The 115,343-nt window shown below is 46.3% G+C and carries 92 protein-coding genes, 1 tRNA gene and 1 pseudogene (1 of these 94 cut by a window edge); 39 read left to right on the top strand and 55 right to left on the bottom strand.

All coding sequences use genetic code 11. From position 1 onward, the window contains the following. Positions 1 to 454 precede the first annotated feature (454 nt). From OL444_RS17865 to OL444_RS17845, 5 genes are all read right to left on the bottom strand, one after another. Complete coding sequence (locus OL444_RS17865; RefSeq protein WP_264730939.1) at positions 455 to 1,822, bottom strand: class I adenylate-forming enzyme family protein; 1,368 nt, start codon at positions 1,820 to 1,822, stop codon at positions 455 to 457. Further along, positions 1,806 to 2,978, bottom strand: a complete 1,173-nt coding sequence (locus tag OL444_RS17860; protein ID WP_264730940.1) for a radical SAM/SPASM domain-containing protein — start codon at positions 2,976 to 2,978, stop codon at positions 1,806 to 1,808. The genes OL444_RS17865 and OL444_RS17860 overlap by 17 nt, the downstream gene beginning before the upstream one ends. A gap of 4 nt (positions 2,979 to 2,982) precedes the next feature. Continuing rightward, the gene (locus tag OL444_RS17855; protein ID WP_264730941.1) at positions 2,983 to 4,074 is read right to left on the bottom strand and encodes a hypothetical protein; all 1,092 of its coding nucleotides are present in this window, start codon (positions 4,072 to 4,074) and stop codon (positions 2,983 to 2,985) included. Continuing rightward, positions 4,067 to 4,315 carry an acyl carrier protein gene (locus tag OL444_RS17850; protein WP_264730942.1) on the bottom strand — a complete coding sequence of 83 codons (249 nt, stop codon included), beginning with the start codon at positions 4,313 to 4,315 and terminating at the stop codon, positions 4,067 to 4,069. Before OL444_RS17850 ends, OL444_RS17855 begins: the two co-directional genes overlap by 8 nt. A gap of 69 nt (positions 4,316 to 4,384) precedes the next feature. Beyond that, positions 4,385 to 5,611 (bottom strand): glycosyltransferase family 2 protein, encoded by a 1,227-nt coding sequence (locus OL444_RS17845; RefSeq protein WP_264730943.1) that lies wholly within the window; start codon positions 5,609 to 5,611, stop codon positions 4,385 to 4,387. A 310-nt stretch (positions 5,612 to 5,921) separates the two neighbouring features. Here OL444_RS17845 and OL444_RS17840 point away from each other — a divergent pair, with 310 nt between their 5' ends. Together OL444_RS17840 and OL444_RS17835 are read left to right on the top strand one after the other, a co-directional pair. After that, positions 5,922 to 7,271: a condensation domain-containing protein gene (locus tag OL444_RS17840; protein WP_264730944.1), complete on the top strand. Its 1,350-nt coding sequence runs from the start codon at positions 5,922 to 5,924 to the stop codon at positions 7,269 to 7,271. Between the two features lie 147 nt (positions 7,272 to 7,418). Then, complete coding sequence (locus tag OL444_RS17835; protein WP_264730945.1) at positions 7,419 to 8,294, top strand: hypothetical protein; 876 nt, start codon at positions 7,419 to 7,421, stop codon at positions 8,292 to 8,294. A 100-nt stretch (positions 8,295 to 8,394) separates the two neighbouring features. Here OL444_RS17835 and OL444_RS17830 read toward each other — a convergent pair whose 3' ends face one another. The 7 genes from OL444_RS17830 to OL444_RS17800 all read right to left on the bottom strand — a co-directional run bounded on the left by OL444_RS17830 (position 8,395) and on the right by OL444_RS17800 (position 17,362). Beyond that, positions 8,395 to 9,522: a PepSY-associated TM helix domain-containing protein gene (locus OL444_RS17830; protein WP_264730946.1), complete on the bottom strand. Its 1,128-nt coding sequence runs from the start codon at positions 9,520 to 9,522 to the stop codon at positions 8,395 to 8,397. A 46-nt stretch (positions 9,523 to 9,568) separates the two neighbouring features. Beyond that, a complete protein-coding gene (locus OL444_RS17825; protein WP_264730947.1) occupies positions 9,569 to 10,816 on the bottom strand; it encodes a DUF4374 domain-containing protein in 1,248 nt (415 codons plus the stop codon). A gap of 54 nt (positions 10,817 to 10,870) precedes the next feature. Continuing rightward, positions 10,871 to 13,321 carry a TonB-dependent receptor gene (locus OL444_RS17820; RefSeq protein WP_264730948.1) on the bottom strand — a complete coding sequence of 817 codons (2,451 nt, stop codon included), beginning with the start codon at positions 13,319 to 13,321 and terminating at the stop codon, positions 10,871 to 10,873. A gap of 257 nt (positions 13,322 to 13,578) precedes the next feature. Continuing rightward, positions 13,579 to 14,793, bottom strand: a complete 1,215-nt coding sequence (locus OL444_RS17815) for a DUF4374 domain-containing protein (protein ID WP_264730949.1) — start codon at positions 14,791 to 14,793, stop codon at positions 13,579 to 13,581. A 5-nt stretch (positions 14,794 to 14,798) separates the two neighbouring features. After that, a complete protein-coding gene (locus OL444_RS17810; RefSeq protein ID WP_264730950.1) occupies positions 14,799 to 15,461 on the bottom strand; it encodes a hypothetical protein in 663 nt (220 codons plus the stop codon). A 53-nt stretch (positions 15,462 to 15,514) separates the two neighbouring features. Further along, positions 15,515 to 16,069, bottom strand: a complete 555-nt coding sequence (locus tag OL444_RS17805) for an RNA polymerase sigma-70 factor (protein WP_264730951.1) — start codon at positions 16,067 to 16,069, stop codon at positions 15,515 to 15,517. Between the two features lie 432 nt (positions 16,070 to 16,501). Beyond that, positions 16,502 to 17,362 carry a DUF3108 domain-containing protein gene (locus tag OL444_RS17800; protein ID WP_264730953.1) on the bottom strand — a complete coding sequence of 287 codons (861 nt, stop codon included), beginning with the start codon at positions 17,360 to 17,362 and terminating at the stop codon, positions 16,502 to 16,504. A gap of 187 nt (positions 17,363 to 17,549) precedes the next feature. On the opposite strand from OL444_RS17800, the gene OL444_RS17795 reads away from it, so the two are divergent. Both OL444_RS17795 and OL444_RS17790 read left to right on the top strand, forming a co-directional pair. Next, positions 17,550 to 18,563 (top strand): sensor histidine kinase, encoded by a 1,014-nt coding sequence (locus OL444_RS17795; RefSeq protein ID WP_264730955.1) that lies wholly within the window; start codon positions 17,550 to 17,552, stop codon positions 18,561 to 18,563. Then, on the top strand, positions 18,560 to 19,270 hold the full coding sequence (locus OL444_RS17790; protein WP_264730957.1) for a LytR/AlgR family response regulator transcription factor: 711 nt from the start codon (positions 18,560 to 18,562) through the stop codon (positions 19,268 to 19,270). Before OL444_RS17795 ends, OL444_RS17790 begins: the two co-directional genes overlap by 4 nt. A gap of 96 nt (positions 19,271 to 19,366) precedes the next feature. Here the strand turns inward: OL444_RS17790 and OL444_RS17785 are convergent, their stop codons facing one another. Continuing rightward, on the bottom strand, positions 19,367 to 19,957 hold the full coding sequence (locus tag OL444_RS17785; RefSeq protein WP_264730959.1) for a papain-like cysteine protease family protein: 591 nt from the start codon (positions 19,955 to 19,957) through the stop codon (positions 19,367 to 19,369). A gap of 297 nt (positions 19,958 to 20,254) precedes the next feature. Between OL444_RS17785 and OL444_RS17780 the strand changes: the two genes are divergently transcribed. Beyond that, positions 20,255 to 21,679 (top strand): serine hydrolase, encoded by a 1,425-nt coding sequence (locus OL444_RS17780; protein WP_264730961.1) that lies wholly within the window; start codon positions 20,255 to 20,257, stop codon positions 21,677 to 21,679. Between the two features lie 112 nt (positions 21,680 to 21,791). Here OL444_RS17780 and OL444_RS17775 read toward each other — a convergent pair whose 3' ends face one another. From OL444_RS17775 to OL444_RS17765, 3 genes are read right to left on the bottom strand one after another with little or no spacing between them, the layout of a single operon-like run. Beyond that, positions 21,792 to 22,982 carry an acyltransferase family protein gene (locus OL444_RS17775; protein ID WP_264730963.1) on the bottom strand — a complete coding sequence of 397 codons (1,191 nt, stop codon included), beginning with the start codon at positions 22,980 to 22,982 and terminating at the stop codon, positions 21,792 to 21,794. A 39-nt stretch (positions 22,983 to 23,021) separates the two neighbouring features. After that, positions 23,022 to 23,747, bottom strand: a complete 726-nt coding sequence (locus OL444_RS17770) for a hypothetical protein (protein ID WP_264730965.1) — start codon at positions 23,745 to 23,747, stop codon at positions 23,022 to 23,024. Positions 23,748 to 23,759: 12 nt separating this feature from the next. After that, a complete protein-coding gene (locus OL444_RS17765; protein WP_264730967.1) occupies positions 23,760 to 24,734 on the bottom strand; it encodes a hypothetical protein in 975 nt (324 codons plus the stop codon). A 117-nt stretch (positions 24,735 to 24,851) separates the two neighbouring features. Between OL444_RS17765 and OL444_RS17760 the strand changes: the two genes are divergently transcribed. Both OL444_RS17760 and OL444_RS17755 read left to right on the top strand, forming a co-directional pair. Further along, positions 24,852 to 25,562, top strand: a complete 711-nt coding sequence (locus tag OL444_RS17760; protein WP_264730969.1) for a hypothetical protein — start codon at positions 24,852 to 24,854, stop codon at positions 25,560 to 25,562. Between the two features lie 76 nt (positions 25,563 to 25,638). Then, positions 25,639 to 26,886: a Na+/H+ antiporter gene (locus tag OL444_RS17755; protein ID WP_264730971.1), complete on the top strand. Its 1,248-nt coding sequence runs from the start codon at positions 25,639 to 25,641 to the stop codon at positions 26,884 to 26,886. Positions 26,887 to 26,931: 45 nt separating this feature from the next. Here the strand turns inward: OL444_RS17755 and OL444_RS17750 are convergent, their stop codons facing one another. Next, a complete protein-coding gene (locus OL444_RS17750) occupies positions 26,932 to 27,600 on the bottom strand; it encodes a glycine-rich domain-containing protein (RefSeq protein ID WP_264730973.1) in 669 nt (222 codons plus the stop codon). Positions 27,601 to 27,918: 318 nt separating this feature from the next. Between OL444_RS17750 and OL444_RS17745 the strand changes: the two genes are divergently transcribed. Further along, complete coding sequence (locus tag OL444_RS17745) at positions 27,919 to 28,824, top strand: hypothetical protein (RefSeq protein ID WP_264730975.1); 906 nt, start codon at positions 27,919 to 27,921, stop codon at positions 28,822 to 28,824. Positions 28,825 to 29,084: 260 nt separating this feature from the next. Here the strand turns inward: OL444_RS17745 and OL444_RS17740 are convergent, their stop codons facing one another. From OL444_RS17740 to OL444_RS17730, 3 genes are all read right to left on the bottom strand, one after another. Then, positions 29,085 to 30,119, bottom strand: coding sequence for a 3-oxoacyl-ACP synthase III (locus OL444_RS17740; RefSeq protein ID WP_264730977.1), 1,035 nt, complete (start codon positions 30,117 to 30,119; stop codon positions 29,085 to 29,087). Between the two features lie 8 nt (positions 30,120 to 30,127). Further along, entirely contained in the window at positions 30,128 to 30,568 is a 441-nt protein-coding gene (locus OL444_RS17735) for a hypothetical protein (protein WP_264730979.1), read from the bottom strand. Positions 30,569 to 31,037: 469 nt separating this feature from the next. Then, on the bottom strand, positions 31,038 to 31,574 hold the full coding sequence (locus OL444_RS17730) for a hypothetical protein (protein ID WP_264730982.1): 537 nt from the start codon (positions 31,572 to 31,574) through the stop codon (positions 31,038 to 31,040). A gap of 403 nt (positions 31,575 to 31,977) precedes the next feature. Here OL444_RS17730 and OL444_RS17725 point away from each other — a divergent pair, with 403 nt between their 5' ends. From OL444_RS17725 to OL444_RS17685, 9 genes are all read left to right on the top strand, one after another. After that, entirely contained in the window at positions 31,978 to 32,571 is a 594-nt protein-coding gene (locus OL444_RS17725; protein WP_264730984.1) for a sigma-70 family RNA polymerase sigma factor, read from the top strand. A 63-nt stretch (positions 32,572 to 32,634) separates the two neighbouring features. Further along, positions 32,635 to 33,600, top strand: a complete 966-nt coding sequence (locus OL444_RS17720; RefSeq protein WP_264730986.1) for a FecR family protein — start codon at positions 32,635 to 32,637, stop codon at positions 33,598 to 33,600. Positions 33,601 to 33,714: 114 nt separating this feature from the next. After that, positions 33,715 to 36,966: a SusC/RagA family TonB-linked outer membrane protein gene (locus tag OL444_RS17715; RefSeq protein WP_264730988.1), complete on the top strand. Its 3,252-nt coding sequence runs from the start codon at positions 33,715 to 33,717 to the stop codon at positions 36,964 to 36,966. A gap of 12 nt (positions 36,967 to 36,978) precedes the next feature. Beyond that, a complete protein-coding gene (locus OL444_RS17710) occupies positions 36,979 to 38,448 on the top strand; it encodes a SusD/RagB family nutrient-binding outer membrane lipoprotein (RefSeq protein ID WP_264730990.1) in 1,470 nt (489 codons plus the stop codon). Positions 38,449 to 38,460: 12 nt separating this feature from the next. After that, entirely contained in the window at positions 38,461 to 39,774 is a 1,314-nt protein-coding gene (locus OL444_RS17705) for a purple acid phosphatase family protein (RefSeq protein WP_264730992.1), read from the top strand. Continuing rightward, entirely contained in the window at positions 39,771 to 41,390 is a 1,620-nt protein-coding gene (gene pafA, locus OL444_RS17700; protein ID WP_264730994.1) for an alkaline phosphatase PafA, read from the top strand. The genes OL444_RS17705 and pafA overlap by 4 nt, the downstream gene beginning before the upstream one ends. Positions 41,391 to 41,824: 434 nt before the next feature. Beyond that, positions 41,825 to 42,460 carry a type B chloramphenicol O-acetyltransferase gene (gene catB / locus OL444_RS17695; RefSeq protein ID WP_264730996.1) on the top strand — a complete coding sequence of 212 codons (636 nt, stop codon included), beginning with the start codon at positions 41,825 to 41,827 and terminating at the stop codon, positions 42,458 to 42,460. Positions 42,461 to 42,688: 228 nt separating this feature from the next. Next, the gene (locus OL444_RS17690) at positions 42,689 to 44,047 is read left to right on the top strand and encodes a hypothetical protein (RefSeq protein WP_264730998.1); all 1,359 of its coding nucleotides are present in this window, start codon (positions 42,689 to 42,691) and stop codon (positions 44,045 to 44,047) included. Positions 44,048 to 44,065: 18 nt separating this feature from the next. Beyond that, positions 44,066 to 44,653: a hypothetical protein gene (locus OL444_RS17685; protein ID WP_264731000.1), complete on the top strand. Its 588-nt coding sequence runs from the start codon at positions 44,066 to 44,068 to the stop codon at positions 44,651 to 44,653. Between the two features lie 293 nt (positions 44,654 to 44,946). On the opposite strand, the gene OL444_RS17680 is transcribed toward OL444_RS17685, so the two are convergent. Next, positions 44,947 to 45,564, bottom strand: a complete 618-nt coding sequence (locus tag OL444_RS17680; RefSeq protein WP_264731002.1) for a hypothetical protein — start codon at positions 45,562 to 45,564, stop codon at positions 44,947 to 44,949. Between the two features lie 347 nt (positions 45,565 to 45,911). Between OL444_RS17680 and OL444_RS17675 the strand changes: the two genes are divergently transcribed. Continuing rightward, on the top strand, positions 45,912 to 49,082 hold the full coding sequence (locus OL444_RS17675; RefSeq protein ID WP_264752028.1) for a SpvB/TcaC N-terminal domain-containing protein: 3,171 nt from the start codon (positions 45,912 to 45,914) through the stop codon (positions 49,080 to 49,082). Between the two features lie 174 nt (positions 49,083 to 49,256). Here OL444_RS17675 and OL444_RS17670 read toward each other — a convergent pair whose 3' ends face one another. The 4 genes from OL444_RS17670 to OL444_RS17655 all read right to left on the bottom strand — a co-directional run bounded on the left by OL444_RS17670 (position 49,257) and on the right by OL444_RS17655 (position 55,864). Next, positions 49,257 to 50,747: a S41 family peptidase gene (locus tag OL444_RS17670; protein WP_264731006.1), complete on the bottom strand. Its 1,491-nt coding sequence runs from the start codon at positions 50,745 to 50,747 to the stop codon at positions 49,257 to 49,259. A 239-nt stretch (positions 50,748 to 50,986) separates the two neighbouring features. Then, positions 50,987 to 52,648 (bottom strand): thiol-activated cytolysin family protein, encoded by a 1,662-nt coding sequence (locus OL444_RS17665; protein ID WP_264731008.1) that lies wholly within the window; start codon positions 52,646 to 52,648, stop codon positions 50,987 to 50,989. A 261-nt stretch (positions 52,649 to 52,909) separates the two neighbouring features. After that, entirely contained in the window at positions 52,910 to 54,466 is a 1,557-nt protein-coding gene (locus OL444_RS17660; RefSeq protein WP_264731010.1) for a thiol-activated cytolysin family protein, read from the bottom strand. A 270-nt stretch (positions 54,467 to 54,736) separates the two neighbouring features. After that, on the bottom strand, positions 54,737 to 55,864 hold the full coding sequence (locus OL444_RS17655; protein ID WP_264731012.1) for a thiol-activated cytolysin family protein: 1,128 nt from the start codon (positions 55,862 to 55,864) through the stop codon (positions 54,737 to 54,739). Between the two features lie 1,281 nt (positions 55,865 to 57,145). Here OL444_RS17655 and OL444_RS17650 point away from each other — a divergent pair. Together OL444_RS17650 and OL444_RS17645 are read left to right on the top strand one after the other, a co-directional pair. After that, positions 57,146 to 58,108, top strand: coding sequence for a terpene synthase family protein (locus OL444_RS17650; protein ID WP_264731014.1), 963 nt, complete (start codon positions 57,146 to 57,148; stop codon positions 58,106 to 58,108). Between the two features lie 281 nt (positions 58,109 to 58,389). Further along, positions 58,390 to 58,563: pseudogene (locus OL444_RS17645) on the top strand (helix-turn-helix domain-containing protein); the annotation flags it as partial. A 20-nt stretch (positions 58,564 to 58,583) separates the two neighbouring features. On the opposite strand, the gene OL444_RS17640 reads toward OL444_RS17645, so the two are convergent. From OL444_RS17640 to OL444_RS17620, 5 genes are all read right to left on the bottom strand, one after another. Beyond that, positions 58,584 to 59,180, bottom strand: a complete 597-nt coding sequence (locus OL444_RS17640) for a hypothetical protein (RefSeq protein WP_264731016.1) — start codon at positions 59,178 to 59,180, stop codon at positions 58,584 to 58,586. Between the two features lie 551 nt (positions 59,181 to 59,731). After that, the gene (locus OL444_RS17635; protein WP_264731018.1) at positions 59,732 to 64,102 is read right to left on the bottom strand and encodes a DUF6443 domain-containing protein; all 4,371 of its coding nucleotides are present in this window, start codon (positions 64,100 to 64,102) and stop codon (positions 59,732 to 59,734) included. Positions 64,103 to 64,145: 43 nt separating this feature from the next. Then, positions 64,146 to 68,519: a DUF5977 domain-containing protein gene (locus OL444_RS17630; protein ID WP_264731020.1), complete on the bottom strand. Its 4,374-nt coding sequence runs from the start codon at positions 68,517 to 68,519 to the stop codon at positions 64,146 to 64,148. Between the two features lie 218 nt (positions 68,520 to 68,737). Continuing rightward, positions 68,738 to 69,883 (bottom strand): hypothetical protein, encoded by a 1,146-nt coding sequence (locus OL444_RS17625; RefSeq protein WP_264731022.1) that lies wholly within the window; start codon positions 69,881 to 69,883, stop codon positions 68,738 to 68,740. Positions 69,884 to 70,627: 744 nt separating this feature from the next. Further along, positions 70,628 to 70,711, bottom strand: a tRNA-Leu gene (locus OL444_RS17620). A 191-nt stretch (positions 70,712 to 70,902) separates the two neighbouring features. Between OL444_RS17620 and OL444_RS17615 the strand changes: the two genes are divergently transcribed. Further along, positions 70,903 to 72,390, top strand: a complete 1,488-nt coding sequence (locus tag OL444_RS17615; RefSeq protein WP_264731024.1) for an arylsulfatase — start codon at positions 70,903 to 70,905, stop codon at positions 72,388 to 72,390. A 57-nt stretch (positions 72,391 to 72,447) separates the two neighbouring features. On the opposite strand, the gene OL444_RS17610 is transcribed toward OL444_RS17615, so the two are convergent. From OL444_RS17610 to OL444_RS17585, 6 genes are all read right to left on the bottom strand, one after another. Next, positions 72,448 to 73,197: an ABC transporter permease gene (locus tag OL444_RS17610; RefSeq protein WP_264731027.1), complete on the bottom strand. Its 750-nt coding sequence runs from the start codon at positions 73,195 to 73,197 to the stop codon at positions 72,448 to 72,450. Positions 73,198 to 73,216: 19 nt separating this feature from the next. Continuing rightward, entirely contained in the window at positions 73,217 to 73,999 is a 783-nt protein-coding gene (locus tag OL444_RS17605; protein ID WP_264731029.1) for an ABC transporter ATP-binding protein, read from the bottom strand. A 184-nt stretch (positions 74,000 to 74,183) separates the two neighbouring features. Next, positions 74,184 to 74,819 carry a response regulator transcription factor gene (locus tag OL444_RS17600; RefSeq protein ID WP_264731032.1) on the bottom strand — a complete coding sequence of 212 codons (636 nt, stop codon included), beginning with the start codon at positions 74,817 to 74,819 and terminating at the stop codon, positions 74,184 to 74,186. 10 nt (positions 74,820 to 74,829) lie between these two features. Beyond that, a complete protein-coding gene (locus OL444_RS17595) occupies positions 74,830 to 75,609 on the bottom strand; it encodes a sensor histidine kinase (RefSeq protein WP_264731033.1) in 780 nt (259 codons plus the stop codon). After that, positions 75,579 to 76,217: a hypothetical protein gene (locus tag OL444_RS17590; protein ID WP_264731035.1), complete on the bottom strand. Its 639-nt coding sequence runs from the start codon at positions 76,215 to 76,217 to the stop codon at positions 75,579 to 75,581. Before OL444_RS17590 ends, OL444_RS17595 begins: the two co-directional genes overlap by 31 nt. Positions 76,218 to 76,234: 17 nt before the next feature. Further along, positions 76,235 to 76,786 carry a hypothetical protein gene (locus OL444_RS17585; RefSeq protein WP_264731037.1) on the bottom strand — a complete coding sequence of 184 codons (552 nt, stop codon included), beginning with the start codon at positions 76,784 to 76,786 and terminating at the stop codon, positions 76,235 to 76,237. Positions 76,787 to 76,894: 108 nt separating this feature from the next. On the opposite strand from OL444_RS17585, the gene OL444_RS17580 reads away from it, so the two are divergent. Beyond that, the gene (locus tag OL444_RS17580; RefSeq protein WP_264731039.1) at positions 76,895 to 77,518 is read left to right on the top strand and encodes a YdeI/OmpD-associated family protein; all 624 of its coding nucleotides are present in this window, start codon (positions 76,895 to 76,897) and stop codon (positions 77,516 to 77,518) included. A gap of 437 nt (positions 77,519 to 77,955) precedes the next feature. Here OL444_RS17580 and OL444_RS17575 read toward each other — a convergent pair whose 3' ends face one another. Then, positions 77,956 to 80,157, bottom strand: coding sequence for a B12-binding domain-containing radical SAM protein (locus OL444_RS17575; RefSeq protein WP_264731041.1), 2,202 nt, complete (start codon positions 80,155 to 80,157; stop codon positions 77,956 to 77,958). A 428-nt stretch (positions 80,158 to 80,585) separates the two neighbouring features. Between OL444_RS17575 and OL444_RS17570 the strand changes: the two genes are divergently transcribed. From OL444_RS17570 to OL444_RS17550, 5 genes are all read left to right on the top strand, one after another. Beyond that, positions 80,586 to 81,842, top strand: a complete 1,257-nt coding sequence (locus OL444_RS17570; protein ID WP_264731043.1) for a peroxiredoxin family protein — start codon at positions 80,586 to 80,588, stop codon at positions 81,840 to 81,842. An 83-nt stretch (positions 81,843 to 81,925) separates the two neighbouring features. Then, positions 81,926 to 82,573 carry a YceI family protein gene (locus OL444_RS17565; protein ID WP_264731045.1) on the top strand — a complete coding sequence of 216 codons (648 nt, stop codon included), beginning with the start codon at positions 81,926 to 81,928 and terminating at the stop codon, positions 82,571 to 82,573. 196 nt (positions 82,574 to 82,769) lie between these two features. Continuing rightward, positions 82,770 to 83,735, top strand: a complete 966-nt coding sequence (locus OL444_RS17560) for a cytochrome-c peroxidase (protein ID WP_264731047.1) — start codon at positions 82,770 to 82,772, stop codon at positions 83,733 to 83,735. An 18-nt stretch (positions 83,736 to 83,753) separates the two neighbouring features. Further along, a complete protein-coding gene (locus OL444_RS17555) occupies positions 83,754 to 86,309 on the top strand; it encodes a TonB-dependent receptor plug domain-containing protein (protein WP_264731049.1) in 2,556 nt (851 codons plus the stop codon). A 20-nt stretch (positions 86,310 to 86,329) separates the two neighbouring features. Next, entirely contained in the window at positions 86,330 to 87,109 is a 780-nt protein-coding gene (locus OL444_RS17550) for a DUF4397 domain-containing protein (protein WP_264731051.1), read from the top strand. A 96-nt stretch (positions 87,110 to 87,205) separates the two neighbouring features. On the opposite strand, the gene OL444_RS17545 is transcribed toward OL444_RS17550, so the two are convergent. Beyond that, positions 87,206 to 89,119, bottom strand: coding sequence for a TonB-dependent receptor plug domain-containing protein (locus OL444_RS17545; RefSeq protein WP_264731053.1), 1,914 nt, complete (start codon positions 89,117 to 89,119; stop codon positions 87,206 to 87,208). A 303-nt stretch (positions 89,120 to 89,422) separates the two neighbouring features. Between OL444_RS17545 and OL444_RS17540 the strand changes: the two genes are divergently transcribed. Both OL444_RS17540 and OL444_RS17535 read left to right on the top strand, forming a co-directional pair. Further along, positions 89,423 to 89,770, top strand: coding sequence for a hypothetical protein (locus OL444_RS17540; RefSeq protein WP_264731055.1), 348 nt, complete (start codon positions 89,423 to 89,425; stop codon positions 89,768 to 89,770). Positions 89,771 to 89,785: 15 nt separating this feature from the next. Then, positions 89,786 to 91,576 (top strand): Ig-like domain-containing protein, encoded by a 1,791-nt coding sequence (locus OL444_RS17535; RefSeq protein WP_264731057.1) that lies wholly within the window; start codon positions 89,786 to 89,788, stop codon positions 91,574 to 91,576. A gap of 72 nt (positions 91,577 to 91,648) precedes the next feature. On the opposite strand, the gene OL444_RS17530 is transcribed toward OL444_RS17535, so the two are convergent. From OL444_RS17530 to OL444_RS17520, 3 genes are all read right to left on the bottom strand, one after another. Then, the gene (locus OL444_RS17530) at positions 91,649 to 92,110 is read right to left on the bottom strand and encodes a TlpA family protein disulfide reductase (protein ID WP_264731060.1); all 462 of its coding nucleotides are present in this window, start codon (positions 92,108 to 92,110) and stop codon (positions 91,649 to 91,651) included. Between the two features lie 13 nt (positions 92,111 to 92,123). Next, complete coding sequence (locus OL444_RS17525) at positions 92,124 to 92,567, bottom strand: GNAT family N-acetyltransferase (RefSeq protein WP_264731062.1); 444 nt, start codon at positions 92,565 to 92,567, stop codon at positions 92,124 to 92,126. 77 nt (positions 92,568 to 92,644) lie between these two features. Next, on the bottom strand, positions 92,645 to 93,067 hold the full coding sequence (locus tag OL444_RS17520) for a MarR family winged helix-turn-helix transcriptional regulator (RefSeq protein WP_264731065.1): 423 nt from the start codon (positions 93,065 to 93,067) through the stop codon (positions 92,645 to 92,647). Between the two features lie 77 nt (positions 93,068 to 93,144). Here OL444_RS17520 and OL444_RS17515 point away from each other — a divergent pair, with 77 nt between their 5' ends. After that, entirely contained in the window at positions 93,145 to 95,409 is a 2,265-nt protein-coding gene (locus OL444_RS17515) for an ATP-binding cassette domain-containing protein (protein WP_264731068.1), read from the top strand. Between the two features lie 149 nt (positions 95,410 to 95,558). Beyond that, complete coding sequence (locus OL444_RS17510; protein WP_264731070.1) at positions 95,559 to 95,690, top strand: alanyl-tRNA synthetase; 132 nt, start codon at positions 95,559 to 95,561, stop codon at positions 95,688 to 95,690. A 2-nt stretch (positions 95,691 to 95,692) separates the two neighbouring features. Here the strand turns inward: OL444_RS17510 and OL444_RS17505 are convergent, their stop codons facing one another. From OL444_RS17505 to OL444_RS17490, 4 genes are read right to left on the bottom strand one after another with little or no spacing between them, the layout of a single operon-like run. Then, entirely contained in the window at positions 95,693 to 96,457 is a 765-nt protein-coding gene (locus OL444_RS17505) for an isocitrate lyase/PEP mutase family protein (protein ID WP_264731072.1), read from the bottom strand. Further along, positions 96,450 to 96,968 (bottom strand): DinB family protein, encoded by a 519-nt coding sequence (locus OL444_RS17500; protein WP_264731074.1) that lies wholly within the window; start codon positions 96,966 to 96,968, stop codon positions 96,450 to 96,452. Before OL444_RS17500 ends, OL444_RS17505 begins: the two co-directional genes overlap by 8 nt. A gap of 2 nt (positions 96,969 to 96,970) precedes the next feature. Next, positions 96,971 to 97,396 (bottom strand): PaaI family thioesterase, encoded by a 426-nt coding sequence (locus OL444_RS17495; RefSeq protein WP_264731076.1) that lies wholly within the window; start codon positions 97,394 to 97,396, stop codon positions 96,971 to 96,973. A gap of 27 nt (positions 97,397 to 97,423) precedes the next feature. Further along, positions 97,424 to 98,209 carry a PhzF family phenazine biosynthesis protein gene (locus tag OL444_RS17490; protein WP_264731078.1) on the bottom strand — a complete coding sequence of 262 codons (786 nt, stop codon included), beginning with the start codon at positions 98,207 to 98,209 and terminating at the stop codon, positions 97,424 to 97,426. A gap of 196 nt (positions 98,210 to 98,405) precedes the next feature. On the opposite strand from OL444_RS17490, the gene OL444_RS17485 reads away from it, so the two are divergent. The 3 genes from OL444_RS17485 (at position 98,406) to OL444_RS17475 (ending at position 101,325) form a co-directional block, all read left to right on the top strand. Next, positions 98,406 to 99,338, top strand: a complete 933-nt coding sequence (locus OL444_RS17485) for a polysaccharide deacetylase family protein (RefSeq protein WP_264731080.1) — start codon at positions 98,406 to 98,408, stop codon at positions 99,336 to 99,338. Positions 99,339 to 99,518: 180 nt separating this feature from the next. Beyond that, positions 99,519 to 100,415, top strand: a complete 897-nt coding sequence (locus OL444_RS17480; protein WP_264731082.1) for an alpha/beta fold hydrolase — start codon at positions 99,519 to 99,521, stop codon at positions 100,413 to 100,415. 160 nt (positions 100,416 to 100,575) lie between these two features. Next, positions 100,576 to 101,325 carry a hypothetical protein gene (locus tag OL444_RS17475; RefSeq protein ID WP_264731084.1) on the top strand — a complete coding sequence of 250 codons (750 nt, stop codon included), beginning with the start codon at positions 100,576 to 100,578 and terminating at the stop codon, positions 101,323 to 101,325. 869 nt (positions 101,326 to 102,194) lie between these two features. Here the strand turns inward: OL444_RS17475 and OL444_RS17470 are convergent. From OL444_RS17470 to OL444_RS17460, 3 genes are read right to left on the bottom strand one after another with little or no spacing between them, the layout of a single operon-like run. After that, complete coding sequence (locus OL444_RS17470) at positions 102,195 to 103,829, bottom strand: hypothetical protein (protein WP_264731086.1); 1,635 nt, start codon at positions 103,827 to 103,829, stop codon at positions 102,195 to 102,197. Beyond that, positions 103,786 to 104,781 (bottom strand): FecR domain-containing protein, encoded by a 996-nt coding sequence (locus OL444_RS17465; RefSeq protein ID WP_264731088.1) that lies wholly within the window; start codon positions 104,779 to 104,781, stop codon positions 103,786 to 103,788. Before OL444_RS17465 ends, OL444_RS17470 begins: the two co-directional genes overlap by 44 nt. A 10-nt stretch (positions 104,782 to 104,791) precedes the next feature. After that, positions 104,792 to 105,343 carry an RNA polymerase sigma-70 factor gene (locus OL444_RS17460; protein WP_264731089.1) on the bottom strand — a complete coding sequence of 184 codons (552 nt, stop codon included), beginning with the start codon at positions 105,341 to 105,343 and terminating at the stop codon, positions 104,792 to 104,794. Positions 105,344 to 105,487: 144 nt separating this feature from the next. Between OL444_RS17460 and OL444_RS17455 the strand changes: the two genes are divergently transcribed. After that, complete coding sequence (locus OL444_RS17455; RefSeq protein ID WP_264731091.1) at positions 105,488 to 106,726, top strand: cytochrome-c peroxidase; 1,239 nt, start codon at positions 105,488 to 105,490, stop codon at positions 106,724 to 106,726. A 56-nt stretch (positions 106,727 to 106,782) separates the two neighbouring features. Here OL444_RS17455 and OL444_RS17450 read toward each other — a convergent pair whose 3' ends face one another. Continuing rightward, positions 106,783 to 106,932, bottom strand: coding sequence for a hypothetical protein (locus OL444_RS17450; RefSeq protein ID WP_264731093.1), 150 nt, complete (start codon positions 106,930 to 106,932; stop codon positions 106,783 to 106,785). Positions 106,933 to 107,171: 239 nt separating this feature from the next. Between OL444_RS17450 and OL444_RS17445 the strand changes: the two genes are divergently transcribed. The 3 genes from OL444_RS17445 (at position 107,172) to OL444_RS17435 (ending at position 108,856) form a co-directional block, all read left to right on the top strand. Then, positions 107,172 to 107,813, top strand: a complete 642-nt coding sequence (locus tag OL444_RS17445; RefSeq protein WP_264731095.1) for an SRPBCC family protein — start codon at positions 107,172 to 107,174, stop codon at positions 107,811 to 107,813. Between the two features lie 135 nt (positions 107,814 to 107,948). After that, a complete protein-coding gene (locus OL444_RS17440; RefSeq protein WP_264731097.1) occupies positions 107,949 to 108,293 on the top strand; it encodes a hypothetical protein in 345 nt (114 codons plus the stop codon). 128 nt (positions 108,294 to 108,421) lie between these two features. Then, on the top strand, positions 108,422 to 108,856 hold the full coding sequence (locus tag OL444_RS17435; protein WP_264731099.1) for an SRPBCC family protein: 435 nt from the start codon (positions 108,422 to 108,424) through the stop codon (positions 108,854 to 108,856). Between the two features lie 190 nt (positions 108,857 to 109,046). On the opposite strand, the gene OL444_RS17430 is transcribed toward OL444_RS17435, so the two are convergent. Beyond that, a complete protein-coding gene (locus tag OL444_RS17430) occupies positions 109,047 to 109,799 on the bottom strand; it encodes a YggS family pyridoxal phosphate-dependent enzyme (RefSeq protein ID WP_264731101.1) in 753 nt (250 codons plus the stop codon). A 29-nt stretch (positions 109,800 to 109,828) separates the two neighbouring features. Beyond that, positions 109,829 to 110,089: a DUF2024 family protein gene (locus tag OL444_RS17425; protein WP_264731103.1), complete on the bottom strand. Its 261-nt coding sequence runs from the start codon at positions 110,087 to 110,089 to the stop codon at positions 109,829 to 109,831. Between the two features lie 524 nt (positions 110,090 to 110,613). Here OL444_RS17425 and OL444_RS17420 point away from each other — a divergent pair. Next, positions 110,614 to 111,978 carry a vanadium-dependent haloperoxidase gene (locus OL444_RS17420; RefSeq protein ID WP_264731105.1) on the top strand — a complete coding sequence of 455 codons (1,365 nt, stop codon included), beginning with the start codon at positions 110,614 to 110,616 and terminating at the stop codon, positions 111,976 to 111,978. A 94-nt stretch (positions 111,979 to 112,072) separates the two neighbouring features. Here OL444_RS17420 and OL444_RS17415 read toward each other — a convergent pair whose 3' ends face one another. The 4 genes from OL444_RS17415 to OL444_RS17400 all read right to left on the bottom strand — a co-directional run. Then, positions 112,073 to 112,483, bottom strand: coding sequence for a nuclear transport factor 2 family protein (locus OL444_RS17415; RefSeq protein WP_264731108.1), 411 nt, complete (start codon positions 112,481 to 112,483; stop codon positions 112,073 to 112,075). A 126-nt stretch (positions 112,484 to 112,609) separates the two neighbouring features. After that, on the bottom strand, positions 112,610 to 113,020 hold the full coding sequence (locus OL444_RS17410) for a nuclear transport factor 2 family protein (protein WP_264731110.1): 411 nt from the start codon (positions 113,018 to 113,020) through the stop codon (positions 112,610 to 112,612). Positions 113,021 to 113,790: 770 nt separating this feature from the next. Continuing rightward, entirely contained in the window at positions 113,791 to 114,369 is a 579-nt protein-coding gene (locus OL444_RS17405; RefSeq protein WP_264731112.1) for a TetR/AcrR family transcriptional regulator, read from the bottom strand. 76 nt (positions 114,370 to 114,445) lie between these two features. Further along, positions 114,446 to 115,343, bottom strand: partial view of a long-chain-fatty-acid--CoA ligase gene (locus OL444_RS17400; RefSeq protein ID WP_264731114.1) — the 3' portion only. The gene runs 650 nt beyond the window's last position; the window shows 898 of its 1,548 coding nt (coding positions 651-1,548); its start codon lies beyond the right edge, outside the window; the stop codon is at positions 114,446 to 114,448.

The following is a 115,343-nucleotide window of genomic DNA, read 5'->3' as shown; positions in this document are numbered from 1 at the left end:
CTGGTACAACAGGTGTACCATCACACCAGCCGGTATATTTATTTGGTTCCGTAATGAGTTAACATATACTTTAAGGGTTCTCTGCCCCGGGTTACAAATACAACATCGGTTCCATTCGGGCTAACCTGGTGGCATTACAATACATAACGACATTAAAAGTGGACTTCAATTACAATACTATCCAACGCTGTATGATCAAAAACGATGGATACACCAACATTACTAAAATTGTTTGCAGGTTCAGTTTAAATCAGCAGGTTTCACTTATAAAATGCTACATACTTTAACACACTATCTCTAAAGATCAGTCAGTGGCGCTCCTCTATATCAGCTTACTGTTCCGCTCAAGATGCGGTCAAAGTTAGTTTACCTCACAGTAGGAATACTTCAGTGAAAAAAAAGTTTGTTGAAGTATTCCGCGCACATTATTGGTTTACCCAATCGGGCTTTTTTTTTAAAAACGTACTATCTTTCCGGTAGCTGTTCTTTTGATCACAGGTACCTGTAGCCATTCATCCGGCACCATGTATGCCGGTAAATATTGTACCAGATAAGCCTGCAACGCTGCTACCGGCAATGCTACTGCCGACTCACAGGCAGCCTGCAGTTTGCCATTCTCCCCTAAATACACACGCGATGCCTGTATACCATCAAAAGTATTCAGCACGGTTTCAATTCTCACGGGGTTGATGCGAAAACCTTTGTATTTAAAAAATACGGTACTTCTGCCTTCCAGGTAAAAACCCGTGCCCCGGCGGCTCACCACATCTCCTGTTGGTATTGTAACAACAACACCGGCATCGGTTTCCGTGGTTACACACAATACGCCGGTATCGCCGGTTCCCTCCTCTTCTGCCTGTACAGACAACTGATAAACGGGCAGCCAGCTGGTAAGGTAAGCCGGATTGATATCTTCTCCTGTCACAAATTCCTGAATGGCGATGACCGAAGGTATTTCCGTGATACCGTAACGAACAGAATAACGCACCTCCGGAAAAGCCTCCTGCAGCCATCCCGTAAGACCGGTATCTACTGCATCGCCGCCGAATCCGATATGTTTCAGGCGGGGCAGTTTCAACCGGGAAACGACCGATTTCAGCTGGCGGTAAAAGTAGGGCACGCCTTCTATTGCCTCTATCACGGCAGCCGTTGCCGGATGAAAGAGGGTGGTTACCGGCCCCAGTAAAGCACGTTCCCGGGGAAGTATAATAGCCGCGCCCATCATGGTATATTCCAGCATTGCACTTAATCCGTAGGAATGAAATAAAGGCGGCGTAATATAAACGGTTTTACAGTCCTGCAGGTAATGCAGTTGGCGTTGATTGTATAAACAACGGAGTGCAGCCAGTAGCTGATAGTGGGTATTGCAAATCAGTTTAGGCTTGCCCGTAGTACCGCTGGAAAAAAAATAAACAGCGGCTACCGGTCCCACGTCTGCCAGCGATGCCTCCTCTCCGGGTCCTGCAGCACCTGGCTGCAGGAAATCTTCTTTTCCGGTGATAACAAGGGGTATATGGGGGAAAGCTGCCAGGTCCTGTTCCAGGGCTGTTTCGTGCAAATCCGGCAGCAGTAATACATCCATACCAGCCAGCATGCATGCCCAAAAAACAAAGAGCAGCTGCTGGTGGCAGGGAATATTAAGGGCGACCATTTTCCGTTCCGGATTTACCGCTATCAATCCGGCAGCAATATGCCGGATGATGCGGTCACTTTCCTGATAGGTGAAAGTCTTTTCTTTCGTAATGTAAGGGTGGTCCGGGAAACGATCTACCTGTTGCCGGAAAAGTGCCGGCAGGGAATTGGCATCAAATACCGTTGGCATACAATATTTCACATTTTGAACAAATACTCATCAGCTCATTGTTATGTACTTCCCGGAAGCGTTTGTAATCAGGTCCATTCCATACATCTTCCAGGCTTTGGTTATTCAGGTCGCCGACAATAAATTCAGTGAACTTCTTGCAAGGCGTTACCTGACCGCTGGGGAGCAGGTCGATACGATTGGAAATACCTAAACAACGGGTTTTACGCTGGGCTGGTTTGGTAGCGCCTTCAATGTAATCTACCAGGTCTTCGCGTAAGTCAGGATGGAAGCGAATCCGGATATCCCAGGTTTTGTTCATGATTTTTTCTATCTGCACCTTCAGTTCCGGAATCATCTCCTGACTGATTTTAAAGTCGAAAGAATGCCATGAATTCCCTTTTCCTCTATCTGTATTCATCCAGTGGTATTTCTCCGCAAAAAATGCATCCATTTCGTCTGCTACGTGATCCGGAATAAACCAGGGGAAATTGAGGAACAGCGAATTGATACCTTTCTTTTCATAGTATTCACAGAAATCATAGAGCTGCGGAATCAATCCGTCGCTGATCACCGCTTCTACAGAAATGGTTCCCTTGTACTCTCCTTTTTGTTGTCTGGCCAGCAAGGTTTCCAGGTTTTCCAGGATTTTGCCGTAGGTATTTTTTCCTCTTATCTTATCGTGTATGTCTTCCGGGCCTTCGATGCTGATTAATATATTCAGGCATTCGGAGATACTGATCAGGGATTCCATCTGATGTTGCAGGTTCACGGCGTTGGTACACATCACGGTATCCCGGGGATCTTCTTTCAACAGTTCAATCAGTTCATCCCAATGTGCGTAGAGGGTAGGCTCACCACCCCACAGGTACAGGGAAGATTGCTGTGCTTTTGTTTTTTCAAACAATTCGCGGACTACTTCAATACGCAGGTCTCCTTCTTTTTTCAGGGCTGATTTATCGAGGCTATGGTGATAACCACCGATATCCCACTGGAAACAGTGCGTACATCGCAGGTTACAGCGATTGGTGAGTTTGAGGCCGATTTCATCCGGAAACTCCCGGGCATAGGTAGCATCTACTTCCCGCTCCCGCGCGCATTCCCGTATAGATTGCAGTTTACGCTGCATTTTCTGAAGTCCAAGACTATCATACTTAAGCGTTGTTCTGGGTTGCATAGATTTATGGATTTAAATGATCAATGAGGTTTTGTTTGTATTGTGCTATCAGTTGACAGAAAAGGTCTTTTTTATGTTGATTCACCGCTACCAGATTTTCGTGCATCGTCGTCAGTGCTGCCAGTGGAAAACCCTGTGCTTTCCAGGTCGTCCATTTCATACCCAGCCCCATGCTGATCCATAAAGACTGGTTGGCACTTTCATGTACACCGATGCCCTCCAGAAAAATAACCGGTGTGGCGGTGATCAGCGAATCTACCAGCGTCATACCACCGGGCTTGCTGATAATGGCCCGGGCATCAGCCATCAGTTCCAGGCTTACATGGTAGTTGTTGCAGTACAATAAATTTTCGGTATGGATTTTCTTTAATCCGGGAAACACAGCTGTTTCAGCTTCCGGCATTACGTTCAGGTAATAGTGTATATTGCCGCTGGCCGCCGCTGAGGTAGTATTGATGATACATATTTTCTGATACAGGTCAGGAATAGCCGCGATTTCCGCCGGTTCAAAAACACCCCAGCCGCCGCCATGTGCAATCACCTGTCTGGTTCGTTTCTGCCAGGCAATTTCCGGCAGGTCTGCTGTCAGCTGCAGGGTATAATTAATTTCCGTTTTTTCCACGTCAAAAAACCGGTACAGTTCACGCGGATATTTTTTGGTATGCATGATCGGCTGCCATACCGGCGATGCCTTTGCATCCATGATAATACCCGTTACCACAATAGGCATTACCGTTGCGTATCCTTCCAGGATGTCTGCCCAGTAACCGGAGAAACAAATAAATTCCCGGCGCGCTTCCAGTTGCCATTGATCGATCAGTTGCTGCCTGGCCACCGGAGAGAACAGGTGCGTGTTGTTAAAATCCAGTTTAGCAGCTACCCTGGCCAGATGTGGATTGCCATTGAAGGCTTTTCTGGTTTTATCAAAAGTGGCTCTTTTTTCTTCTGTAAAATAGTCCTCCACAAAAAGCAAGGTGGCCGGGATACCAGCTTTTATCAGCCGGTTTTTCAACAGCAGCGATGGAATATACTGGCCGAAGCCCAGTCGGGACGACAATATGGTTACCTCACCCGGTTCCCTGCTATGCTCAGGCATTTTTAGGTATATTTTGGTTCACAAAATGTGCAATACTATCGAGACTATCGAAAACGGTCAGACTGAGTGCACTCATGTCTACTTCCATCTCAAATGTTTTTTCCAGTTCTACAATGAATTCGATCAGGTTGAGTGAGTTCAATCCAAGATCAAACAGCAGATTAGTGGAATGCATGGCCAGGTTTACATCTACCTGTTCTCCGGTTACCCGCTCAATGGCTTTGATAATTTTGTCTTTCATGATTGGACGCTTGAATGTGGTTGTTATATTTTTAAAAAGGTATGTACCGTAAAATCAGTTGGTCTCTTATCAGGCGGTATCCATTTCCTGCAACCGGAACTTGCCGGTGCGGGTAAGTTTATTCCATTGTTGTTTTCCTTTAAACAAGAGTACCATGGCAGCATGCAGGATAATGATGGTGGTAAATATCCGGAAGAAAAAACGCTGCGGTATTACCCGCAGATAAGCGCCTGTTTCTGCCCGGTTATGATAAAGCCCCATCCAGGAACAAATACCATCTGCCAGTATAAACACCACGTAATAAAGCAGCCACGCAGTACTGCCCTGCACTACACTCCACAACACCCATCCGTCTATCACACATCCGGTTACCTGTGCCAGTTTGTTATAATACAGATCAAATAACAGCGCCATCCTGCTGCTTGCATTGTAGCTGCGGCTCCTTAAAAAACGACGGTGTTCCAGGATAGTTTGCAGGTTGCCGTAAATCCACCGCATCCGTTGTTTATATAATGCCGGTAAGGTTTCCGGCACTTCTGTTTCTCCTGTTGCGGCAGATGCATAGGTGATTTTATATCCTTGCTTTACCAGTCTGATGGTGAGGTCATAATCTTCCGTCAGCGCTGTTTCCCGAAAGCCGCCTGCTTCCCGCAAGCGATTGGTACGGAACAATCCCAGTGCACCGGGGATCACAGATATCCAGTTACGATGCTGCAAAAATGACTTCTCATAATTGATCGTCTGGTATTCTATTTTCTGGAATTGTATCAACCAGTTTTTGTTGGCATTACCTACTTTTATATTGCCACATACGGCGGCGATATCCGGATCACTGAAATGCGACAGCGACGAAGGCAACACGCCGGGCGGCACCATCGTATCTGCATCAATCACCCCAACGATTGCTGTCTGCACCAGTTCCAGTCCGTAATTCAACGCAGCCGACTTTCCTTTATTGGACTGCGTATAAATGCTTACATCCGGATGCAATCCGAAGCGGCGAACAAGTACCTGCAGGGTATTATCCGTAGAACCATCATTGATCACCAGTATTCGCAAACCCGGTAATTCATGACACAGCAAGGTTTCAATAACAGCGGCAATGGTTACTTCTTCATTGTAAGCCGGAATTAAAATGGTGAGCGCAGGCAAATCTTCCATTGTATCAGCATGATCAGGTACGTTGGCAACGGATTTCTTTTTTTTACCTGGCAATCTTGTAAATAAACAAGTTACCCCTTTCAATAACAGCAATACGATGGTGGTCCATGCTAACAAACTAAACGGTCCAGTCATCTTGGGTTTTCTTTTGGTCAAACAACTCCTTGCTGCTGCGTGCAGCAGCATTACACACGATATATTATAATAAGGTTTTTAACTGATAACGGGTATTGGCATTAATCGCTTATGGGTAAACGGAATCTGGGTTTTAAGGCATGATCAAATAAACAATAAGCACCGGTCCGAAATAAAAGTATACGTTTTTAATTTAAAAAGCAAGCACTTAAAAAATAATTTTAAAATGATGACAACCCACTTTAAATTACATCGTTCTTACATCGCAACACATAATTTCTCGTACACGCCCTAAACAAACCGTTAACCAATGACCCGTTCCTTACATGAAGCCTTTGCCAAGCAATACGAAGATTGGATCATCAATGAGCAATATGATGTGGAAATTCTGTTGAGTAAAATCAGATTGGATACATTTGACCGCACTGCCTTTGAAAAAGCCTACCGGACCGTAGTAGAAAGACATGAAAGTTTGCGCACAGTATTTATATACGAAGCCTCCACTTTATATCAGCAGGTATTATCCGGCGATACCGCTGCCGGCTTCGCTCCTATCTATCTGGACAGCGCACCGGACCAGGTATCTGTAGCCACGCTCATGCCGATGCTGATGCAAACGATGCGTAACCTCTCTGCACCACCACTCTTCCGCATATATGTTATCCCGGACGGTACATCCGCTATTGTGTATCTGGCATTACATCATATCATATCTGATGAATGGTCGGTTAAAATACTGATCAGTGAATTAACGGAGGCCTATGCTGCATGGCAGGCAAATACACCACCTGCGGAAACACCATTACCATTGCAACTCAAGGATTACTCCCGCTTAAAAAATGAAGAGTGGCATCTTAAAAAAGAAGAGCGCATACAATATTGGTTGCATAAACTTACACCGTTGTTGCTGGGTGGGTTGCAAAACAGGTTGATAAAGTTGTTGCAACAAAACGAAACTGCTGTATCTCTGCATCCATCACAATATGATGCATTCCTGAAAGGAGTGCTCAACACACCCGGCAAAGCTATGCAATACGCCTGTCCGTTGCCTGCGGATACCTATGCACAGCTACAGCAACTGTCGGCCTCCTCACGCATCAGCAGACCGGGTATTCTCCTCGCCAATGCTACCTTGTTGTTTTACACCGTTTATAAACAACCCGAGATCATGATCTCTACGCTTGCAGGCGACCGGTTCAAAAAACAAACCGCGCGCCTCATCGGGCACCTGATGGGTGGTAGTTTTATTCGTGTACCCGTGAATCCACAACACACAGTCCTGCAAGTGATACAACAAACTTACCTGGAGTTTCTGCAAACCATGAAATACCTGTTGCTGAATTACGACGACTTCCGCGACCTGCCATTGCAATCTGCGTCGCTGCTCCATGTAAATTATCTGAATGAATCTTTCCGGAATGAAGCCTGGGAACAACCTGTGTGGGGCCATACGCCTATCGACCTTGTTTTTTATCCGTTGTCGGTGATCATCGCGGATGACGGCGACAGTTGTTCCTTCCAGTGGAACTACCACAGCAGCTTTTATACCCCGGAACAGCTGACGGAACTGGCCACACAATTCAACGCGCTCCTGCACCGGATCACATCTTCGCCGGAAATACCCGTCGACAGGCTTTTCCAGCAGGCAGACGCTGAATAATCCTACTGCTGTTAAACAGCAGGAATTTTTTATGCCGGTAAATAAAATTCATCACGTATCCTAACTATCAGGCATATACGTTTATCCATTTTAGTTTATTAAACATATGCTATCCGGGAACGTATTTATTATTGTCAAACTATACATATGAAATATTCATTTTTAACAGCCCTCCTGCTAACATCCGGGACGGCTGTATTCGCACAGAATGCGACTACTATCAGCGTGAATGATACCAGGAGTATACAGGAAATCCCTGATAGCTTCCGCCGGCAGGCAAGATTTGATATGAAGTTCCGGAACGTGGTAGGCGTACCTGGCACAGGGCACTATTCTGCAATGCTGACTATGGCGCCCTGGAATGACAGCACCGGCGGTAAGGTACATCAGCTGAACTTCAATGCAGGCGGCATCTTTTACCGGCAGGGGTTACAAAAGCAAGGCTGGGAAAACTGGACAAAGCTGATCACCGACAGTGGGGCACAAACCATTAATGGCGCATTCACCTTCACCGGTACGGATCGTATGCAGGAGTTCAACAGCCCCCGCACCGGCGCCTATCAATACACCAGCTATACAGACCCCGGTGGCAGAAGAGCCTGGGTGGGCATCGATCCACAAAATAATTATACCATTGCCCGCGAGAAAGGCGGACACATTTTATTGCTCGGCGCCAATGTAGGTATCGGCACCTCCGACCCCGCCTATAAGCTGGCCGTCAATGGCACTATTGGCGCACAAAGGGTAAAAGTAACTTCCACCGGCTGGCCGGACTTTGTATTCCGGGAAGACTATGCACTCCCCGCTTTAAAAGAGGTGGCTGCCTTTATTGCTGCCCACCGGCATTTACCGGATATTCCTGCAGCCGGAGAAATAGAACAGGAAGGACATGACCTGGGAGAGATGAATAAAAAGTTACTGCAGAAAATAGAAGAGCTCACCCTCTATATGATTCAACAGGATAAAAAGCTGGAAGCAGTGAGGAAGGAATTACAACAGCTGAAAGCAGCGCGACAAAAATAGACCGGCTATAAAAAGAGACTCCCGGATAATCACTATCCGGGAGCGTTCTTACACATTGTTAACACTTAACTTATTATCGGGATACTTATCCGCTATCACACTATTCCACCTGCAATTTTTTTGCCGGCGTCTTACTTGTTTTTTTCTTTCCCCGATGCCACCAGATATAAAAACCAGTGATAGGCAAACTGGTACAAATCAGGCTGGCCAGGAAATACAGGATTTTTGTTGTCATCCCGCCGATAGCTCCTACATGCAAGGCATAGTTGGAGGTACGTACCTGGTCTGCGAAACGGAGGTCCTGTATCTTCTTACCGGAATAGGGTAATACCTCCAGGGTATTAGGATCCATATAAATATTGCGCCACTGGCCATTGATCATATCTGTACACAGATAGATCGCTTCATCCGGTTCGTCCGGAAATCCGACAATGATATCATTCTTGTTGGATTGCGCCACTTCGTGTCGCACTTTATTCCAGGCTTTATCTACCTGTAAATGGATGGTTGCTGCGGGGTGCGGTTGAATCGGCGCCGGTTCCACACGGGCCGTTTTTACGCCTCCCGTAATCCAATAAAGGCTTTTCGAAAACCAGGAGAAGCTCATGACCAGGCCGGTAGCCGCCATCAATATAGCCAGGAGTAAAGAATAAAAACCCAGCACATTATGCAGGTCGTAGTTCAGCCGTTTGAAACGGGCACTCCATTTAATTTTCAGGCTATTATTTACACCGGCTTTATTCCATTTTTTAGGATACCATAATATCAGCCCGCTGATCAGCAACAGTAAGAACACAAATGTGCTCCAGCCTATAATCTTTCCTCCAATCTTCCGGCCCATCCACAGATGTCTGTGGCCATCTTCTATAAAATGGAAAAAGTGTTCTTCTTTATCCATCGCAATCACTTTTCCGGTATAAGGGTTCATGAACAGTATCGTATCTGCAGCGATATCAATATGTGCAGCTCTGTCCAGTCCATGATACCAGATACTATGTACTTCCTTACCAGGTAAGGCTGCTGTTGCTGCAGCGTGCAGGGCGGAAGGAGGCAACATCCGGCTTTCGTCCATGGCAGGGATACGTCTTTCCGGGTGTGTGAGGTCTATAATTTCGAATTTAAATACCAATACACAGCCCGTCAGGCTCACGAATACGATAATGATCCCTGAAATCAGTCCCAACCAAAGATGGAGCCAGGCGTTGATCTTCTTAAATAATTTCAACATAAGCGGTAAAGCCGGACGCCCGTCTGGACAGGCGCCCGGTGATATCTTAGTAAGTCAGTTTGGAAATTGAAGTCACACCTTCCGCACCTTTAATGTGCAGGCCTCTCTTCGCAGTAGCTGTTTCAGCATCGATCACGTATACATAGAACTCGCCACCATCTTCTTCCATTACATAGTTAATGGTTTTGCCATCACGTTCGTTGTATACCTGCATTTTGAAATCAGGCTGCGCATGTTCAGGAGCACCCTGTACATAATTCACCGTCTGGTTGAACACGTCAACGATCGCCAGTCTTACGCGGCCACCGGACACATCACCGGTAGTAGCACCTGCATACAAAGACATCAGGAATTTACCTTTGGAGATGTATTCTGCCCGTGCAATTTTCACACCCACTCTTTTCTCCATATCGAAGAAGTAGCTCTGATCAAATTCGGTAGTACCTTTTTTGATACGGAGTACACCGGAATGATTTTTGGATTTTATGTCGTTGATTTCTCCGGCAGTAGACCAGGTATATACGTCGCCGTTTTCAACCTGATGTAAACCCTGCATACCGAACCAGTTGCCCACAAAGCCGGAACGACCGTCTGCAATGGTTTTTTCATATTTCAGTTCAGGATAGCTCAACACCGCAATCCAGGTACTATCCAGGCTGCCGTATTTACCCATCCATGGTGCACCACCTTCTACCGGTTTAAATTTGTAGTAAGGTACATACAGTTTGTTATCTACCTGGAAGAGACCTGTCCATACCGCATTTTCGCCGGTACCGGTGATCGCTTTCAGATCAATGGAACTTTTTGCAGTAACCTGCAGTTTCACCGCATCGTACAGGAAAAGCTCTCCTAATCCGCTCTGGCGCGGATCGCCACCGCCTACCCAGGCGTTATTGTTCACTGTTCCGTAAACACCGGTGCGGAAGGTATTGATCAATCTGCCGGCTTCTACTATTTTTCCTTCTTCATTCAAACGGAAAGGTGTTACCGGACCCTGGTTGGTATAAGCCTGTGCAAACAGGGTATTGTTGGTGACAATAAAAGAATAAGCTTCTACTTCCACGCCGTTACCGGTAGCCGAAATTTCTCCCTGAGAAATATCATTTGCAGTAACAATATAAGTACCGGCATTACCTGCAGCACCTTTGCCGCTATACACAAATACATATTTTGAACGGTCTTTACCCGGCGTAACAGGTGGTTCTGTTTGGGTGTCATTGTCCTTTTTGCAGGCACTCATCAGAATGACAGTTCCAAAAACACCTGTCATCAACTTCAATACTGTTTTTTTCATGTTGATAGTATTTAAAAAATTAGCTGCTACGATGTAAGCAGTTATCGGTAGTAATTATTGTTGTTGCTGTTTCCAGGAGAAATAATAACGGAGCTTCACGTTAAAAGCACGGCTGGGCTTTGGCAACTTGAAGTTATCGTAGAGCGAAGCATCCGTCAGGTTCAGACATTCTGCCGCCACATTATAACGACCACCTGCCATGGTATAGGTCAGGCTGGCATCATGCGCCCACTGTGTCGGAATCATCTTCTTGGTATCCTGTTCGCCCTGACTTGGCCAGAATAAATAGAACTGATTCACGAACTGTACGTTATATCCCAGGGAGAGGCGATTGCCTTTGTGTAATACATTATCAAATACATAGGCCGCATTGGCATTCCCAAACATATATGGCATATTGGGAATCCGATCCTGGTATACCGGACTTACTTCTTTGGAACGGGTACCGTCTTTCAGCATTTCATGTTTCGTGCTGTTGCGGATGTTCTGATAGGTGAAGCTGCTATTGAACAGGAATACATTTTTATAGGCATAGTGAATTTCTGCATCGATGCCCCGGTTGGTAACGCCTTCATCATTCACACTCTGACGCAGGTACTCGCCGTTACTGCCTTTCATGGCGCCTACCTGGCTCCGGATATAATCAGTAGAATTGCGGAAGATGAAATTAGCCTGTACTTCAAACGCATGTACTTTGGCGATGGCAAAATTATACACAGCCCCTACGTTGATATTATCACTGCTTTCCGGACGCAAGCTCATGTTACCCAGTTCATTGATCATATCTCCGAACATCTCCTGATTATCGGGCAGGCGGTAAGCTTTTTCGTAGGATGTTTTGAACTGCAGCTGATTGGTAATAAACCAGCTACCTGCGGCGCCATAACCCAGCTTGGAAACATTTCCCTTGAAAACGTTTACGACGTAGTTGAATGTCTGCGTTGGCTGATCAAAGAATTTCTCTACTTTATTGGTTGTATTATATTGCTGGTAATGTTTTACGAAAGCCGTTGCACTGATTTTGTCGGCATAGTTGAAACGGTATCCCAGTCCTGTGATATACTTGCTGCTTTTATGCGGCTGTTTATCTTCGATATTATCGGGATCGTAGCTGTTTTTAGACTTCCGGTCGAAGGTGGTAAACATTTCATTCAATGACAGGCTGTGTTGCTCATTGATTTTATAGTCTGCCGCCAGGCTTGCCGAACCATTGTTGTTTTTAAAACGGTAGTCAGACAATCCCACTTCTCCCCCTTTGCGGTAAGGATTATTTCTGTCTTTATATTCGAAAGAGCCATCCCAGGAATATCTTTTATTAGCCGTATCCACCGCCCGCTCTTCTCCCAGGTTAAAATTGGCATTCACGCGTACTTCCAGCCCTTTTACAAACAGGTCTTTTTTGCTGTATTGCAGGGAAGGCTGCAACAGGTTGCCGGAGCGCCAGCGGGCGCCATATACGTCATGTACGCGGTTACCGGTTTGTATATCAGCGCGGTTGTTGGCGATGGTACCACCAATCAACAGGCGGTCCGCATATTTTTTACCGGTGACGCCTGCACGCAGTACGAGTGTTTCGTTGTGGTAGCGATCATGGAATCTTCTGATCCGGCCGGGCGTCAGAATACCGGTTTCAAAATCAGCTACATCTGCATCTATCCAGTAGTTATTATCTGAATAGTTCTGAAAAGCATTCATCTGCACAGTAAATCCTGAGCGGGCAACATAACCGGCATTAATGGAGGATTTGTGGGTATTGAAGGAGCCATAGGAATAAGAGGCGTCTACGAAAGTATGCGGGCGTGTGCTGGTAACGATGTTTACAGCGCCCCCCAATGCGTCGCCGCCTAACCATACGGGTACTACCCCTTTGTATACTTCAATGCGATCGGCAAAGTTGACAGGGATATTATTCAGCTGGAAAGAAGTCCCGAAGTTATCCATGGGTACACCGTCCAGGAAAAATTTCACCTGGCGGCCGGAGAAGCCGTTCAGACTGAAACGCATCTCGGAACCGGTACCACCGGATTCCCGTATCCGCACACCGGAAATACGGTTCATCAGCTGCCCCAGATCCAGTGTGGTATTATGCAACTGCCGGGCATCCACCGCCTGTACATTATAGGCCTGGCGGTTTACTTCCTTGGTTTTACCAAAGCCTACTACCGCCACACTGTTGATATCCTGTATCGCCGCCTTTACCTGGAAGCGTTCTGCTACCTGCTGACCGGCTGCCAGTATGATTTTTTTAGCGAGGGGTTCATAACCCAATGCATTAATACGTACGGTATAGGTGCCTGCAGCAAGGGACGTAAAACGGAAGTGGCCATTGGCATCGCCGGCCATTGCTTTGTTACCGGGAGATAATTGGATTGTAGCTGCAGGAACAGGCTTTCCTTCTTCGTTGGTAACGTTTCCGGAAATAGCCGCTGTTGCTGGTTGCTGGGCACGCACCTGAAAAGTGAAGGCACACAGCACCCCAGTCAGCAAAATTTCTTTAATTTGCATCGCTTTTAGATAATGTAGTATTTGAAAGTAAACCCCGGTCTGCCGGGGGAAAGAGCCGAGCAGGTACGAACTGCCGGCTCTTTTTTTATATCATATGTTTGCGGTTCTCTGTCCGGCTATCTGTCTTGTTGAATAACGTTGTCAATTAGTATTATCACAACTATTGATTTGCCCCTATGTTTTTCGGCTGCGTGCTTTTTCTTTTTCCCGATTTGATCATTGCCGCCCTAAACGGCCTGTTTTTTTTCCCGATACGATCATTCGGCGCTGAAGCGATTCATCAGCAACACCCTGCCAGGTACGATGATACCAGGTACCAGTTTACCGGTTGACGGGTAGTAACACCAGATACGGCTGGTATTGTTGCCCAGGTAAACAGGCAGGTATACGACTTCACCTGCTGCCAGTACATTTTTGCGAAAATCAGGGAAAACGGGGTCCAGTTTTAACCGGGTACGGGTAGCGTTGCGCAGATCCAGGACTTCATAGTATCCTGTGGGGGCCATGAGATAATCATCAAAACCGGTAATGCGGTGGGTGGGTACTACTTTAGTGATGGCCTTACCATCACCGATATCATACAGGGTATATAGTTCTTCGCTGCGCCCGTTTACCGGGCGGAAGGTATAGGTAGTATCGAATGAAGCGGCGCCTGTTTTGAGCCGTAATATGGCTGGCATCGTGGTTGGATGCACGGCGGTGCGGCCGCCGGGTTGCCCCAGCACATACACGGTATCCTGCAGGGATACGCTGTTGGGCGCCCATATCTGGTAGCCGCCGGGCCAGGTGGTACGCCTGTCGGTGATTACCCGCTGCAGTTCCAGCTGCGGGTAACTGTATACCAGTGTTTGCATGGCGCCATCCGGCGGGAAAACATGCTCGCGCATAAAGCCTTTCTGGAAGGTATTGAAAACAAACAAGGTATTGCCGGCCAGGTGCGCGGACCATGCCGCGAAGTTCACGCCTGCCGGCGCTTTGGGATGCGCCAGTATACTGTGTTGCAATACTTTCATGGCCTGCAGATCTATAAGGGTGCAGGCGAGGGTATCGCCCTGTATACATCCGAGCAGTAAAGTATCGGCACCTGCCTGCACGATCCAGCTGTCATAAGGTTCAAAATAAATATCCTTCATCACCAGTTCCGCATCTTTTTCCAACCCGGTGGTAGTAGCCTTATAGCGGGATAAGATGCCGGTTGCCTGGCTCATCATAAAATAATAAGGCCCGGCGGTAGCGATGACGGTACCTGCGCCGGGCATATCTGTTGCGGGCAATACCGCTGTCTTTTCTCCAAAATCTGTTACCGGAATAAACCGATCGGCGTCCTGCAGGCTGTCATACACAATTACCCCAAAACCCGGTGTGGCGCCTTCATGCTGCTGCTGGCAGGATATAGTCAGTAGCAGGGACGGTATTAATAGCAGCAATAGCCAACCGGACCTGCCAGTTAAGCCAATAATATATCTATTCACATGTATCAGTTAAAATGGGTAAAATCTTTTTTAATATGCTGGGCCAGCGCCGGTGGCATATCCATGAGGGACCTGTTTTCCACGACAATCACCTCCCCGTTGCCATATGGATAATAGGCCAGCAGGTAGGTCTTTCCTTTTCTCAGCAGCAGTTTTTTACTGGCTTTGCAGCCATCGTTTTTCGTATACGAAACAATGGTAGGCCGGTCTTCGCTGGCGGGGTTGCTCAGCAGCAGGCTGCCGGCAAAATCAATGGCCATGTTGTTGCCGGTATGGTGCATACTGACTTCACTTTGTCCGCCGAGCCTTACATGCAGGCCATCAAATGTTTTCCGTGGCAACGGGCTGTTACTTTGGTTACTGAAAGCCAGTTCCTGCTGTGAAAAGCGGGATTTCCCGGCAAAAGCAGCCACCAGGCAAACGAGTAGTATACTCGCAGCCACCGCCCATTGTACAACGATTTTCCGGATACCCGCCCGGTGATCCAAACGGTGATTTTCCGTGGTAATCTGTTCCCACATACGCTCCCTCCGGCCTTCTTCTGCCGGCGCCGGCGTTGCTATCTCTTCCTCCTCTCCTGCCAGCCAACGATCATAGGCGGCCATTTCAGCGGGAGTGGCGGTACCTGATAAACATTTCTTTAGTATTTCCGGATTCATATGCAGCATTAACTAGCATTAATTATCATGAAACAGTGTCTTCCCCTATTTTGTTTCCTGATTTAGTCAGCAAGATACTTCCCGATTCCCCTACGTAACAACTTGAGGGCCTTGGTCAGTTGATTTTCTACCGTTTTTTCTGAAATCAGCAGGTCCAGCGCAATCTCCCGGTTGTTCAACCCTTCATTGCGACTCAATTGATATACCAGCCGGCAACGGTCTGGCAAAGTGGTCACCAGCCTGTCGATCTCTTTTTTCAGAAACCGGCAGAAAAGATCCTGTTCCGTTCTGTTTTCGGTAGCAGGCAGCCGGACAGAAAGTTCTTCCAGCTTCTTCGCCTTTCTGATTTCATCATTGTAATTGCGGGAAATACGATAACGCACCGCGCGGACCAGGTAATTTTCCGCGGTATTCTCCTCCAGTACAAGTTCGTCTCTTCGCTGCCATAGTGATGTAAATACATCCTGTACAAGCCCTTCTGCCTCATAGGCATCTTCCAGATACTTATAAGCCAGGTGGTACAATTTCATCCAGTAGGCATCATATAAACGAAAGAACGTATCCTCATCAATCTTAAGCTTCCCATACGGGGAATTATCAGCATATTGGCCTGCCACTGTCTTCTAATTTAAATTTTTCTTTCAACCGTAATCTATAGAGCCGGCATTTGCGGGCAAAGGTGCGGGTAAAAAAAGTAAATCTTTTATCAAAAAAGGAAAAAGAATGACAGACAAGATAAAAACATTCCTTGTTATTTCCCGGTAACGTATAACGGCAGTGGTTATACACCGGTTCAGCTAAAAAATCAAAAGGGCGGAAATTATTCCGCCCTTTTTGCTACAGCCGTATGTTTCAGTACCAGTGGCAGTTAGTGCCCACCAGTTACCCGGGGTTACAGCCGGAGCAGTGTAAGCCGGCCCGTTCAAAATCAGATAATTGCCTGCTAACCACAGCAGTCGGTTCCTTCCTCTCCTTTTTAGAATCGCGCGGCATCCGGCCTGGTTTATATATTGTGACGTTATTGGGATATGCCAGGTTAAATGACATCGCTATATTTTTTTCCCGGCACCAGGAGTTTGAAATACACTGAGCAGATCAGGCGTAAGTCCCGGCAATTTTATTTTATACCGGTAGATGCCACCAAATTCATCTACTTCTTTCAAAAACTCATGATCTGCTTTGCTGATCCAATAGGTTTGTACATAGGTACCTCCCGGATAGGTGCCAGTGGTTTGCAGTTTCCAGCAATCCACTTCCCGGTTGCCCCAGGTAGCGAGTACTTCACTCCCGATAACGCGATACGCGGCATATTTAGGTGGTTCCAGGCCAGCATCATAAAAACGGATCAGGAAGGATTTACCGGCAGCCAGGGGCAACATCTCAAAGGTTTCAATATCCAGGTGCCAGTTATAGTTAGGTTGGTCAAAAGCCAGTTTAAATCCGGCGGCAGCATTATCTGCAACGGCATCTGCACCGGTAATGCCCGTGGCCGACCAGTTATAGGCCTTTACCTGCTTCCCTACCGCAGCTGCATGATACAATGGAGAAAAGTCGGCCGCTGTGTTGGTAGACACAAAGGTGGCAAAACGGGTGGTGTCGGCACTATACCAATACTGGTGAATGTTAAATACAGGCGTTTGCTGCTGCATGCCTTTTTCTACCTGTCTTACCCATAAGGAAAGCTGCAGCCTGTCCGGCTTACCGGGATGTTGAAAGTAGACCAGGTATTGCCGCATACCCGGCTTGAGGTAACGGGTATTCAGCCGTTGGTGCTGCTGGTCGATGGTATCTGCCTGTGCGACCGCTTTCTGTGGTAACGCTCCCCACAAAACCACTCCTGTGATACCGGCGACTACCGGCTTTAATACATACTGTTGCAGCCAAACAATGACACGACGTGTACAGTTCATACAAATGATTTAAGTTGATCAAAATCTGAGTTCAAATATTTTTATTTCTGCAGATGCCGGCAATTTTTTTCAACCAGACCGGGTAGATTTTAAACCATTGCCGTTCTTATTCCAACTGTTATATTCCGTGCGTGGCTATCTGGCTACCACGCTATGATTCCTGCCAACGAATGCTTAATTTCAACCCATGCATTTCCCGAAACGAACCTTTACGCCCGTGATGTTGCAATGGCTGGTATGGCTGTTTGTATTGCTGCTGCTATTTTTTTCCCTGCTGTCGGAAGACAGCTTCGGGCAGGCGGCCAGCTTCTCGCTGATCAATACCGCGTTCTATGCCGTGGTGATTTACGGCAACATTGATTTTCTCTATCCCCGTCTCTACCTGAAAGGACACCGGTGGTTATATATCATCGCTACGCTGCTCTTCCTGATAGTCCTGGGTATGAGCCGTGGTTACCTGGTAATGACCTTGTACAATACCTTCTTCGCCAAATATCCGGAGCCCATCACGATGGTAGGCCTGGTCCGGAATATTGTAGGGATGGTGCTCATCTATGTACTGAGCTTTATTTTCCGGATTGCGATCGCGTATTTTACCCTCAAACGGCAAACGGAAGAAATGATGCTGCAAAAAACACGCACGGAACTGAATCTGCTGAAATCACAGGTACAACCCCATTTTTTGTTCAATACCCTCAACAACATTTATTATGAAGCTTACCGCGAAGCGCCGCGCACCGCTCATCTTATTGAACGGCTGTCGGAAATCATGCGGTATTTTGTAGATGAAAGTCCGAAGGAAAAAGTACAGCTGTCTACCGAAACGGCCTTTCTTAAAAACTATATCACCCTGGAGAAAATCCGTATCCGGCATGAGATTACGCTGGAATTCCACACCGATGTACAGGAGAATTGCGAAATTCCGCCCATGTTACTGATGACTTTTGTAGAGAATATTTTTAAACATGGTATTGACAAAAGCAGTACCACCAATCAAATTAATATATCCCTGGTGCAGGAAGCGCACCGGCTCCTGTTCCGTACCTGTAACGGGTTACCCGTACATACCACGTATTCTGAACGAGGATCCGGCATCGCCAACCTGCGTAAACGACTGGACCTCCTGTATGGCAATAACTATACTTTAACGACAGAAAAAACAGCGGGAAATTTTATCGCCTTTTTAAGTGTGCCCTTATGAGTCTGACCTGTATTATTGTAGATGATGAACCCAATGCAGTAAAATTGCTGGAGCTGCATATCCGCGAAACAACGGGCTGGCAGGTGCTGGCCACCTGTTTCAATGCACTCGAAGCCCTGGAGTGCCTCCGGCAACATACGGCCGATCTGATTTTTCTGGACATCAATATGCCTGGTTTAAATGGTATGGAGCTGGCCGCACTGTTGCCCCCTGGTGTAAAAATTGTATTTACCACGGCTTATTCTGAGTATGCTGCCGCCAGTTATAACTTCCAGACAGTAGACTACTTACTGAAACCCATCACGCTCTCCCGCTTTCTGGCTGCCCGGCAAAAAATAGAAGCCAGCTTCCGGCCCCCTGTCCCCCCATCGGCGGCTGAGAGAATACCAGAGAAAGATTACTTCTTTGTAAAGTCAGGCAAAACCCTGCAGCGGATTGCCTTACAGGACCTGTTATATTTTGAAGGAGAAAAGGAGTACGTGCGGGTGGTAACCACCAAGGGCGAACTACTGGCCTATAAGCGTATGAAAGAGATTGCAGAACAACTGGGGCCTCCCTTTATCCGGGTACATAATTCCTATATTATCAACAGCAGTCAGATAGAGAAGATACAGGATAATCATATTTATATTTCCGGTAAACGTATCCCGCTGAGTGAAAAATTCCGGCCGGATTTTATGGCCCTGATTCAGCAACGGTCGTTATAATGTAACTACAGGACGTTACGCATGATGGTAACGTCCTGTCATTGCCGTATATACCATACCGTTAGTATCAACGGGTACAGCTATGTGCCGGCATGCTTATCTTTGGGTAAAGCTTACTTCTGAGAAATACTTACTGTAGTAAAAAATAAAATCGGCAAACTTCACGACGGCCGTACCAGTGGTAGGGTCAATGATATATACATACCCTGCGTTGTCGAAGCCACACAATACAATGGCGTGGCCGCTCTGATTACCAGGATTGGTATATCCGACAATCAGTGGGCGCTGGGCGCGTATTTCTGTTTGTATTTCCGGGAAAGTCAGGCTGTTGATCGTTTTCACCTTATTGAGATTTCTCAGTGCCTGCAGGCAGGTACTCGGCAACCCTGGCACATTACAGCCTGCTGGTATAATCGGACCTACACAACAAGTCAGGTTCAGTAAAAAACTGGCCGTCTGACATTGCGTTACAGCGCTGCCAGGCGAATAAAAATTATGGATGCTTACCGAACAGGCAATCCAGCACCAGTTGGTTTGTTCTTGCTGCTGTACTGTAATGGGGATAATCGTAGCGTTTAATCTTTCCAGGTTCTCCGTGCTGGGAATAGTGGAAATTAACTCATGTTGTTCCGGTAATCCGGCAATAACATCCGGAATGGGGTTCGTTTGAGGGTGTGTGTTTTCCATGGTTTTATTTTTTGTTTGAAGAGATGCCATATAGGGTTCCGATGTCTGTTCATCAGGTGGGGAAACATGCCTGTTACAGTCAGGTATGCTATATAACGACAACAAGGGCCAAAAGGTTCCGGGAACCCGCACATTTTATTCACCTGATAAGCTGACATCCCGCGATGTTCAGCGTAAACGTTTACTGGCATTCGTTTTGGCGACGGTAGCAAATCATGGTGCTGTTTCAGGAGATATAATCCGGTAAATTAGCTGCTCAAACTACTTATTCCCCGTTATACAAAACATCGCCAGACAATGAAACGTATTTTACTTATTTGTATCAGTTGCCTGATTGCCTGCTTCCGGCTATATAGCCAGTCTCCCGCCGATACAGTTATTGCCAGGCTGCAGACCCATCTGCCAGCGCTGATGGCCAGAGATCATATACCAGGCATGGGGGCAGCTTACATTCATCAGGGCGCCGTGGTATGGTCCGGTGTATTTGGCGTGCTGCATGCCGGCACCAAAGCGCCTGTAACGGATGCCACGTTGTTTGAAGCCGCTTCTCTCACGAAAGTAGTGACCGCCTATGCTGCTCTCCAGCTGATAGATGCGGGTCTGCTGGATCCGGATGTACCGCTCTACACCTACCTGGGCAACCATTACGATATCGGCGACGATCCCCGGATACAACTGATCACCACCCGCCGCGTGTTATCCCATACCGCCGGCTTCCCCAACTGGCGACAGGAAAAAGATACGTTACTCCCCATCCATTTCACACCCGGCGATCATTTCAGCTATTCCGGAGAAGGATTTGTTTACCTGGCGAAAGTCATGGAAAAAATCACCGGGCAACCCCTGGGCGCTCTGATAGCCCAAAAAGTATTCGTGCCATTGCACATGACACACAGCAGTATGCAATATGATTCCACACAGCGCGGGCAATATGCCTGGCGCCACAACTGGCTGGGTAAGCCAACGTGGCTGCCGGATTACACCGGTATCAATGCCGCCGCCAGCCTGCGCACCACGGCTGCGGATTATGCCCGTTTCCTGGCAGCGATACTCAACGGTACCGGCCTGCAACCCGCCACCCATCGGCTGCTATTGACGGAACAGATAAAAGTGGATACCATCAAACAGCCACAGCTGGCCTGGGGAATGGGTATAGGTCTCGCCCGCACACCGGATGCCCGTTATGCCTGGCACTGGGGCGATCAGGGCGACAGCAAAGCCTACTTTGCCGCCAACATCGCTACCCGCGATGCGGTACTCTATTTCACCAATAGCGCCAATGGTTTATCCATTGCCGGCGACCTGTGCCAGCTGACGATAGGCGGCGAACAAGGCGATCATATCCGCTGGGTAGAATATGGTAAATATGATCCGGCCGTTGTGGCCCTGCTGACAGCCATTCAGGACAATGGCGCCGCCGCTGCACTAAAGGCCTACCAACGCCAACGAACACACGTAATCGGAGAAGAACCACTCAATACCCTCGGCTACTACCTGCTCCAAAACAACAACCTGCCGGCGGCTGTTGCGGTGTTTACACAAAACACCCAGGACTATCCCAACTCCGGCAACACCTGGGACAGCCTCGCAGAAGCACTCTTAAAACAAGGTAAGAAACAGCTCGCCATGCAGCATTATGAAAAATCGTTGCAACTGGACCCCGAGAACAGAAATGCAGCAGACCAGATAAAACGACTGAAAGAAACGTTACGCAAAAAATAAACCGGGTAAGTACGTATATCCCTGACCGTATGAACCGGTTCCCATCAGCGAAACCGCCCCGCCCCGCAATCGTGCGGGGAGGAGCGGTTTTAATATATATTGTGACTATATATTACAGGTACCTTCCAATCACCTTGTTTTTCCGTAACAAAGCTGTTAGCCACCAACTTACAAGAATAGCTACAGCCGTAGTGATCAACATTTTCAGCAACGGTGGCAGGTGATATTCCAACAGGTAAAACTGACACCAGACTACAAAAATATAATGCAAGAGGTAGATACCATAGGCATTGGCAGCCAGCGACTGCCAGATCTTACCCGTATGATTTACACAACTTTTGAAAGTAGTCAGCAAGGCTATACCGCTCAGGACGCAGGACAATATCCACATCGACCGGTAAATAAGCGTAGCCTGCAACTCCGTTAGGGTATGCCGCGCCATCATGCTGATGAGTGGCGCCTCGCTCCATTTCAAACAGCCGTACATCGCCAGGCAGGCCATCAGCCATACCGGCCAGCGTCTTACAAAAGCGGTGCCTGTAGCAAAAATACCCTGACTCAATCCGGGTATCCCCCATACCGCCCCCAACAGGAAATATCCGGCATACAACAGCACCCGGCTGATCTGGAAATCAAAAGGTCCGATGCCCGTCCAGCTTCCTGCGTCTATCACCAGAACCACCGGCACATAGAGAATCCAGGAAAAAAGATACACACCCAATAATAACCGGAAAGGCGATGCGCCCTGTGCCACCAGGAATCCGCTGCAGCGGTGCAGCCCTTTTTTGATCAGCGGATACACCACTGCCAGCAACAGATTAAATACAAACAACACCCAGATAAACCAGGGTGGGCCTACCGGCCATGCTTCCACCGTGAAATAATCGATGATATAGGCCTTCACGTCATGTACGCCATACGCCAGGTAGAAGGCCGGATAATACGCCAGTAACATGAGGAGGGTTACCCCCACCATAAATGGAATGAATAAACGAAAAAAACGGTCACGGATAAACTTAGCAGTACCTTTCTGTTCCAGGCTGCGCACTACAAAAATGCCGCTGATCAGAAACATGAGGGACATAAAAAAGATATCGTTGAAGTCTTCAAAAAGGTCCATACCCCGCCAGCGCTGCGCATCCACAATAGGGTGTGTGGAAGCAATATAGGCCTGCTTGTTGAAGCTGGCAAAGGTAGTATAGGCTAATGAGGAGTGGTGGGCTACCACCAATAACGTAATAAAGGATCGCAGGTTATCCATCCAATTATCGCGTGTCACCATTTTTACCATCGGCTGATTCATTATGTGATATCACAAAGTAATCAATCACCCGTCAATATCCTATTGGCGATAAAAACGATCCACTTCTCCGCGTGGCGTGAAACTGATAAAATAACGTTCCCGGCTGCCATCAATAGATTGTGGATACCAGGTGATCTTATTATTATCAAATCCGGCATAGATATAGTTTATCGGAACCACCCCTGTAATGCTGTCGGCCTTTTGGCGATAGTTGCGGTATACCACGGCCGCATTGACAAAGCTGACATCCGACAGGTTGACGAGATACTTTTTAATATTATCATGTACAGACAACTGTACCGGCTTGGGGGCATCCCAGTTCCCATCGTGAAAACTGTATTCATCCACATAATCCGGATTTTCCGGATGGCGGACTTTTATATTAATCCTGCCATCATCATAAAAGTGAATGGTTTTGTACAGATAAATTTCTTTTCCGGTATAGGCGGGTAAATCGCGGAGCGCCTGTTCCGCTTCGTATAAGGCCATTTTGTTTGTCAGCAAACTTTTTACGGGTGTTGCAGTAGCCCCGGAAGTAACGGTTGTACTACTGCTGCTATGGTGTTCTGTCACCGTTGTTGTTTTACTGCCACTGACACTGATCGTTGTATGATGCTCACCTTCATTTTCATGGCTGCTGCTTTCCGTTCGTGCAGGATCAGGACTACCTTCCAGGGTGTCGGTGATCGACTGCCGGAACTGATTACAGGACATACTGCCTGCCATGCATACGACGCATATAATGCTACTGAAATACGTTTTCATCCTCTTGTTTTTTTAGACTTCCATATCACTGGCAAAGGCCACTTCCTGTGGTTTGTCTTTCAAGTAAAAAATAGGTACTGTTGCCTGTTTGGTAATATCCAGTTCCAGCAGCGGCACAATCTTTTTTACGGAAGCGTTTTGCGTACGTCCCTGCTGATCCTGGTAACGCAGCTCAAAGCGTATTTCCGGCTGTTCATTGATATAGGTACCTGTTTGTGCAGCAGCAACAATAGCCGCTTCCGTTAGTATGCCATAATACTTCAGCTCCAGGCCGTTTTCCGGTGAACCTGCTATCATACGGAGCAACCATCTCCATCCTATTCCGGACGCCAGCAGAATCACCCCGCACAATACCAACGGATGATAAAATTTCAGGAACCGCCAGCCGGTGCCATAGTTCTCCAGTACATAGGAGAAACAATAATAGCCGGCAACAGCTGCCGCAACAGCGAGCCAGGCCAGGCTCAATAAAATCATCCGACCCATCCGGAGGCCCACTGTAGCACCTTCCAGCGTCAGATAAGGCCGCGCTTTCAGGGTATCATCTACCAGCACGCCAATGGTTTTCCCCACATCATATCGCCGCTCGGCAGGCTTCGTATCATGGATTACGTACTGCTCTTTAATTTCAGTGCCGGAGAAATTTTGCAATGCAAACGTAATCTCCATCGTTACAATACCCGCTGCGAACACGCCCTGTTCTTTACTGACCAGCACCCGCCCCTTCTTTTTCACACCGTTTTTTAACAACCGTAAAACATCCTTTCTCATCCTAAAGGGTAGCAATACCCATTTTTTGAACCAGGATGTCAGGAGGTAAATCCACGCGATGACGGAAACGGCCAGGTAGGTCAATGCCAACCAGGGTGCAGTACCACCATCACTTTCCGTTACCCCGTAGTCTGTATTGTAATACATGAGCATAGGAAAAGGGATGACGAAAAAAAACATATAGATGATCCAGAAGTAACCTAAGATTCCTTTCATTCAGCTAATATAATTATTAAATTTTAAGGGAATGTTATGAGTCAGGCCAATGCCGGTACTAACTCCACCTTGGCCTTTATCAGAAAATCATTTACTTTCAAAAAAAAATGTCACGGAATGAGCTGGAATGGCAATTACCATTTTTATTTAATTTTTGGTGCGCGCGATGCATCCATACAACCCTGGGAAAAAGACACCTGGCTACAAACTATACAACCCTTGCTGGACAAGATATTGCAAGCATCTCCCTCCTATAGAAAAACCGGATTATCTACCCTGCAATATGTACCGAAACCTAATTCCGTCTATTCTCAGGTAGCAAAATTTGGTAAACTACGATGGGACCTGCCCTCTCATGAAAAATGGACCCTAACCGCTACCGACGGGCAACGCCGCTTTTGCCAGGTAGAAGGCTGGACACCCATGAGAACCGTATGTGCCACCAACGACCATGCACCAGACATCTATTTCAGCATCTGGAATGAACGATACTATCCTACCGGTAAAAAAGTAGCGTTTGACTGCCTGTGTGTGATTGCTGTAGCAGACCAGCTGTCCTATCACCCACGGGAAGAAGTATTGTTATTATCGCATGCACTCCGCGCGCAGAAAACGGTATACCGGCAACGAAACTGGCAAGGCAGCGAAGCGTCACCGACAGCACAATGGGAATTTATCAATTGTATTCAGGATACACATGTCGCCGGAATATATAAACCCGCCGGTGAGGATATACACCAGCTGGATGTGGAAGATATCGTTTTCACTCCCTACTGGGAAGTCGTATACAGCGATCAAACACCCGTTGTCATTTCCGGAGGTAGTTAAGTACAACTGCCTCTTTTTTATGCAGGCGGCATCGCTCCACCAACCGTTTGGTCAATTATTGTGTTAAAGTGTAACTATGGAAAACTACAGCATTGTCATTTTCATTCTGGCTATTATGATCGGCCTGACGGCTATTGCAGAGAAAATAAAACTGCCATATCCCATTGTGTTGATCGTAGCTGGCATCGCCATTGGCCTGATTCCTGCCATGCCCGCCATTACCCTGAATCCGGACATCATTATGCTGATTTTCCTGCCACCACTCTTATACGATGCCGCTTTCAACATCTCTTTTCAGGAATTCCGTACGCATATCAGTACCATCAGTTCTCTGGCGATCGGGTTGGTATTCATTACCACCGCCGGCATTGCCGTGATGGCCTATTACCTGATTCCCGGTATTACCTGGCCGCTGGCATTTACCCTGGGTGCTATTCTCTCAGCCACCGATGCGGTAGCAGCGATTGGCATTACAAAAGGCCTGGGCCTTTCCCATCATACCACCACCATTTTAGAAGGAGAAAGTCTGGTGAATGATGCCTCTGCCCTGGTCGCCTACCGCTTTGCGGTAGCAGCGGTTACCGGAATGGCCTTTGTCTGGTGGAAGGCCTCTCTTCAATTCATCCTGCTGCTGGCCGGCGGACTTGTCGTAGGGCTGGTGATGGGAAAACTACTGGCCTTTACGCTGCGCTGGTTCCGGAACAATCATCTGGTGGTAATCAGTCTCATGATATTGATGCCGTTCGTGACCTATCTGCTGGCAGAAGAATGCCATGTATCCGGCGTGATTGCGGTGGTGATACTGGGATTAAGTATGTCCAGGTTAAGCAGAAAAAAATTCCCGGACAATATTCAGCAACAATCGCGTAATTTCTGGGAGATCGCCATCTTTCTGTTGAACGGATTAATCTTTATCCTGATTGGCCTGCAATTTCCGATAGTATTAAAAAATATCAGCACCACGCAGATACTGCCGAATATCGGGTATGCATTTTTGATTACCCTGGCTGTATTCTTTATCCGGCTTGCGCGGGTATTCCTCCAGCAACTCAATCTGCAACGGGGTTTCCGCTACAAACGCGGCCACATCAAAGAGGAAGCGCTACTGGATTTTAAAAGCAGCATTATTATCAGCTGGTCCGGTATGCGGGGTATTGTATCCCTGGCTATTGCGATTGGTCTGCCGGTGACACTCGACAACGGGCTGCCTTTTCCCATGCGCAGCACCATTATTTTCATCTCCGTCGCAGTCGTATTATTCACGCTGCTGGGTCAGGGACTCACCTTACCATGGGTAGTAAAACAACTGGATAAAACGGCGTAATTTTTCCTGGTTACTACCCATGTGGTAAAACCTGAAGATATAGGATCAACCGCCGCACCGGTCTCCGCAACGATCGCTATTGCAACGGTTGTCCGTTCCTTTCACCCGCGTGCTTACCAGATCTGAAAGAATAATCAGGGCAAAAAAACCAAACAATACCAGGATGATGATTACCATCGCATTCGCCCTGCAGCCGGAGAGCATCACAATAGCCGCAAAAAAGAGAAAGACCAAAGACCAGCCTTTGAAAGTGGTAGCCCGATTGCGGGGCAAACCCAGCGGGTAGCATCGCTTCCAGATATCAGCGGGAGGATCTTTTTTGAAAACCCGCTTATAGTTACGGAGTGTATCTTTCAACCAGTGTTTGTACTTCTTCTCTTCGTGTGGACCTCCTTTCGAAGGATGATGATGTAAATTTCTACCGAGCGTTTTTTCACAGAATGCTTCCCAGTAATTTTGGGTGTATTGGAGATGCAGGTGCCATACTTTATCCACTATCTCCGAAGGAGAAGCACCAGCGGGAGATACACAACAGAGGTACACAAAGTGCTTATATTCCTGAATAGCTTTTTGGGTAAAGGTCTCGCTCCAGTTTTGAGCCATGGTCAGTTTGCGGGAAAAGGGCATCTCCGCTTCGGGATCATCGGGGTTAAAATCGTTGATCCTTTGCCAAAGCGGGTCTTCCGAATAAACAAGGTGTTTCAGCTCCTGCATATTTTTTTATGATACAAAGATGAAAAATAGTGATTGTCTTGTATGGGTTGCCTCTTCCTGTACCAGGCAATGCTGCTTTAAAAAGTACAGTCACGCAACAAATGATACAGATGGATTTTATGGCTTTTATCAGGTATTTCCGGAAATTTTGATCTTAATTATCTGAAAAGATAACGAAATTTAAAACGTTATTCCTGCAAAGCTATCATGTCATAAGCAGCTTCCCCAAAAACGAAAAAATCAACCGTGTTGAATTATCTTACGGTTGATACGCTATCGAAGCTATCATCCTATCATTTACTAAAAAAACCTACACACATGAAAAACCTCCTGATCGGTACCCTCACCGTATTAACGCTATTCGCTGCCTGTAAAAAAGAAGATCATCCAACAACACCTTCCGGCACTACCTATCCCGTGCAGATTGATGTGTCGGGCTTTGAACGCACCAGTACCCCGATGGGTGGCCGCACAGCTGCCACTGAAAACATTGATGCCGCAAAAGGGAATATCCACTACATTTTATACACGGTGTGGGATGCCAATACTCAACGGGCTATCAAAAACATTTACCAGACCAGTAAAAAAGATACCGGGTTTGGCCGCATCCTGGATACCCTCGCTGCCGGCAGGTATTTCATTTCCATTATCGGCGCCAAAGATTCTCTTTTCAATGCCCAGTCCTCCGGTGGCTTCTACAACAGACTACCCGGTTCAGACATTTTCTACGGCAGAATGGAACTCAGTGTATCCGGCGCCGTGAATCAAACGCTTACCCTTAACCGGGTGGTGACCAAACTGGTCGTACACCTGAAAGACCGGATACCGTATAACACCACCACCCTTACCGTGGGCGTAGATGGCATGCAAAACCGTATGTGGCCCTGGTTGAAACCCTTTGATGGCCAGCTTACCCCCGGCATTAACAATTCCTATAGCTGGTCTTATAGCTACCTGGTTCCGGATTCGCTGAAAGGCAAAAGAGATGTGACACTTCCTTCCTATATGCTCACATTAAATTCCTTCACTACTGACGTCACCATCAGTGGTAACGATGCGAATAATGTTTCGCTGGGCTATAAAACCATCCGGTCTGTTATTTTCGAAAACAATAAAATCACTTATCTGTCCGGGAATCTCTTTGATGGCGCTCCTGGTGGCGATGGGATGATTGTAACCGTGGATCCGGCCTGGAAAACGGATAGTATTAAAGCTACTTTTTAACGACGGCCCACCGCCTTTGTATGGGGCATAAAGGCGGTGGGTATTTCCGATCTGTTGCCATCTGGCATTTACGCCTTTTCCCCGGCGGCATACGGATATACTCACCTATCATCTGCTTAAAAAATTTCATACCCATTGGTCAGGATGTAGTACAACCTGATCGTTTCTTCCCCGTTATTAATATGATAAAACGGAGGGTAACATTGCTTAAAGCAGGAAAGAAATCGTTCAGCTGTTTTATACTATTCAGCACACTGCAACTACCAGGTTACATCTATGATCATCGAATTTAACCCACTGCCGGAACCTCCCAGTAAAATCTGATCACCTTTTTTAAATGTATTGGCAGACCGGGCTATAGATAAGGCCGCCGGTATAGATGCGGTAGCAATATTGCCATACTCAGGAAAAATGTGAATTATCTTTTGGATATCTATTTGCAACAGCCGGGCCAGCTGCTCCAAAGCTGTTCTTGATATCAGGTGAGGAACCAGCCAGTTCATCTGTGTCTCATTCCAGGCAGACATTTCCTTGCCTGCAGAAAAATTACGGGTAAAGAGCGCCAGTCCTTCTTTTAACAAAGGAGACATATCTGTATACAAACCTTCTGATACCGACTTCAGATAGCACAGGTTGGCGCTATCGGTATTACTCATGGCATGACTATGTTTTATCCGGGGCATTTGCGGATTTTTGTCTGCCTGCCCAAGCACCATTGCTGCGGCGCCGGAGCCTAATGTCAACGTAGCGAAATTACGCCGGAATATTTCTTCCGGGCAATCGGGATGCACCATTTGTGCCATGGTATTGTCGAACAACACTCTTGTATTTTCCGCACAAACAATTAAACCAAATTTGATTTGTTCCCGCTCTATCATATTGGCTACTATCTGCATCCCGTTAATAAAAGAGAGACATGCGTTTCCAATATCGAAATTTATACAATGATGCCCTAACCCAATTCCCATATGAATAAAAGAGGCATCAGCCGGTTCAAGATGATCTCTTAAAATAGTCGTGTTAATCAGCACCCCCACTTCTCCCCGATCTATACCGGCCGACTTGATGGCTGCTCTACCTACCTCAATAGCTATGGCACATGATTTTACGTCCTGTTTCCAATGCCGCCGCTGGTTTATTCCTGTTAGCGTACTAAGGAGATGCTGACCATATCCGAATCGCCTCATGGCAGGCGCCAGCTGTGTTTCAAGATCGTCCGTGCGGATAATATCATCCGGAACACGATGTTCAACGGAATAAATGGCAGTATTACTGTAATGCATTAAGCTTTTCATAAAAAAAATTAATGATCCTTTGAGGGATGAAAACATTGCCTGGCGATAAGAAAAGAGACGATGGTGCAAATGGCAGCTGTCAGAATCAGTATAAATATATTCCACTGATGAACGACAAAAGAAATATAGAGCATGCCTGCCTGTATCATCAACAGGGTAATATGTATCACATAACGGGACCATGTCAGTTTTTGCCCATAAGCATATTTTATCAGGCCATACAGGAGCATACCTGTAGCGCCCATAAAAATAGCCGCCACCCTGTAAAGCAGGAGGAAGCCCCGGACGATTTCTTTATCCAGCTGCTCCTGAGTAACGCCCATTATTTTCAGATGATATGGGAGAATAACCGGCGTAAGGCCGTAAATGCAGGCGAAGCAGCCTATCATCAGCACGTTGAAGTATAAAAGGAAGCCGGATAGTACATGCCTTCTTTTTACCATGTTCATAACATTCAGTTTTTATAACAATCCTGCTGGTATGCGCAGCTGCTCTTTACCGGGTAACATCCCAACCTGCAGTTTTTAATGTAATGGCGATCGCCTTTATATCATCCGATAAATAAATAATCAGATTATTTGTAAAAAATGTAGGGAATAAACAAGCAGTCGAATACTGGTGCGGGGTCATGTATCCTGATGTAAATGTAACCATTTTGATGCAAAAAAATTACCGGAACAGCAGTAAGCAAAGCTCAACCATATATACGTGGAAGTGATTAAGATATCATTTTAACACAGTCATTCCATGACCCAACCAGGATATACATCATCCCGTAATAACCCTGTTTACAGCACAGATAAAAGGCTCATAACAGCGCTGCTTACGCAATGTTGTCATGAGCCTTTTACCAGTTAACTGCTTATTTATGCTTCATTATATTACTGACGATCTTTTTACACCGTTAAGTATATATCATCAGGGAATAGCTTCAAGCCCGAATTGTAAAGTGGAATTGTATGGATTGGTGGAATTACTGCCATCCACACTATCCAGATAAGTAATGGATATGGGAGGAATAGGAACATTTACGGTTTGAAACGGCCCTATTCTGATATAACTACCATATGCATCTGTATGGTTTAAAAGAAGTGCCCTGACCCTGATACTGCCACTGGAAGGTTGATTGTTGGTCACAACCAGATAACCTCCTGATTGTACATTTATGGTCAGGGGAGTCAGAAAGGAAGGTGGATCCACCCAATAATATACTGCACTTACCAGTTTAGCAATCCCGAAAACAGAAAGACCTGATAATACAATGGGATAATCTGTACTGTTAATGACAGCAGGATTTATTCTTTGCGTAACCGTTACATGTGCATTTACACCGGTTATCGTTGGACCAGGTATAACTGTTCCGGTGGATACGCTAACGCCTGCGTAATAGCTCTGGGCCTTTACATCCGTAAAAAAAGCCACAGTTATTAATAAAAAAAAGATGATCTTTTTCATTCTCTTGGTTTTATGATCAATAAGATGGTTATAAATGGTTCTCTGGTGATAAGGATCATACGAAAGTATTCAAACAAGTAGCATATGTATCCGCAGTGAGAATAGTGGCTCCTGAGCGTACCTCATGCAGATCATATCCGATCCTAAGTTCGTTTTCATCGTGCCCGGCAGCAGGTATCAAAAAATATTGTACGGGAATCAGGTACTATGCTGATAAGCAACCATATGTATGCTCTCCGCAGCGATAAATTTAATAAACGCATGAAGTTCAACGCTGAAAACCCTGGATGACAGTACCTTTTGCAACAATTCAAAGCGGGAGCACCTGAGCACCGGCCACAGGAGTTAATAATCCCTTAATATTCAGCTGTTACTTTTGCTACCAGCAAAACTGAGACACCTGATGGAAGATTCCATGCTGATTCCAACATTACTGCACGACTGGCTGGCCGGGAACGACGGAAAGTTCAAACCGCTTTTCGAATATTATTTCCCCCGCCTGAAGCGCTACACCCTGAGCTATACCGGGGATCCGGCCATCAGCGAGGAACTGGCCATGAATGTAATGCTCAAGGTATGGCAGCAGCAATCCAGGATCGCCACCCTGAAAGACTTCAACAGCTATCTTTTTACGATGATGCGCCACGAAACAGTGAGTATGCTGCGCCGTAAAAAGACCATGCTGACCCTCAGCGCCCGGGAAGAAGAGGCGCCTGCCACCGAAAACATCACCGAAATAGTCAACTACCGGGAGCTGCTGGTACGCTACCAGGCCTGCCTGGAGAAGCTGCCACCCCGCCGCCGCGAAGCATTTGTTCTTAACCGGGAACGGGGAATGAGTTATGCTGAAATAGCTGCCCTGCTGAATGTTTCCATCTTTACTGTGCAGAACCACATAGCCGCCTCACTGAAATTCATCCGAAGAGAACTCCACGACTACGCCGACTTCCTCCTCCTGGCAGCCGCCATTTTGCTGCCAATGTTAAGCGAATATTAATTCCATCCACCCCAATAGTTTGACCCCTCAATGATCGGCGTCTTTATAGATGAACCGATCACTATGGCAGATTTTTTACCAGACAGCACCCTGCTGATACAATACTTTGAAGGCAAAGTTTCAACACCCGCTACAAGAGCGGACATAGAAGCCTATATCACCAGCGGAGAAGACGCTGCATTCGTACAGGCCTGTATGGAAGCCGCCTGGAAAAATACCAGCCACCTGGAAACGGATCCCGCCACAGACAGCGACTGGCAACAGTTTCGCCGCCTGGCAGGCATCGAAACCAAACGCCGGAAAATATATCCACTACTCGCCGCCGCCGCTGTACTCCTGGTATTGCTGCTCGCTGCCGGCTGGATCTTTTTCAAACCACAACAGCCTGCTGGCACGTTGGCGTGGCAAACCGTCACTGCTGCACCAGGTGCTCCGCACCAACTGCAACTACCCGATGGGTCTCAGGTAACGCTCTTTCCCGGCGCCACCCTGCGTTACACGAAAACATCCCCTACTACCGTACGGGAAGTGCACCTCTCCGGCCGCGCATTCTTTCATATAACTGCCACGGCTGAACGACCTTTCCTGGTCACCACCGGACAATATACCACACAGGTACTGGGTACCTCTTTTGAAGTAGACAACCGGCAATCACTGGCCGTCACGCTGCTCTCCGGAAAAGTAAGACTGTTACAGCATAATGGGCAGCCGCTGATGGAACTGCAGCCTAACCAGCAGATTACGATCGACAAACAACAGGGTCAGTTTCGCCTGACTACCGTGGAAGCCGCTACCATAACGGCATGGACTTCCGGCAAACTCAGCTTCGATCAGGAAAAATTAAATACGGTTTGTGCAGACCTGCAACAATGGTATAAAACAACGATCCGGATAGAAAGAACAGCGCTGCTGCAAAAGCGTATCACGGCCGAGTTTACGCAGGCGCCGCTGCACGCAGTCATGGACATCCTCTCGCAGACAGCCGGATTCCGGTACCGGCAGGAAAAAGATACGATTGTGATCTACTAAAAAAATAAACGCCCCGCTGCAACAGGGCGCTTATATAGCAACTGACTGGTTTATCAGCCAAGTAACCTGACATGCAGGCGTAAACCACCTGCACCTAAAATCAATTGTAAAATAATGAAAACATTTTTATTGCATCGGATCCTGATGCTGTTTTTTCTCCTCTCGGTCGGCACCCGGCTGTTGGCGCAGTCTCCGCAAGACCGCACGCTCAACTTCAGCGGTAGCACCCTGACGGTAAGACAGTTCATTCAGCAAATGAAAACCCAGCAACAGCTGCAGGTTACTTTCGATGAGGAAGTGAATGCCCTGCTCTCCCGCAATATACATATCCGCAAACAGACGACTACCCTCAAAGAAGCCCTCGGATGGCTGGCTACCGATGCAACCATACAATGCCGCATCGTTGGCAATTACGCGATTCTCAGTGTCACACAGCCCGTTAAAAAGCAGGAAACACCTCCTGCTACGCAGTTTGAATTACCACCTCCCTCCACCAAAGCACTGGGAGAAGTAGTAGTAACGGCACTCGGCATCAAAAAAACAGAACGTAACCTGGGATACGCCATCTCCCAGTTATCTTCAAAAGACGTAAGCGATGTACCTCAACCCAACGTGATGAACAGTCTGGCTGCACGCGTACCGGGTGTAAGTATCCGCAGTACCGGTTCCGATCCCGGTTCCAGCGTAATGGTCACCATACGCGGCCAATCTTCTATCAGCAAAGAAAACCAACCCTTATACGTAATTGACGGTGTACCTGTAGCGCCTGCCATTCAGAATCCGGCACAGGCAGTAGATGGTAAACAAACCATCGACTACGGCAGCCCGATCAGCGATATCAGCGCAGACGATATTGCCAGCATCACCGTATTGAAAGGCGCCAGCGCTGCAGCCCTCTACGGCAGCCGCGCCGGTTCCGGTGTGATCCTTATCACCACTAAATCCGGTCCTGCCAAAAAAGGCCTGGGGGTTAGCTTCAACTCCACGGTCATGTTCGACAAAGCCTATCTGTTCCCGGAATTCCAGAACGAATTCGGCAGCGGCGACTGGTATGGTACGGATAATACCCTCAGCACCGGCGCCTGGGGCCCGCAACTGAACACCGGCCGTAACCTGGTACAATGGAATAGTCCACTGGATCAAAACGGCAAACCGGTTCCCCTGGAATGGAAAGCCTATCCCAATCGTATCAAGGACTTCTTTCGCACCGGACGCACACTGACCAACAATATTGCCGTATCAAAAAGCGGCGATGCCGGTAACTTCCGGATCTCCTATGCCAATATGCAGAATCAGGGCATCGTTCCCAACACCGATATGAAGCGCAATAACCTGACCTTCTCCGGTACCTATCATCTCAATAAGTCGATTCATGTCAGCAGCAATATCGCCTATACCAACAGTTCCAGCGATAACCGTCCTTCTGCCTATACCGAGAGCGTGACCATGCAGCTGTATAAACTGACCCCCAACGTAGATATTCATGCTTTACGCAACTACTGGATACCGGGCAAAGAAGGCTTGCAACAATACAATCCTTACAGTACCGATGATAATCCTTACCTCATCGCCTACGAAGAAACCAACAGCTACAACCGCAACCGCCTGACCGGTAACGTACAGGTACAGCTGGACCTTCGTAAAGACCTGACCCTGATGCTGCGCACCGGGCTGGACTACTACGCTATCTCAGAAGACCAGAAACGTCCTTTCAGTGCCAAAAGAAATCCCAAAGGCGCCTATGTACTGGGCAACAACCAGTTCAAAGAACAAAACAGCGACTTCCTCCTGACCTACAAACCGGAGCTGAAAAACGACTTTAAAGTGTCTGTAGCCGTAGGTGGTAACCGCATGGATCAGCAACTGCAATCCAATCAGCAATCTGCCGGCAGCCTTACGCTCCCGGAGGTATACAATCTTTCCAATGCCGCAGCCGGATCCATCATCAACGCACAATCAAAATCTCACAAACGTATCAACAGCGTGTATGGCATGAGTGAGATCAGCTATAAGGATTATATCTTCCTGAACCTCACCGCCAGAAATGACTGGAGCAGTACCCTGCCCCCTTCCAACAATTCCTACTTTTATCCGTCTGTATCCTTAAGTGCTATTCTTTCAGAAATGCTGGACATCCGCTGGAAACAGCTTTCCTATCTGAAAGTAAGAGCCAACTGGTCGCAGGTAGGTTCAGATACAGATCCTTATCAGTTGTTTAATACCGTACCATTCGATACCGACTGGGGTAGCGTAAAACGTGCTACCATCAGCTTCAGCCAGCGCAACAGCCAGCTGAAACCTGAAATCGCCACGTCCTACGAAGCTGGTCTGGAAGCAGGCTTTTTCAAAGATCGTTTAGGCATCAACGTGACCTGGTACAAAACCAACAACCGCAACCAGATCATCCAGGTACCTACTACCATTGCTTCCGGCGCCAGCAATATGCTTATTAATGCCGGCAACATCCAGAACAGTGGCTGGGAAATAGGTCTGAACACCGTTCCGGTAAAAGGAGCTTTCACCTGGAAATCGGATATCAACTTTACAAAGAACCAAAACAAGGTGATCTCCCTCACCCCTGCTGTTACCAGTTACATGCTGGGTAGCACGGATGGCAGCAACCTGGTTTACCAGATTAAAGAAGGCACCAAAATGGGCGACTTCTATAGCAGAAGCTGGGTGAAAGTGAAAGAAGGTCCCTTTGCCGGACAAGCCCTGCTGAACAAGAACGGCCTGCAACAACAGGACCCTGAACTGGTGAAAATCGGCAACTACAACCCGGATTTCATGGTAGGATTCAACAATAACTTCCGCTATAAAAACCTGACCTTAAACTTCCTGATCGACTGGCGCCAGGGCGGTTCTTACTACTCTTATGTAGCGAAGAGCCTCATCCAGGATGGCCGTACAACCAATACCCTGCCAGGAAGAGATGCTGCACACGGCGGCCTCACCTGGACCGATGCCAACGGCAATGTACGTAACGACGGTATGATCATGGAAGGCGTAATCGACAAAGGGGATGGTACCTACAAACAAAACGATATCATCATCGCAGCCGCCGATTATTACGACAACAAATACTGGAAATACTACGAAAACGAAACTTACAGCGCTACTTATGTAAAGCTGAAAGAAGTATCACTGACCTATGCCTTCGGCAGAAATGTAATGCGTCGTATTCCTTTCCTGAGCAACCTGGCTCTCTCGCTGATCGGTAACAACCTGTATATCTGGACCGCCGCCGGCAATGGTTACGATCCGGAGATCACGATGAGTCTCTCCAACCAGCGCTATCAGGGCGTAGGTCACTGGACACTGCCGGGAACAAGATCTTATGGCGCTAAACTTAGTTGCAACTTTTAATCTATGCCAATCATGAAACCATATAAAATAATAGCAGGTCTGCTGACAGCACTGACATTTGCCAGCTGCACAAAAGACTTTGACAGCATCAATACCAATCCGAATAGTCCATCTGTTACCAGACCGGAATATCACCTCACAGAGGCCATCACACAAACCGCCTATGCCTATGCAGAAAATGGTTTCGCCAGAAGGCCTGCCGCATTAGGCAGATACATCACCCTGATCCGGAACAACGACTATGAGCTGTTTCGCTGGACAGCCGTAGAATGGTCCGATATCTACCAGCGCGCAATGATTGTTAAAACCATGCAGCAGGAAGCTACCAGCACCCAGCAGCCGGCCTATGTAGCCGCTGGCAAGGTACTGATGGCATTCAATTTCGCTTACCTCACGGATCTCTATGGTGACGTGCCTTATTCCAAAGCATTGCAGTCTGTAGAGAATGGTAATATTAAACCCACCTACGACAAACAGGAAGATATCTATAACAGCTTGCTGGCCTTGCTGAAAGAAGCCAATACAGAACTGAAAAACAACGGCGCGGGTATCGATGCAAAAGCAGATGCGATGTTTGCCGGTGATGCTTTGAAATGGCGCAAGCTGGCCAACTCATTACGTTTACGCCTCCTGCTCCGTTGCGCCAAAAAATATCCGGCTGCCTGGACAGAGATGCAGGAAATACTGAACAACAAAACCGCTTATCCAATCATGGAGAGCAATGCCGACAACGCAGAAGTACCTTACCTGGGTGTCAAAAAAGACGATAGCTGGGCTGGCGGACCACTGAACATGATCGATAATGATTTCCTGAAAACGAAAGCCAGTAAAGAGCTGGTAGATGCTTTGCTGTCGCGCAATGACCCCAGACTGGAATTATGGATTGCCCCGGTTGCCAGCACCGAAGGAGCTACCATCGACAAAAACAAATACGTGGGTATCCCACACGCCTATACGAATCCGGGTGATTACAATGGTGGCGAATCGCATCAGTCTACTTTGTCTTCCTTCTTCCGGCAGAATAAACCAACGCTTTACAAAGCCAGCCTGATGCTGTATACAGAGGTATGTTTCATTGCCGCAGAGGCGATGCAGCAAGGTAAAGTAAACCTGGCCGGCAATACCGCTGAGTCCATGTATAACAACGGGATTAAATCCTCCCTCGAATATTATGGCCTGCAGGCAGAAGCGCAACGCAGAAACTACTACGAGCAACCGGTAGTAAAGTACAATGGTACCCTGGAACAACTGATCACGCAGAAATGGCTGGCCATGACCTTCCGTGGAGCAGAGGGCTGGTTTGACTTCCGTCGTACCGGATATCCGGCATTTGTGGTAGGCCCGATGGCTTATCAAAAAACATTCCCGGTAAGATATGCGTGGCCATCCACCGAACAGGATGTAAATATCGACAACTACCGCGCCGCCATTAATGCATTTGGCGCCGATGATATCAATACAAAAATGTGGTACCTGAGATAAGCACAATTGAATATGGAAAAGAAAATAGTAGGTAGAAGAAATTTTCTCAGCAGGATGGTGAAAGCCGGCGTACTGCTGCCACTGGCCGGAACATCCGGCCTGGCAGCAGCTACGGCTGCCGCTCCCACCGACCTTGCTCCCGATCCCGGCTACACGGCCTCCGCTGTCCCTGACCGGATCATCCTGAATATTACCAAAGATCCGGCTACAACAGCAGCGATCACCTGGCGTACCAACACGGCAGCAACCGCCTATGTTGAATATGCCATCGCGGATGCCCGGCCGGCATTTGCAGCGAAAGCCACACGGTTAACGGCGAAAACGGAAACGTTGCAATATGAAACCCTGCAGGTGTATTATCATAGTCTCACGCTTACCGGGCTGCAACCAGATACCCTGTATACCTACCGCGCCGGCAACGATGAAGGCTGGAGCGAATGGCTGCAGTTTCGCACGGCAGCTACTACCGGCAAACTGTCCTTCATCTACCTCGGCGATGCACAGGTAGGTATCAAACCTTTCTGGAGCCGGGTCATCAGAAAAGCTTATGCCCAGATGCCGGAAGCAAAACTCATCATTCACGCCGGCGACCTCGTAAACCGCGCCAACAAAGACGATGAATGGGGGCAATGGTTCGATGCCGGTGGTTATATTCATGGTACTGTGCCATCCCTGGTAACGCCAGGCAATCATGAGTACACCCATGAAGATGGCTTACCTCACCTCTCCGTGCATTGGAAAAAGCAATTTACCCTTCCCGCCAATGGCACCGGCCTCGATGCACTGGAAGGTTCCGTATTTTATGCAGATATCCAGGGGGTACGTTTTATCAGTCTGAATACGCAGATGATGGAGGAAGCCACCTCTGAATCGCTGCTGCAGGCACAGCAACAGTGGCTGGAAAACACGCTCGCTACGAACCCGAACAAATGGACCGTTGTCACCATGCATCATCCGGTATTCTCCACCAAGAAAGGCCGGATCAATGAAAAAGTTAAAGCCGGGTTCAAACCCCTGTTCGATAAATACAAAGTCGACATTGTACTGCAAGGGCATGATCATGCCTATGGCAGAGGGATGCAGCAGATCGCGCCTTACGGTACTGCCTATGTAGTATCTGTGAGCGGATCAAAAATGTATGAGTACGAAAAAATGGAGTGGGCCGATATTGTCACCGGACATCTGCAGATGTATCACCTGGTAACCATAGATAACCACCAACTTGATTTCAGGTCGTACCTGGCAACCGGTGAGTTGTTCGACGCTTTTATACTGGAGAAACGCGCCGGCAAAATCAATAAATTCAAAGAAAACAAACCCGCATGAGGATCTCTAAAATACTGTTGCTGGCCATCCTGATGGCTGGCAACAGTTTGTATGCGCAGCAACTGAACCGCCCAAAACTGGTGGTAGGCATCATGGTAGACCAGATGCGCTGGGACTACCTCTATCGCTATTACAACCGCTATGGCAGCACCGGATTCAAACGCTTGCTCCGGGAGGGTTTCAGCTGCGAGCAAACGATGATCAATTATGTACCCACGGTTACTGCCGCCGGCCACGCCGCCGTGTATACCGGCGCGGGTCCTGCCATGAACGGCATTGTTGGCAACGACTGGTACGACCGGGCATCCGGTAAATCCGTGTACTGTGTATACGATAGTGCTGTCAGTACCATTGGTACCGGCAAAACAACGGCAGGCGGTATGTCGCCGCACTACCTGCAGTCTACCACCGTGGGCGATGAACTGCGCATCGGCACCGGCTTTCAAAGCAGGGTAATTGGCATCGCACTGAAAGATAGGGCAGCGATATTACCCGCCGGCCACGGCGCCAACGCCGCCTTCTGGTACGACGATGCTACCGGTAATTTCATTAGCAGCACCTGGTACATGAATAACCTGCCAGCATGGGCGGAAGCTTTCAACCAGGAACAACGAGCCGCCAAGTACATACAACAGCCGTGGCAAACGTTATATCCGGCGGCTACCTATACCGCCAGCACAGCAGACGATAAGTTTTATGAAGTACCCATTCCCGGGGAAGATAAACCGGTATTCCTGCACCAATTCAACAAAGGAAAGGATTATGACCTGCTGAAATATTCTCCTTTAGGGAATACCCTCACCCTGGACTTCGCAAAGGCGGCCATCCAGGGCTATGACCTGGGAAAAAATGCCACCGACCTGCTGGCCCTCAGTTTCTCCACACCGGATATTGCCGGCCATAGCTTTGGCCCCAACGCCATTGAAATGGAAGACATGTACCTGCGGCTGGATAAAGAACTGGGCGCCTTCCTCAGCTGGCTGGATCAGCGATATGGTAAAGACTATCTGGTATTCCTTACCGCCGACCATGGGGCCGTGCATTCACCGGGATTCCTGCAGGATAACCGCCTGCCAGGCAAAGCGGAGAAGATGGGCCGGGCCACTGCCCTGAATGAAGCCATCCACAAAAACTGGGGCATTCCCAAAGCTATTCTGTCTGATGCCGGCACCCAGCTTTACCTGGATACCGCCGCCATCAGCAAGGCAGGTGTACCTATGGCCAGCCTGCAGCAGTTCATTAAAGTGCAGTTGAAAGCAATTTCCGGTATCGGCGATGTGGTAGCCATGGATGACCTGCGCAGCGGCTATCTCCCGGCGCCGTACAATAGCATGTATGTAAATGGCTGGCATGCCAAACGCAGCGGCGATATGATGATGGTACCCGCTCCGGGCGTTAAGAATGGCAGCATCATGGGCACGACGCATGGCACCATGTACCCTTATGATACCCACATTCCTTTGGTATGGTTTGGCTGGCAGATCACGCCTGGTAGCAGTTACCGGCCTGTCAGCATTACAGATATTGCCCCAACGCTTTCTGCGTTGCTGCATATCCAGATGCCTAGTGGTACTACCGGACAGGTGATCACGGAAGTGATGCCGGGGAGGAAATGAGAAAGATATGAAACAATATAAATAAAGCGGGTGCTTCTTTGAAGTACCCGCTTTATTATGTAAGAAATAATGATGGATCTGTTCCGGTAGGCAACCAATCATTATCATATTATCCAATAGCAACCAATACCGTTGCATTATAAATTTATGCAGATGCAGGTGATTTATGAACGGTTACCCATGCAAATCCCAGGCAGAGACCTCCTGAACAGATAATCACCGAAGTGTTATCGCAGAGAAAAACAAATAACGTCTTCACCTGCCCTGTAACAATTATTTTATATATTCGCACGATGGAAATCGCTGATTAGACAAATACTCCTCTCTCACTGCTCTCGCCATTATCCCATGTAATGGGATATACAGCCTATCTATTTTAAATATTTTTATTACCTGGCATGCTAATACGTGCCAACATTATCGTCATTTTATTTATGGAAAATTTCTTTGAAAGCCCTTTCAAAGGGAAAATTATAGCTGAGCATATCACCAATCCCAATATCATTGCAGGCAGATATAGTTATTACTCCGGTTATTATCATGGTCATAGTTTTGATGACTGCGCACGTTATTTAATGCCGGATCGGGATGATGTAGATAAGCTCATCATTGGTAGTTTTTGCTCCATTGGAACAGGTGTATCCTTTATTATGGCCGGTAACCAGGGACATCGATATGACTGGATTTCCAGTTTCCCCTTCTACTTTATGAACGAAGAACCGGCATTTGCAACGAGCCTCAATGCATTCCGCGGAGCTGGTGATACCATCGTCGGCAACGATGTATGGATTGGGGCCGAAGCGATGATTATGCCGGGCGTAAAAATCGGTGATGGGGCAGTTATAGGCAGTCGCGCGCTGGTTACAAAAGACGTGATGCCCTATGCGATTGTTGGCGGCAACCCGGCCAAAGAAATAAAGAAGCGGTTCAGTGAACAACAAATAGCCCAACTGCTCGCTATGCGATGGTGGAATTGGGAGCTGGATAAATTAAGGCTGGCCATGCCCTTATTATGTGCTAACGATATAGAAGCGCTTTATTTGTTCAGCTTACAGCATGGAAATAGCTGAGTATAAATTAAGGTGGTACCATCGCTGTATAAATTTTCTTCTTCGGGTTAAGTTATCAATATTTTAAAAATTGCTCGTTTAAAGTCAAAACCTTTACTAATACACTTTATGTAATAGCCACTGTCCTGATATTCTTATCAGGACTTTTTTGTAAGTTTATAGAATTACTGTAATGAATTATCTTTCATCCGATATATAATACGACAAATAAGAACCCAAACCCTAAAAATGATAAAATCATTCATTAATTTTTCATTACTGATTCCCCTTGTTATTTATTTCACGTCTTGCTCCAAGGAAGAAAGTAGCGTTGATACACCCAACTCCCAAATGATTACTAAAGCGCAAAGCTGGTATGAAACCACACCACATAAAACCGGAGCCTTAAATTGGGATAAGGCGACAATAGTTATAAACGCCCAAAGCAATACATATCGGATTACGGTCCCCTATCCTTTTACCAGCAATTTTGAAAAAGGGAGCAGAGGTATCCGGAGAGTGATCTTTAGCATTTCAAAAGGAATAATTAAAGGTGAAGTGATTGAAATTGTCGGAACTGAGGCATACATCAAAACACATAAAACGTATAATCCCGCTGATTTTACCGGTCTGATTGGTAGATCGGACTTAAACCAGCAATTTAAAAAGGGAGACTATTACAACAACGGTAGCATAAAATACAATGCTGTTATTGCCAAATTTCCAAGCCAAAAAGCATTCGAAAGCAGAATAAGGCCCGAATTGCAATGTGACTATTACACGGAAACACGTATTGATCCGGATGGAGTATTTACCGTATACGGATATTCTGTATGTACAGATGAAGGATCAGGCGGCACGAATAACCCTGGTACAGGAGGGGGTAATCCTGATCCTGGTGATGGCGGTGGTGGTAACGGCGGCAGTGGCGATGGTCCTGTGGTAGATGACCATTGGGACCCAGAGAAACCAAGAGACAAGCCCACACATATAGAAGCTATTAAAAGTGAATTAAATAATCCATGCTTAACTGAGGCTTATAAATCGGTACTATCAAAAGATTTAAAAAACAGGATTGCTACAACAATGGATAAAATGTTCGGTGGAAAATCCAATTTTGACTTAATTTTCCGTGAAAAACCGGATAATGAGATGCCTGGAGCAATGGGAAGGTATAATGTTTATGATTCGCATTTAGCAGGCAAACCAGATGGTACCCTCATAGGAGGAGTTGTATATATTGATTTAAATGTCGATGCATTACCCAAAGCTTCTAAAGAATTTATAGTAACAACCATGCTTCATGAATCATTACATGGTTTTCTAAAAATACAAGGAGTTAAATTTGATGAGCCATATATTAATCAACATGAAAAAATGGCGTCTGTTTATACCAGTAGCATATCTGATGCACTGATGGAAATATTTCCAACTATCTCAAAAAAGGATCAGAGCGACCTGAGTTGGACAGGATTATTACAAACCTTAGAATGGACTTCTAAACAATTAAAAGATGCGAGTAATAAAACGGATGCTACCGCCCAAATCTATAAAAACATTTACAATCATCAACTAGGCACTGTTGGTACTTCTTCTCAATGCAAATAAAAGACTAAAAATATTTACATGGACCGTATAATGAATAATAGAGCAAAGTGGATGCTGTTTTCCTTTATCAGTATGTTTGCGCTAACAAACATAGCAAATGCGCAAAAAACAAAGAGCCAGTCCATAAATCAAGAATATAAAAAATTAACTGTTTTTTTTGGACATGAGCGGGTTGAATTAAGAAAAGAAAAATGCCAGGAATGTACATACCTGATGCTGATTAAACTCTTTTTTGATAAATCAGGGAACCTTCAAAGAGCATTACTTTCTAGCTCTGCACCGGAGTCCTTGCAAGGAATTCCGGAGAAATTGATTAAACTAAATATTAACTGGAGGACATTTTTGAACAAATCAAAGAATGCAAGTATTGCAATAATGCCAGTTTCGTTTATATGTGAAAAAAAAGACGATAGGGTTTTACTTAGCTCCAAATCCCTCCTTACAGGATTATACAGTTTTCCTGATGGCAGTGTTTTCAATATATGGAATCATAGTACTTATTCAATTATTGAAGGTATAAATATTTATACCTTATCAAAAGAGATAGTTACAGAAGATCCAATACTGGATGCTAATAAGATACATCACCAAGATAGTAAATTGTAAAAGGCCCGTGACTTGTTGCAGCTAAGTTTGTAAATCACAAATACTAAAAGGGAGTTGCAATAAAAAAGGGAGTTATTTCATTCTGTGTGTAAACATGATACTATTTCAAAAAGCGCTGTAAATATTAAAAAATCGGGGTTTACGCTCCGATTTTTTAATTTTAAGTATACCCGGTACGATGAGTACAGATTTTGCAGAATGCTAATATCAAAAAAAGAATGCTAGTATCAGACGGGGATTACTTAAACTTACGATGCATTACTGACAGACAAGCTGCGGGATATTCACTTCACTTATGTTATAAGCCCCAGAGCCTGTAATTTTTCCCGGACAATATGAGGCTGCCGTTGCAATAACTCAGCCACTTTATCTATCCGATCAAATTTGAGAAATGCCCGGGACATGATTTCAATCTCGCGGGGCAACCATTCTTCATAAGCTCTTGGGTAACTTTTTCTTAACTCCAGTTGTTGATGAGTAAGATCTGATGTATCTCTTTTAGGCAATTTATCCACTGCATTACGGGCAAGTTCAATCAGCTCGTCAATTTCAGCTTCGGATAACTTAGGGACATGTGTTGCTGTCGCTCTTTTTCCTTTATGCTTGTTTCTGATGGTGGCCAGTTTTTCATCGGACATCCGTATAAAATGCCACTCACCACCGCTGACGGGTGAAGTGGTATACTGACATTGGGGTATCAGATCCAGCAGCCCATCGTCCTTTAGTCTTCGCAGAAATGAACGAAAATGCAGCCCATGATGCCGGTCTTGCTCCACCAGATTTCGTTTTACCAGGTAATCATATAAATCGGTACTTCTTACATCTGTATAATTATAATTAATACGGAAATAGTCCTGTATAGCATTAGCAATCCTGATGGCTCTTTGAAAATCTTCCTGGGTACAACGCATCTCTAGGTGTTTTTGAGGTAAAAGAGATAGTATGGGAAAACAGGCAGTTACAGTAATTTACGGAATTATTGTTTTGTCACCAGCTCCTGAATTTATCATGATCGGAAAAATAAATATACCATTATTTAATGCAGCCACACAGTGTTGACTGCTGCTTTAGCGTAGCAGGAGAAAGGGAATATCCGGAGCACACGGTCTCCGGTTTTAAAGTTAACTTAATGATATCTTTTTATCTTCCTCTCCCTTTGCGAACAGGAATCGGCTATTTTTATACCTGCAGCTCCCTATACATTTATCCTGCTGCCACATATTGTTATACCTATACTCATTGTACAATAAATACATCCATGAAATCTTTTTATTTGTTGCTGCTCGTTTGCTGTTTTAGTGTAAACGTAAGATCACAGGGGCTTCCGCAAATTACGCCTCCTTCACCGCAAGCTATTTCATTTGCAAAGTACGGTGATATACCACTGAATGAATTTATAGGACTTCCTAAGATTGGTGTGCCATTATTTAACGTGACGGCAAGAGATCTTACTATCAAAATGGATATGAGTTATTTAAATTCCGGCTGCAAGATTTCGGAATTACCATCATGGGTGGGACTGGGCTGGAATCTCAATGCAGGGGGCGTCATTACCAGGGCAGCACGGGGAATTGCGGATGAACACCCCACCAATGGTATCCTGGCGCGCGCCTGGGATCCCCGTACAACGGACGCTTATTACCTGGCAGGTATCAACGAGGGACTTTTCGATGCAGAATCAGATATCTTCTACTTCAATTTTGGTCAGTATTCCGGTAAATTCTTCCTGTACAAGGAGAACGGACAAATCAAATGTGCCCCCTCTGTAAAAAGCGATATCCAGATCATCCCTCCGTCGCAGGCATCTACCTTCGACGGATATTGGAAAGTAACGACGCCGGATGGCAACCAATATTATTTCGGAGAAACAACGGAGTCCAGAGAATGGACCACCACAGCGCCATCCAGTGCTCCCAGCGGTCAGCATTATGTATCCGGATGGTATCTCACCAAAATTGTTACCAGCAAAGGCAATACCGCTAGCCTGCAATACAAAAAAACGGGCAGCCATACCACTTACTCCTACAGCGAAACAAAACATACCAAATTGATTAGTTCCGGCGGTCCACATCCCAGTCAGTTTGATAACTCCGGGACATCATCCGTCATTAATGATATTGTTTTACTGGAACGAATCACCTTCCCGGGTGGTAAATTTGAATTTACCTCCAATACAGCCAGACAGGATATGTCCAATGCGAAATGCCTGGATGCTATTATGTTGTTCGACGAAAAAGGAACGCGTATAAAGGGTTACAATTTTTCCTATAGTTATTTTCCTACGCAACAGGCAGACGGTATGAAGCTGAAATTATCGGGCATTACAGAAGTGGATGCTGATAACCTCCCTGCCAATAAACCTTATGTTTTTCGTTATAATGAATCAAGCGGCTTTCCGGGTGTCAATTCCAAAGCACAGGACCACTGGGGCTATTATAATGGCGCCTTTGGCAATACCAGTCTGATTCCGCAAATAGACAGGTGTAATCCTCAATATTACGTGTATGACGCTTTACTGACGACACAAAAACCTGCCGATAGAAACCCGAATCCGGCCTTCGCCATTTTGGGCGTGCTGGAAAACATTAAATATCCTACCGGCGGAGAGACAGCTTTTGAATACGAAGGGAATAATTACCTGGCCGAAGAAGAATGTGAAGTAGCCGTACAAATAAAGGATGCATCGATGAATATAGGCCAGTCAGTAGATTATCCGGACAACAGAACAAATATCATAGTTGAAGAGCAAACCCTGAACTTAACCCGGAACCAGGACCTTACCATTACGCTGACAGCAGACGTACGAAATAACTCCGGCCCTCTCAATTTCGTTAATGCCCAATTCCGGGTATTAAATGCCAATGGCACTGTTCTCAAAGAGGTTTCATTTGAAAATGCCTATAATAACCTCTATACCAATAAACTTTTTCTTAATCCTGGTACGTACAAAGTACAGGTAATAGTAGATAACCCAAGTAACGCGGTTGTTTTCATGGATGGCTTTACTTTTAGCGCTTATATAGCATATACAATTGTAGCACCTGGCCAGAAAGCAAATGCTATAGTCGGTGGGGTTCGATGCAAAAGGATCGTAAGCTTTGACGGCATCAGTCATAATAACGACTTGGTTCAGGAGTTTAAGTATACTGCTTCCGACAACAATGATCTATCCAGCGGCCACTTGTATTCCTATCCTACCTATGCCTATACTGTTTCTAAACAGCCTTGCCCTATTCCCAGTTACCCCATCCAGGCGTTACGTTATGTAACTGCTACCGTGGCGCCACTTGGTTACTTTCAGGGAAGCCACGTGGCATACAGAAGGGTGGTCGTAACGCATAAGGGGACAACAGACGCCGGCAGTATAGAAAAAACATATAGTGTTGATCCACTTATGAACAGGTGGGTTCCTTTCGTTACCGAGCCAGGCAGGGATTGGGAAAATGGTAATCTTTTGACGGAAACCATCTACAACGCTTCAAAAAAGAAAGTGCAGGAAACGATCAATACTTATGGAAGAGGTATCTCTTATCATCACATCGACAATGCTGTGCTGTACCGTCAATCTGAAGCCTGCGGTGGTTTTGATATAGCAGCCGAATACGTGCCACTCACCTACGCTCATACCGTAGGCAATAAGTTTTTCCTGGCACAGGCAGAAGTGAAGCAATACAGCTATGATGCAGCCGGTAATGCGCAGGTGCTCTCCAATACCACCAACTACGCCTATGACCATCCCACCTACATGCAGTTGAGTAGTGTAAAAACCATCGACAGTAAAGGTCAATCACTGACCACCACCCATAAGTATCCTTACGATTCCACCAGCCACCCTGTGTACAATGCGATGGTACAACGTAACCAGATAAATGCGGTAATAGAGAAAATAAAAAAAGTGGGTACAACACAAATCGAGCGACAGGTAAACAACTATAACTTCATCCATACAGATCAGCGGATAATAGAGGTCGCCAATATCGATGTACAGCAGGGTACTTCCCCACTGGAAAGGCGCTTCAATTTTTCAAAGTACAATGATGTAGGAAATATACAGGAGATGAATAAAACAGATGATGTGCGGGAAGTTTATTTATGGGGATACAACAATGTATATCCCGTAGCGAAGATCATCGGTGCTGATTACAATACCGCTAAACAATATGTAAACCAGGCAATACTGGATAATGTCAATAATGCATACACCGATGTACAGATGAGAGACGAATTGAAGAAACTGCGTGTATCCTTACCTGCAGCACTGATCACCACTTACACTTACAGTCCGCTGAACGGATTGACTTCCGAAACAGATCCTGCCGGCAGAACCACTTACTATGAATATGATAAGTTGGGGCGTTTGAAGGTAATTAAAGATCAGCAGGGTAAGATTTTAAAACATTATGATTATAAGTATGGGGCAGCGAATTAAGGGGATGTCAGCAATTACCTGTTTTTCTCACATATCAGCGTTCACGTTCTGATAATACCCCACCAGCGGGCATATAATAAAAAAGCTTGTAAGTCAGCACTTACAAGCTTTTTTATTATGTGCGCATGCAGCTTAAAAAAATCGTTTACCCGTTCTCTCATTGCCGCTGCATACTCAGCGTTTAATGATAGTACCATTTTTTAGCCGTAGATAAGACTTCATGATACCAGGCTCCTGAACGGGCGTATTCAGATTGCGCCAGGAACCAGGATGAAGTTCACCGTCTGCTGCCTGTCGTGGTGCTATCCGGGCATGGCCATTAATAAGACGTAAGGCTGCTTCCAGGCCGGGTTCTTTGCTTTCCGCCAGATCATACCGCGGATCGTCGTAAACGGAAAGGGCAGCCCGCATGCCATCGTAATAATCTCCCTCTCCCCTTGCATTGATATTATTGAACATGGAATAGTAAATATGCAGTGGGCCAATCCGGAGCGGAAAAAATCCCACTGGCTTGCCATAGGTGCTGACAACAGCTGGCGCGCCTTTATGACTAACACCTATTAATACGGTTTGCACATAGGGTTGCAGACAGCTGATCAGTAGCTCTGCTGCCGATGCTGTTTCTTCACTGACAATGAAATATATTTTCTTTAGTGAGCCAGGGCCATTTATCTTTTGAAAATAAGTGGTATTGCCAGCTTCGGTATAGTCAATATCTCCGTAAGTAATCAGCTTTCCATCCAGGTATACCGGAAGCCCATTATTACCTAATAGTGGTTGTAGATGCAGCAAAGGGGTATTACCTGTTTTCATGACGTTATTATAACGTTCTGTACGCATGATTTTTCCATTTGCACTGCCGGGAATCAGCAGGTTGGCAAAGCGGTCCAGTTCTGCCAGATTCCCACCGCCATTATAACGCAGGTCTATGATGACATCTGATACATTATTGGCAGTAAAATCATTCATCACCAGATCCAGATCTTTATAACCAAAATTAGGATCGATAAAGCGCAGATAGGCGAGGTAACCCACTTTCCGGCCGGATGGTTGTGTCAGTACGGTATCTTTAAGAATAGGCTCAAAGTAATTATTGCGCCGGTACGTCAGGTGATAGGTATGATGATTGCCGGCAGTTTCACCATCCAATACTAACTGCGTTGCTTCACTGAATACTTTTTGTACGTACTGATAATAGGCTGCATTTGCGGCTACCGGTTTGCCATTGATATGCCAGATACGCATACCTCTTTTAAGTCCGGCTGCCGCGGCTTCACTGCCTTTAATGACATATTTGATATAAATGGCATGATCATCCGTCACAACCAGATTGATACCGAATCTGGCTGACACGCTCAATAACCGGGTATTTATCGGGTCATCCGCTACAGACGTCTGTTCTCCTGTGCCGATGATAACACTATACTTAGGTTCGGAGGGTTGAAATGGATGATCCTCATATGATTTTCCGGTAATGGGGTTTACAGCAAACCGGGTAATATCGAACAGCTCTCTTTTATGATCAAGTACATCATTGGATATCACATATTTTCCGGTATTAAATTGTCCGGCGCCTGGTAACTGCTCATTCCATAAATAGACTTCCCTTGCATACAAAAAAATAGAATCTGCCAGTAAAGCAGCCGTATTCTTTTCAGGCGCCACGGCATCTTTTTTCTTACAGGCAGATAGCCAAACACTACAAAAAAAGCAACATGCAACCAGGACGACACGATGATAAGTATGTTGAATGATGATCATAAAGATGTGATTATAAAATAAAGCGCGCATGCAGGCGCAAAATACAACGTGATATACCGGATCTGCTCTCATGGCGATGAGGGCAGATCCGGCTGATATTATTGTTGGTATTATTAGTACTAACAATCGGAAACATTTTGCTATCAAGGGTTGAGTGAAGGTCTTTGAGAAGAAAGTATCTTATAAAAACTTCCTGGCTGTAGTTCAAAGAATGTTTCTACCCAGCTGTTTCTGGCAAACCGCGCGGATCCTCCGCTTCCAAAATCCTCTAACCCGGAAATATCCGAATGATAGGAAAGCATAAGCGGCGCAACGGGGACAGTAGGACTTAGATATGCAAAGGAGTTACGGTCCGGGGTTAGCCTATAGTCGGTCTTCTCGCCGCTCAGGTAGTCCCAGTCAAAGGAGCCTTCCAGGTCATATCCGGATCCAACGTTTTTAGTGTATGTTTTAAAAAAGATACGGATATCCTTAGCCGGGAAAGTGGCTACTGTTCCCTGGGGATTGGAGTAGAAGTTAACCGTCACGATAGCAGATAGGTCTTCGTCGTACCCGGAGGTGTAGCTGCCCCCGCCTCCCTGTGAATTGAGGTTCTGGTAATTACGCTTGATGTCCTTATACTCTATCCTGGCATACAATGGGTCCAACGCTACATCAATCTTAAATTTGGTTTTAACAATGGAATTGTCACCCAGATAACTCAGGCTGTAATAAATGGGGACACCCGGCTCCGATGCAGAAAACTTGGTTCCCTTTGTTGCCAGCTGCACAAAGGCATCGAAACCATTGACTGTTTGTACGGAGCCACTACCATTTGTACCCACCAGCAAAATCTTCATGGAGGCTTTATCGATGAGTGTTTGCTGTTCACGGGTTAAAGAAGTACTCCCACTCACAAACAAAGCTTTAAAAGCAGTATTATAAGCTGCATAGGTCGATTCATAGGACGAATCGGTTTCAATGGCCATAATACCCATACGGCCATAGGTAATGGAGCTGACATAAAGCGGGGATAGCTTGTTGAGTGCATTCATGTCAGTGGTGTTATCCATTAACTGCCCGTTTGTTGGCAGGTCCAGATCCAGGGAGAAATTCTTTTGTATAAACTTAACGTATAAACCGCTTCGTTTGGATATTTTATGTTGTGTTTCTGTTGTGGATGACTCACTCCCAAAGAATAAGGCCCCGGTTTTAACATTGGAACCAAATGCCAGCTTTAGTTCATCATAGGCCGTAAATCTTTCCATAGTAAAAGAGTAGCTGGATATCTGCTCCCCAATATTGTTCTGGGACAATACATCGCTGACAAAATCCCTGGTGGCAGAAAGAGAGGGGGTGGTGATGGTGCCGCTTACCGTTTTAGCGGGGATAGATACAGACACCCTGATCGGTTTTACTTTGTGTTGGAAGTCGGCAATAGGTTTGATGTTCAGATCGGCCAGCGAATTGCCCTGGATCAATGCGCCGGCGAATATCAGCCGGTTCATAGCCGTATTTTGCAGCATGGCAATTTCAGTTGTCTCTGCGTATAGCGTTCTGCCGAAGTCGTCCTGCCACGCACTATCTTTAATAATTTCCGGTCCGCTGGCCAGCTTTCCCGGCCGGAGGGGATGAGGAATACCGGCCGTGCCGGATAGTTGCTGGTTGAGAATGGAAGGGAAATATCCCTTCGTTTTCAAATAAATGGTGGTTTCGGGATACTTCCCGTCTTCGCGGGGGCCTTCCGGATTACTGGTAATAGGGTCCTTCTTACAGGATGCCAGGAGTAACGATACGGCGGCAATGCTTAGTAACAGGTTACGCATAAAATGTGGGTTGAGTGTTTAACAAAAACAGTAAAAACGGTATCATAAATCCGTTGCGCTCTTATTCCTATTCTCATAGTCTTCGATACCGGGTATAGGTCGTTGATCCATATGGTATTGTTCATCCACGTATTATAAAACCAGCGGGTATAGCCAGGTATTTGTGAAAAATATTCTTTTGCCTCCTCATAGCTGCATAGAAAACCTGGTTATCGTCCACCCAACCAGGTTTTCATCGCACATTAAGTCATCACTGCTGCATTATGGACGTGGAGAAGTAAGGATTTTATAAAAGCTTCCGGGTTTCAGTTCAAAATAGGTGAGATCCGTGACATCTGAGCTGAAGCGATAAGTACCCCCGGCCCCAAAGTCTTCCTGCCCCGAGGATCTATCCGAATTGTAGAGATAGGTGAAGGGTGATAGGTTTATTTGGGAGGCCAGGAAAGCATTTTGTTTAAACGCAATAGCCCCTCCGTATCTCTCATTATCCCAGGTGACATATGGACTGTATCCCTGATCACTGTAACCATTTCTAATAGTATAAGTGGTATAAAAGAAGCGGACATTGGCAGGCGGGAAGGTTGGTCTGGTAGCCAACGGATCTGAATAAAACCGTATGTTCACAGCAGCGGTAGTATAAGATCGATATCCGGAACTAAAGGTTGTTGATCCCGGGTTATCAAAAGACTCGCTCTTGCTTTGTGCATTGTCATACTCTATTCTCGCATAAACCGGCTGCAACGCCACATCAATTTTGAACTTGGTTTTAACGGTGGAGTTATCGCTGACGTGGCTCAGGCTACAGTAAATGGGTACGCCTGGCTGTGATGCAGAGAATTTGGTGCCTTGCGTAGCTAATTTTACAAACTCATTAAATCCATTGATGGTTTGCACGGAGCCATCTCCATCGGTGCCTACCAGGTAAATGCGCATATCTGAATGATCGATGATCTGTTTTTGTTCAGTAGTCAGACTACTGCTACCACTCACAAACAAGGCTTTAAAGGCTGTATTATAAGCTGCGTAGGTCGATTCATAGGACGAATCGGATTCAATCGCCATGATACCCATACGGCCATAGGTGATAGAGCTGACATACACCGGGAATTGCTGGTTGAGGGCGTTCATGTCGGTCGAATTATCCATAAGCTTTCCATCTGTTGGCTGATCCAGATCCAGGGTGAAATTCTTTTGAACAAATCTTACGTATATACCGCTGCGCCGGGATATTTTCAGTTGACTGCTGGTAGAAGTATTCTCCTGTTTGAAAAACAGGGCGCCCGTTTTTACATTCGAGCCAAATGCCAGCTTTAATTCATCGTAGGCTGTAAACTGATCCATAGAAAAACTATAGCTGGAAATTTGTTCACCGATATTATTCTGCGACAAGATATCATTTACAAAAGTCCGGGTAGCGGAAAGCGATGGACTGGTAATAACACCGCTCACCTTTTTGGCAGGAATAGAAAGCGATACCGTAATCGGCTTTACCTTACTTTGGAATTCTGCAATCGGCTTGATATTTAAATCAGCGAGGGAGTTTCCCTGTAGCAGAGCACCTGCAAATATCAGCCGGTTCATCGATGTATTTTGCAGCATCGTCATTTCGCTGGTTTCTGCATACAATGTTTTACCAAACTCGTCTTGCCACAGACTATCTTTAATGATTTCAGCTCCTCCCGCCTGCTTATCCGGCCGGAAAGCATTGCCCAATCCGGTCTTTTCGGTGGCGATTGCGGGAATGTGGCCATCCACTTTCAAATGAATGAAGGTTTCCGGGAATTTTCCGTCTGATTGGAGCGCCCCGTCCTTAACCATAATTTGTTCCTTCTTGGTACAAGCAGTCATCAACACGGACAAAACGGATACATAAAATAGTAAACGCATAATAAGTATATTAATACCTGAATAAATATAGCATCGCCCGGATGGGGTCTATACGTGTGCTTCTCCTTAACCGGTATCATGCTTGTAATCGTTACGCAATCATGATATCATTCTGCTTTTGGTATACCGCAAAAGAGATTTGCGGTATACCAAAAGCAGAACAGGAGAAAATACATTTTAATATGGACCCTTTCTTAGCGATTACTTGTTGGAAATATTCACATTAAAGAGGGTGCTGTATACAGAATGGTCGCTTAAATGACTCAGGGTGAAATACAGCGGGAATCCAGGCGCCTGGGCAGAATAATTGCCACCGGATTGAATGAATTTCCGGAACTCATCGTATCCCACAATTGTCTTCACCACTTCATCTCCTTCTCCACCAATGACCTTCACCTGAATAAGCGAATTCGTGATGATTCTTTTGGTTTCGGCATCCACTGTTACCCCTGCGCCAACGATGCCGGCCTTAAATGCTACGTTAAATGCAAATTTAACGGCACTGTACTCCTCTTCAGATTCTACTTTGATGACACCTAATCTACCGTAGGTAATAGAACTTACATATAATGGGGAGTAGGGTCCCAGGTCTGACGGTTTTACAGTAGAGTCAAGTAATTCTCCGTTTGCAGGGATATCCATATCCAGGGAGAAATTCTTTTGAATAAACTTGGCTACCAGTCCTGTCTTACTTTGAATTTTTTCTTTGCCGTAAGAAGCACCCACAGAAAAGATATTTCCTACATTGACATTAGCGCCGAACGCCAGTTTAAGTTCATCGTAATAGGTAAACTGGGTCATGTTAAATTCAAACCCGGAAAGCTGCGTGCCGGTTACATTTCCGAATACGTTACCGATGAAGTTTCTGGTGGCAGAAAGGCTGGGAACCGCAATCACACTGGAAACGTATTGACCAGGCGCAGAAATGGATACGGTGATCGGCTTCACTTTAGATTGATACTTTGCAATAGGCACATACCGGAGGTTGGAAATACCATCTGCCTGTAACAGGGAACCCGGATAAATGTAACGCAGCTGGTTGTCTGGCGCCACCTGTTCATCCGCTAAAAATATCAGGGACTTACCAATACCGTCCGGCCAGATACTGTCTTTGAGAAACTCAATAGTGCTCTTTTTGTTGTGATCTAAGAAATCTTTCAGACTGATGCCGCCTGAATTAACATTCACTACTCCATTCGGTATTTTTTTCAAATCCCGGAAACTCCGAATGGGTTGTTGTGGGTTGTCAGCCACCTGATCTTTCTTACAGGAACTGATGAGGAGGAATGTGGCGCCAACGGCTGCCAGTAAGCAATACTTGATTTTCATGTTTTAAGTATTAGAGTATTAAAATGTAAACTGTTTTGAAGGCTCATCACCTTAGCACAAAGCTTCCCCTCCCGATACAGTAGTGTTGTATCGGCCGTTCCGGCTGCACATAGTAATGCCATTGCCGATTGCACAGTTGATGCGCAACCAGTTTATTAAAACTGATAAAGTATACGGTCAGTGATGACCTGACTACCTGTGTGTATTATCCTGAACAACAGTCAGTACTTATATTTATACAGAAACAGTGTATAGGTCCGAGTGTGAAGCGCACCCTCCCGGTTGCTACTATCATAGGTAAATAGATTAGGTTACGATATAGTTATTTAGCCAGTGCCAGTTATTGAATCGGGATAACACAATAAAGATTTGTGCTGTATGGTTACAACAACAGGTCATTTAATACGCAGCTATAAAAGCTGGCATGAAGCCTTGTATTTTCGCCGCTTCCTTTCTGGTATCTATAGCTTTTTCATTAAAAATATTTGCTGAATTTTTGTTAGTTGTTAGAATTGGGTCGGGGTAGGTTAATATCTGTCAGGGTTCTTTACCTGTTGCATCTGCTGCATTAGAAGCACATATCTTTTTATCAAATAGCTTATGCTGACAGGTTTTAAAGCGGGAAAGGTTAATTCGCCTGGGAAAACATATGAACAATAAAGTTTTATGGTGTTAAATATGATACGTTATAATAGTACAATTATCTATGCGGGTTAATAGTGCCTCACGGAATCAGATGCAATGACATGATATAAATACACTACTCATTTCAGCTGTGACATGCATTAATGTTATCATCACGTGTCTGCTCTCATTTATAATCAGGTGTCACCTGAAAGAACTGTCATGTAGTTTTTCAGGTTCATGGTTAATTAAAATCATTGCTATCACATCATGGAAAAAAGGGAAAAATTATAGCGAATGTTTAACATTTTCCACCACCCAAATGTAGGGAATAAATATTTTCATTCCATCAAATAGAGGTGCAGAATTTCATCTAGGAAAATATAATTTACAGCTTGAAAGGTTGAATATTTTTTTCACCATATAGTTTGTATTGCTTACTATTTTATTACGCCAATAATCTGACGTCTCATTTCAGTAACAATATGTAGCTGATAACAGCCTGATTAATTGCTATTCAATTTAACGGTTACATAACCTGCGCATGTATTACAATAATCATTTAGCTTTCAGCGGGTTTTAAAAGATAAATTTTAACTTTTTACTATATAAATAAAGTATTAGCATGATGATCGTTTCATTTAAAAACAATTTATTATGAAGAAGCAAATCATTCCAGGACTTACTTACCCATTTCATGATTTAAGAAATTCAAAAGCTGAAGCAATTGAGCAAGAAAGCCAAAAGTGGCTCTCCAAAGATTATGTAGTTATGCCAGATGAGTTCAATAGAAAAACTCAAAACTACAAATACCACCACACACACGTAGGATACATGGCTGCCAGGATGTATCCATTTGCGAGCTTTGAAAAATTAAAGCCAATTACTCGTTTTCTGCTCTGGGGCCTTATCAATGATGATCTTTATGAAAATAGTCCTGTAAATGAAATCCAAAATGTCCGCGACAGATCAATAGCCACTTTGAGGGGTTTCTCACTGCAACCACGCGATAATTCATTATTGATGCAATTAAAAGTACAACGCGAAGAAATGCTAAATCATATGCCAATGTATTGGATGAACAGATACATTAACAGCATTGATAAGGGTTTTGAAGGAATGCAATTGGAAGCGTACTATAAATCCAATATGATTTTCCCCACAATTGAAGATTATGTAACTATAAGAGAAAAAGCAGTCTTAGTATATCCTTTAATTGATTTATGTGAACTCCAAGCAGGGCATGCTTTACCAGATCGTATATTCTATCACCCGGTAATTCAACATTTAGCTTCCTTAGTTTGTAAAATAATAGCATTTGCCAATGACTATTTTTCCGTGGAGAAAGAAAGGGAAAAAGATGTTATGAATATTGTATTGATTTTGGAGCATCAATTTGGATTAAGTACTACTGATGCCTATTTGAAAGCAATTTCAATGCATGACGACAATGTAAGCGCGTTTTGCAAAACAGCAAATGAACTTCCGGATTTTGGCACCTGCTCTCACCTGGTAAAACGTCTTATTGATAACATCGGGATATTAATAACGGGGCATAGAAGCTGGTATGAAAAGGATACTCATAGGTACGTAGATCAACGAGCCAGCGGCAACAAGTAAGAATAGACTTTGGGCTAAAGTCCAATAGTTCATTAAAATAATATAGATGATAAAAGTATGTTTCAATAGTAAGAATATTTCAGAAACTAAAAAGCCACCACAATAGGGTGACCTTCTTATGCTGGAATCTTTATATGAAATAGTCACGACTTAATCTGACAGTAAGGGATTAACTTTAAGTAACCACACTTATTCATTAATCCCCCTAAAACTGTCAGAAATGAAAAGTAATGACAAATTAATCTGAAGTCCTCTCCAAATTAGTAGCGATCAAAAGTAGAATTTTGGGGAGAGGTCAAATCAAAACCAAATTAGGATTGCTGAAGTTAGCAGAAAATTTGGGTAATGTCTCCCAGGCATGTAAAGTGAGAGGATACAATCGGGATAGTTTCTACCGGATCAAGGAATTATACGATACCGGTGGAGAATCAGCACTTCAGGAGATAAGCAAATCCACTGGTACTTCCCAGGGCTGTTATTTCATCCTATAACCGAGGCTTATATAGACAGCCAGTGATCTGGCATCAATCGAGGTGTAAGGGCTTTTTGCAACAGGTGAAAAGGGTAGCAAATAGGTACAGTTTATACCAACCCTGAATTTATTGATGTTCTCATTAATACCAGCCTCCAATTTGCTGCCCCAATTGGTCTTTTGTATGGAGTAACCAGCATACAGATCATCGCTAAAAGTACCTGAACCAAGTAATATATTCAGATATGGTCCGGCTCCCAGATAAAATTCTGTTTTACTGCCCGGAGTCCGCAGCCGAAATGACGTATTTAGCTGAGCATAGTTCCAGCTCTCCTTATTAGCGTTTGCTGCACTCCCCACAGTGCTATTCTCTTTCCCACCCAGTTTGATGTAGCCAATTTCACTCGAAAGATAAAACCATTTTTTTTGAAGATATTCCACACCAACCATTCCGGTGTATGAAACAATCTTTTGAGGGAAAAGGTCAAATTTCTTTCCCTTGAGACTATTTATAGAAATACCGTTGTCAATTTTTAGAATCTGGGCATAGCATGTACTAATGAATAGGAAACAGGTAAAAATCAGGGCCGTTTTCTTCATGTAATAGGTTTTGCAAATTGTAAAAATATTCATTGAGGTGGAAGAAGTAGATTTCTTAAAATAACGGTCAACCAGCAAATAAATTGCCTAATCAGCTATGGGGGCATATTTGAAACTACTATATTTCTGGCTTTCCTGTTAATATTGTATTTACAACTGCAGTAGCTTTAATTATGTGCTTTTGGTTAATAGAATTGCAATTAAAATATATGGTAATGCTGTCACTATTAAGCTTGTGAAGGCCCAAAATCGTCGTTTACGTTGAGGGAGGCTATCAAATTCTGTTGTTAAAGTCGCGATTTTTTCCACTGTATACCACTTATATATATATAACCACCAAATAAATGCTATCGGAAGTATCAAAAATTTATAAGGGAATAAGACAGTCAAATTCCAGTATACATAACGCTTCCATATGGACAAAGCAACTAATAGAATACCCATTTGGCTTAAAGTGACCAATAATGAGGCTGTAAATCTAGGAGCTTCATTTTTAAAACGAGCGTAATACTTATAAATGCTAATAAAGATCCATCTGTACATATAGTTATCTATTGATTCTTTTCGTCAATAACTTTTTGAATATTTTCTGAAATGCTACGTCCTGTAGTTGCTGTTGATACTATGTTCCCAACAAACCACCCTACGCCTATAAATGTTCCTACTCCTGGTATAAATCCAGCTGCGCCAACGGCGAGGTCAATGTAATGTTTAGTTGTAAACCCTCTTTCGTTTGTAAGACCGTCTGCTATTGTTAGCAACCCTCCGGCAACTCCTAATGTTTTTCCTGTAATTGATAATACTTTCGATCCTATTACAATATCTTTAGCACCTTCTTGTAGTAATTTTCCTGCTGCACCAAATCCAGCTTGCACAACAGGAATAACAGTATTCGACGCGACATCATTTACTGTTCCTGCAACCGATAGCCCTTTGTTAGTTTTTAACTCATGAAATTTTCCTCCTGGCCCCAAAGCCCACTGTTGATTACCTTCTGTATTTGAATACCAGATTGCTGACTGACCTAAATATTTCGCTTCACTACCATACAATGCCACTGCAGATTTTTGATCTGTGACTTTGTTATCCCAAGTGACACTATATTGACCATTACTATTCTTAAACTTCACCCAATCCTCAGGTTTCATTCCATCTGGATCAATAAATCTAATTGGATTATTATAAGCATAACTGTAAGGAGAAAAGTGTCTCATACTATCAGCAAGTAGATCAATAGTATTCCACCTGCCAATCTGTATATCGTACATCCTGGCTCCGTAGTCATATAATTCAAGCCCACTTCCGACTCCAAACTCCATACTCTGTAACTCTTTCCCGTTGTATTTTAAACGGTTCTCCGGATAGTTACTACCTACCAAAGCATTGGAACTAATTCCCATCATCGTCAACCCAAACGGATAATAATGGGTTTCTTCCAATACAGGACCTGCTGCCTTCGCCACTGTTAAATTATCAAAGAACACATCCTGCTGAACTTCATTGCTGGTATATACATACAGGAATCCACTTTTTTGGATAGTCATTTTATCCTGTACCAGTGTCTGCAACTGATCCGGCTCTTCCTTCACCTGTTTTACACCACTATTCTCTTCTACCAAGTTAAACAGATCATCGAACAAAACAAAATTAAGGTAGGATTTAGGTTTGCTGATATTATTGGGGTTCGATTCCCTCTCTTTTAATCGCTGATAGTCATTATTGAGAAAATTGTTGGTAAACGGAGTAGCCTGCCCGTTTTCAGAAAAGCTATGATCACCTGGCTGCCGGTTGTTACCTGCAAATGTTTGTATCAGGTCTTGCAGCATATTTTCAGCAGGAACTAATGGAGAGTCTACTTCTTTGGGGCCAGTAGATTTAAAGAATGCCTTTACACCTATTTGTATGGTATCCCCGGCCATCACCCGTAAAACAATGGAGGGGCCTATTTTTTTTCCTCCTTCTTTGGCATTCAGTTTGGCCACAGACTTATTATCTCCCGCACTATTATCTTCCGGATACCCTGCAGGCTTTGGCGCCCTGGTATCATCAACATTACTGAATAAAGCTACTTCACGGGAGGCTTGCTCAGTCTCCATGGTGGCTTGATACAATTCCAGGTCGCTTCTATCTGATAGTACCATCCGGGTGTTGCCTAATAAATCCTTTATAAAAAAATCATAGGCATAGGAAACCGGTAAACCGGTTTTATACATTGCTCTGGCCCGCCCTTCCTGATTCGTGATGAATTGTAAACTATCATTCTTGTACACAAAACTGTTTATATAATCTGTCGTTGTCTGTTTGAATGGGCTGATGCCTTTATCAATGACGATTTTTCTCAGTTTTTTGCCAGCAGCATCATATTGGTATTGAATGGAAGATTGATTAACATAGGTAATCAATTTCGGCAGTCCCAGATGGTTGTATGCTATAGAGGCTATTTTCCGATTCAGATCATTTATTACATTCCCAATAGTATCATAGGTATAATCATTGCCTGAATTAGTTCCATTCTTAAAATCTCCAAGCGGGTTGGTTACCGGGCTGGCATCTGTAACGGAAAGTAGCCGGTTGCCGGCAGCTTCATAGGAGTACGTTAACTGATCTATAGTACTTATCTGCGCGCCAATCAGTCCCTTTTGTGTCATAGCCCGGATATTCCCATTAGCATCATAGGTAAGTCCATCTACCGTAAAATCTGCCTTATCTTTGGTCCAAAGTGCACCTGCTGTATTTTGCTGCGAAAAATATGCCGCCAGCAACTGGTTGGTTTTGTCGTACTGAAAGCCATATGCCCGCTGCGTTTTGTCATTCCACCCCTTCCAGCGGATTCCTCCGGTATTATTGTTATACTGGTTTTCTTTAAATCCAAAGTCATAATTATATTCTTGTCCGAAATGAGCTGAATCATCCGTACTGTTCAGATATTTTTTTCCGATGGTTTTGAGCCAGCCCCGGACATTGTAGTCATAGGTGATCCGCTCTAACTGTTTAGCAGCGAGCCCTCCCAACCGCTTGGATTTTAGTTGTCCCAATTCATCATATTCGTTGAGGGCGATCACTTTTTCATTGGTGGCATTTTCGTTTAGCCGTTCTTTTACACTTAGTAGCCTGGAGGCAGCATCGTAGCTCAACATCAGCAAACTGGTAGTTTCAGGCGTTATGCTTCTGGGGTTTTTATGACGCAAAAAATAACTCAGCGGTTGTCCATTAAAATTATACACTGTTGTTAACACATCCTGTCCCCCGGCCACATTATCTTCGATGGTCTGAATTAGTTGTCCCAGATCGTTGTAATAGTTAGTGGTTGTTAACCATTGATCCGTGTCAATCACCCTTTCTTTGGTTCCGGTTGTCAATCCGCGGGTCATATTAGTGACACCGGTGATTGCAACCTGGTTTTGATCCGGAGTGGTAATAGGCTTAACAAAATCAGCAGTCAAAGGAGATGTAGCTCCATTAAAGGAATAGTTATCATAAAAAGTATAGGTCAGGGGGGTGAGATCAGCACTACTTATCTGAGGTAAAGGATTATTGACATTTAATGTTGATGAACCATTATTTATACTGGTATTAATTTCCGCTAAAAAATCAGCACTGGCACCTGAGTCAAATCCATCCTGGAAAGTAATGGTTTGGGTTGCCTGGTAAAGGCTACTCCCGTTATGCGTTGCCAGTACCAGATCAGCTACGCCGGGAAAGGTATAGGTGATTGGTTTATTACCGGGAACCGCTGCATCCATACTCGCCTGTAAAGAAGCTCTGGTAACGGCAGCAGTTGCGTTATATAACGCCGTCATAACAGTTCTGTTCTGACTATCATAAAAGTTCACCATCCATTTGTTTTTAAGTTTCAGGTTACCATCCCTGCTAAAGACCAGCCGATCCCGGTTATCATAGACATATTCGCTGGAGTCTGCACCTGGTACCTTTTTTATGATCTGTCGGCCTCGTTCGTCATAGCGATAGCTAAAGCATAGACTATTAGCCACAGTAACAGGATTCCAGGCACCAGTTATTTTCTCAGTAGCCAATGGCGGAATAATAAACCTGAGTTTATTGAAATCATCATACACATAATAGGTACACAGCCATCCTATATGGCCGGTTCCTGGTGTCTGTGCCAGTTGGACCTTTTTTAATACAACCTGCTTATCCTTATCAACAAAAGCTATTGCTCTATTGCCATTTTCATCAATGCTAACATTTTTCAACAAGCTTCCTTTAGCGTAGATACCCGCGCTGGTAGGAATATAATTGGTAGCAGGAAGTGTCCATATCCGAACGGAATCAGCAGCCGTATTTACCAGATACTGTTGCTCACTTGGGTGATTAGCTCCTGTCTTAGCCCAGCTATTACCCTGCGCATAGGTTTTCAGTGGCCTGTTTAGGGGAGATGCTTCATAATCAACCTGAGAATAGAAAATCTTATCATTGCCGATACCCGGATTTAATATATTGTCCTGATAAAATCCCTGCTGGCTGTTAAAAGGGTCCGTTTTAAACTTGCCGTCATTAATATTGCCTATCTGCTGTACATAAGGAAGATATTTATACTGCTCCCTGCCGTAGGAGTCATAGATGACAGGCGTTACTACATCCCGTCCATTTTGACCGCTGGCGCCCTTTAATACCGTTTGCAGTGTCCTCCCTAAACCATCCAGGTAGCTGGTGGTCTGACGAACAGTGCGAATTTCCGGAGTAGTCATTACACTCAGCGGGTCAGTTATGGGCTTGGAAGGCTCATAGGTCCTGATATAGTTAACTCCATTATTGGAATAGGCAGCAGGTACGGCAGCAGGTGTTGCCGCCGGTACGGAAGCAGGAAGTATAGGCGTATTCTGTGCATTGATCTCCATCGTCCATGCGACAAGACTCAACACCACAATTATTTTTTGGGTATAACTTTTCAGAGAAAACATACAAACAGCTTAATGATGGATAAAATTATTTTCTGCAATTGCATTAAGGACAAACAGCGTCACTACCATAATATTTACCACTGGTACTACCATCTGAGAATTTATACATATGGAAGTTTCGACAACGGCCGCCACCTACCTCTTCAACACCGTCAATGCGCTCTCCTTTTTCACATCTTCCGCTTATCTCTTTATATCCTTCTTTGTTGCAATAACAACTGCCATGCTGATTGGCATAGTTAGGTCCGTTGGCTTCCATATCAGCTTTTGCCAGGTTATCCGCCTCCAGCTGAGTTGCGGCACGGTACTTACCCTCCGGCACCTCATACAAAACTGAACTCCCGTCATAGTTTTCACCACAGTTATTCCGGGTAAAACTTTTGCTTGTAGCTGCATTGGGAAATGATTTGCTGCAAGTCCCCTTTGCATTGGCATAATTCTGTCCTTGTGTGCTGGTATCTGCTTTAGCCAGTGCATCTGCTGTTGCCTGGGTAGCAGCTGTATATTTTCCCTTCTGAACAGCGTAGATTACCTTACTACCGATAAATCCGACACCACAATTATTCCGGGTGTATTCCCGGCTAAGGGCAGCATTTGAAAACAATACTCCACCACAATCTTCCGGTTGACCGCTATTATTATAGCAGATCATTTTCCGGATATTTCCATTCATATCCTTTATTAAGCTGAGCCGGCCAAGATCATCATAGACATAATAGGTAACCTGGTCCTTAAAATCAGATTCACTGGAAATACCTATTAAAGGTGCATGGGTAAAGGTTCTCATTTGAGCATCATTCGGATAAAGTTTTACTTCGTCAATCTGAGCGGCCCCGCTGATGGCAAGGGTTGTGACGCCTGTTACTTTATGTTCGAAATAAGTCCAGCCGTTTGTGGTTCTTCCTTTTACCGGACTCCCCTGTGTGCCAGCAACCGTAAGTGCACTTGTATTTTTAGTCCAGTAAGAAACTATATAGGTAACTGATGTTGTTAACCCACTTTTACTAAGGGCTCCGGAACTTAAATTATAACATCTGGTTCCTGTAGGCGCAGTATTGTCATTTACATAGCTACCGGAAAAATTCCAGCCGCCACGACCATCTGCCTCAAACGAGGTATAGGCTATTTGATCAATACTGGCATTGGTAGCAATAGCGATGGGTAAGACGTTCTGATAATCGTACAGATAGGATTTCGGGATACCATCTCTTCCCAGTGATTGTACCACACTCCCATTACTGTATTCATTCGATTTCTCATCCTTATAACGTGTGTCTTTGGTAATTCCGGTGCCACTGGTCCCTGCTGCAGTAAATGCAGTAGAAGGAGCTGTGAGATTAATTAACTGGTATTTATCCGGTACTACCTGCCCGGCAGGATTGGAGGCAAAATCATACCTGGTAAAAGCTGATTTGAGTAGTTTTCCATTTTTCCAGGACGAAATCTCTACAGCCGCATTTTCATAATTGCGTTGCAGGGACAATATAGGTTTCAGCTCCGGACCTGCATTATTGATCGTTGTCTGCAAACAGGTACTGTAGGCATTTACAGGGTCTGTGAAATTGGTTCTGCGACAACTAACATAGCTGGCCCTTGCCTGGGCAAGGCATTTTTGATATTTCAAAAAAACGCTTGTTATACAATAAGGAACGGCAGGGTCACAATTAGCTATATCGCTGCGATACGTCGTATAGCAGTTATCACAGGTTATTTTATAGGATGGCGTACAGTCTGTCACTGCATCACAATTCGTTCTGAAATCAAAAGCATACTTACTTTTTACCACTAGTTCTTCTCCTAAAGAATTAGTGGTGGTCGTATTGGTAGCTTCATGATGATTGGGACTCTGGAAATCATTGGTGGTAATGGTACTCTGATAACTATCCGAAGCCGGGTCGTAATTATTTTCAGTTACTATACTTTGAATTTTTTTCGTCGTTGACAATTTATAGTTAGTTCCCAATATCATAGTGGTGGTATAGTTTTTAAAGTATGTAGCAATAAATGCGGGAGTAGTAGCAACAGGAGCAGAAAAGGAATAGTTATAAAACCGTTCATTCAATAGTTCATTATCTTCACGAAAATGGTTTTCACCTGACAATTCACCCCGCAAATCAACAAAGGGCAAAGGTGCTGGCGGAAAATTTCCAATTGAATTATTGCAATCGTTGGTATTTACTTCCAGCACAGCTACATCATTAGGGGGCGATCCTAAAGGTACACCTGTATAATATCGATAAACACTATAACCATTTCCGGTTCGCGTTACTTTTACTTCACTATAACCTAAATGGGTGCCCTGCGTGGTAGCCATCGGTCGCAAACTATTGGGCGATACATAATAAGGATACCCTCCGCAGGCTACACAGCCCTGTGGACTACAGCTGCGCTCATATCCGGTAGCGGGATTCCAATACCCCAAATCCCTGATCAGATCATTACGGACAGTCTGAACATAGATAGGGCGACTGTAAACAACAGCAGAAGAAACGTTACCGGCTTTGTAAGAGTAAGCAGTAATCATATCTTTTCCTGATACCGGTTCACGCGTTGTGACCTGCTTAATCCTTAATCCACCAACAATAGTATCTACAGTATATGATATGGGAATACGCTGGTATACTGATGCGTTAGCTCCAACTCCTGTCATTACACCACTTGGATTTGAGCAGTCTTTACTCAGGTAAATGGTATAGGTTCCTGCTGCCAAATAAGCTGTTTTATATACAATGCTAGGGCCTGAAGCATCCGAATAAGCAATCATTGCGAAAGCAGCATTTCCATTAGCATCTTGGACTGACAGATTCGCATTGCTACCCTGATTAGAACTGGATAACGTAGCTGAATACATCCCTGCGGGAAGTGTAACCACTTTAGAAACAGTAAGGGGATTACTACCATCATATCCAATCGACAAATAGGTATCATTAACGTAAGAATCCCGTGTGTAACTTATATTCGCTCTATGTGCTTCAAATTCGAAATCTGTATTCCCTCCTGTTGGATAGGATATGCTACGCAAAGCCCCTCCTCTCATGGCGGGCCAGGCAGCATTTCTGTCTGCAGCTGGTACTATTTGGTTATCCACTTTGTAGGTCGGAATTAATCGCTGGTTCGATGTAGCCCCATTATAGAATCCCCAATGATCAATACCAAACGTTAACCTGCGGGAAACTTTTTCAACGTAATAATCAAATTTATAAGGTGGTAATGTGATTGATGCACTACAGGACAACTCCTGTAAGCTATCCAGTTTTAACCGCTTTCGATCTGTATTAATATTGATCGAACTGCCAGGTAAGCCTGTTTGATTATCTTCAAAATAGGTGTAAAAAAATTGCCACCTTTTACAGAAATTCCTATCATTTGAGATATTGATAGCCCCCAGGGTTTTCGCATTGGTGTTCACATCATCCGTAAATTCGCGTAACAAGCCGCCAAGATCAGTTCTTGTTTCTCCCGCTATAAAATCCATATGGCCATTGGAAAATGTGATCTTATCCAACTTAACCCCGCTCTGGAAGATTTTAACAAGACCATATTCCTTTTTATTATTTAGGACATCATAACTGGATATAGGAAATGTAGACCAGGAAAAGTAACTATAGGACTCCGGCAGATAGCTCAGGTTAATAGTAAATACTTTATCATTTGATTCAATTTTATTAAGATACCAGCTGGAAACAGTCGTGCTGTAGCCATATCCATTTTCTATTGTCATCGGGTTTGTGATTTCAACAGGATCTGTATCTATAGCACTGGGAGTAGCTCCAAAAAAATACCTGGTACCGTCTGGTGTTGTAATGATAAAAGAGGAAATACTACCAGTTCCGGAATAGGAATATTCAATCTTTAAATCCTGTTCAGGTACAAGGATAGGAAGACGATCATCAGAAAAGTAAAACTTTCCGGAATATCCGTTAAAATTAAAAAAGAACAAATCCGGCTCCCCATCTTTCCTACCTTCAGCAAATGCAGCCCAATCCTGTATATCAGCCGTATATAAATAACTATTGTATCCAAATTCACTGAAATGCCCGAACTCACTATCTATCGTTCCAGTACCTTTTTCATCCGGTGCTCCCATAACAGTTCGTGTAATAACACCACCTGCATTAAGTGTCCATCCTGCACCTGCCCAACCGGCTGGTTCTATCACCTTTAAACCCGAGGGATGATAACTCAGGCTAATCGGAAGCTTCAATGGCCCGGATTCAATTTCGTAAATCGGAATATTGATCTGTGGGCTACCGGTGTGGTAGCTTACCGGCATATCGACAAACTTGCCCAAAGAAGCGGCAGTAGGAGATGCTATACTTACTTCTGAAAAAGGGCTTCTTCGTTGTGCTTTTACAACAATTATATTTAACAGTATAAATACAATCAATAAACATCTTTTCATGCCTGATGAAAACATATATTAGGTGATTTATTATTTAATAAAGTTTATGGCGCCTTTTGATATTATCTGCTGTTTGAGCTTCCGGTGTTCATGTTCCACCTGGGACAGGCATTTTCCTGATATGATAGCAACTCTTTGTAACAGACTATCCTGGGCAAAGGCATTCTTGTAAATCATAAAAAAGCATCCGCAATAAGTAAGGCGATTCATGCACTATTATGGGATTAAAATCGTTATCTGTAATTTTCGGGGTTTAATGCCTGCAGTGCTGCTACTTTTTTATTCAGATCAATGATGTACAGGGTCAGCTCTTCGATTTTTTGCAGCAACCTTTTATTCATATCGCCCACATCAATACCATCCTTGCTCACCTCTGCTTCGGAAGGAATCCCCTCGAGATGTTTATTTTCTTTGATGAATTGTTCTACTGTTGATAAGGAAGGAAGCTGATAGTTTTCGTGAAAGACATAATCTGCCCATGTGCCTTGTTGCACCTTTATTTTTTTTGCACCGAAAGCACCTTCCACTACCAGCTTATAATTTGCTGCAGGCGTTGGACTTCCTATTGCTACATTACCAGTACTACCATCAACAGCCATATAATAATTAGCCGCTCCTGTACCATCAGTATTTGCATGAAAAAAATAAAACAGGTTGTTGGATGCTCCCTGGCCAAAGGACTTTCCCGCTCCTGTAAACTCGAACGCCGATCCATTCGGTATTTTCAAAGATTTAACCCAGCTATTGGTTGTCCAAAGTGGACCACCGGTTATATCTAAGCGGGCAGCCGGATAGGTTCCGCCTATACTAACATTACTTTGTATAGATATCGGATCAGTTGATGTGAAGGCCTGAACATTGGTAACCTGGCTATCTGTAACTAATTGTAGTAATTCATTTCCTGCGTAACCGGTAAATGAAAAATTATTAAGCGTAGAACTATTGGCAATTTCAAGTGCCAGATAACTCTTCCCGTTAAAAACCAACGTAATCAATTTACTAGGTTCATTGTAACTGATTAACGAGCCGCGATTCGAATTATAAGCTGTTGCGGTATTAACTTCAACGGTCCATTTACGGTTGCTACCACCTACTCCTCCTCTGATACCGGAAATTTTACCCATTACATACCGATCCACGGACAAAGTGTTGGTATAAATCTCATGCAATAATAGATAATTAATACCTTGAGCATCTTCTGTTTGTCCTGTAATAGCGCGATCCACATAATAGTTACGATTATTATCAAAAACATGCAGTAAACTCGTTGGGTTAGCAGTTCCAATGCCTACAGCGCCGGTTGTCGGGAACTTATTTTGTCCTTGTACCGCTAATAGGGAACAGATCACTAAGAGGTAGCTTAGGAAAATTAATTTCATAGTTTAGTATTTATAGTTTTAAATAGTTATAATCCGATCTGCTTTCTTCAATGAAGAAAACGAAGAAAAGGGAAACAAATCTCAATACAACACAAAGCCGGAGACACAAAATCAGATTGTTGATTTTTTTGAAGTAAAAGCGTGTGATTTTTGGGGTTGATGATTAATCTTACAATCAATTAATCTTGATTGTTGCCCAAGAAGTTACAGGGATATTTAAGTAACAAGGTATATAGAAACAATGTGCCAATGCTAATGAATCTTGCGAAATGAAAATTCACATTAAAAATATGGGACTTGAATTTCCAATTCGGGATCTGATTTCAAGATAAATGATATTTTTATTAGAATATTAATTACATCTAATTTCAGTAAAAATACTACTGGTGAAGTAAACGTATTAATACTTTTATAGCGAAAAAAAATTATTCAATTTTATCATCATTCCAAAAGAAAATCCTTATTAAAGACATGCTGTATAATTACAATGCAAAATATAATCGCACTACGCAATCTATCGACGTAATTATTAAATCAAATAGGATTCCTTATTTATTCATTTCACGTCTATTAAATAAATACCAGTTGCCAGTAATTAAATTATGTTTTTTATGAAATCCGATTTTACGAAACAGGATCTATCATATGTCAACAATAGTGGGAGAAAGCGCAAAAAGGCGTGAAAAATGACACTTAACAAAATTAAAAAAGGCTTGTAAGTCAATTGCTTACAAGCCTCTTGTGTGCCCAGAACTGGATTCGAACCAGCACACCCTTGCAGGCGCTGCGACCTGAACACAGTGCGTCTACCAATTTCGCCATCTGGGCATCTTTTTTCCGTGTCAGGGACGCAAATATAAGCACGTATTTCATCTTTCCAAAATATTGTTGACATATTTTTTGAAGCCACCCCTATAGCCACCCTGAAAACCAGGTCATTAAAGTACGCAAACGCTTGCGTGATCGCAGCTCCAAACATAGGATTTCCAGGATATCCGTATTACTTTCAACCCCGGCAAATGAATGCAGATATGATCAAACAAACCACGTTATTGCTACTGACAGTATTAACGGCTTTCATCCGTGTACAGGCACAATCGAAGCCCAACATCATCTTCATTTATGCAGATGACCTGGGCTATGCAGAAACCGGCGCATACGGACAACAAAAGATAAAGACACCCCACCTCGACCGGCTCGCAAAGGAAGGCGTACGCTTCACGCAGTTTTATACCAGCACGCCGGTATGTGCGCCGGCCCGTTGTATGTTGCTGACAGGGCGACATAGCGGTCATTCGTATATCAGAGGAAACTATGAACTGGGCGGTTTCCCGGACTCACTGGAAGGCGGACAGATGCCCCTGCCGGAAGGTACCGTTACCATCGGCACCATGCTGCAAAAGGCCGGCTACACGACGGCCGCTATAGGCAAATGGGGCCTGGGCATGCATACCAATACCGGCGATCCCAATAAACAGGGCTTCAATTATTTCTATGGCTACCTCGATCAGAAGCAGTCGCACAACTTCTACCCTTCCCACCTGTGGGAAAACGGCCAGGCAGACAGTTTACCGAATCCCTATATCAACGTACATCAGCCACTGAATCCGGCGACGGCCACACCGGCTGATTTCGATGGCTACAAAGGGAAAAGCTATGCCGTGGATGCCATGACGCAGAAGGCGACGCAGTTCATCCGGCAACATCAGCAGCAACCGTTCTTTTTGTACCTGCCCTATACGATCCCGCACGTGTCGCTGCAGGTGCCGGATAGCGCCTTGCAGCCGTACCTCGGACAGTTTGCAGAAAAGCCCTATTACGGCCAGCAGGGCTATGCACCTCACCGCTACCCGTTGTCGGCCTATGCAGCGATGATTACCTACCTGGATACCCAGGTGGGCATCATTATGCAACAGGTAGCACAGCTGGGATTGGATAAAAACACCATTATCCTGTTTTCCAGCGATAATGGCACCACTTTCAACGGAGGGGTGAACGCTGCCTTCTTTAATAGCACCGGCGGCTTAAAAGGCTTAAAAATGGACTTGTATGAAGGCGGCATCCGCGAGCCGCTGATCGCCCGTTGGCCGGGAAAAATCCCTGCCGGCAAAACGGTGGATATACCAGGCGTACAATACGACCTGATGGCCACCTTTGCGGCCATCGCAGGTGTACCTGCCCCACCCAATGATGGGATCTCCCTGTTGCCGGCGATGACGGGCAACAACCGGCAGCAGGCCAACAGAAACTACCTCTATTTTGAATATCCGGAGAAAGGAGGTGCGGTAGCCATCCGCATAGGTAAATGGAAAGCCATCAAAAACGGGTTAAAGCAAAACCGGCATCAACCCTGGGAACTATACGACCTGGAAGCCGATCCTGGGGAACAACATAACCTGGCGGCTGCGCATAAAGATTTACTGCCACAGTTCGATCGGATCGTGCAACAGGAACACCGGCCGGCACATATCCGGGAATGGGAGTTCCTGGACCCGAAAGTGAAGTAAAAAAACGGGGCGCAGTTAAATACTGCGCCCCGTTTTATATATAGTGAAAAACGGAAATTATTTATTGCTCCAGCGGAACCACTTAATACCCAGTATGGCAAAGACCACGGTATATCCCAGGGTGGCCAGCAGCGACAGGGAGGTATGCATATTCCAGGAAGCAGGTTGCAGACTGCCGGCGAGGATGGCTTTCACCACACCATAAGGCGACCATATCACCAGGTCTTTCACCACATCGCCCAGTATACCAAATTCACCAAACATCCCTACCATGATAAATACAAAATAAACCAGCCGGGTAGTAGTGTTGACGGTCTCCGGATTTTTAATAGGCCCTACAATGACCTGGCCAAGGCTCAGGTACAGCGCCCCTCCTACCAGGGATATGAGCATACCGAAAAGGTATCCCAGCGGCGACAAGGCAATGTGATCTACCGTATACCCCACTACGAAAATCAGCAGGGTCATAATGAAGATCATGGCAATCTGCACAACGATCCGGCTGATCATGATGGCCCAGGAAGATACCGGGCCTACACGTAGCCGCTGGAAGATGCCCCTGTCGCGATCGCGCGCAATGCTATTGGAATAACCCATCAGGCCAATGCTGGTAAGTCCGATGGTGATACAGGCGGCCAGTACGAATTCGCCGCCCATTTTCGCCACCAGTCCTTTCCAGGAAATAAGTATGATAACAGGCACCAGTAATACCAGCCGGAAAGAGCGGCGGTTGCGCCATTGGGTAATAAAGTCTGCACGCAGCAAGGCTGATAATACAGCCGATGTTTTAGGAATACTTCTTTGCATAACGACGGGATAGATTTAATCAGGAACGAACAGCCCGGCCGGTAAGGCCGATAAATACATCTTCTAGAGTGACTTTGCCTTTACGGGTAACGCTGATGACTTCCGGGTCGTGCTGATGTTGTGCTATCAGCGCTGCAGGAGCGTCGATGGCAATAACACGGCCATGGTCAATAATCGCGATGCGGTCGCAGACGGCTTCTGCTTCTTCCATGGAGTGCGTGGTGAGCAATACGCTGCAACCTTTTTCCCGGATAGCTTCCATACGTTCCCACAGCTGACGGCGGGATTGCGGATCAAGACCGGTAGTGGGTTCATCGAGCAATACCAGCTGCGGATCGTGAATGGTGGCAATCACCAGCGATACCCTTTGCTGCTGGCCGCCTGAAAGCTGACCGTATTTTTTTCCGGCGGCATCTCCCAGGTGAATGCTCTCCAGTTTTTCCTGTACAGCTTCGTCGCTCAACGCAATGCCATAGATACCGGCAAAGAGGCGGATGATTTCTGTGATGGTCAGTTCCGGCTGAAAGCTGGTAGCCTGTAACTGTACGCCCATATTGGCGCGGGCGTGCAAAGATTGTTTACGTACATCGAAGCCGGCTACCCGTACGCTGCCACCTTGCGGTGCCAGCAAGCCTTCTATGGCGCTGAGCGTACTCGTTTTGCCGGCGCCGTTAGGCCCCAGTAAGCCGAATATTTCACCGGCATGTACGGCAAAAGAAATTTGTTTTACTGCCTGGAACGGACCATAAGAGACTTGTAGCTGGTCTACCTCCAGAATGGGGATAAATTGATCTTGGTTCATCTAAAGCGGATTTAGTGCTGATTGCCGGACAAACATACAATAACCCGCAGGATGGTATAATAATAATCAGGTGAAGCGTGGTGAAATGTCGGTAAAAAAGGGCCAACAGCCGGTGAAACCGGCTCGCAGGGAAACAGGTCTTATCTCTCCGCTGCCGGTTATCACCTGTCAGCGGCTGGCATTTTTACAGGGTAATCAGCTGGCGGCGTAAGGCTTCCAGCACCATACCAGTACGGCTTTGTACATTAAGTTTATTGAAAAGTATCTCCCGGTAACCATCTACCGTTCGCTCCGTGACATTCATTTTAAGAGCGATGGCTTTATAGGTCAGATCACTGCAGGCAAGGCTCAGAAACTCTCTTTCGCGGTCGGTGAGGGTTTGTTTCTGTTCCGATTGCAGCAGCAGGCGGCGATAATTTACGTTGGCCATATCGTTGTGATAATGCCCCACCGTGTGTATTTCGTGGAGCGCTTTTTCCAGTTCTGCCGGATGAATATCTTTGAGCAGGTAGGCACAGCAGCCTGCTTTCAGCATATCAATGATGGTAGCGTCATTATCCTTCATGGATAAAGCAGCCAGTTTAATTCCCGGGTAACGTTTATTCAGCGCGGCGGTTGTTTTCATACCGTCCATTACAGGCATGTTTACATCCAGCAACACGATATCCGGAGGGGCCGGCAGATTGGCAATTTTATCCATCAGGTCTTTTCCGTTCATGGCTTCTGCAACAATGGAGAAACCGTTAAAGCTCGTGATCAGTAAACTGAGGGATTTAAGGAATAACTGATGATCGTCCGCAATACCGATAGTGATGTTCATAAATCAAAAATTAATCAACGGGTAATTTTATCAATACGGCAGTGCCGCCAGCAGTAGTTACCTCCCATTGTATAGTACCTCCGAGCAATTGTGTCCGATGTTGCATGTTGCGGATGCCCATACCAATGGATGACATACTTGTCTTATCAAAACCTGCGCCGTCGTCCGCAATAATCAGGATCAGGGTGTTTTCGTCCATGCGTAAACTGATATCAATGACCTGAGGGCGGGCATGTTTGATACAGTTTTGCATAGCTTCCTGGATTATCCGGAACAAAATGATCTGGGGTTCGGCCTGTAAAGGCAGTTCCGCCATCTCATGGGTAAACTTCACTACTATGGCACGGCTGGTATTGATCCTTTCTACTTCTGCCCGGAGATTCTCCACCAGACTGAACTGGTCGAGCCACTGACGGCTGAATGATTTGGACAATGCCCGCAGGTGATGAATGGCAGTACTGAGCGTCTGTTCTGCCGTATTCAGGGTATCCGGCACTGTTGCCAGGTTTCGTTGGGTTACATTAATTAACAGCTTGGTGCTACTTAGAAGTTGGCCAATATCATCATGCAGTTCTTGTCCGAGGTGGGCAAATGCCTCTTCCTGCATTTCAATCTGTGACCACATCAGCTGTTTGTCATAGTCTTCTTTCATTAATTTCAGCTGATGAAGGTAAGCTTCCTGTTTCTTTTTGTAATTAATCACAGCCGCCACCACTACCAGTCCCAATACGATGACCAGTAACGAAATAAATATGACGGCTACATAGAGATCCTGTTTGATCGAAAGCATACGATGCCTTTTATCAGCATAATATACAACAGGTAATTGGATAATGAGTTCAAAAGTGTAAAAAGATGTTTGGCTGAATTGGCGTCACTCGCCAGCAAAAGATTATAAAATCCGTTTACACACATGGAACCGGAGAAATAAACAAAGAAGGCAAGCGTCAGCCAAAACCCGGGTAACTGGAATATCGACTCTTCACTTTCCGGCGTGATCGAGAAAAAAGATAAAAGACACCAGCAGATCACCAGAAAACTTTCGATGGTAATATTTATACCGGGAAAGTGATTCCAGCCGCCAAATACGAAGCTGTACAACAAGGAAACAACTCCGAATACCAGAATGGAAATGTTCATGAGTAACCGCCAGCGTGGCGACTTAATCCCCGATCCGATGATGACCGTGATCAGACTATATTCCAATACCACAAAGAAATGATACACGATAAAAAACCGCAACTCACGCTTGCCCATCAGTTCCACTATTAACTCAGTCAGGATGGATACCGCCAATAATGCTGTCAGAAGCTTCACCTGTTTGTATTGCAGATGGAAGAGGCTTATCATAAAGCAAGCCACCATCATAACATAATATCCGTATACCCATCCGTTCATTGCTGATATCAATTAAATTATCCTGGTAAAGGAGCATCCGCCAATGGCGAGTTATGTATTTTCAACGCGCGGAAGAGGTCTTTCATTTGCTCTTTGGTTTCTCCGCCGTTTCCTCTTTCTTCCATTTTGGGGTCACCCTTAGCTGGTACCATATCATTATTCTGTGCTTTCAGTAACAGCTGATCATAGAAAATAGGATCATGATTCTTATCCAGTCCTTCTGCCAGCAGACTTAACTTCTGGCTGGTGCTTTCCGGAATAACAAAATTAAACCGTACGTATTCACATCCTTCCTGACTCAGCACACGGAACAAAGAAGCTTTACTGAATTCTACATAATGAATATCCTGAAAGATAGCATCTGCAGCCGGATTATTAAACAATAATCTGTAAAAATTATTTAACATCCCGAAAAAGGCTTTTACCGTAACCGGCATGCCATAGGTAGGAACAGTGGGAATCGGCTGGCCTTCCGTAAAAGGCATATTGTATTCCAGCTGTTCCGTGGTGGTGTTCAGGTTTCCCTGGTTATTACAGTCATAACCAGCTAAGGACATTTTATCACTCATGATGTGCAGTTTTGTGGTGGCAAATATTTATCTTTTTCTGCATGTCTGATACCGGGAAAAACCCCGGTATACCTTTTTTATTTATTTTAGCCCTTACAACTGATTGCCATGTCACAAACAGATCCACGTATAGACACCTACATTCAGGCCGCCGCTCCTTTCGCCGTGCCAATCCTCACACATCTGCGAAAGCTGGTACACAAAGCATGTCCGGGCGCTACAGAAACCATCAAATGGGGTTTTCCGCATTTCGAATATGCCGGCAGCATCCTTTGCAACATGGCCGCCTTCAAACAACATTGCAGTTTTGGATTCTGGAAAGCCGCGGCCATGAAAGACCCGGAAAAATTATTTACGCCGATCGGAGAAACCGGTATGGGACATTTCGGAAAGATCACCCAACTGAAAGACCTGCCGGCCGATAAACTACTCCTGCAGTACCTCAAAGAGGCCGCCGCTTTAAATGAAGCCGGGGTGGTAAAAACACCTTCCAAAACAAAAACACCGGCTACCGGTAGCAAACAACTGGATATACCCGACTACTTCCTGGCAGCCCTTAAGAAAAATAAAAAAGCGCTGGCTACTTTTGAAGCATTCAGCTACAGCAACAAAAAAGAATATGTTACCTGGGTAACAGAGGCCAAAACAGAGAAGACACAGCTGGAGCGACTGGCTACAGCGGTAGAATGGATGGCCGAAGGAAAGATACGGAACTGGAAATATGTGAAATAAGAGACAGATCGGGAAAACATGCGGGCATGCCCCATGTAAAGCGGGGAAAGTGGCGCATGAATGATACAATATTACCCAATATGCTTACCACTACCTTACTACTACGAATGCACCACCTTAGCACAATGAGTGCCTTTGAATTTTTTAGTTAAAATAATATCAACAGCCTTACGTTGGGAGGAGAAAACCGCGGGGGAGATCGATGACGAAAATAAGTGTTTTTTTATTTTCCCGAAGAAGAGAAAGATGATTTCCTGAAAGATGCCCGTCTGGTAAGCACTACATAACACAAGACAGCCTACCCCGGTTGTTATATAAAATCAGATCTAAACTATATTTTCACCAGACACCCCTCATAAAATAATCAGGCGTGGTTTTATGATTACGGGCAGATGATCACCGGCTATCACCTGCCCTGTACGCCTGTAACCGGGCTGTTAGAGTTTCAGCAAGCCGATTTTGTGTAGGGTATTCACCGGTTTATTATCCCAGAAAAGTTCAAAATCTTCCAGGCCCGCCGCCTCATAATCCGCTTTCACTTCCTGCAGGGTGAAGGTTTTGGCGTTGGAAACGGCCAGCTGTCGCAACATACCGGTTAGCCAACTGCCCTGGGGCGGAGGTACACTGATGTTCATCTTATCCTTTTTCCCCTGGAAAGTCAGGGAAGACACTTCCCACGTACTCCCCTTTTTGGATTTGGTAATCACCTCCACAGTAGGTTGTTTACCCAGGTATACCACCTTGGACGTAGGCTTGATGGTTCCGGCCTCTTCTTCCATCAGGGCATTGGTAATATAATCCGGTACTACACTGGTTTTGGGCACTTTAAACTCAAACCATTTAGAGAGTGGATAATCCAGGCAGGCGCCATGCATATAGTTCAGCAACGATTTTTTAAGACCATAGCCGAAACTTTCATGATCAGCCCCGGTAGGATCAATATGCATAATATCGTTGTTGGCAAAAGCGCCTATGGCTTCGGTTTCTTTCTGCACGCTGAACTTCGCCGGGTCCAGCCCCACCGGGCTATGCGCCGTCATGGTAAACTGGTGCCAGAAAGCGGATTGCAGAATGCCTGCCAGGAACATCTGGCGTACCATTTCCAGGGCATCGATGGTTTCCTGGGCCGTTTGTGTAGGGAAGCCATACATCAGATAGGCATGCACCATAATGCCTGCTTCCGTGAAATGCCGGTTTACACGGGCCACCTGGGCTACGGTGATCCCTTTCTGTATCAACGTGAGCAAACGGTCCGATGCTACTTCCAGTCCGCCGGAAACAGCGATACAGCCGGATGCCTTGAGCAGCAGACACAGGTCGCGGGTAAAGCTTTTTTCAAAACGGATATTGGTCCACCAGCTCACCGTCAGCTTCCGGCGGATGATTTCCAGGGCCAATGCCCGCATCAGCGCCGGCGGTGCCGCTTCATCCACAAAGTGAAAACCGTTTTGCCCTGTTTGGGCAATGATGGTTTCCATGCGGTCGCAGAGCAGCGATGCCGTGATGGGCTCATATATTTTGATATAGTCCAGTGAAATATCGCAGAAAGTACATTTGCCCCAGTAGCAGCCATGCGCCATGGTCAGTTTGTTCCAGCGGCCATCGCTCCACAGGCTGTGCATAGGGTTCATCACCTCAATGGCCGAGATGTATTGATCCAGCAGCAGGTCGCTGTAGTCGGGCGTTCCCAGCTGCGACTGTTTATAGTCGTGCGTGGCTTTATCGTTGACATAAGCCACTTTACCTTCTTCCAGTAAAAAAGTACGTTTCAGTTCTGCCGTGGTTTTATTGCCGGAGAGAAACTGTAACAGGTTCTCCATGGGAGCTTCTCCATCGTCGAGGGTAATAAAATCCACGAACTCGAATACCCGGGCATCTGCCAGCGAACGCAGTTCTGTATTGGGAAATCCGCCGCCCATAGCCACTTTCACCTCCGGGCAATGGGCTTTCACCCACTGGCCACAGCGGAAGGCCGCATACAGGTTGCCGGGAAACGGCACCGAAATGGCCACCATCGCAGGTTGTATGGTTGTCATACGTGCAGCGAAGATATCCATGAGTATTTTGTCGATATAGGTATGCGGCGCCTGCAGGGCATCATACAGCTCATCGAAGCTGTTGGCCGAGCGGCTCAGGCGTTCTGCATAGCGACTAAACCCGAAATGCGGGTCCACACATTCCATGATGAGGTCCGACAGGTCTTCCAGGTACATGGTAGCCAGGTGTTTGGCTTTGTCCTGGGTACCCATGGAGCCGAAAGCCCAGTTCAGGTCGTCCAGCTGCGCGAAGCGGGAAGCTTCCGGCAGAAAGTCGCGTTTACAGATAAGATGCGCCAGTGTTGGATTTTTTCCCTGCAGAAATAAAATAACGGCGTCTATGGTATGGATGTAATCTTCCTGCAGGGCTAATATACGGGTGGCATTCTCTGAGAAGGTAGCCGGCGGTGCTGCGGCGATATGCGCAAACAACTGCTCCAGCCCCTGTTTGGAAAATAAAGCCAGCGTAACTTCTATACCCAGGTCAGCCTGACACGAAGTGATATTTTTTGTATTCAGAAACCCTTTCAGATAAGCAGTGGCCGGATATGGCGTGTTCAGCTGTGTAAATGGCGGTGTTATTAAAAAAACAGAATTACCCAAATCAGATTGTTTAAAACGCAAATTTAGGTCATATTACTGAAAGATAGCAGGATTGCGGATTTATCGATTAGTCTACAAAATTTATAGACTTTTATTTGGAAAATAAATGAACCCCTCCTATCTTTGTTTCACCACCAGAAAAACCATCACATTTTCTAATTATGAACAGCACTCGCATTATCAGTTTCTACAATCACCAGGTTGCCCGATGTTGGCACAACTGCTGTACTAAATAGCTGTCCACCACCGCTGTTTCCCAACTCCTTTATTACACCTGCCAGGTATTGCTGCTGAAATACCGGAACCATCATGTATTGTTATTACTATCCGGCCGGCAAAGCTGCAGGTAACATCCCGTCACAACTATTATCATATAGTCATGCCCGTTACTACTCACTATTATTTACATCTCAACCAAAAATACCAACATGAAAACGTATAAACACTTACTGTTGACCACCTTATCTGTAGCAACGCTATGGAGTAGCACTGTATTGGCAGCCCCTGAAAAACCTTTTGTAAAAGAAGGCATCTGGCGCGGCGTATTTACCCTCAACGAATCCAAAGTACCGTTCAACTTTGAATTGAAAGGAAAAGATCCCCGCCACGCAGTATTCACCCTCATCAACGGCACCCGCCGGGATGACTTTCATGTACAGCAGATCGCCAACGATTCTTTGTATATAAAGATGAATACCTACGATGCAGCCCTGGTGGCCAAAATAGAATCGGATGGTAAAATTACCGGGGAATACAGAAGCCTGGTGCCCAACTTCAGTGGCAATGCCCTCCCCTTCACAGCCGAATACGGGCAGCAGTACCGTTTTGCCGAACCAGGCACGGAAGCTGCACCCGCCTTTAATGTGAGCGGCAAATGGGACCTGAAAATATACAGTAAGGAACCTACACCCAACCGGGTAGGCTTACTGAAACAGGAAGGCAACCGCCTCACCGGGGTAATCCTTTCTGTTGTAGGCGACAGCCGCGAACTGGAAGGCACGGTACACGGCAATGAATTTGAACTCTCCGGCTTTACCGGCCCCAGTCCCATCTATATCAAAGGGAAAATCAATGATGATAAATCCCTTACGGGAGAAATCAGCCTGGGTATCTATAATAATATAAAATTCGACGGCGAAAAAAATGCGGCAGTCGAATTACCGGATCCCTACAAACTGACTTATCTGAAAGAAGGTTATAAAAAACTGGACTTCACCTTGCCCGACCTGGATGGAAAAAACGTATCGCTCAGCGACGACAAGTACAAAGGGAAAGTAGTGATCGTGGAAATCATCGGCACGTGGTGTCCCAACTGTACCGACCAGACTTCTTTCCTTTCCCCCTGGTTTAATAAAAATAAAGACCGCGGCGTGGAAGCCATTGCCATTGGCTTTGAGCAGAAAGATGATCTGGCTTACGCGAAATACACCCTTGGTAAATTAAAAGATAAATACAACATACAATATGATATTCTTTTTGGTGGCATTGCTGATAAGAAAGTGGCGTCAGAGAAACTACCGGCGCTCAACCGCCTCCTGGCGTTTCCCACTACGATCATTATTGATCGCAAAGGAGAAGTAAGACAAATCCATACCGGATACACCGGAGAGATCACCGGACAGTATTATCAGGATTATGTTGCCAAATGGAACAAAGACCTGGATGCACTGATAGCGGAGAAATAATTTTAACATTAAATTCCAGAATTCGTAAACGCTTATCCAGGTATCCACCTTACATTTACACCAAATTTTAAACACACACTTATATGCAACGATTAGCATCTTTATTATTCATTGGCGGATCGATCATTTTAATGTCATTCACCAATCCTGCAACTTCCCACAAAGGAGAAAAACCTGCTAAATCAACCACTGTACCTGCGAAAGCAACTACCTTCCAGGTAGACAAACAACAGAGCAAACTGACCTGGACCGGTAAAAAACTGGCCGGACAACATGCCGGCACCATCAACATTGCAGACGGTAAACTGGACGTTGAAAACAATGTACTGAAAAGCGGTACTTTCTCCCTGGATACCCGTACCATTGCCGTTACTGACATTAAAGACGCAGACGGTAATGCCAAACTGATAGGCCACCTGAAAAATGATGATTTCTTTGCAGTAGAAAAGTTCCCGACTGCTACTTTCGTTACTACCGGCGTTACTGCCAAAGGCAATGGTAACTACGAAGTAACCGGTAATTTAACACTGAAAGGAATTACCAATCCGATTTCCTTCCCGGCCACTGTAACCGTTGCAGGTAATAAACTGACTGCTAAAGCTGCTATCAAAGTTGACCGTACCAAATTCAATATCCGGTATGGTTCTAAAAACTTTTTTGAAGGCATAGGTGACAAAGCCATCTATGACGAATTTGATCTGGATGTAGTACTCGTGGCTACTGCCAAATAATTTTTCATCCAACTTACGTGACCCCATTAATAATTCCTGGGGAGTACGGGTAAACTCGCCCGTACTCCCGGGAATGCCAAGATCCCCACACATTTACAGCCGCATTACAGCAAGTTTTTTAAAGATCAACCAGTAACTCAACAACACCCACCCCCTGTTGTTATCCGGCATTTTGCCTGTTTCAATTTACCGCCACATGAGACCAACGAAAATGATATTCATTTTATTGGGTGTGCTATGTGTATTTACCATTACAGCGGGATTCGACATACACAACGATGGTAGTGATCCTCCGACAAAGGCACAGCTGGGCGAGAAATTATTTTTCGATCCTATACTGTCCATCAATCATAGCATCAGTTGTGCGTCCTGTCACCAACCAGCATTTGGGTTTGCCGATACCCTCGCTTTCAGTAAAGGTATCCACGCTACGCCTACCAGCAGAAATACACCCGGTATCACCAACCTTTCCGGACGCCCCAGCTATTTCTGGGATGGCCGGTCCGCTACCCTGGAAGAACAGGCATTACAGCCGATTATCTCGCCGGCGGAAATGGGCCTCCCCATTGCCACAGCAGTAGCCAGGCTCAATGCCAGCAGCAGCTACCGGCAATACTTCCAGCTGGTATTCAACGGCCCCGCTACGGAACAAAACCTGCTGCAGGCCATCGCCGCTTTTGAACGCACCCTAGAAACGGCCAATAGTCCGTACGATCGTTATATTGCCGGCGACGACAATGCCCTAACCCCGTCGGCTATACGGGGCAGAATGTTGTTTATCGGAAAAGCCAATTGCAATAATTGTCATTCGGGAGAAGATTTTACCGCAGACCGTTTCAAAAATATTGGTCTTTACAATGGTACTACCCTCCGCGATGCCGGCCGGTTCGATGTCACCCGCGACAGCGCCCACAGAGGATTTTTTAAAGTACCCGGCCTGCGCAATGTAGCCGTCACCGCTCCCTATATGCACAATGGTATGTTTAAAACCCTGCGGGAAGTCATCAACTATTACAACGATCCGAACGCAGTTATCAAAGACGGTCTTAACCGCGACTTATCGCTCAGCAAACCGCTGCAGCTCACAAATACGGAAATCACAGATCTGGAAGCCTTTCTGGTGGCGCTGACAGACGACCGTTTCCGGATACACAAACCTTAATCATAAAAATATCCCGGCATGTATAAACATTTACACTTACTGCTTCCTCCCCTGCTCCTCCTTACCGGCGCCCTGTCTGCACAGGATAAACCGCGTACGGATACCACGCGGCAACTGGGAGCGGTACAAATCGTTGGCTCCCGCAGTGCCAACCGTACCAAACTCAACTCCCCGGTGCCGGTGGATATTATTGATATTAAAACACTACAGGAAAGCGCCCCGCAAACCAGTATCACCCAGCTGCTGCAATATGTATCGCCCTCCTTCCATTCTGTTAATGGCACCAATGCCGGCGATGCCGGTTCGGCCCTCAGCCTGGTACAACTGAAAGGACTGGGTGTAGACCAGCTGCTGGTACTCGTCAATGGCAAACGGCGGCATAAAAGCTCCAATGTCAACTGGGGCGGACTGGGCAACGGCGCTACCGGCTACGACCTCAACTCCATCCCTGCCGGCGCCATTGAGCGCATAGAAATATTACGGGATGGCGCCGCCGCACAATATGGCTCCGATGCCATTGCCGGCGTCATCAATATCGTGCTGAAAAAACAACAGCAAGACGTGATCGTCAGCAGTACCGGCAGTATACGGCGTAGGGGCGATGGCGTTAGTACCCGTACCAATATCAATTATGGCATCAAACTGGGGCAGCAGGGCGGCTACTTCAACGCCACAGCTGAATTTGCCACCCAGGGCATCTCCCTGCAACCCGGCCGCGACGACGCCGGTCTGTACAATGGTCCGATCTACGGCGGAGGCGCCAACACCCGCGACTACGATAATATCTACACCCGCGATATCGATGAAGCCATTATGAAAAGCCGTGGCATCGACCGGCACCACTTCGACCAGCGGGGCGGTGGCAGCAACAAGGCCAAAGATGCCCTCTTGTTTTTTAATACAGCCATCCCCGTTAGAGCGAATGCCGAAATATATGCCTTTGGCGGTATCAGTCACCGCAACTCCGAATTTACGGCGGTATACCGGCTCCCCGGCTGGACAGAACGTAACACCACCGGGCTTTATCCGGATGGCTTCCTGCCAGAGATGAACAACAGTATTACCGACAAAAGCATCGCCATTGGCGTAAAAGCCAAAGCCGGTCAGTGGCAGATTGATCTCTCCAATGTATATGGCAAAAATGATTTCGGCAATATCATCAGCAATTCGCTGAATGCCAGTATGGGCTTAAAAAGCCCGACCACCTTTGATGCCGGCCGGTACAATGCTTCTCAGAATACCGCCAGCCTCGATATCAGCCGTTATCTGGACAAAGTACTGCACGGCATCAACATTGCTTTTGGCGCACAATACCGCACAGAAACCTACCAGATCATCGCCGGAGAAGAGGCCTCCTACAGCAAGGCAGACCTGCGGCCGGTATACCGGATAGATACTTCCGTTAACGGGGTACCCTATGTGGCCGACGGCGGTTATATTCCCTTAAACGGCTTATCTCCCGGATCGCAGATACATGCCGGCTTCCGGCCCTCCAATGAAGTGAATGTAAGTCGCGCCATTGTAGCCGGCTATATAGATATAGAAGCCAACATCACCCAACAGTGGCTGGTATCTGCAGCCCTGCGGGCAGAAAACTTTTCCGACTTCGGCAACGTGACTACCGGTAAAGTAGCTTCCCGTTATAGTTTCGCGCCCTGGCTCAGTATCCGCGCATCTGCCAACACGGGCTTCCGGGCGCCGGATCTGGCGCAGTTCTATTATACAGAAACTTCCACCAGCTTCCAGCAGGGTCGCGCCGTTGACCAGGTAACCGCTTCCAACAAAAGCGCCGCCAGCAGAGCGCTGGGCATTCCGGCTCTCACCCCCGAAAGATCTACCGGCTATACCGCAGGTATCACCTCTCAACCCGTGCCACGGGCTGAGTTCAGTGCCGATGCCTATTACATCAGCATCGACAATCGCGTGGGTAATACCGGTAATTTTTCCGCTACCGATCCTAATCTGCCGGCAGATTTACGTGCGTTGTTATTACAAACCGGTACCACACAGGCCAAGTTTTTTTACAACGCTTTCAGTACCCGTACACAGGGGATAGAAATCACCGGCAGCTACCGCATCCCGTGGCGGCGTAATCAATTGCAGCTCCTGGCCGGCGCCAACTTCGTCAACAATGAAGTAACGGACGTCAATACACCTAAGGGACTGGAACTATATAAAAATATCATCTTCAGCGAAGCAGAGAAAGCCCGTGTGACCACCAATATTCCGCAGCAAAAAATTACGCTGCAGGCTATCCTGCAAACACCGCGTTTTAATTTCCTGGCCCGCACCGTGTACTTCGGATCTGTGACAACGGCTACCGCGCAGAATGCCCGCTTCCCCACACCGGATTATTTCTTCCAGGAATTAAAACCTATCTGGGTGACAGATATATCCGTGGGGTATCGCATTACCAAAGCCATACAGGCTACGATCGGCGTCAATAATGTATTTAATATACTGGGCGATTATACAGATCCGGTTATCTCCGGACTGCGTAACCCCACCATTGTAGGTATACAGAACGGCAGCGCAGGCATTCAGCCTTTCGCCCGGTTGTATGCCCGGTTTTAACACCTACATACTTAAAGACTATGAAAAAAAATCTCCGCATGCTCTGCTATAGTTGGGTGGCACTGCTTTTCGGCAGCTGTTCCAAGACGGACTACCTGGATACTGATGCCGGAAACAGGCCCCCGCTAACTGCCAACATCCGTTTTGTCAATGCCCGTACAGCGGATGTAGGCATTCACGCCTGGACCTTCACCCAGCAGGTAACAACTACTCCTGTGGCCCGGAACACGGCATCGCCTTATCTGACCACTACCTTCGGTAATGTGCAGATCAATATTACAGAAGGTAACAGCACGGGCTACAAAGCCTCCCGGCAGTTTGGCAACAGTGCTACCTACAGCGCCGCCGGAGGGCCCAATGGTCCGATTGCCGGTTACTACCATACGGTGTTTGCCGCGCCGGCACGTCAGGATCCGGCAAAAGATACCCTCATCCTCTTTTACGACGACCTCACCGCTCCGCCTCCCGGCCAGGCTAAACTACGTTTCGTACACCTGGCTTCCGGCGTACCGGAACTACGGGTACGGCTACTGGAAAAAGAGCCAACGTTGTTGCATGATCGCATTGCCTATGGTCAGGCCGGCGGCAGTACCTTAACAGGGAGCCGCTGGCAGCTGGGTCCGTTCATTAACGTCAACGCAGGTACGTTGTCGCTGGCAGTCACCCTGGCCAAAGACAATACACCCTGGCCCATTGCACAGGATGCCCTCTCCCACCTGGAGCTGGAAAGCGGTAAAATTTATACAGTATTTTTATATGGAACAGTCGGGGCAACCGGGGCGGCTGTTATCAAACATTAACTCATTCCGGGGAAAACAAGCGGCCGCAGGGTATAACAGGTGTAAACGAACCATCTTCGTGAAAACCTGTTGTGCCCTACGGCCGTTTTAATGATATCAGAATCTTACGCTGCCACCCAGGGTGATCCACCTGCCGGGCATCGGCACCGCAGCGGCTTCAATATAGGTTACATCCAACAGGTTGTTGGCATCGGCATATATCTGATAACGGGAACGCTTATACGCAACACGGGCATCTACCACCATATAATCCGTATAGCTTACCCGCATATTATACCTGGCGGAAGCCGACAGGCTGAAATGCTGCAGGAAGGCCACCTGTGCGGTACCAGTCACCTGATGTTTCAGGCTTTCTATTACATACCGTGATATCTTATGCTCCATAACAGCGGATCCTTTAAACTCAGGCGACAGGTAGTTATATCCTGCGTTGACGCCAAAGCTGTTAAAGAAACCACGGGGCTGTAATACGGTGTTATAGCCTGCGTTGAAGGTCAGACCCGTTACATTCGTCTGGTTCAGGTTATGTGGCTGCCAGGGAACAGTAGCCGGATTAGGAATGCCGGCAGTATCTTTCACATAGTCAATAAAATCACTTACCTGTCTGAAAAATGCACTGGCGGTAAAAGAGAAATGTCCGCTATACCGGCGGATACCCGCTTCGGCGTAAGTAGCTCTTTCCGGTCCCAGCTGATCGTTGCCGAGGATGGCCGGGCTCTTATAATAAAGATCTGTATAGGTGGGTAACCGCTGGGCAGTTCCTACATTGGCAAACAGTTTCAGGTCCGGGGTGATATTGAAACCGATGTCGGCGCCCGGGAAAAACTGCCAGCCATAAAAAGAGTTATAATTGAGATAACCACCGATGGTATAGGTCAGGCGGCGGTCTGCCTTGCTTTTATATTCTGCAAACAAGCCCAGGTTGGTTCTGTTATGATCGCCCAGGTTAGAACTGTTGATATGCTCAAAACGTGCTTCCAGTCCGGCGCCGAAAGTACCGATCCGGGTATCAATGGTGTTGTTCCATTCTGCATCCAGTACCTGTGTATGGTGCTTATTGCGGAATTTATCGGGGGTTTGTTTGATGTACAGGTAATCATCAAATGTATAGCGGTAGCTGATACGCGGCGTCATCACCCAATGGGGATTGATACGACGGGTATGGCTCACGGCCGCCAGTACTGTTTTAATGGTTTCCTCTGATTCCTTATCACCAGGCGGTGCATAAAAACCATTGGCGCCGTAGTTATTGCTCACAAACCCAGCCATCACCTGATATTGCTGGTTGGTATCCTTACGGAAGCCGCCCTCATAAAACGCCCGGAAGTTATCGTAGTCGGTATTATATCTATAACCATTCCCCTGGTTGCGTTCCAGGGATACCGTATGGCTGTTGTTATTTTTCACCAGCGATCCGGTAAGACCGGTACTGACGCCACCATACATATTCCGCTCATCATTCAACGCAAAGTTGCTGCCACCGCTGGCCCGCAGGGTCAGCTCCGTTTCGGTAGCCTTACGGGTTACAATGTTAATGGCGCCGTTCAGCGCATTGATACCATATACCCTGGCTGCAGCCCCCCGCAGTACTTCAATATGATCTACATCCTGCAGCGATACCGGCAGGTTCATCATATTATGGCCGGTTTGCGGATCGGTGATTTTAACGCCATTGAGCAGAATCAGGGTCTGGTCGAAGGTACCACCATCAATACCAATATCAGCCTGTACGCCACCAGGACCACGCTGCCGCACATCCAGCCCGGGAATAAAGGCCAGTACCTGGTTGATGGAAGTAACCGCCATGGCAGCAATCTGTTTGCTGCTGATGATGGTGATATTGCGGTTGGCCGCCTTCAAGGGCGCCGCCAGCCGGTTTTCCTGAATAATGATTTCATCGAGATGACGAGTGGAGGTAACCGTGTCTGGCCGTTGCTGGGCAACGGCGGCAGTACCGAAGCTCAGGCCCGCGAGTATAAGGATACTATTATAGCTAATAGCTGCACGCATAGTGATCATAATTGTTGAAAGTCCGCAAAGGTACATATTATATCCTTCTCTCCGCCATCTGGCAGCGGCAGCTATATTTTATCCGTATGCGGGACGCAGTTAATCCAGGTAATTTTGTCTTGTCAGGTATCCCTTATTTTTTGTTACCCCCTCGCCCTTTTTCCCGTAGCAGACAGGGATAATACTGCACAACGTAATACAGACAGGCGATGCCGGCATCATACAGCCAGGCACAGATACATCACCGAGACCCAAAAGACCCGACCCACATTTTCGATTACCTCTTTCTAAAATCCATCTTGCATGAAAGTTAAGTTTTACCTATTCCGCAAAGCAGGCTACCTCCTGTTATGCTGCCTGTTATTATGCGCTATGAAAACCCATGCGCAGGTATATGCCAATACGCAGACCAATGGCGTCACCGGCCTGTGCCTGCTTTGCAATGTCAGTACGCCTGACAATCCTGTCAATAACAGCAGCCTGGATGATTATTCCGCGTTTAATGTACCGGCAGGCCTGCTGGGTATCAGCATTTATCAAACGCTGATTTTCCCTGCTGCCAGCAGTACCGGCTGCGATTCCCTTGTGGTGGGCATTGGTACCGGAGATGCCTTGCTATCACTGAATATCCTGGCAGGGGTTACCATATAAACCTTTAATGGCGCCGTGGCCAATAATGACCTGCGGGTCATTGACAGCAGCGGCTTACGTTTACTACAAAACAACAGTCGTGGGGAAATACTGCTAAGACCTGCCCAGCAGTTTGACCGGGTGAAAATAACCCTGAACAGCAGTCTGCTGGGTTTACTGACTACCTTCCGGCTGTATTATGCCTGGTACAAACCACGTATACCCGTTCCTGTTACGGCAGACAGCACAGCGGTATGCGCGGGAGGTACTACTACCCTTACCGCAGATGGCGGCCCTAATGCCATCATACGCTGGTACGATGCACCAACAGGCGGTACCCTGCTGGCCACCGGCAGCAACTTTGCCATTAAACCTGCTGTAACCACCACCTATTACGTGACCGCTACCGTAAACGGTTGCACCAGTGCCCGTAAAGCTGTGAAGGTCACCGTACAGGCCAAACCGGTCAATCCTGTTTACACCCTACCCGAGGAGATCACCTGTGGCAATACCACCTTCACAGTCAGCAACTACCAGCCAGGCACCAGCTACCAGGTGCACGTGAAGTATACCGGTATTGGCGGACTGAATAAAGACACCAGTTATACCGTTACCAGTAGTCCGCTCATCACGATAAAAGATATTGCTTACTACTTCAATGCCAATGTACGGGTAGGCTTACAGGCTATCAGTAACATCACCGGCTGTAAGTCCGATACCATCTTCCAGTCTTTGGTACAAGGCGGACATGCCACCTACGTGAGGGTACCGGCCAGCAGTGTGACCATCTGTAAAGGAGACAGCACCACTCTCACCGCCTTTCTGCAGGACAATCCGGTAGACAGCGTAGCCCTGATCCGCTGGTATGATGCCCCGATACAGGGACGGTTATTATTTACCGGTCACCGGTTTAAAGTAGCGCCGGCCACGACTACTACCTACTATGTTACGGCTGCATTCCAATGTGAAAACCCGATACGTACACCGGTAAAAGTGATCGTCACAAAATTGCCGGACCCCGTTTATACCGTACCACAGGGCATCGTATGTGGCACGCAGCAATTCCCCCTACTCAATCATCAGGCAGGATTCAACTACCGGGTGAAAGTGGTATACAGTTCCTTCAGCGGGCCCTATTATGACACCACTTATCTGGTCGTCAATAAAAATTTCATCCTCAAACCGGCATTTTATCCCGCCACACCGGCGAATGTAAATATATATGTGCAGGCTATTGATCCGGCGAGCGGCTGCCGGTCAGACACCGTAAAAAAGAGTTATAATGAGGGCGCCTATTCCGTATCACCCACAGTGGGCGCAGACAGTACATCGATTTGCAGGGGCGACACCGCCACGCTGTATGCCTTCCAACCTTTTTATACCCTTGCTGAAATACGGTGGTACGATGCACCTACAGGTGGTAACCTGTTGTATACCGGTAAATATTTCAAGGTGAGTCCGGCTGCTACGCAAACCTATTATGCCGCATCGGCCTTTGAATGCGAGCACCCGCAACGTAAACCGGTAAACGTGAAAGTAATTGCCTGCAGCGGGCCACAGCCAGCACCGCAAACCAAGTCCTATTTGATACCACAGGACGTATTCCCCAATCCAACAGCAGGTCAGGTCTATTTTTCCTTCCATAAAAATCTGACCAATAAGCTGGTGTTGGTATACGACCGGAATGGTAAACTGGTACAACAGGAGAGATTACGCACGAACAACTTTTATCTGCAGCCACAATTACCGGATGGTATTTACTTCATCAAAGTAATGGATCCGCAAACCGGCGAAAGCAGTTCCACTAAAATCATCCTCCAACGTTAACAATAAACATCACATCAACAGCAGGGATCCGGGCAAAAATAAGGTGCCCGGATCCCTGCTGTTTATACCGGTTTATTCTTTCAGGTATTGATCGAGTGCTTCTTCAAACTGGTAAGGATTCTGGTAATAGATCCGGCCTTTTTTATCTACCAGTACAATGCTGGCATAATGCTCCATGAACCGGGACCACTTTTCTTCATCTTTACCAGCGGTTTCACCCTGCAATCCCTTTAGCTGCGGGAAACGGTCAAACAGTTTGCGCCACGCGCCGGAAAAGGCCCCTTTTGTGATATAGGCATACTGTATCCGGTTGCCATAACGTTTCTCCACCCATTCCAGGAAAGCCAGGTCGCTGACGCTGGGTTCATAGCCATTCCAGAGATAGATAAACATCACTTTTCCTTTCTGCGCAGTCAGCTGCCAGGGATGTTGTTGCCGGTCTGTCAGCGTCATATCAGGCAGTTTGTTTTCCTGGGCATAACTGCCGGCGATCATGAAGAAAAAAAAGATAACAAAAAGTAGTCGTTTTTTCATAGTCTCTGATACATTAACATTGCCTGTTCTGCCAGGCGTCATAGGTTATTTCAAACTTCTGCTCACCGGTTTCCAGGATGCCGCAGGGTTTCCAGCCGGTAAGGGTATAAAATTTTTCTGCACGGGTGCCTTTGCCGGTACCGAGCCACAACGGGGCGGCAGACCGGGTAAAATGCCAGTGGAGCATTGCTGTCTGTAAGGTTTTGCCAACGCCCTGCCCTTCAAAAGCCGGATCTACAAATAAGGCCCAGATATTATTCCTGTGCGTATCAATGATGGCAAATCCAATAATTGCATGCATAGTGGCGGCCACCCAGCCTTTACCATCGGTGGTCAGGTACCTGATATAATCTGCTTCTGTAACCAGACTGGTATTTACCAGCCTGTTCTCTTTTACGGCTAAACGTACCCGGAATAAACCGGGAATATCCGCCAGGGTTGCTTCTCTGTAAATCATCGTAATAGGGTTAAACGGATTTCCATATCCGGCAGAAATGAAGATACAATAAAGCCAACAACCTCAGACAGGCGTAATCATTTAATTTGGTCTACAATCTGCCGGCATAAACGGGTGAAAGTGATCAGGTCGGGTTTGGATAATGCCTGTTGTATGTTTGCCGACATATTTTTTCGCAGATGGGTGGCATTTTTCACCAGCTTCATTCCCTTGGGGGTAATCCGATGAAAATAGTGACGGCGATCGTCCTTATCCCGCACCTGGAGTACGTATTTTTTTTCCAGCAATTTTTTCATGTGCCGGGAAACAGCCGGCGGAGAAATATGAAATCCTTTTGCCAGCATGCTGGTCGTGCATGGTCCGTTACGGATAATAAAATCCAGCATATTGTATTGTGTGGCACTGATGCCATCTATACTCAGCCGGTTTACTTCGGCCATTATCAGGCACTGAAATTCAGTATATACCGCTTCGAATGCCGGGTTGGATTTATCAGCCATTGGTCAGACAATTATCGTTAACTTTGTTAACCATTTACACCTTTAACCATCAGCATGGTTATGCAAACTCAAAAGTAATGAAACATCCTAAAAATGCCATCATTATCAAGGGAGCGCGGGAAAACAACCTGAAAAATATCTCCGTAACCATTCCGAAAGAAGTCATTACCATCTTCACGGGTGTGTCGGGTTCCGGTAAATCGTCGCTGGTATTTGATACCATTGCAGCCGAATCTCAACGGCAGTTAAATGAAACCTTTCCGGCCTTTGCCAGACACCGGCTACCACATTACGGACAACCGGATGCAGATCTCATACAACAACTATCCGCCGCCATCATCGTAGACCAGCAGCGGCTCGGCGGCAATGCCCGCTCTACCGTAGGTACCATTACAGATATCTACACCCTGCTCCGTTTATTGTATTCCCGTGCCGGGAAGCCCTTTGCCGGTTATGCCACGGCTTTCTCCTTCAACCATCCGGATGGCATGTGTCCTACCTGCGAAGGCCTGGGTACCGTTGCACAGCCGGATGTAGACCTGTTGCTGGATAAAAACCGTTCGCTCAACACAGGCGCCATTCGTTTTCCCACCTTTGCCCCGGGAGGCTGGCGCTGGAAAAGATATGTACACTCCGGCCTGTTTGACAACGATAAACTGCTGAAAAATTATACGCCGGAAGAATGGCAGCTGCTGGTATATCAGGAGGAATTCCGGCTGCCCAACCCAGCCCCGGAATGGCCGCCCACCAGCTTGTACGAAGGCGTGCTGCCCCGTTTTATACGCAGTTATATCGCCAAAGAATCCAAAGAAACCAAGGGCAAATACAAGGCCGCCTTTGACCAGGTAATAGGCCGCGGCCCCTGCCCTGATTGCCATGGCGCCCGGCTACGCCCGGAAATACTGGCCTGCCGGATCAACGGCTATCATATTGCCGACTGTACCTCCTGGCAAATCAATGACCTGGCCGATTTCATCCACACCGTCCGGGATCCGGTAGCACATACGATTACCGCCGCCATTACGGAACGGCTGGAACACCTGATGGGCATTGGTTTAGGCTACCTTACCCTCAGCCGGGAAACGGCTACGCTTTCCGGTGGCGAATCCCAGCGGGTAAAGATGGTACGTCACCTCGGGAGCAGCCTGACAGGTATGACCTACATCTTCGACGAACCCAGCATCGGGATGCATCCCCGGGATGTACATCAGCTCAATAAACTGCTTCGGCAGCTGCGGGATAAAGGGAATACCGTACTCGTAGTAGAGCATGATCCGGATGTTATTGCCATCGCCGATCATATCATTGATATGGGGCCCGGCGCAGGTACCCAGGGCGGGCAGATTGTATACCAGGGCAGCCTGGAAGGACTCCGGAAGGCACACACCCTCACCGGTACCCATCTTGCCCGTAAAATGGCCTTAAAAAGCACCCCACGCAAGCCTGCCGGCAACCTGTTGATCGAAAATGCCTCCCTGCATAACCTGAAACAGGTCACCGTACGTATACCCACCGGCGTACTCACCGTGGTAACCGGCGTAGCCGGTTCCGGCAAGAGCAGCCTGATTAATGGGGTACTCCCCCGCCATTATCCCACCGCCATCTGCATCGATCAGGGCGCCATTACCGGTTCCAGGCGTTCCAATCCGGCTACCTATACCGGTATAGCAGACCCGTTACGTGAGTTGTTTGCACAGGAAAACAAGGTATCGGCATCTTTATTCAGTGCCAACTCCAAAGGCGCCTGCCCCACTTGCCGGGGCCTGGGTCATACCTACACTGATCTCGCCTTTATGGATCCTGTGGTGAGTATCTGCGAAACCTGTCAGGGACAGCGTTTTACACCGGAAGTATTACAGTATACCCTGCAGGGGAAAAATATCCATGAGATCTTACAGATGCCTGTAACAACCGCGCTGGACTTTTTTGAAACGCCGGTCATACACGACATACTGCAACGCCTATACGATGTAGGCTTAGGTTACCTCACCCTGGGGCAACCGCTCAGTACCCTCTCCGGCGGAGAAAGACAACGGATTAAACTGGCTACGGAACTGGAAAAAAGCGGGAATATTTATGTACTGGATGAACCTACTACCGGACTACATTTGTCTGATGTGGAAAAACTGATCATCTTATTAAACCGGCTCACTGACAATGGCAGCACAGTGATTGTTATTGAACATAACCTGCAGGTAATCAGTCAGGCAGACTGGATCATAGAAATGGGGCCGGGCGCTGGCCGTGATGGCGGGCAAGTGGTATTTGAAGGATTACCGGCGGGGTTAGTAAAACATAAAACAGCCGTTACCAGCACTTTCCTGAAAAAACAAATCAGCTGACAACAGCCTTAAAAATTACGCTTTCCCTGTCGATAAAAAACGACTGATAGCTGACTTTATCTTCCGGAAAAAAGCGTAATTTTTAACTTGTAATCATATCCCAAAAACAGGTAAATTGCGAACCAAAAAAGCTGTAAAATTAGCGCATTATGTCAACAGTCTCCAGTAAAAAAGAACAGATTATCAAATGGATAAAAAGGATCGGCTTCTGGGGCTTCCTTTTTTTCCTGGCTAAAGGCCTCGTATGGTTGGCCATTGGCTACTGGGTAATTAAAAAGTAACCTCAGAATACCGGATTAAAAGATTTTGTATGCACAATTTCCTGTACCGTAGCTGTTAACCCTTTATACACCGCGCGGTACACACTACCTCCCATACTGATCCGCTTCACACCGGCTTCCTGTAGTACCTCAAAAGATGGCAAACCATGCATAGACAACACATTCACAGGTAATGATGTAGCAGCAGTCACCTGCCGGATATCTTCGGGCTTTTTAATAAAAGGCACAAAAATACCGTCTGCACCCGCCTGCTCAAAAGCGTGAATACGCGCAAAAGTTTCCGGCAGGGGATCTGCTATATCCAGTAAAAAAGTATCTGTTCGTATGTTCAGAAAAAAATCCATGTTTTGCTGCACCAGATAGTTTTTGATGGTTTCCACCTTACGGCGGAAAATGTCTGTGGGAACCAGTTCCCGGGCAGCAGCGATGGAGTCTTCCAGATTAATACCCACCACTCCGATATTGTACAGGCGTTCTATATGCTGAATGACGGTGGCTACCTCTTTGCTGTAACCACTTTCAATATCCGCAGACAACGGTACCCGTACGTGCCGGGCTATTTTTTCAATGATAAAAAATAATTCATCAAAAGGAATATGCTCGCCGTCTTCATACCCGAGTGTATCGGCAATGGCAGAACTGGAAGTACCAATCGCCTTGATACCACTTTCTTCCAATATGCGGGCGCTGGCCACATTCCAGGCATTACCCAGTAAAAGCGGAGCGGACTCCTGATGCAGTTGTTTAAAAATGTTGTAGTTACTCATTGGATGATGATATTGAAATACTGTTAGCAATGATTTCCTCTGATGACAAACCAAACATAGGTGGTGTTTTCACCCCTATTATATTCAGATACAGGTAGAGCTGGGCCCTGTGATGTACTTCGTGTTCCACCATCGCACGCAACCATTTCCAGGTAGTAATCTGTATGTTGCCGGGCGTGGTACATTTTTGCTGCAGGTCTTCATCACGGAGCGAACGAAAGATCGTCAGCGATTGCGCATGCAGGGTATGAAAATATTGCATCACGGCTTCATAGCCATCGGCCAGCTCCTTACCACATCCGCTGTACACACAGGGGCGGCCGGCTACCGTTTCGGCATACATATAACGTTCTATTGCCGCCAGGTGCCGGATATGATCGGCAATGGTGAATTTGCCGGGCATATAGCTCCAATCCAGCTGGTCGGGCGGTACACATTGCAGTAAGCGGAGCGTTCGCGCGCGGATACTGCCATAATAATCCAGAAAAGAAGATATCGACGTGATTTCCATATTCAACGGGCTTTCATTAAGGTGACGAGGGCCGTGGCGACGTGTTTTTCCACGTCCTGCTGTACGGTATACAAATCAGCCTGACATACCGTAAGCGTACTGCCGGCTTTCAGGACTTTTCCGCTGGCCAGCAGCTTTTCTCCCTTTGCGGTATGCAGAAAGTTGATCTTGAATTCTACCGTCAGGAAACTGGTGTCCTGTGGCTGCATCGTAGCAGCAGCATAGCCGGCTGCCGTATCCGCCAGCGCCGCCAATACGCCGCCATGGAAAATACCGGAAGTACGCAACAGGGCTTCCATGGGCAGTACGCTGATTTCCATAAATCCGGGGGCAAGTCCCGATACCGTTGCGCCGTACAGTGTCATTAAACGCTGACGGGCAAAGCTTTCCAAGGTTCTTTGTTCAATAGCGGGCGATAGTTTTTCCATACGTGGTTTATAAAAACAGGAAATCGTTTACAGGTGAAAGGTACCGTTTATAATGGTCACAGCTTCGCCGCTCAGGAATACCCGCTCGTTATCCAGCACTACCTGCAGTTCTCCACCCCGGGCAGATGCCTGGTACGCCAGAAAATTATTTTTCTGCAACCGCTCTGCCCAGTAAGGCGCCAGGCTGCAATGTGCCGAACCCGTCACCGGATCTTCATCCACACCGATAGGCACGGCAAAAAAACGGGATACAAAATCATAGGCGCTATCAGGCGCCGCCTTGCCGGTGACCACGCACAATACGTCGCCCAGCAGTTCCCGGTCTGGTTTAAAAGCGGCTACCGCTTCACCGGAAGACAATTCCACGATATAACGGTCAAAGCTATACGCTGCATGCACATAGTCGTTGCCAAACAGCTGCTGTAAGTTAGCAGGTAATACCACAGGCTCGTTGCCTCGCGCCGGAAAATTCAGCGTAATACGGGAATCCTGTCTGATAGCCGTGAGCGGGCCACTCAGGGTATGAAAAGTAATGGGGGCAGCTGCAGGTACCCGCCCGCTTTCCCATAGTACATGGGCGCTGGCCAGGGTGGCATGTCCGCATAACGATACTTCCGCCACCGGCGTAAACCAGCGCAGCTGATAACCTGCTGCCAGCGGCAATATAAAAGCGGTTTCAGCGAGATTATTTTCTGCCGCAATATGTTGCAGCTGCTGATCGTCGGGCATACTTTCCAATAAGCACACAGCAGCAGGATTGCCTTTGAAAGGCTGGTTGGTAAAAGCGTCTACCTGAAAAAAAGGAATCTGCATTTTTATCGGTTTATATCTTATCAATCGTTCGTTACAAAAGTGCAACATTTACCCAGCGTAAAACAGTATCAATTTTGTTAATTCCAACCATATCAGTTGACAGCATGATAAATTAAATCCATCACACACAGCACGCCCGCTGGCTGTTTTAACCCATCCGTGATACTTGCTCCTGGTTTTATTTTATTTTAGGCAGATGAGGAGGAAAATAATATCCGCAATTTTATTACTGCTTTCATGCCAGTTGCATGCCCAGGAAAAAAGGGTGGCCATTACCATGGACGATGTTCCTTTTAATGCGATGCCGGCACATTATACGCTGCGTGAGATACAGGCCGCCAACCGTAAACTATTACGGCAGCTACTACAACAACAGACACCTGTTGCCGCTTTTATCAATGGATATGATAGCCTTGCCACCCGGCCGGCATTACGCCGCCAGCTGATACGCAGCTGGACCCGGCAGCCACTGGTTACACAGGGCAATCATACCCTGCATCACCGCAACTGTGCGGAGCTTTCGTTGCCACAATTTCAGGAAGAAGTAGCCGCCAATGACCGGATTATCCGGATGGCCAACGGCCACCAATCCGTTCCTTATTTCCGCTTTCCGTTTAATTCCCTGGGCAAAGACAGCCTGGAGCAGGCGGCCCGCCGGCATTACCTGCAGCAACTGGGTTATGATGCCGTTCCCTTTACCATAGAGAGCGCAGATTATGTATATAATGCGCTCTATACCGCCGCCATCCACCGGCATGACCAACCCGCTGCAGATAGCATCGCACAGGCATACCTGGATTTTACCCTGACGTCTTTTTCATTTTATGAAAAGCTGACACTGGAAATTTTCCACCGGCCCATCCCACATATCTACCTGTGTCATGCCAACCTGTTACACGCCGATCACTATACCGCTTTAATAGCCGCCCTCCGTGCAAGGGGATATCAGTTTATTTCGCTCGCTGCCGCCTTACAGGATCCGGTATATGCGTCACCGGTATATTACCATGGGGCGGCGGGGTTCTCGTGGCTGTTCCGCTGGATGCCAGATGCCGCACAACGCCGCCATTACCTGCAAACCAGCCCTGATCCGGATGCCCGTATTTACAAGGCCTATCAGGCACTCTAACCGGTAACAGACTCCCTCCCGGCCATTTTAAAAATATATTTTGTACTAATCAGTACAAAATATACCTTTACCCCGTCGAAACACAATGTTCCACTCAACAACGGCTGCGTGACCATTCAATCATCAGCTGAAGTGCGGTGTAATTTTGTACCATTTAGTACACAATAAAATAAAAATACCATGACAAACACTTCCACCTTTCCAACAGCTGTAACAAGCGCCCGTTTCAAAAGCATCCGGCTCGGTAATGTAGATATATTTTACCGCGAAGCGGGTGATCCTTCCCGGCCCGCCATCCTCCTGTTACATGGCTTTCCGGCTTCGTCTTATATGTACCGCAACCTGATCAATGACCTCGCAGCCAACTACTATGTGGTGGCGCCGGATTATCCGGGATTTGGACACAGCAGCAGTCCGGCACCGGATCAGTTTACCTACACATTCGACTACCTGGCTGGCCTCATGGAACAGTTCATGGATGCCATTGGCTTACAACAGGTGAGTTTATATATGCAGGATTATGGAGGCCCGATTGGTTTCCGCATCGCCAGCAAAAGACCGCAACAAATACAGGCGCTGCTGGTCCAAAATGCCAACGCTTATCTGGAAGGCCTGGCCCCACAGGTACAGCAGGCCCGTCAACTGATGGAAGCAGGCGATCTCACGGCCATCCGTTCCCTGGTACAACACATGCTTTCCTTCGACGATATCAAATCACAATACCTGCTGGAAGCAGCACATCCGGAAAAGATCAGCCCCGATGCCTGGACCATGGATCACTACTTCCTCAGCAGGCCTGGCTACCTCGAGATACAAACCATCCTGTTTGCCAACTACTACACTAACTTTAAGCAGTACGATAGCTGGCATGCCTACTTCAGACAATATCAGCCACCTGCCCTGATCATCTGGGGAAAGAATGACCGGATATTCCTGACACCTGGTGCAGAAGCCTTCCTGCGCGATTTACCCAATGCCTCCTTGCATATCCTGGATGCCGGACATTTTCTGCTGGAGGAAGAACATGGTACCGTGGCTACCCTGATTCATGATTTCCTTACCCAACAATTACCCTAAAAGAGCAACGACCTTTCCCTATCCCGGATATGCACTTTACGTATCCGGGATATCCTGTATAACATCCATTCCGGTGCCCTCCTGTAAAACAATTGAATAGTTGTAACTTCATACAGCAGTATTGCATTACTGCTCTTTACTGACTCCTTAAAAAAATGTTATGCTATCCACTGCACCTATTACCGTATACCTGCAGGCAACAGGTGGTAAATTTCTGGGACCACATGCTTTCCAACCTGAAAACATCACAGTCATTTTCACTTATGATGACAACAGCACAACTCCCTTATCATATGGCCCTCCGTTAGCAATTGCCAACGATGGATTCATTTCGGACAACTTCGTACCAGGCTGCTCTTCTTCGTGGCCCATCATTACACCGGCTGTCAACGGACAACCCACCAACGTTAATTACTTACAACCCACCACTTATACCATTGCGGCCACCGGCGATCTGGTACTTCCGGAAGTGGCACAAAGCGGTACACTTTCAGCCAGTATTCCCCTACCCTTTGGTGCGCCCTTGTTACTCACACAATCCTTGTTATTGCTTCCCCAACAAAGCGCTTTCCGGCTCATTATACCCGTACCCGGTTTGCTGGTAACCAACGGTAGCATTCAATCCGATGGCAGCATCTGTGTATATGTAACGATGATGTGTGGCTGCAAAATCACACAGGGACTTCCCACTTCCTATTGGCTACCGGAGGACTTTACCGTGAATGCCAACATCCTTTATGAAGATGGGACCACTACCACCTACGCGATGAGCCTTGACACCACTACCAATGATTCGTTGTTCTCGGTTGTTCCTGCAACTGATCCGGGCGTGAACATCAGCAACATTTTTTTCACCGCTCTGCAAAACAGCACAGGAAATTATGGCTATCTGCCATTGTATAACGATTGATCCTCCTGCGGCCAAACAGCCGGTCGGCCTGTTTTAGCAAAAAATGATACCGCTGCTTTGTGATCACATTTGTATCGCACACCGATTTTAAAAAATCATTGTTCCCTGCTTTTTACTTTTTTATTTTTTTTGGAAAATGTGGGAATTTTTATAACTTTAATAAATATTAATTTTCGTTCCTGATTTAACAGACAAAATGCAGTTATCTTCTTTCGATAAAATAAATTCACCGGGTTTTAATAACTGCACTGATTTAAATTTTGTTTGTCTCAAAACGACCTTTTTTATGAAAGTACCCACCGGCATTTCCCATAACGTTCACCTGAAAACATTATCCCGCGGGGTATTCAACAATATTATCCATACACTGTAATAACATTCACTTTATTATACTTACCCATTAAGTATCCTCAGCCTGCAAGTTTAATGCTTGCAGGCTTTTTCATATCTCCTTAAAGCGATCCTTTTTAATATCCATCATCATTGACCACCGGTCAATACTGTTTATAACAATCATACTTTCTGCGCTGCCATATACGCCTGCATTTTTCAGACAAGCCGATACGCACTTCACCACCAACAGCACACCAACTGATTCTATCCCATTCTATTACAGTTTGTATACGCTCCATTCAAGATGCTGTGATGTACTGCCGGATAACTCTAAGCGGCATCGCTATCTCTTTTCTTATTTTCTTCTGCACGCGGTAATCCTTTCCTGAATCAAATACATCAATACTTCCATAAAGCGCGTTGAAAAACAGCGAGGCAGCGGGTCATGGGGTTTGTCCATTTTATTACACAGTATACCATCCCGATCGCATATTTGCTGATAGAAAAATCTATTCGGGATGGTCCGGCTTACGGGGTTAACGATTCTTTGAAAGGTTCAGCCGATAAAATACACCTGCCTGTATACCCAACCACATTTTGATCGTTCGTTGATCTCCCCCCGTATAACTGGGCCCGATGTAATAAGGCGGTTTAAAGAAATGATACTTCCTGTCTGCGTCCCATTCTGACACATATGGCGCGGAAAGCATGCCATACCGGTAATAAATGGTGTGCATTAAATTAAAGGAAACTCCGAATTGAAAAACGAATGGCCCATTTGTCTTTTTCTCTGTCATAAAAGCCAGCTTATGTAATTCTATTTTCACCTTCCGGTCATAGATGCCGGCAGTATCAAATGATCGCTCCATGCGACCCGTAGTAGCCATTAACTGCAGCCGCCAGTCGTCTGACAAACGTATAGAGGTGCCGGCGCCATAACGGACAAAAGACAGCTGGAAATTAGTACTGTAATTGATGATCCCATATAATAAGGGAATGCCGGCCTGTAATTCAGGACTTACATAAAATGACTCTGATCCGGCCACCCCTGCTTTGATAAAAGGTTTCCGCCAGGCTCCTCTTGTGTTGATGGTGGTATGACGGTATGGGCCACCTTCCGGCCGTTTCAGGAAAGCAAAAATGGATTTTCTTTCGGTTGTTTTAAGAGCCGGCTTTTGTTGCAACGCCTGGTTATTTTTCTTCGCTGCCTGCTGCTGATCACTGGCAGTGGCAGCATCTACCGGCTCTTTATGTAACGTATCGCTGCCGAACGTAATCATCCGGTGTTTCCGCGATGAATCAGACAGAAAACCTCCCCGAAAACGAAAAGATGGCCAGGTAAGCCCCGCGTGCGCATACCCCAATCCTGCAAAGCCCCTGTATCTGGTATCGTCGCTGTTTCCGGTGAATGACCACCAACGATCACGTTCCCAGCCTGGCAGTGACCATTCCCATCCCGCCGTATTGCGAGGTGTATGCCGCCGGCCAAAAACGGGGACGCTATCCCAAAAACGATTCACACTATCCCTTCGCCGGCCGATAACCAGCACGCTATCCCAAAAACGGTTCACACTATCCCGGCGCCGGCCGATAGCCAGCACGCTATCCCGAAATGCGGGTATGCTATCCCGGCGTTTAACCAGTATCGGAATGGTATCTGCAACCGATATTATCAATACCGGTGTATCCGGACGTGTTATTGGTTGCATGGACGGGAGTGACCGGATCGTTGTTTTGCTGACCACAGGTAATACCTTATTTTTCACCACTGCGGGTGTAGGATTCCCGGCTGGTTTTACCGCCACCGGTATGGGCTGCCGGAGCGGCTGATCTACAAATACCACGTGGCTGCCAATCAGGGTATAACTACTACCCGTATACGTTTTTATCTCTTCCAGCAATTGCGATACCGATTGCCATTCTTTTTTTACATGAATGATCTTTGATGGCGGAAACTTTCGTGTGTTCACAGAAAACCGGACCCCTGTATGCCGGGTAATCTGCAACAGCAGCGAATCGAATCGGATATTAGCGGCAGCTGGCAGGATCTTTTTCTGCAGGCCGTTGTTTTGCTGTGCATAGGTGGGTAGCCCCCACGTCAATAATAATAGGCTTCCTGTTATGTAACTAGCTACATCCAGCACCAGTGATATACACCGTGTTGTTCTCAAATCTGCATTCAACGTTCAACGTAATTGATATAACGTCAAAGATATATCGCACAGATTTATTCTCAAAAAGACTACTCATGGTACAGCTGTTCAGTTTTTCATTTTCCAGCACCACATGAATGCCATAGGCTTTCTCCAACTGGATAATTATTTCTTTCAGCGTGGCATTTTCAAAGTTGAATACCCGTGTAGCGTAACCAATAGGATTGATGTCGAAACGCTGTATCAGGGAAAACTGCTCACTGGCAGCCTGGTATACGCCCCGCTGGCCGGCTTTCACGGTTAGCTGCCGACTGCCACGATACATCAGTACGGCGCCTGTTTTCACAGTTACTTCCACTCCATCTTTACTTTCCTTTACATTAAAGGAGGTGCCCAATACCTTCACGGCGATGGCGCCTGCCCGCACAATAAAAGGTTTGGTGGCGGATGCCGTTACATCAAACCATGCTTCGCCGGTCAGGTGTAAGGATCTTTCCTTGTGGTTAAAATCTGCCGGATAACTGATGCCGCCATAGCTGTTGACTACCACCAGTGATTGATCCGGCAAGGTATCACGCAACACGCCTGCTTTGGCATTCAGGCTGATGTAGGTGGTATCCGGCTGATGGGTTTTCACCAGAAAGAAAAAGGTCGCGGCGCCGATCAGCAATAACATGCCCGCTGCTACGCCCCACCAATACCGGTTGGGTTTTGCAATGGGTCTTCGCTGGATGGTCAGCTGCGGAAAATGCCGTTGGATTTCCAACAGGACTTTTTCTTTGTCCGGTAATATATGCCGGTGTTGTACCACCTCATACCAGATCGTACTTATCTGATCAAACAATAGCCGGTTAGCAGGATCTGCTGCCAGCCAGTCATCCACAGTGATTGCTTCTTCCGGAGATGCTTCGCCGGATAAATATTTTCCCAACAATTCAAAATCTTCCTGGTTATGACTAAGAGTGCTCATCTGTTTAAAATTATAAGCATCCGCTTTTGTATAGGGTGAAAAAAATAATCATTACTATCAGCAAGGGGGCCAGCTTTTCCCGTAGGATCTTCAATGCTTTTCCCATCTGCGCTTCCACGGTTTTCACAGATAGTCCCATGTCTGCGGCTATCTCTGCATACTTCATTTCCTCAAACCTGCTTTTGGAAAAGATCAGCCGGCATTGTGGCGGCAAAGTACCTATCAGCGCCAGAATCTGCCGGCTGGTTTCCTTGCTGATCAAAGGATTACCAGGGTCCCCCGTGTCCCCGTGCTGTGCGGTCATGTACCGTTCTTTTATCTTATCATGCCGTTTCATATTCAGACATTGATTATACACGGCTGTATACAAATAGGATTTTACCGACTGTTGTTCGTTCAGTAAAGTCTGTTTTTCCCACAGCCGGAGAAATACCGTCTGTACAGCATCTTTTGCATCATCGTTGTCTTTCAGCATTGTAAAGGCGTACCGGTGTAACCCTTCAAAATAGGTATGAAAGTATCTTTCCGCTGCCTCTGCCAGTTTATCCTGTTGTAAGTCCAATTTAAACGCGGTTACAGTTATTGCCATCAAGTTACGTAAATGATACACGTCAAAAATTAAATACCCTTATCTCTTTAAAAAAAAAATTTATACGATAAGGGTAAATGTTATTCCAGGTGTAACAGCTGATATCAATTCACCTATATGAAGCGACCACTCAGCAAACGCACCTGTACCTCCCTGCTGTTGCTGGCAGGGATGATATTATTGTACATCCCCGCCTGTAAAAAAGATCAGGAAGCAACTCCCGGCACCTCAACGCCCACACCTGCGCCAGGCGGCGATCCCGGACAGATACCGGCTGACCATACGCCACAGTTACCGGCAGTATTATATAATTATGTACATACCGGGCAGGAGATGCCGCCTTATCTGCAACAGTTTCTGCGTAACAATCCGGACATCGACAATACGCCCGACGACAACCCTATTACCAATACGGGCGCCACACTCGGCCGGGTACTATTCTATGATAAACTATTATCTGTCAACAATAAAACCGCCTGTGCATCCTGTCATCATCAGGATAAAGCCTTTACAGACGGCGTCGCATTTTCCGAAGGCTTCGATGGCCGGCTTACCCGCCGTAATTCCATGTCGCTCGTGAATGTGCGTTTTTTCAAAGACAAAAACATGTTCTGGGATATGCGGGCGGCCAACCTGGAAACACAGACGCTGATGCCGATCCTGGATCATTTAGAAATGGGGATGCCTGATTTACCGGCGCTGGAGCAAAAGCTGGGCGCTACCACCTACTACCCTGGTTTATTCCGCGCTGCTTTTGGTTCACCGGCTGTTACTGCCGATAAAATCAGCCGTGCCTTGTCTCAGTTTCTCCGGAGTATTGTTTCGTTTCGTTCCGCCTATGATGAAGGCGTGGCCAATAACTTTGCAGCCTTCACAGCCGAAGAAAACAGGGGCAGACGTTTACTCAGCGTCAACTTCTGTACAGAATGCCACAGTGATCTGGCCAATGCTACCTTCGGCCAGACGCCCTCTTACCTGATCGTGGATAATTCCGGCAGAAACAGGGGCTTCGGTTCCAACAACGGACTGGAAACCAACTACACAGATAAAGGCATCGGTGAAATCACGCACCTGCCGGAAGACCAGGGTACCTTCAAAATTCCGTCGCTGAGAAATGTGGAGCTGACCGCTCCCTATATGCACGATGGCCGGTTTGCCACCCTGGATGCTACGCTGGAACACTATTCCACAGGTGTGAAACAAAATCCGAACATCGGCATACAGCTGGGCGGATTATCCAGTGGCGGTATTCATTTAAGTGCGCAGGATAAAAAAGATATCATCGCCTTTCTGAAAACATTAACAGATCATCAGATGACGAAAGATCCGCGGTATGCCAATCCTTTCAAGGATTAAATACCGTCATCCACCAGGGCCTGCAAACAGCTGCCGGTCCTGGTGGGTATGACGCACTAACAATTCGTGGGCTCTGTTTCGCAGAAAGTACAGCGGGTATAAAAGGTAAATTTCACAGCACCCTGTTGTACAGGCGTAAGGGAGACATTTAATCCGGAGATCCTGCGTTTACCCAGGTTCAGTTTTTTGGGAGATGCTTTTTTCATAACATTTAACTTTTGAGAGATAGAAAAAATATACAGGTTAACGGAATATAACGGGGAAGTATTATAAAAGATAGACCAAAATACCGGAATCACCAACAACCTCCTGCAGCGCCGGCGGGTTATTTTTTTTTATTTCAGTTACTTTTTGCTGTTGCGTAGGGGGAAATCATTATTCGCGTGTCATTAATATGGCGCCTACATCTGATTTCTGTTTGACAATGATATTAAATTGTAATTATATGAAGAGGCAATATCTGTTCGTCACCCTACTACTGTTTACTGTTATCACAGCCGTACACGCGCATACTGTTACCGGTTCCGATTTTAAACTGGTGAAGCAGGACCCTTCCGTTTCACTGTATGAACGCTGGCTCCCGGATGCTGCCGGCAATTCCGTTCGGGAAATCAAGGCTACCTTTTTCGCAAAATCCGGTATCAGTGCTATCTCCCAGCTATTGATCGATCAGCAGCAGGGACCTGTCTGGAATTCACATGCCAAAGCTTACCGGATCATGCCGGGCGACAACAGCAACAGCTGGATCACCTATATTAAATATAATATCCCCTGGCCTTTCGGCGATCAGGATTGTTATCTGCTGCACCAGCTCCGTAAAAACAATAACAGTGACAAATCAGGGGAGATCACTTTTGAAAGTGTCATCAACAACAAGTTCCCTGTTTACAACAACGTCACCCGTATCTGCGGTACCCGCGGTAAATGGGTGGTAGAAGAACAAAGCAATGGCCTGGTAAAAATCAGTTACTTCATCTCCTCCGACCGGAGTGCCAAAGTGCCCAGATGGGTAGCGGATCCGATTATCAGAAACAATCTTTTCACAACGATGACGACGTTTAAGCACATATTGGATAGTAAAGCCTGATCAACGCACCTACACTGTATTACGCCGAAAAATATTCAACGCTATCATCACAGCGCCGGTAATTATTATATGTCTGCCCACCGGTAGCTGTCATCATTTATATTAACGCTATAGGGCATCCTAAAAAAGTATTGCATGATTATTAAAGCAAACCTTGTCATGTACAAGGATGACACCGGCATGTCTGTTGTGTACTGCCCGGAGATTAATGTGTTTGCCAGAGGTCAGCTGATCAGAGATGCTAAATTATCTTTTCTGGCTATTTACCCTTTTGCACTCAATACGCACCAACAAAGCAACTATATCAAAACACATCTGTTGCAAACGGCCAACTGGCAGGTGCTGGATGAACAACTGGTACCTCCCGCCTACAATACCCTGGAGGCTACCCAGGCGCTCTATGAACACCTCGAAAAAGAAATTCCGGTACTCGGTGTCAAAAAGATAGAGATCGTGGTACCCATTACTACTGCCAACTGATCCCTCCATGGGATTGCGCATGTGTGTGGCAGGTCAACGGGTATCCTTTCCTGAAAAACCTGCTGCCGCATGTGTCATACTGCCGGCTAATTGCGTACCTTCATTGGACCCGCTAAAACCATATCCATATGTCTTCCACGCCCGTGATCGTTGCATATACTTATCAGGCGCCCATTCAAAAAGTATGGGAAGCCCTCACCGATGCTGCCCGCATGAAAGCCTGGTATTTTGATATCGCCGACTTCCGGCCGGAACCGGGGTTCAAGTTCGGATTTGTGGTCACCAATGAAGGAAAAATATATGATCATCGCTGTGAAGTACTGGAAGCCACCGCTCCCAACAAGCTAACCTACAGCTGGCGATATGAGGGATATCCCGGTTTATCTGTAGTGACGTTTGCGTTGCAGGCCCTCACCGCTGAGACCACGCAGTTACGCCTCACGCACAGCGGCCTGGATACCTTTCCTGCCGACCAGCCGGCATTTAGTGCAGCCAGCTTTACGGCAGGGTGGCAGCATATTCTGGGAACATCGCTGGCGGATTATGTAATAACAGGTGCTTAATATACAGGCCAGACTACCTGCGGGTGTGAATGAATACAGGTAACACTATCATATAACGGGAAAGGGTACACGTACTGTACCCTTTGTTGATACCGGCCCCGTATCCAAAAAATATGGCGAACAGCGGCAGCAGGCCGTTTTCCTGATGAAAACATGGCGAAAAACGGCGCTACTACCTGATTGGTTTGGTTTAGCCCCCCTGGCTTTCATTCCAATAATAACTATCCGGGTATTGTCTTTTTCCAAATATGGCGGTACCTACTCTCACGATCGTAGCGCCTTCTTCAATGGCGATTTCCAGGTCATTACTCATACCCATCGATAGATGCAGGGTATCCGTTGGTAACAATTGTTCCCGGATTACCTGATCCCTGAGATCGCGCAGCAGCCGGAAAGAAGGTCTTGCTTTTTCCGGTGCGGCATCCAGCAGGCCGATGGTCATCAGACCGGTTATACGCAGCTGCGGGAAATCTTTCAGTGCGCGGATAAAGTCTGGCGCCTGATCCGGCGGCACGCCGAATTTGCTGGACTCAAAAGAGGTATTTACCTGTACCATGATGTCCAGCGTACGGTCTGTTGCCTGCAGCTGCTTATCCAGCGCCAGTGCAATAGAGAGGCTATCGATGGATTGAATACAGGTAACATACTTTAATACTTCCTTTACCTTATTGGATTGCAGGTGACCAATAAAATGTTTTGCTATTGGCAGGTCCTGCAGTGCGGTTGCTTTTTGTTTCAGCTCCTGCACTTTATTTTCTCCCAGCAGCGGTACCCCGGCCATGACGGCTATCCGGATATTTTCCGGTGGTACGGTTTTGGTGGCCAGCAGCAGCTGTACGGTTTCCGGCGCTCTGCCGGCACGGATACAGGCTGCCCGAATGCGGGCCTGTATACCGGCCAGTTGTTGTTCAATGCCGGATGTGATAGCGGGTAGCGTTGTCATATCAATCATTTAGGTGGCTGGTGGGCTGTTCAGCAACCTTCCATTTCCACAATAAAGTATCCTTTTTCTCCGATGGCAGCCACCATGGGTGCAGTGGCTTCTTCCACATGACAAAAGCGGCATTCCCGGGCGGCCAGCTCCTGCCCTTCCTGATGCCGGGATTGCAGATAATCCCGGCCATACTGGTATACGACAGCCGGATCGGTGATGGCTTCCGGGACCAGTATATCAAAATGCATGCGGCCTCCTTCTTTGGTGGTCACATAGGTATCCCATACTGCTAATTTCATCTTCGGTATTTTTTATTTCCTTACTATGGCAAAGGTGAGACGATTCAGGAAACGGGCAGTAGACCAGATTTTACTTTCCTGGCAGAAACTGGCTGATTGAAACCCTACAGGTATGTCCGGAATAACCCTTTAGAATGTCGCTTCTGCACCTCCCTATATTACCGGGATAACACTACTTTTGTTACCTGCATGCATTGATTATTAACCTTCAAATTTCAAGTACATGTGTAGCATTATTTCTTAAACAGATATACCGCAGCTGGTTCCACTACCACCCTGAAAAACCTGCAGCAAAAACGATGTACCGGCCACCTGTGCCCCGGTGATAGTGATACCCCGCACCTTCACAGCTTTTCCGGAAGATGATCTGTTTTATACTGCCTGTTATTTTTGTTATACACCCACATCAGCGCGATCGTGTTTATTGCTGACCAGCTGTCTCCTTTTGTTGCTACAGCAGCCTGTATCAGGCTCCTGTTCTGGTAACCATTGTTTTTTTATTACTCATCTAAACCATTCACATCATGCGTATAAATCATGTATGTTTCAGCCGGTGCTCCCTGTTCCTGCTGGTGTTGCTGGGCAGCCTGACAGCCTGCCGGAAAGAAGCGCCGTTTACCGGCACACAGCCGGCAGCTACCGATGCCAGTGCCGCATTGTTCCTGGGTACAGCCGGTGATGCCGCAGTACCGGTATCCTGGTATCAACTGGAATTAAAACTCATCAAGGAAACACCCGGATTCAGTCCGCCGGTAGCTGCCCGGGCCATCGCCTACACCGGCATTTCCCTGCATGGGGCTACCCTGGGCTACCGGAGAGGAACCCCTTCCCTGGCGGGACAGTTAAACGGGTTGCAGTATGTACCGCTGCCCGAACGCGGGAAGTCCTATCACTGGGGCATTGCCGCCAACAGTACGCTGGCAGCCATTATCCGGCAATTATTTCCGAATGCCAGTGCCGATAACCTGCGCCTCATCACAGACCTGGAAACACTTTACCGTGATAGTCTTTCCGTGGGCCGGCCGGCTGCTGAAATCAGCCGGTCCGTCAGTTTCGGACAGCAGGTAGCGGATGCCGTGTACCAATGGTCTGCTACAGATGGTGGTAAAGACGGTTATCTGCATAATTTCCCTGCCGATTATATTCCGCCTGTAGGACCGGGATTGTGGGTACCCACACCACCGGCCTTTCAATCGGCGATGCTGCCTTATTGGGGGCAAAACCGGCTGATAGTAGCCGGCTGTAATACCGACAGCGGCAACATAGCGCCGCCGGCTTATGCGACCGATACCAATAGTGTATTCTACCAGGCAGCCTATGTGGTATATCAGCATTCCCAGACGCCTACACCGGAGAAAACCCTCATCGCGCAATACTGGGCTGATGGCGGCGGTACCTTTACCCCACCGGGACACCTGCTGGCCATTACCAGTCAGCTGATTACAGATCAGCATCTCGATCTTGGTACAGCGGCGAAATTATATGCACAGGTAGGTATTGCGTTGAATGACGCCGGCATTATCTGCTGGAAATACAAATACCGGTATAACCTGCTCCGGCCTATTACGTATATCCGTGCCCGTATTGCGCCGGGTTGGAATAGCCTGATCGGCACACCGCCATTTCCCTCCTATACTTCCGGCCATGCCAGCTTTTCCGCGGCAGCCGGGCATATCCTGACGGCTAATTTTGGCAGCCACTTTGCTATCACCGACCGGCAGAAAGTGCCGGATGGATTTGCGCCCCGTTCTTTTTCCAGCTTTACTGCGCTGGTGAACGAAGCGGCTATATCCAGGGTGTATGGTGGTATCCACTATGAATTTGACAGCGAAATAGGAAAGGTAACGGGAACTCGTACCGGGCGGGAAGTATTGAAGATTGATTTCTAAATGCGGGCCTGCAATAGACGCTGACCGCTGATGTCACCACGCTTCCGGTAAATACTTGCCGGAAGCGTGGTAATGGGTGTTTGACAATAACCTGTTATGCGGTGGCTGCCAATACCAGGGCATAGCTATCTTCCAGCATGCGGTATTGAATAATTAATCCATTCTCAATGGTAAAATGAAGGGTAAATTCAGAATCAAAAATTTTATTCGTCTTTTTAATCCGGCTCGCTAATCTGCCGGTAACAATGGCTTTGTTGTCCAGGAAGAACCGATCCCTTACGTCTAAAGAAACGGGTTCCACGGCGGTATACAATTGTTCATAGAATGATGCTATTTCCGCTTTCGTTGAGCGGCTACCCACCCAGGGCGCCACTGCTGTATTACCGGGAATATCCCAGTCTACGTTTGCTGCATACAGTTCCAGCAATCCGGGAACGTCTCTTTCTACGATCAGTTTTTGCAGGAATTTTTCAAGTACCTCTTGAATCGATGTATTTGTTTTCATCGTGTTGTTTTTATTCGGAACAATCGTTCCGGATGAGTATAAAAAAATATTATTGGTTATCTCTCTATGACTGTTGATACCACCGGTCTTCCGGAGAAGCGGTAATGGGATATCTCACCATAGAGGTTATACAGTGGCTGCCACTACCAGGGCATAGCTGTCTTCCAGCATGCGGTATTGGATAATTAATCCATTCTCAATGGTGACATGAAGGGTAAATTCGGAATCAAAAATCTTGTCCGTTTTTTTAATCCGGCACACTACCCTGCCGGTAATAATGGCTTTGTTATCCAGGAAAAACCGGTCCCTTACATCAAAAGAAATGGGCTCCAGGCCGGCGTACAACTGTTCATAGAAAGTCGCTATTTCCGCTTTGGTAGAACGACTGCCTACCCAGGGCGCCACTTCCGTATTACCGGGAATATCCCAGTCTACTTTTTCCGCATACAGTTCCAGCAATCCGGGAACGTTTCTTTCTACGAGCAATTTTTGTAAGAACTTTTCCAGCACCTGTTGAATCGATGTATTTGTTTCCATACGGTTTTTTATTCAGAACAATCGTTCCGGATTAATGTAAAAAAATATTATTTGTTATCCTTTACTATGTTTGTTTGTCAGCAGCGATTGGTTGACTGTTGCGTTATCATTACTTCGTGTTTTACTGGTTTATGCAGGTGAACAGCCTATTCCTACAGGAAATGAATGATCAACCCTATATACTTTTATCATCTACCTGCATACAAATCTTTTATGCAGATGAGTAACTAATACTATAGATACGCTTTTATCATCTACCTATACAAATCTGATTTTATGCAGATGAGCAACCGATATTACAGATACGCTTTTATCATCTATCTATACAAATCTGATTTTATGCAGATGAGCAACCGATATTATAGATACGCTTTTATCATCTATCTATACAAATCTGATTTTATGCAGATGAGCAACCGATATTATAGATACGCTTTTATCATCTTCCTATACAAATCTGATTTTATGCAGATGAGCAACCGATATTATAGATACGCTTTTATCATCTTCCTATACAAATCTGATTTTATGCAGATGAGCAACCGATGCTATAGATACGCTTTTATCATCTACCTATATACAAATCGATTTAAAACAGCTGATCAGGCATGCAGGGCCGTACCATCCCAATCCGGAACACCCGTTCCGGATTACGACAAAAAAAAGCACCCACCCGGTACACCTCACTATCATGGCTATACGTTTCCAAGAGGAAAGCAATACCACATTTCCTATGCGGAACAATCGTTCCGGATTCATGCAAAAAAATATTATCCCTTTATCACAGTCATTAAAAAATCAGCCGACTCCTGCAGCTGTTTACGGCTGCGGTATACCAGCGCCTGTTGCCAGAAACCACTTAAGGAAGACAATATAAACCGCGCCAGGACGTGCGGATCTTTTACCTGCACCACATCTCCAGCCACCTGCGCGGCTTTGATCAGCGCTACAAAAATGCCTTCCAGCTCCAGCCCATGCCGCCGGATAACATCCCGCACATCCGCATCTTCCCCTGCCAGTTCAAAAGTGGTTTTGATCATCATACAGGATTTGTCATCTGTCTGGATATGCTTTACAACATTACGAATGATATCTTCCAACGCCGCGATGGCCGTCATTGCTCCCTTACCGGCTTCCCGGTATTCATTTGTCTTCTGCCGGGCATAGTTGGTCAGACACGTGAGGAACAGCGTATGTTTATTACCATAGGTATCATAAATACTGCTCCGGTTCAGTTCCAGCACATCCACCAGGTCGTGCATGGAAGTGGCATGGTATCCCTTCTTCCAGAAGAGATCCCGCGCTACCGTTAATTTATGATCTATGTCAAACGCTTTATTACGTGGCATGACACAAAGATACAATTTAAACCGATTGTTCCAAATGAAAATGCCACGTACTGTTTACTACAAAAAAACACCTGCATCAGGCGTGCCGTAAATCTTTTTTCAGAATCTTACCACTGGCTGTAGTGGGTAAAGACGTTACGACTTCCACATAACGCGGATATTTGAAGACAGCGATTTCTTCTTTGGTCCAGGCAATAATTTCTTCGGCTGTTGCCACCGCATCCGGTTTCAATACCACAAACGCTTTGATTTCCTCCCCCATTTTTTCACAGGGCACACCTACTACTGCCACCAGTGAAACGGCCGCATGTTTCATCATCACCTCTTCTACCTCTCTCGGATATACGTTTTTACCACCCCGGATAATCAGGTCTTTCAGGCGATCAACAATGTAGTAGAAACCATCTTCATCCATCACAGCGATATCACCGGAATGCATCCAGCCATCTGTAACAGCAGCAGCGGTTTCCGCGGGTTTGCCATAATATCCTTTCATCACGTTGTGGCCCCGGTACCAAAGCTCTCCTTTTTCACCGGCAGGTAGGGCATTCCCCTGTTCGTCGACCACCTTTACACTGATGCCGGTAGCCGGAATACCAATGGAGCCATGCTTACGGCCAAATTCGAAGTAGTTGAAGGTAACGATGGGGGCGCCTTCACTCATCCCATATCCTTCCAGGATAGAGGCGTTGAAGCGGGCCTCAAAATCCTGCAGCACCTGTACCGGTAAAGAAGCGCCGCCGCAGGCACACCGGCGCAAACCACCGGCCAGTGCCGCTAACTGGTCTGCTTCTATGGGATAGTGTAACAAACCCCAGAACATGGTAGGTACACCTACAAAAACAGATATTTTATGCCGGAGCATGAGACTCACGGCTACTGCGGCATCGAAACGGGGCACCAGTACACTATGTATACCCCGGTAAATACCGGCATTCATTTGTACCGTCATGGCAAAGATGTGGAACAACGGC

Source organism: Chitinophaga nivalis (assembly GCF_025989125.1).
In the GTDB taxonomy this organism is placed as follows: Bacteria; Bacteroidota; Bacteroidia; order Chitinophagales; family Chitinophagaceae; genus Chitinophaga; species Chitinophaga nivalis.
The sequence above is the reverse complement of the archived record's forward strand: the minus strand, read 5'-3'. Positions and strand labels throughout refer to the sequence as shown.

What these genes read in the sequence shown, in the direction of transcription:
- OL444_RS17865 (WP_264730939.1), bottom strand. Translation starts at nt 1,822, where the DNA reads ATGCCAACGGTATTTGATGCCAATTCCCTGCCGGCACTTTTCCGGCAA.
- OL444_RS17860 (WP_264730940.1), bottom strand. Translation starts at nt 2,978, where the DNA reads ATGCAACCCAGAACAACGCTTAAGTATGATAGTCTTGGACTTCAGAAA.
- OL444_RS17855 (WP_264730941.1), bottom strand. Translation starts at nt 4,074, where the DNA reads ATGCCTGAGCATAGCAGGGAACCGGGTGAGGTAACCATATTGTCGTCC.
- OL444_RS17850 (WP_264730942.1), bottom strand. Translation starts at nt 4,315, where the DNA reads ATGAAAGACAAAATTATCAAAGCCATTGAGCGGGTAACCGGAGAACAG.
- OL444_RS17845 (WP_264730943.1), bottom strand. Translation starts at nt 5,611, where the DNA reads ATGACTGGACCGTTTAGTTTGTTAGCATGGACCACCATCGTATTGCTG.
- OL444_RS17840 (WP_264730944.1), top strand. Translation starts at nt 5,922, where the DNA reads ATGACCCGTTCCTTACATGAAGCCTTTGCCAAGCAATACGAAGATTGG.
- OL444_RS17835 (WP_264730945.1), top strand. Translation starts at nt 7,419, where the DNA reads ATGAAATATTCATTTTTAACAGCCCTCCTGCTAACATCCGGGACGGCT.
- OL444_RS17830 (WP_264730946.1), bottom strand. Translation starts at nt 9,522, where the DNA reads ATGTTGAAATTATTTAAGAAGATCAACGCCTGGCTCCATCTTTGGTTG.
- OL444_RS17825 (WP_264730947.1), bottom strand. Translation starts at nt 10,816, where the DNA reads ATGAAAAAAACAGTATTGAAGTTGATGACAGGTGTTTTTGGAACTGTC.
- OL444_RS17820 (WP_264730948.1), bottom strand. Translation starts at nt 13,321, where the DNA reads ATGCAAATTAAAGAAATTTTGCTGACTGGGGTGCTGTGTGCCTTCACT.
- OL444_RS17810 (WP_264730950.1), bottom strand. Translation starts at nt 15,461, where the DNA reads ATGCTGCATATGAATCCGGAAATACTAAAGAAATGTTTATCAGGTACC.
- OL444_RS17800 (WP_264730953.1), bottom strand. Translation starts at nt 17,362, where the DNA reads ATGAACTGTACACGTCGTGTCATTGTTTGGCTGCAACAGTATGTATTA.
- OL444_RS17795 (WP_264730955.1), top strand. Translation starts at nt 17,550, where the DNA reads ATGCATTTCCCGAAACGAACCTTTACGCCCGTGATGTTGCAATGGCTG.
- OL444_RS17790 (WP_264730957.1), top strand. Translation starts at nt 18,560, where the DNA reads ATGAGTCTGACCTGTATTATTGTAGATGATGAACCCAATGCAGTAAAA.
- OL444_RS17785 (WP_264730959.1), bottom strand. Translation starts at nt 19,957, where the DNA reads ATGGAAAACACACACCCTCAAACGAACCCCATTCCGGATGTTATTGCC.
- OL444_RS17780 (WP_264730961.1), top strand. Translation starts at nt 20,255, where the DNA reads ATGAAACGTATTTTACTTATTTGTATCAGTTGCCTGATTGCCTGCTTC.
- OL444_RS17775 (WP_264730963.1), bottom strand. Translation starts at nt 22,982, where the DNA reads ATGAATCAGCCGATGGTAAAAATGGTGACACGCGATAATTGGATGGAT.
- OL444_RS17770 (WP_264730965.1), bottom strand. Translation starts at nt 23,747, where the DNA reads ATGAAAACGTATTTCAGTAGCATTATATGCGTCGTATGCATGGCAGGC.
- OL444_RS17765 (WP_264730967.1), bottom strand. Translation starts at nt 24,734, where the DNA reads ATGAAAGGAATCTTAGGTTACTTCTGGATCATCTATATGTTTTTTTTC.
- OL444_RS17760 (WP_264730969.1), top strand. Translation starts at nt 24,852, where the DNA reads ATGAGCTGGAATGGCAATTACCATTTTTATTTAATTTTTGGTGCGCGC.
- OL444_RS17755 (WP_264730971.1), top strand. Translation starts at nt 25,639, where the DNA reads ATGGAAAACTACAGCATTGTCATTTTCATTCTGGCTATTATGATCGGC.
- OL444_RS17750 (WP_264730973.1), bottom strand. Translation starts at nt 27,600, where the DNA reads ATGCAGGAGCTGAAACACCTTGTTTATTCGGAAGACCCGCTTTGGCAA.
- OL444_RS17745 (WP_264730975.1), top strand. Translation starts at nt 27,919, where the DNA reads ATGAAAAACCTCCTGATCGGTACCCTCACCGTATTAACGCTATTCGCT.
- OL444_RS17740 (WP_264730977.1), bottom strand. Translation starts at nt 30,119, where the DNA reads ATGAAAAGCTTAATGCATTACAGTAATACTGCCATTTATTCCGTTGAA.
- OL444_RS17735 (WP_264730979.1), bottom strand. Translation starts at nt 30,568, where the DNA reads ATGAACATGGTAAAAAGAAGGCATGTACTATCCGGCTTCCTTTTATAC.
- OL444_RS17730 (WP_264730982.1), bottom strand. Translation starts at nt 31,574, where the DNA reads ATGAAAAAGATCATCTTTTTTTTATTAATAACTGTGGCTTTTTTTACG.
- OL444_RS17725 (WP_264730984.1), top strand. Translation starts at nt 31,978, where the DNA reads ATGGAAGATTCCATGCTGATTCCAACATTACTGCACGACTGGCTGGCC.
- OL444_RS17720 (WP_264730986.1), top strand. Translation starts at nt 32,635, where the DNA reads ATGGCAGATTTTTTACCAGACAGCACCCTGCTGATACAATACTTTGAA.
- OL444_RS17715 (WP_264730988.1), top strand. Translation starts at nt 33,715, where the DNA reads ATGAAAACATTTTTATTGCATCGGATCCTGATGCTGTTTTTTCTCCTC.
- OL444_RS17710 (WP_264730990.1), top strand. Translation starts at nt 36,979, where the DNA reads ATGAAACCATATAAAATAATAGCAGGTCTGCTGACAGCACTGACATTT.
- OL444_RS17705 (WP_264730992.1), top strand. Translation starts at nt 38,461, where the DNA reads ATGGAAAAGAAAATAGTAGGTAGAAGAAATTTTCTCAGCAGGATGGTG.
- pafA (WP_264730994.1), top strand. Translation starts at nt 39,771, where the DNA reads ATGAGGATCTCTAAAATACTGTTGCTGGCCATCCTGATGGCTGGCAAC.
- catB (WP_264730996.1), top strand. Translation starts at nt 41,825, where the DNA reads ATGGAAAATTTCTTTGAAAGCCCTTTCAAAGGGAAAATTATAGCTGAG.
- OL444_RS17690 (WP_264730998.1), top strand. Translation starts at nt 42,689, where the DNA reads ATGATAAAATCATTCATTAATTTTTCATTACTGATTCCCCTTGTTATT.
- OL444_RS17685 (WP_264731000.1), top strand. Translation starts at nt 44,066, where the DNA reads ATGGACCGTATAATGAATAATAGAGCAAAGTGGATGCTGTTTTCCTTT.
- OL444_RS17680 (WP_264731002.1), bottom strand. Translation starts at nt 45,564, where the DNA reads ATGCGTTGTACCCAGGAAGATTTTCAAAGAGCCATCAGGATTGCTAAT.
- OL444_RS17675 (WP_264752028.1), top strand. Translation starts at nt 45,912, where the DNA reads ATGAAATCTTTTTATTTGTTGCTGCTCGTTTGCTGTTTTAGTGTAAAC.
- OL444_RS17665 (WP_264731008.1), bottom strand. Translation starts at nt 52,648, where the DNA reads ATGCGTAACCTGTTACTAAGCATTGCCGCCGTATCGTTACTCCTGGCA.
- OL444_RS17660 (WP_264731010.1), bottom strand. Translation starts at nt 54,466, where the DNA reads ATGGTTAAGGACGGGGCGCTCCAATCAGACGGAAAATTCCCGGAAACC.
- OL444_RS17655 (WP_264731012.1), bottom strand. Translation starts at nt 55,864, where the DNA reads ATGAAAATCAAGTATTGCTTACTGGCAGCCGTTGGCGCCACATTCCTC.
- OL444_RS17650 (WP_264731014.1), top strand. Translation starts at nt 57,146, where the DNA reads ATGAAGAAGCAAATCATTCCAGGACTTACTTACCCATTTCATGATTTA.
- OL444_RS17640 (WP_264731016.1), bottom strand. Translation starts at nt 59,180, where the DNA reads ATGAAGAAAACGGCCCTGATTTTTACCTGTTTCCTATTCATTAGTACA.
- OL444_RS17635 (WP_264731018.1), bottom strand. Translation starts at nt 64,102, where the DNA reads ATGTTTTCTCTGAAAAGTTATACCCAAAAAATAATTGTGGTGTTGAGT.
- OL444_RS17630 (WP_264731020.1), bottom strand. Translation starts at nt 68,519, where the DNA reads ATGTTTTCATCAGGCATGAAAAGATGTTTATTGATTGTATTTATACTG.
- OL444_RS17625 (WP_264731022.1), bottom strand. Translation starts at nt 69,883, where the DNA reads ATGAAATTAATTTTCCTAAGCTACCTCTTAGTGATCTGTTCCCTATTA.
- OL444_RS17615 (WP_264731024.1), top strand. Translation starts at nt 70,903, where the DNA reads ATGAATGCAGATATGATCAAACAAACCACGTTATTGCTACTGACAGTA.
- OL444_RS17610 (WP_264731027.1), bottom strand. Translation starts at nt 73,197, where the DNA reads ATGCAAAGAAGTATTCCTAAAACATCGGCTGTATTATCAGCCTTGCTG.
- OL444_RS17605 (WP_264731029.1), bottom strand. Translation starts at nt 73,999, where the DNA reads ATGAACCAAGATCAATTTATCCCCATTCTGGAGGTAGACCAGCTACAA.
- OL444_RS17600 (WP_264731032.1), bottom strand. Translation starts at nt 74,819, where the DNA reads ATGAACATCACTATCGGTATTGCGGACGATCATCAGTTATTCCTTAAA.
- OL444_RS17595 (WP_264731033.1), bottom strand. Translation starts at nt 75,609, where the DNA reads ATGCTTTCGATCAAACAGGATCTCTATGTAGCCGTCATATTTATTTCG.
- OL444_RS17590 (WP_264731035.1), bottom strand. Translation starts at nt 76,217, where the DNA reads ATGAACGGATGGGTATACGGATATTATGTTATGATGGTGGCTTGCTTT.
- OL444_RS17585 (WP_264731037.1), bottom strand. Translation starts at nt 76,786, where the DNA reads ATGAGTGATAAAATGTCCTTAGCTGGTTATGACTGTAATAACCAGGGA.
- OL444_RS17580 (WP_264731039.1), top strand. Translation starts at nt 76,895, where the DNA reads ATGTCACAAACAGATCCACGTATAGACACCTACATTCAGGCCGCCGCT.
- OL444_RS17570 (WP_264731043.1), top strand. Translation starts at nt 80,586, where the DNA reads ATGAAAACGTATAAACACTTACTGTTGACCACCTTATCTGTAGCAACG.
- OL444_RS17565 (WP_264731045.1), top strand. Translation starts at nt 81,926, where the DNA reads ATGCAACGATTAGCATCTTTATTATTCATTGGCGGATCGATCATTTTA.
- OL444_RS17560 (WP_264731047.1), top strand. Translation starts at nt 82,770, where the DNA reads ATGAGACCAACGAAAATGATATTCATTTTATTGGGTGTGCTATGTGTA.
- OL444_RS17555 (WP_264731049.1), top strand. Translation starts at nt 83,754, where the DNA reads ATGTATAAACATTTACACTTACTGCTTCCTCCCCTGCTCCTCCTTACC.
- OL444_RS17550 (WP_264731051.1), top strand. Translation starts at nt 86,330, where the DNA reads ATGAAAAAAAATCTCCGCATGCTCTGCTATAGTTGGGTGGCACTGCTT.
- OL444_RS17545 (WP_264731053.1), bottom strand. Translation starts at nt 89,119, where the DNA reads ATGCGTGCAGCTATTAGCTATAATAGTATCCTTATACTCGCGGGCCTG.
- OL444_RS17540 (WP_264731055.1), top strand. Translation starts at nt 89,423, where the DNA reads ATGAAAGTTAAGTTTTACCTATTCCGCAAAGCAGGCTACCTCCTGTTA.
- OL444_RS17530 (WP_264731060.1), bottom strand. Translation starts at nt 92,110, where the DNA reads ATGAAAAAACGACTACTTTTTGTTATCTTTTTTTTCTTCATGATCGCC.
- OL444_RS17525 (WP_264731062.1), bottom strand. Translation starts at nt 92,567, where the DNA reads ATGATTTACAGAGAAGCAACCCTGGCGGATATTCCCGGTTTATTCCGG.
- OL444_RS17520 (WP_264731065.1), bottom strand. Translation starts at nt 93,067, where the DNA reads ATGGCTGATAAATCCAACCCGGCATTCGAAGCGGTATATACTGAATTT.
- OL444_RS17515 (WP_264731068.1), top strand. Translation starts at nt 93,145, where the DNA reads ATGAAACATCCTAAAAATGCCATCATTATCAAGGGAGCGCGGGAAAAC.
- OL444_RS17510 (WP_264731070.1), top strand. Translation starts at nt 95,559, where the DNA reads ATGTCAACAGTCTCCAGTAAAAAAGAACAGATTATCAAATGGATAAAA.
- OL444_RS17505 (WP_264731072.1), bottom strand. Translation starts at nt 96,457, where the DNA reads ATGAGTAACTACAACATTTTTAAACAACTGCATCAGGAGTCCGCTCCG.
- OL444_RS17500 (WP_264731074.1), bottom strand. Translation starts at nt 96,968, where the DNA reads ATGGAAATCACGTCGATATCTTCTTTTCTGGATTATTATGGCAGTATC.
- OL444_RS17495 (WP_264731076.1), bottom strand. Translation starts at nt 97,396, where the DNA reads ATGGAAAAACTATCGCCCGCTATTGAACAAAGAACCTTGGAAAGCTTT.
- OL444_RS17490 (WP_264731078.1), bottom strand. Translation starts at nt 98,209, where the DNA reads ATGCAGATTCCTTTTTTTCAGGTAGACGCTTTTACCAACCAGCCTTTC.
- OL444_RS17485 (WP_264731080.1), top strand. Translation starts at nt 98,406, where the DNA reads ATGAGGAGGAAAATAATATCCGCAATTTTATTACTGCTTTCATGCCAG.
- OL444_RS17480 (WP_264731082.1), top strand. Translation starts at nt 99,519, where the DNA reads ATGACAAACACTTCCACCTTTCCAACAGCTGTAACAAGCGCCCGTTTC.
- OL444_RS17475 (WP_264731084.1), top strand. Translation starts at nt 100,576, where the DNA reads ATGCTATCCACTGCACCTATTACCGTATACCTGCAGGCAACAGGTGGT.
- OL444_RS17465 (WP_264731088.1), bottom strand. Translation starts at nt 104,781, where the DNA reads ATGAGCACTCTTAGTCATAACCAGGAAGATTTTGAATTGTTGGGAAAA.
- OL444_RS17455 (WP_264731091.1), top strand. Translation starts at nt 105,488, where the DNA reads ATGAAGCGACCACTCAGCAAACGCACCTGTACCTCCCTGCTGTTGCTG.
- OL444_RS17450 (WP_264731093.1), bottom strand. Translation starts at nt 106,932, where the DNA reads ATGAAAAAAGCATCTCCCAAAAAACTGAACCTGGGTAAACGCAGGATC.
- OL444_RS17445 (WP_264731095.1), top strand. Translation starts at nt 107,172, where the DNA reads ATGAAGAGGCAATATCTGTTCGTCACCCTACTACTGTTTACTGTTATC.
- OL444_RS17440 (WP_264731097.1), top strand. Translation starts at nt 107,949, where the DNA reads ATGATTATTAAAGCAAACCTTGTCATGTACAAGGATGACACCGGCATG.
- OL444_RS17435 (WP_264731099.1), top strand. Translation starts at nt 108,422, where the DNA reads ATGTCTTCCACGCCCGTGATCGTTGCATATACTTATCAGGCGCCCATT.
- OL444_RS17430 (WP_264731101.1), bottom strand. Translation starts at nt 109,799, where the DNA reads ATGACAACGCTACCCGCTATCACATCCGGCATTGAACAACAACTGGCC.
- OL444_RS17425 (WP_264731103.1), bottom strand. Translation starts at nt 110,089, where the DNA reads ATGAAATTAGCAGTATGGGATACCTATGTGACCACCAAAGAAGGAGGC.
- OL444_RS17420 (WP_264731105.1), top strand. Translation starts at nt 110,614, where the DNA reads ATGCGTATAAATCATGTATGTTTCAGCCGGTGCTCCCTGTTCCTGCTG.
- OL444_RS17415 (WP_264731108.1), bottom strand. Translation starts at nt 112,483, where the DNA reads ATGAAAACAAATACATCGATTCAAGAGGTACTTGAAAAATTCCTGCAA.
- OL444_RS17410 (WP_264731110.1), bottom strand. Translation starts at nt 113,020, where the DNA reads ATGGAAACAAATACATCGATTCAACAGGTGCTGGAAAAGTTCTTACAA.
- OL444_RS17405 (WP_264731112.1), bottom strand. Translation starts at nt 114,369, where the DNA reads ATGCCACGTAATAAAGCGTTTGACATAGATCATAAATTAACGGTAGCG.